The 100,361-nt window shown below is 29.7% G+C and carries 105 protein-coding genes, 2 pseudogenes and 1 riboswitch; of the genes and pseudogenes, 64 read left to right on the top strand and 43 right to left on the bottom strand.

All coding sequences use genetic code 11. The annotated features are described in order from the left end of the window. The 4 genes and pseudogenes from CAMP5060_RS05145 to argS form a co-directional block, all read left to right on the top strand. A pseudogene (locus tag CAMP5060_RS05145) lies at window positions 1-945 on the top strand (hypothetical protein); the annotation flags it as partial. Beyond that, entirely contained in the window at window positions 942-1,556 is a 615-nt protein-coding gene (gene gmk / locus CAMP5060_RS05140; RefSeq protein ID WP_087700150.1) for a guanylate kinase, read from the top strand. The pseudogene CAMP5060_RS05145 and the gene gmk, both read left to right, overlap by 4 nt. Before the next feature lies 1 nt (window position 1,557). Next, window positions 1,558-1,797 (top strand): twin-arginine translocase TatA/TatE family subunit, encoded by a 240-nt coding sequence (locus CAMP5060_RS05135; RefSeq protein WP_039618758.1) that lies wholly within the window; start codon window positions 1,558-1,560, stop codon window positions 1,795-1,797. Window positions 1,798-1,806: 9 nt separating this feature from the next. After that, complete coding sequence (gene argS, locus CAMP5060_RS05130; RefSeq protein ID WP_337217223.1) at window positions 1,807-3,402, top strand: arginine--tRNA ligase; 1,596 nt, start codon at window positions 1,807-1,809, stop codon at window positions 3,400-3,402. Here the strand turns inward: argS and CAMP5060_RS05125 are convergent. The 8 genes from CAMP5060_RS05125 to CAMP5060_RS05090 all read right to left on the bottom strand — a co-directional run bounded on the left by CAMP5060_RS05125 (window position 3,399) and on the right by CAMP5060_RS05090 (window position 8,333). Next, window positions 3,399-3,917 (bottom strand): threonine/serine exporter family protein, encoded by a 519-nt coding sequence (locus tag CAMP5060_RS05125; protein ID WP_039628611.1) that lies wholly within the window; start codon window positions 3,915-3,917, stop codon window positions 3,399-3,401. The genes argS and CAMP5060_RS05125 overlap by 4 nt on opposite strands. Next, window positions 3,914-4,690, bottom strand: a complete 777-nt coding sequence (locus tag CAMP5060_RS05120) for a threonine/serine exporter family protein (protein ID WP_337218012.1) — start codon at window positions 4,688-4,690, stop codon at window positions 3,914-3,916. The genes CAMP5060_RS05125 and CAMP5060_RS05120 overlap by 4 nt, the downstream gene beginning before the upstream one ends. Window positions 4,691-4,752: 62 nt before the next feature. Next, a complete protein-coding gene (locus tag CAMP5060_RS05115) occupies window positions 4,753-5,379 on the bottom strand; it encodes a DUF2920 family protein (protein WP_337218011.1) in 627 nt (208 codons plus the stop codon). Then, window positions 5,379-6,008, bottom strand: a complete 630-nt coding sequence (locus CAMP5060_RS05110) for a DUF2920 family protein (protein ID WP_337218010.1) — start codon at window positions 6,006-6,008, stop codon at window positions 5,379-5,381. The genes CAMP5060_RS05115 and CAMP5060_RS05110 overlap by 1 nt, the downstream gene beginning before the upstream one ends. Then, complete coding sequence (locus CAMP5060_RS05105) at window positions 5,995-6,606, bottom strand: DedA family protein (protein WP_087700732.1); 612 nt, start codon at window positions 6,604-6,606, stop codon at window positions 5,995-5,997. The genes CAMP5060_RS05110 and CAMP5060_RS05105 overlap by 14 nt, the downstream gene beginning before the upstream one ends. Window positions 6,607-6,655: 49 nt before the next feature. Further along, complete coding sequence (locus CAMP5060_RS05100) at window positions 6,656-7,084, bottom strand: trehalose-6-phosphate synthase (RefSeq protein WP_087700733.1); 429 nt, start codon at window positions 7,082-7,084, stop codon at window positions 6,656-6,658. Window positions 7,085-7,132: 48 nt separating this feature from the next. After that, window positions 7,133-7,615, bottom strand: coding sequence for a peptidylprolyl isomerase (locus tag CAMP5060_RS05095; protein ID WP_087700734.1), 483 nt, complete (start codon window positions 7,613-7,615; stop codon window positions 7,133-7,135). 10 nt (window positions 7,616-7,625) lie between these two features. After that, window positions 7,626-8,333 (bottom strand): YebC/PmpR family DNA-binding transcriptional regulator, encoded by a 708-nt coding sequence (locus CAMP5060_RS05090; RefSeq protein ID WP_214100684.1) that lies wholly within the window; start codon window positions 8,331-8,333, stop codon window positions 7,626-7,628. An 80-nt stretch (window positions 8,334-8,413) separates the two neighbouring features. On the opposite strand from CAMP5060_RS05090, the gene CAMP5060_RS05085 reads away from it, so the two are divergent. The 4 genes from CAMP5060_RS05085 (at window position 8,414) to CAMP5060_RS05070 (ending at window position 11,854) form a co-directional block, all read left to right on the top strand. Then, window positions 8,414-8,959 carry a GNAT family N-acetyltransferase gene (locus CAMP5060_RS05085; protein ID WP_214136232.1) on the top strand — a complete coding sequence of 182 codons (546 nt, stop codon included), beginning with the start codon at window positions 8,414-8,416 and terminating at the stop codon, window positions 8,957-8,959. Then, entirely contained in the window at window positions 8,960-9,151 is a 192-nt protein-coding gene (locus CAMP5060_RS05080) for a cation transporter (RefSeq protein ID WP_214136234.1), read from the top strand. Next, a complete protein-coding gene (locus tag CAMP5060_RS05075; protein ID WP_337218009.1) occupies window positions 9,141-11,261 on the top strand; it encodes a heavy metal translocating P-type ATPase in 2,121 nt (706 codons plus the stop codon). The genes CAMP5060_RS05080 and CAMP5060_RS05075 overlap by 11 nt, the downstream gene beginning before the upstream one ends. A 68-nt stretch (window positions 11,262-11,329) precedes the next feature. Next, window positions 11,330-11,854 (top strand): DUF2165 family protein, encoded by a 525-nt coding sequence (locus tag CAMP5060_RS05070; protein WP_204507002.1) that lies wholly within the window; start codon window positions 11,330-11,332, stop codon window positions 11,852-11,854. A gap of 34 nt (window positions 11,855-11,888) precedes the next feature. On the opposite strand, the gene CAMP5060_RS05065 is transcribed toward CAMP5060_RS05070, so the two are convergent. The 6 genes from CAMP5060_RS05065 to alaS all read right to left on the bottom strand — a co-directional run bounded on the left by CAMP5060_RS05065 (window position 11,889) and on the right by alaS (window position 20,422). Continuing rightward, a complete protein-coding gene (locus CAMP5060_RS05065) occupies window positions 11,889-13,784 on the bottom strand; it encodes an NAD(P)/FAD-dependent oxidoreductase (protein WP_337218008.1) in 1,896 nt (631 codons plus the stop codon). A gap of 89 nt (window positions 13,785-13,873) precedes the next feature. Then, complete coding sequence (locus CAMP5060_RS05060; RefSeq protein WP_337218007.1) at window positions 13,874-14,434, bottom strand: sulfite oxidase heme-binding subunit YedZ; 561 nt, start codon at window positions 14,432-14,434, stop codon at window positions 13,874-13,876. Then, window positions 14,434-15,327: a protein-methionine-sulfoxide reductase catalytic subunit MsrP gene (gene msrP / locus CAMP5060_RS05055; RefSeq protein ID WP_214100679.1), complete on the bottom strand. Its 894-nt coding sequence runs from the start codon at window positions 15,325-15,327 to the stop codon at window positions 14,434-14,436. Before msrP ends, CAMP5060_RS05060 begins: the two co-directional genes overlap by 1 nt. An 84-nt stretch (window positions 15,328-15,411) precedes the next feature. Further along, window positions 15,412-17,343 (bottom strand): PBP1A family penicillin-binding protein, encoded by a 1,932-nt coding sequence (locus tag CAMP5060_RS05050; RefSeq protein WP_214100688.1) that lies wholly within the window; start codon window positions 17,341-17,343, stop codon window positions 15,412-15,414. Then, a complete protein-coding gene (gene maf / locus CAMP5060_RS05045; RefSeq protein WP_214100678.1) occupies window positions 17,343-17,885 on the bottom strand; it encodes a septum formation inhibitor Maf in 543 nt (180 codons plus the stop codon). Before maf ends, CAMP5060_RS05050 begins: the two co-directional genes overlap by 1 nt. After that, entirely contained in the window at window positions 17,885-20,422 is a 2,538-nt protein-coding gene (alaS, locus tag CAMP5060_RS05040) for an alanine--tRNA ligase (protein ID WP_261529642.1), read from the bottom strand. The genes maf and alaS overlap by 1 nt, the downstream gene beginning before the upstream one ends. A gap of 108 nt (window positions 20,423-20,530) precedes the next feature. Between alaS and CAMP5060_RS05035 the strand changes: the two genes are divergently transcribed. Genes CAMP5060_RS05035 through hemH form a run of 3 tightly spaced genes read left to right on the top strand, consistent with a single transcriptional unit; the run spans window position 20,531 to window position 23,369 of the window. After that, window positions 20,531-21,607: a DegT/DnrJ/EryC1/StrS family aminotransferase gene (locus tag CAMP5060_RS05035; RefSeq protein ID WP_251813762.1), complete on the top strand. Its 1,077-nt coding sequence runs from the start codon at window positions 20,531-20,533 to the stop codon at window positions 21,605-21,607. Further along, on the top strand, window positions 21,604-22,461 hold the full coding sequence (locus CAMP5060_RS05030; protein WP_261529643.1) for a Gfo/Idh/MocA family protein: 858 nt from the start codon (window positions 21,604-21,606) through the stop codon (window positions 22,459-22,461). The genes CAMP5060_RS05035 and CAMP5060_RS05030 overlap by 4 nt, the downstream gene beginning before the upstream one ends. Before the next feature lie 2 nt (window positions 22,462-22,463). Next, window positions 22,464-23,369 carry a ferrochelatase gene (gene hemH, locus CAMP5060_RS05025; protein ID WP_261529644.1) on the top strand — a complete coding sequence of 302 codons (906 nt, stop codon included), beginning with the start codon at window positions 22,464-22,466 and terminating at the stop codon, window positions 23,367-23,369. Here hemH and CAMP5060_RS05020 read toward each other — a convergent pair. The 18 genes from CAMP5060_RS05020 to sstT form a co-directional block, all read right to left on the bottom strand. Further along, window positions 23,366-24,073, bottom strand: a complete 708-nt coding sequence (locus tag CAMP5060_RS05020) for a class I SAM-dependent methyltransferase (RefSeq protein WP_337218006.1) — start codon at window positions 24,071-24,073, stop codon at window positions 23,366-23,368. The two genes, hemH and CAMP5060_RS05020, sit on opposite strands and share 4 nt — an antisense overlap. A gap of 47 nt (window positions 24,074-24,120) precedes the next feature. Beyond that, a complete protein-coding gene (locus CAMP5060_RS05015) occupies window positions 24,121-25,905 on the bottom strand; it encodes a peptidoglycan D,D-transpeptidase FtsI family protein (protein ID WP_214125420.1) in 1,785 nt (594 codons plus the stop codon). A gap of 3 nt (window positions 25,906-25,908) precedes the next feature. Next, on the bottom strand, window positions 25,909-26,205 hold the full coding sequence (gene fliE / locus CAMP5060_RS05010) for a flagellar hook-basal body complex protein FliE (protein WP_087700749.1): 297 nt from the start codon (window positions 26,203-26,205) through the stop codon (window positions 25,909-25,911). A 3-nt stretch (window positions 26,206-26,208) separates the two neighbouring features. Beyond that, window positions 26,209-26,703 carry a flagellar basal body rod protein FlgC gene (gene flgC / locus CAMP5060_RS05005; protein ID WP_039618718.1) on the bottom strand — a complete coding sequence of 165 codons (495 nt, stop codon included), beginning with the start codon at window positions 26,701-26,703 and terminating at the stop codon, window positions 26,209-26,211. 10 nt (window positions 26,704-26,713) lie between these two features. Continuing rightward, window positions 26,714-27,145 (bottom strand): flagellar basal body rod protein FlgB, encoded by a 432-nt coding sequence (flgB, locus tag CAMP5060_RS05000; protein ID WP_039618716.1) that lies wholly within the window; start codon window positions 27,143-27,145, stop codon window positions 26,714-26,716. A gap of 92 nt (window positions 27,146-27,237) precedes the next feature. Continuing rightward, window positions 27,238-27,879 (bottom strand): leucyl/phenylalanyl-tRNA--protein transferase, encoded by a 642-nt coding sequence (aat, locus tag CAMP5060_RS04995; RefSeq protein WP_214100568.1) that lies wholly within the window; start codon window positions 27,877-27,879, stop codon window positions 27,238-27,240. After that, entirely contained in the window at window positions 27,854-29,983 is a 2,130-nt protein-coding gene (locus CAMP5060_RS04990) for an AAA family ATPase (RefSeq protein WP_337218005.1), read from the bottom strand. The genes aat and CAMP5060_RS04990 overlap by 26 nt, the downstream gene beginning before the upstream one ends. After that, window positions 29,980-30,273 carry an ATP-dependent Clp protease adaptor ClpS gene (locus CAMP5060_RS04985; RefSeq protein ID WP_039626581.1) on the bottom strand — a complete coding sequence of 98 codons (294 nt, stop codon included), beginning with the start codon at window positions 30,271-30,273 and terminating at the stop codon, window positions 29,980-29,982. Before CAMP5060_RS04985 ends, CAMP5060_RS04990 begins: the two co-directional genes overlap by 4 nt. After that, window positions 30,257-30,874, bottom strand: a complete 618-nt coding sequence (locus tag CAMP5060_RS04980) for a TlpA family protein disulfide reductase (RefSeq protein ID WP_337218004.1) — start codon at window positions 30,872-30,874, stop codon at window positions 30,257-30,259. Before CAMP5060_RS04980 ends, CAMP5060_RS04985 begins: the two co-directional genes overlap by 17 nt. Window positions 30,875-30,887: 13 nt before the next feature. Continuing rightward, entirely contained in the window at window positions 30,888-31,343 is a 456-nt protein-coding gene (smpB, locus tag CAMP5060_RS04975; protein WP_039668585.1) for an SsrA-binding protein SmpB, read from the bottom strand. Then, window positions 31,343-32,098 (bottom strand): 4-(cytidine 5'-diphospho)-2-C-methyl-D-erythritol kinase, encoded by a 756-nt coding sequence (locus CAMP5060_RS04970; RefSeq protein ID WP_337218003.1) that lies wholly within the window; start codon window positions 32,096-32,098, stop codon window positions 31,343-31,345. The genes smpB and CAMP5060_RS04970 overlap by 1 nt, the downstream gene beginning before the upstream one ends. Then, a complete protein-coding gene (csrA, locus tag CAMP5060_RS04965) occupies window positions 32,095-32,322 on the bottom strand; it encodes a carbon storage regulator CsrA (RefSeq protein WP_012661763.1) in 228 nt (75 codons plus the stop codon). The genes CAMP5060_RS04970 and csrA overlap by 4 nt, the downstream gene beginning before the upstream one ends. Then, window positions 32,316-33,134 (bottom strand): tRNA pseudouridine(55) synthase TruB, encoded by an 819-nt coding sequence (gene truB, locus CAMP5060_RS04960; RefSeq protein ID WP_261529647.1) that lies wholly within the window; start codon window positions 33,132-33,134, stop codon window positions 32,316-32,318. The genes csrA and truB overlap by 7 nt, the downstream gene beginning before the upstream one ends. Continuing rightward, entirely contained in the window at window positions 33,131-35,194 is a 2,064-nt protein-coding gene (locus CAMP5060_RS04955; protein WP_214100574.1) for an ATP-dependent helicase, read from the bottom strand. Before CAMP5060_RS04955 ends, truB begins: the two co-directional genes overlap by 4 nt. Further along, window positions 35,191-35,637: a hypothetical protein gene (locus tag CAMP5060_RS04950; RefSeq protein ID WP_087700757.1), complete on the bottom strand. Its 447-nt coding sequence runs from the start codon at window positions 35,635-35,637 to the stop codon at window positions 35,191-35,193. Before CAMP5060_RS04950 ends, CAMP5060_RS04955 begins: the two co-directional genes overlap by 4 nt. Further along, window positions 35,630-37,351, bottom strand: coding sequence for a M3 family oligoendopeptidase (locus tag CAMP5060_RS04945; RefSeq protein ID WP_214100575.1), 1,722 nt, complete (start codon window positions 37,349-37,351; stop codon window positions 35,630-35,632). The genes CAMP5060_RS04950 and CAMP5060_RS04945 overlap by 8 nt, the downstream gene beginning before the upstream one ends. 4 nt (window positions 37,352-37,355) lie before the next feature. Then, on the bottom strand, window positions 37,356-38,234 hold the full coding sequence (locus CAMP5060_RS04940) for an aspartate carbamoyltransferase catalytic subunit (RefSeq protein WP_337218002.1): 879 nt from the start codon (window positions 38,232-38,234) through the stop codon (window positions 37,356-37,358). Window positions 38,235-38,243: 9 nt separating this feature from the next. Continuing rightward, window positions 38,244-39,470 carry a serine/threonine transporter SstT gene (gene sstT, locus CAMP5060_RS04935; RefSeq protein ID WP_337218001.1) on the bottom strand — a complete coding sequence of 409 codons (1,227 nt, stop codon included), beginning with the start codon at window positions 39,468-39,470 and terminating at the stop codon, window positions 38,244-38,246. A 131-nt stretch (window positions 39,471-39,601) separates the two neighbouring features. On the opposite strand from sstT, the gene metK reads away from it, so the two are divergent. Next, window positions 39,602-40,795: a methionine adenosyltransferase gene (gene metK, locus CAMP5060_RS04930; RefSeq protein ID WP_087700761.1), complete on the top strand. Its 1,194-nt coding sequence runs from the start codon at window positions 39,602-39,604 to the stop codon at window positions 40,793-40,795. Between the two features lie 10 nt (window positions 40,796-40,805). On the opposite strand, the gene CAMP5060_RS04925 is transcribed toward metK, so the two are convergent. Then, on the bottom strand, window positions 40,806-42,128 hold the full coding sequence (locus CAMP5060_RS04925) for an apolipoprotein N-acyltransferase (protein WP_087700762.1): 1,323 nt from the start codon (window positions 42,126-42,128) through the stop codon (window positions 40,806-40,808). Between CAMP5060_RS04925 and yajC the strand changes: the two genes are divergently transcribed. The 13 genes from yajC to hpf all read left to right on the top strand — a co-directional run bounded on the left by yajC (window position 42,098) and on the right by hpf (window position 56,166). Then, window positions 42,098-42,373 carry a preprotein translocase subunit YajC gene (gene yajC / locus CAMP5060_RS04920; protein WP_039618686.1) on the top strand — a complete coding sequence of 92 codons (276 nt, stop codon included), beginning with the start codon at window positions 42,098-42,100 and terminating at the stop codon, window positions 42,371-42,373. The two genes, CAMP5060_RS04925 and yajC, sit on opposite strands and share 31 nt — an antisense overlap. After that, window positions 42,366-43,946, top strand: coding sequence for a protein translocase subunit SecD (secD, locus tag CAMP5060_RS04915; RefSeq protein WP_087700763.1), 1,581 nt, complete (start codon window positions 42,366-42,368; stop codon window positions 43,944-43,946). Before yajC ends, secD begins: the two co-directional genes overlap by 8 nt. Then, window positions 43,946-44,917, top strand: coding sequence for a protein translocase subunit SecF (secF, locus tag CAMP5060_RS04910; protein ID WP_087700764.1), 972 nt, complete (start codon window positions 43,946-43,948; stop codon window positions 44,915-44,917). The genes secD and secF overlap by 1 nt, the downstream gene beginning before the upstream one ends. Window positions 44,918-44,919: 2 nt before the next feature. Further along, the gene (locus tag CAMP5060_RS04905; RefSeq protein ID WP_087700765.1) at window positions 44,920-45,261 is read left to right on the top strand and encodes a DUF6394 family protein; all 342 of its coding nucleotides are present in this window, start codon (window positions 44,920-44,922) and stop codon (window positions 45,259-45,261) included. A gap of 8 nt (window positions 45,262-45,269) precedes the next feature. After that, complete coding sequence (gene leuS, locus CAMP5060_RS04900; RefSeq protein ID WP_337218000.1) at window positions 45,270-47,699, top strand: leucine--tRNA ligase; 2,430 nt, start codon at window positions 45,270-45,272, stop codon at window positions 47,697-47,699. Further along, window positions 47,696-48,193 carry an LPS assembly lipoprotein LptE gene (gene lptE, locus CAMP5060_RS04895; protein WP_087700767.1) on the top strand — a complete coding sequence of 166 codons (498 nt, stop codon included), beginning with the start codon at window positions 47,696-47,698 and terminating at the stop codon, window positions 48,191-48,193. The genes leuS and lptE overlap by 4 nt, the downstream gene beginning before the upstream one ends. Then, window positions 48,193-49,566 (top strand): hypothetical protein, encoded by a 1,374-nt coding sequence (locus tag CAMP5060_RS04890; RefSeq protein WP_337217999.1) that lies wholly within the window; start codon window positions 48,193-48,195, stop codon window positions 49,564-49,566. Before lptE ends, CAMP5060_RS04890 begins: the two co-directional genes overlap by 1 nt. Then, the gene (locus CAMP5060_RS04885) at window positions 49,563-50,732 is read left to right on the top strand and encodes a Mur ligase family protein (protein ID WP_337217998.1); all 1,170 of its coding nucleotides are present in this window, start codon (window positions 49,563-49,565) and stop codon (window positions 50,730-50,732) included. Before CAMP5060_RS04890 ends, CAMP5060_RS04885 begins: the two co-directional genes overlap by 4 nt. Continuing rightward, the gene (locus CAMP5060_RS04880) at window positions 50,719-51,630 is read left to right on the top strand and encodes a M23 family metallopeptidase (protein ID WP_251813763.1); all 912 of its coding nucleotides are present in this window, start codon (window positions 50,719-50,721) and stop codon (window positions 51,628-51,630) included. The genes CAMP5060_RS04885 and CAMP5060_RS04880 overlap by 14 nt, the downstream gene beginning before the upstream one ends. Then, complete coding sequence (locus CAMP5060_RS04875; protein WP_087700771.1) at window positions 51,558-51,962, top strand: bactofilin family protein; 405 nt, start codon at window positions 51,558-51,560, stop codon at window positions 51,960-51,962. Before CAMP5060_RS04880 ends, CAMP5060_RS04875 begins: the two co-directional genes overlap by 73 nt. Beyond that, entirely contained in the window at window positions 51,952-54,891 is a 2,940-nt protein-coding gene (locus CAMP5060_RS04870; RefSeq protein WP_337217997.1) for a DEAD/DEAH box helicase, read from the top strand. The genes CAMP5060_RS04875 and CAMP5060_RS04870 overlap by 11 nt, the downstream gene beginning before the upstream one ends. Then, window positions 54,888-55,568 carry a 3-methyladenine DNA glycosylase gene (locus tag CAMP5060_RS04865; protein WP_337217996.1) on the top strand — a complete coding sequence of 227 codons (681 nt, stop codon included), beginning with the start codon at window positions 54,888-54,890 and terminating at the stop codon, window positions 55,566-55,568. The genes CAMP5060_RS04870 and CAMP5060_RS04865 overlap by 4 nt, the downstream gene beginning before the upstream one ends. Before the next feature lie 79 nt (window positions 55,569-55,647). Then, window positions 55,648-56,166 carry a ribosome hibernation-promoting factor, HPF/YfiA family gene (gene hpf / locus CAMP5060_RS04860; RefSeq protein ID WP_214125436.1) on the top strand — a complete coding sequence of 173 codons (519 nt, stop codon included), beginning with the start codon at window positions 55,648-55,650 and terminating at the stop codon, window positions 56,164-56,166. A gap of 30 nt (window positions 56,167-56,196) precedes the next feature. Here the strand turns inward: hpf and CAMP5060_RS04855 are convergent, their stop codons facing one another. Continuing rightward, a complete protein-coding gene (locus tag CAMP5060_RS04855; protein ID WP_337217995.1) occupies window positions 56,197-58,740 on the bottom strand; it encodes a hypothetical protein in 2,544 nt (847 codons plus the stop codon). 162 nt (window positions 58,741-58,902) lie between these two features. On the opposite strand from CAMP5060_RS04855, the gene groES reads away from it, so the two are divergent. The 3 genes from groES (at window position 58,903) to CAMP5060_RS04840 (ending at window position 61,510) form a co-directional block, all read left to right on the top strand. Further along, window positions 58,903-59,163 carry a co-chaperone GroES gene (groES, locus tag CAMP5060_RS04850; RefSeq protein WP_257941733.1) on the top strand — a complete coding sequence of 87 codons (261 nt, stop codon included), beginning with the start codon at window positions 58,903-58,905 and terminating at the stop codon, window positions 59,161-59,163. A 13-nt stretch (window positions 59,164-59,176) separates the two neighbouring features. Next, window positions 59,177-60,814: a chaperonin GroEL gene (groL, locus tag CAMP5060_RS04845; RefSeq protein WP_070256698.1), complete on the top strand. Its 1,638-nt coding sequence runs from the start codon at window positions 59,177-59,179 to the stop codon at window positions 60,812-60,814. 126 nt (window positions 60,815-60,940) lie between these two features. After that, the gene (locus CAMP5060_RS04840; protein ID WP_214100321.1) at window positions 60,941-61,510 is read left to right on the top strand and encodes an NUDIX domain-containing protein; all 570 of its coding nucleotides are present in this window, start codon (window positions 60,941-60,943) and stop codon (window positions 61,508-61,510) included. A gap of 10 nt (window positions 61,511-61,520) precedes the next feature. Here the strand turns inward: CAMP5060_RS04840 and CAMP5060_RS08320 are convergent, their stop codons facing one another. From CAMP5060_RS08320 to rpmB, 5 genes and pseudogenes are all read right to left on the bottom strand, one after another. Next, a complete protein-coding gene (locus CAMP5060_RS08320; protein WP_391527387.1) occupies window positions 61,521-61,979 on the bottom strand; it encodes a CZB domain-containing protein in 459 nt (152 codons plus the stop codon). Beyond that, a pseudogene (locus tag CAMP5060_RS08315) lies at window positions 61,965-62,252 on the bottom strand (methyl-accepting chemotaxis protein); the annotation flags it as partial. The gene CAMP5060_RS08320 and the pseudogene CAMP5060_RS08315, both read right to left, overlap by 15 nt. Before the next feature lie 435 nt (window positions 62,253-62,687). Continuing rightward, on the bottom strand, window positions 62,688-62,903 hold the full coding sequence (locus CAMP5060_RS04830; RefSeq protein ID WP_087700778.1) for a YdcH family protein: 216 nt from the start codon (window positions 62,901-62,903) through the stop codon (window positions 62,688-62,690). A 45-nt stretch (window positions 62,904-62,948) separates the two neighbouring features. Next, window positions 62,949-64,076, bottom strand: coding sequence for a potassium channel family protein (locus CAMP5060_RS04825; protein ID WP_087700779.1), 1,128 nt, complete (start codon window positions 64,074-64,076; stop codon window positions 62,949-62,951). A gap of 25 nt (window positions 64,077-64,101) precedes the next feature. After that, window positions 64,102-64,296, bottom strand: coding sequence for a 50S ribosomal protein L28 (rpmB, locus tag CAMP5060_RS04820; protein WP_012661734.1), 195 nt, complete (start codon window positions 64,294-64,296; stop codon window positions 64,102-64,104). A 143-nt stretch (window positions 64,297-64,439) separates the two neighbouring features. On the opposite strand from rpmB, the gene rpe reads away from it, so the two are divergent. The 3 genes from rpe (at window position 64,440) to thiC (ending at window position 67,328) form a co-directional block, all read left to right on the top strand. Further along, on the top strand, window positions 64,440-65,087 hold the full coding sequence (gene rpe / locus CAMP5060_RS04815) for a ribulose-phosphate 3-epimerase (RefSeq protein WP_087700780.1): 648 nt from the start codon (window positions 64,440-64,442) through the stop codon (window positions 65,085-65,087). Further along, a complete protein-coding gene (locus CAMP5060_RS04810) occupies window positions 65,084-65,848 on the top strand; it encodes a 3'-5' exonuclease (protein WP_087700781.1) in 765 nt (254 codons plus the stop codon). The genes rpe and CAMP5060_RS04810 overlap by 4 nt, the downstream gene beginning before the upstream one ends. A gap of 32 nt (window positions 65,849-65,880) precedes the next feature. Continuing rightward, window positions 65,881-65,984: riboswitch (TPP riboswitch) on the top strand. Window positions 65,985-66,029: 45 nt separating this feature from the next. Beyond that, window positions 66,030-67,328, top strand: coding sequence for a phosphomethylpyrimidine synthase ThiC (thiC, locus tag CAMP5060_RS04805; protein WP_214125438.1), 1,299 nt, complete (start codon window positions 66,030-66,032; stop codon window positions 67,326-67,328). Between the two features lie 27 nt (window positions 67,329-67,355). Here thiC and CAMP5060_RS04800 read toward each other — a convergent pair whose 3' ends face one another. Continuing rightward, window positions 67,356-69,173 carry an ammonia-forming cytochrome c nitrite reductase subunit c552 gene (locus CAMP5060_RS04800; RefSeq protein WP_214100323.1) on the bottom strand — a complete coding sequence of 606 codons (1,818 nt, stop codon included), beginning with the start codon at window positions 69,171-69,173 and terminating at the stop codon, window positions 67,356-67,358. Window positions 69,174-69,189: 16 nt separating this feature from the next. Further along, the gene (gene nrfH / locus CAMP5060_RS04795) at window positions 69,190-69,684 is read right to left on the bottom strand and encodes a cytochrome c nitrite reductase small subunit (RefSeq protein WP_039618639.1); all 495 of its coding nucleotides are present in this window, start codon (window positions 69,682-69,684) and stop codon (window positions 69,190-69,192) included. A 227-nt stretch (window positions 69,685-69,911) separates the two neighbouring features. Between nrfH and CAMP5060_RS04790 the strand changes: the two genes are divergently transcribed. Beyond that, window positions 69,912-72,005, top strand: coding sequence for an RNA degradosome polyphosphate kinase (locus tag CAMP5060_RS04790; protein WP_214125439.1), 2,094 nt, complete (start codon window positions 69,912-69,914; stop codon window positions 72,003-72,005). 20 nt (window positions 72,006-72,025) lie between these two features. Here the strand turns inward: CAMP5060_RS04790 and rpoD are convergent, their stop codons facing one another. Further along, the gene (gene rpoD / locus CAMP5060_RS04785; RefSeq protein WP_087699309.1) at window positions 72,026-73,903 is read right to left on the bottom strand and encodes an RNA polymerase sigma factor RpoD; all 1,878 of its coding nucleotides are present in this window, start codon (window positions 73,901-73,903) and stop codon (window positions 72,026-72,028) included. Window positions 73,904-74,037: 134 nt separating this feature from the next. Here rpoD and CAMP5060_RS04780 point away from each other — a divergent pair, with 134 nt between their 5' ends. From CAMP5060_RS04780 to purU, 14 genes are all read left to right on the top strand, one after another. Then, on the top strand, window positions 74,038-74,850 hold the full coding sequence (locus CAMP5060_RS04780) for a flagellar hook-basal body protein (protein WP_214100325.1): 813 nt from the start codon (window positions 74,038-74,040) through the stop codon (window positions 74,848-74,850). 17 nt (window positions 74,851-74,867) lie between these two features. Next, a complete protein-coding gene (gene flgG / locus CAMP5060_RS04775) occupies window positions 74,868-75,662 on the top strand; it encodes a flagellar basal-body rod protein FlgG (RefSeq protein ID WP_087699313.1) in 795 nt (264 codons plus the stop codon). 172 nt (window positions 75,663-75,834) lie between these two features. After that, a complete protein-coding gene (gene napA, locus CAMP5060_RS04770; protein ID WP_214135907.1) occupies window positions 75,835-78,609 on the top strand; it encodes a periplasmic nitrate reductase subunit alpha in 2,775 nt (924 codons plus the stop codon). Between the two features lie 2 nt (window positions 78,610-78,611). Further along, window positions 78,612-79,361, top strand: coding sequence for a ferredoxin-type protein NapG (gene napG, locus CAMP5060_RS04765; RefSeq protein WP_087699317.1), 750 nt, complete (start codon window positions 78,612-78,614; stop codon window positions 79,359-79,361). After that, window positions 79,358-80,149: a quinol dehydrogenase ferredoxin subunit NapH gene (gene napH, locus CAMP5060_RS04760; RefSeq protein ID WP_087699319.1), complete on the top strand. Its 792-nt coding sequence runs from the start codon at window positions 79,358-79,360 to the stop codon at window positions 80,147-80,149. Before napG ends, napH begins: the two co-directional genes overlap by 4 nt. Further along, on the top strand, window positions 80,139-80,657 hold the full coding sequence (locus tag CAMP5060_RS04755) for a nitrate reductase cytochrome c-type subunit (RefSeq protein WP_087699321.1): 519 nt from the start codon (window positions 80,139-80,141) through the stop codon (window positions 80,655-80,657). The genes napH and CAMP5060_RS04755 overlap by 11 nt, the downstream gene beginning before the upstream one ends. Before the next feature lie 4 nt (window positions 80,658-80,661). Continuing rightward, complete coding sequence (locus CAMP5060_RS04750; RefSeq protein WP_337217994.1) at window positions 80,662-81,588, top strand: WD40 repeat domain-containing protein; 927 nt, start codon at window positions 80,662-80,664, stop codon at window positions 81,586-81,588. Further along, entirely contained in the window at window positions 81,575-81,910 is a 336-nt protein-coding gene (locus CAMP5060_RS04745) for a chaperone NapD (RefSeq protein ID WP_087699325.1), read from the top strand. Before CAMP5060_RS04750 ends, CAMP5060_RS04745 begins: the two co-directional genes overlap by 14 nt. 2 nt (window positions 81,911-81,912) lie before the next feature. After that, on the top strand, window positions 81,913-82,080 hold the full coding sequence (locus CAMP5060_RS04740) for a hypothetical protein (RefSeq protein WP_087699327.1): 168 nt from the start codon (window positions 81,913-81,915) through the stop codon (window positions 82,078-82,080). Window positions 82,081-82,082: 2 nt separating this feature from the next. Next, window positions 82,083-83,255 carry an MFS transporter gene (locus CAMP5060_RS04735; RefSeq protein WP_261529663.1) on the top strand — a complete coding sequence of 391 codons (1,173 nt, stop codon included), beginning with the start codon at window positions 82,083-82,085 and terminating at the stop codon, window positions 83,253-83,255. A 61-nt stretch (window positions 83,256-83,316) separates the two neighbouring features. Beyond that, window positions 83,317-83,565 (top strand): hypothetical protein, encoded by a 249-nt coding sequence (locus tag CAMP5060_RS04730; RefSeq protein ID WP_087699331.1) that lies wholly within the window; start codon window positions 83,317-83,319, stop codon window positions 83,563-83,565. Further along, window positions 83,562-83,999, top strand: a complete 438-nt coding sequence (ciaD, locus tag CAMP5060_RS04725) for an effector protein CiaD (protein WP_214125443.1) — start codon at window positions 83,562-83,564, stop codon at window positions 83,997-83,999. The genes CAMP5060_RS04730 and ciaD overlap by 4 nt, the downstream gene beginning before the upstream one ends. After that, a complete protein-coding gene (locus CAMP5060_RS04720; protein WP_337217993.1) occupies window positions 83,968-85,077 on the top strand; it encodes a CCA tRNA nucleotidyltransferase in 1,110 nt (369 codons plus the stop codon). The genes ciaD and CAMP5060_RS04720 overlap by 32 nt, the downstream gene beginning before the upstream one ends. After that, window positions 85,074-85,901, top strand: a complete 828-nt coding sequence (gene purU / locus CAMP5060_RS04715) for a formyltetrahydrofolate deformylase (RefSeq protein ID WP_087699334.1) — start codon at window positions 85,074-85,076, stop codon at window positions 85,899-85,901. Before CAMP5060_RS04720 ends, purU begins: the two co-directional genes overlap by 4 nt. Window positions 85,902-85,930: 29 nt before the next feature. Here purU and glnA read toward each other — a convergent pair whose 3' ends face one another. Next, entirely contained in the window at window positions 85,931-87,361 is a 1,431-nt protein-coding gene (gene glnA / locus CAMP5060_RS04710; RefSeq protein WP_214100334.1) for a type I glutamate--ammonia ligase, read from the bottom strand. A gap of 214 nt (window positions 87,362-87,575) precedes the next feature. Between glnA and CAMP5060_RS04705 the strand changes: the two genes are divergently transcribed. The 18 genes from CAMP5060_RS04705 to CAMP5060_RS04620 form a co-directional block, all read left to right on the top strand. Further along, window positions 87,576-88,286: a chemotaxis protein gene (locus CAMP5060_RS04705; protein WP_337217992.1), complete on the top strand. Its 711-nt coding sequence runs from the start codon at window positions 87,576-87,578 to the stop codon at window positions 88,284-88,286. After that, complete coding sequence (locus tag CAMP5060_RS04700) at window positions 88,283-89,539, top strand: peptidase U32 family protein (protein ID WP_214100336.1); 1,257 nt, start codon at window positions 88,283-88,285, stop codon at window positions 89,537-89,539. The genes CAMP5060_RS04705 and CAMP5060_RS04700 overlap by 4 nt, the downstream gene beginning before the upstream one ends. After that, a complete protein-coding gene (gene purE, locus CAMP5060_RS04695; protein WP_214125445.1) occupies window positions 89,536-90,030 on the top strand; it encodes a 5-(carboxyamino)imidazole ribonucleotide mutase in 495 nt (164 codons plus the stop codon). Before CAMP5060_RS04700 ends, purE begins: the two co-directional genes overlap by 4 nt. Window positions 90,031-90,039: 9 nt before the next feature. Continuing rightward, a complete protein-coding gene (locus CAMP5060_RS04690; RefSeq protein WP_039618600.1) occupies window positions 90,040-90,546 on the top strand; it encodes a DUF3972 domain-containing protein in 507 nt (168 codons plus the stop codon). After that, complete coding sequence (glyQ, locus tag CAMP5060_RS04685; RefSeq protein ID WP_087700222.1) at window positions 90,543-91,403, top strand: glycine--tRNA ligase subunit alpha; 861 nt, start codon at window positions 90,543-90,545, stop codon at window positions 91,401-91,403. Before CAMP5060_RS04690 ends, glyQ begins: the two co-directional genes overlap by 4 nt. Further along, window positions 91,393-92,118: a Nif3-like dinuclear metal center hexameric protein gene (locus tag CAMP5060_RS04680; protein ID WP_261529666.1), complete on the top strand. Its 726-nt coding sequence runs from the start codon at window positions 91,393-91,395 to the stop codon at window positions 92,116-92,118. The genes glyQ and CAMP5060_RS04680 overlap by 11 nt, the downstream gene beginning before the upstream one ends. Before the next feature lie 11 nt (window positions 92,119-92,129). Then, a complete protein-coding gene (locus CAMP5060_RS04675; protein WP_261529667.1) occupies window positions 92,130-92,849 on the top strand; it encodes a zinc ribbon domain-containing protein in 720 nt (239 codons plus the stop codon). Beyond that, a complete protein-coding gene (gene waaA, locus CAMP5060_RS04670) occupies window positions 92,846-94,030 on the top strand; it encodes a lipid IV(A) 3-deoxy-D-manno-octulosonic acid transferase (protein ID WP_087700217.1) in 1,185 nt (394 codons plus the stop codon). Before CAMP5060_RS04675 ends, waaA begins: the two co-directional genes overlap by 4 nt. Next, complete coding sequence (locus CAMP5060_RS04665) at window positions 94,011-94,763, top strand: pseudouridine synthase family protein (protein ID WP_087700215.1); 753 nt, start codon at window positions 94,011-94,013, stop codon at window positions 94,761-94,763. The genes waaA and CAMP5060_RS04665 overlap by 20 nt, the downstream gene beginning before the upstream one ends. Before the next feature lie 64 nt (window positions 94,764-94,827). After that, the gene (gene ffh, locus CAMP5060_RS04660; protein WP_214100338.1) at window positions 94,828-96,165 is read left to right on the top strand and encodes a signal recognition particle protein; all 1,338 of its coding nucleotides are present in this window, start codon (window positions 94,828-94,830) and stop codon (window positions 96,163-96,165) included. Between the two features lie 71 nt (window positions 96,166-96,236). Beyond that, on the top strand, window positions 96,237-96,464 hold the full coding sequence (rpsP, locus tag CAMP5060_RS04655; protein ID WP_012661702.1) for a 30S ribosomal protein S16: 228 nt from the start codon (window positions 96,237-96,239) through the stop codon (window positions 96,462-96,464). Window positions 96,465-96,466: 2 nt separating this feature from the next. Next, a complete protein-coding gene (locus tag CAMP5060_RS04650) occupies window positions 96,467-96,712 on the top strand; it encodes a KH domain-containing protein (RefSeq protein ID WP_012661701.1) in 246 nt (81 codons plus the stop codon). Further along, window positions 96,702-97,226 carry a ribosome maturation factor RimM gene (rimM, locus tag CAMP5060_RS04645; protein WP_039618592.1) on the top strand — a complete coding sequence of 175 codons (525 nt, stop codon included), beginning with the start codon at window positions 96,702-96,704 and terminating at the stop codon, window positions 97,224-97,226. The genes CAMP5060_RS04650 and rimM overlap by 11 nt, the downstream gene beginning before the upstream one ends. Next, window positions 97,223-97,927, top strand: coding sequence for a tRNA (guanosine(37)-N1)-methyltransferase TrmD (trmD, locus tag CAMP5060_RS04640; protein WP_087700210.1), 705 nt, complete (start codon window positions 97,223-97,225; stop codon window positions 97,925-97,927). The genes rimM and trmD overlap by 4 nt, the downstream gene beginning before the upstream one ends. Window positions 97,928-97,938: 11 nt before the next feature. Beyond that, window positions 97,939-98,295 (top strand): 50S ribosomal protein L19, encoded by a 357-nt coding sequence (gene rplS, locus CAMP5060_RS04635; protein WP_012661698.1) that lies wholly within the window; start codon window positions 97,939-97,941, stop codon window positions 98,293-98,295. A gap of 2 nt (window positions 98,296-98,297) precedes the next feature. Continuing rightward, complete coding sequence (locus CAMP5060_RS04630; protein ID WP_250324976.1) at window positions 98,298-98,651, top strand: cupin domain-containing protein; 354 nt, start codon at window positions 98,298-98,300, stop codon at window positions 98,649-98,651. Window positions 98,652-98,703: 52 nt separating this feature from the next. Beyond that, entirely contained in the window at window positions 98,704-100,044 is a 1,341-nt protein-coding gene (locus CAMP5060_RS04625; protein ID WP_214100339.1) for a class II 3-deoxy-7-phosphoheptulonate synthase, read from the top strand. After that, window positions 100,038-100,361, top strand: a 324-nt coding sequence (locus CAMP5060_RS04620; protein ID WP_337217991.1) for a Spx/MgsR family RNA polymerase-binding regulatory protein, incomplete at its 3' end; no start/stop codon positions are given. The genes CAMP5060_RS04625 and CAMP5060_RS04620, both read left to right, overlap by 7 nt.

Raw genomic sequence — 100,361 nt, 5'->3', positions numbered from 1 at the left:
GAAGAAAATATAGAAGAAAATATAGAAGAAAATATAGAAGAAAATATAGAAGAAAATATAGAAGAAAATATAGAAGAAAATATAGAAGAAAATATAGAAGAAAATATAGAAGAAAATATAGAAGAAAATATAGAAGAAAATCCTGCCGAAATGGATTCTTTTGATGAATTACCTATGGTTGAAGAAATGGGCGAAAAAGAGATGAGTTTTGATGATTTGCCTGAGGATGCTCAATTTATTGGTGAAACAAAAGATGATGATAGCATTGCAGAAGAAAATGAACCTTTAGTGGAAGAGCTTTTAGAGGATGAGGCTATGAATTTTGAGCCCGAAGAAGAATTAAGCACTCAAGATAAAATCAAAGAAGAGTTAGCTGCTATTGATGAACTTGATGAAGAATTAAACGATCTTGATGAGGAGTCAATGCAAAATTTTGATACCCAAGAAACAGGTAGCGATGAAAATGTACAGGTTTTAGATTTAGAGGAAAATATAGAGGAAAATATAGAGGAAAATATAGAGGAAAATATAGAGGAAAATATAGAGGAAAATATAGAGGAAAATATAGAGGAAAATATAGAGGAAAATATAGAGGAAAATATAGAGGAAAATATAGAGGAAAATATAGAGGAAAATATAGAGGAAAATATGGGCGCAATTTTAGATGATACACAAGATGAGTTTGCAAATTTAAATGAAAATGATATTATGTTAGCTTTAGGTGAAGAGCTTGCTCCAGTTATTGTAGAAAAGAAAGAAGAGAGCAAGGTAAATACTGAAGAAAAAGTAGAAAATTTACAAGAAGATGAAATGGTAAATGAACTTAGTAAAAGCATAGCTCAAACTATTACTTCAAGTATTACTGATGATACTTTAAAAGCAGCCTTAAAAGGCATGAAAATGAATATAAACATTAATATAAGCTTTGATGAGGATAAACATTGAGTGGTCAAATTTTAATCATCTCAGGGCCAAGTGGAGCAGGTAAGAGCACCTTGCTTCAAAGGCTTTTTAAAGAAAAAGATAATATTTATTTTTCTATTTCAAGCACAACAAGAGCTCCTAGGGAAAATGAAAAAAATGGAGTAGATTATTTTTTTATCAGTGAAGAAGAATTTAAACAAGGTATAGAAAAAGGCAATTTTTTAGAGTGGGCTTTGGTGCATAAAAATTATTATGGCACCTCATTAATCCCTGTAAAAAAAGCATTGCAAGAGGGTAAAAGTGTTGTTTTTGATATCGATGTGCAAGGTTTTTGTATAGCTAAAGAAAAAATGCCTGAATATATTACTTCTGTTTTTATTACAACCAAAAATAAAAAAGAACTTGAAAAAAGATTGCTTAAGCGAAATACTGATAAAATAGAAGATATTAGCAAAAGATTAGAAAATGCTAGTGATGAAATGGCTTATTTGGATCGGTATGATTTTTTAATCATAAATGATGATCTTGAAAAAAGCTATAGAGAGTTAGAAGCGGTTTTTGAAGCTTCAAAATTAAAAAGTACAAAACATGATTTAAAACAAATTCAAATTCAATGGAATAAAGGAGAATAAAATGCATATGCCAAGTGGAACCCAATGGTTGATTATATTACTTATAGTAGTGTTGCTTTTTGGTGCAAAAAAAATTCCAGAGCTTGCCAAAGGTCTAGGAAAAGGTATTAAAACTTTTAAAGATGAAATGAACACAGAAGATGATAAAAAAATCGTTCAAGAAGATGCACAAAAAATTGAAAAAATTAATGAAAAAGATGTGCTTGTAAAAGAAAACAATGAAGAAGTAAAAAAAGCTTAAGGTAAAACATTGAAAACTTTAGTTTATAAAAAAATTAAAGAAAAATTAGGAAGAGATTTTATCTTAGAAAATCCTAAGAATAAAAATCTAGCTCATTTTGCTACACCTTTAGCTTTTTCTTTGGCTAAAGAATTAAAGCAAAATCCCATGATAATTGCTAATGATATTGTTGCTAAGTTAAAAGATTGTGAATGTTTTGAAAGTGTAGAAGCTTTAAATGGTTATGTAAATTTTAAGCTTTCAAGAGCTTTTTTAAATTCTTTAGCTACACAAGCTTTAAGCGATAGTGAAAATTTTGCAAAAGATGAGAAAAAAGAGCAGAGTTTTTTACTTGAATATGTGAGTGCAAATCCAACAGGACCTTTACACATAGGGCATGCTAGAGGGGCTATTTTTGGTGATACTTTAACTAGGGTTGCTAGACATTTAGGATATAAATTTGATACAGAATATTATGTTAACGATGCGGGTAATCAAATTTATCTTTTAGGTCTTTCTATATTGCTTGCAGTAAAAGAACATTGCTTAAAAGAGCAAGTTCAATATCCTGATGAGTATTATAAAGGTGAATATATCATAGATGTAGCAAAAGAGGCTTTTGCTGAATTTGAAAAAGATTTTTTTATAGAAGGAAATATTCCGCAATTAGCACTTTGGGCTAAGGATAAAATGCTAAAAATTATTAAGCAAAATTTAGCCGATGCTAAGATATTTATTGATACTTATGTGAGTGAAACAAGCTATTATAGTGAATTAGAAAATACTTTAAAAGCCTTAAAAGAACATGGTGGTACTTATGAGCAAGATGGTAAAATATGGCTTGCATCAAGTGCTAAAGGTGATGAAAAAGATCGTGTGATTATTAAAGATGATGGAAAAGGAACTTATCTAGCTGCTGATATAGTTTATCATAAAGATAAAATGAGCCGCGGTTATGATAAGTGTATTAATATATGGGGGGCTGATCATCACGGCTATATTGCTAGAATGAAAGCTGCTATGGAATTTTTGGGTCATGATAGTCAAAATCTTGAAATTATCTTAGCACAAATGGTTTCATTGTTAAAAAATGGCGAGCCTTATAAAATGAGCAAAAGAGCAGGAAATTTCATTTTAATGGGTGATGTTTTAGAAGAACTTGGTAGTGATGTGCTAAGATATATTTTTATTAGTAAAAAATGCGATACACATTTGGAGTTTGATGTAGATGAGTTTAAAAAAGAAGATAGCTCCAATCCTGTGTATTATATTAATTATGCTCATGCGAGAATTCATCAAGTATTTGCCAAGGCAGGTAAGAGTGTAAATGATGTTATATATGCTAAATTTGAGAGTTTAAATGAAGATGGTATGAATCTTTTATTTGAAAGCTTAAATTTAAAAGCAGTACTTAATGATGCATTTGAGTCAAGAGCCTTGCAAAAAATTCCTGATTATTTAAAAAATTTAGCTTCTTTGTTTCATAAATTTTATAATGAAAATAAAGTTGTTGGTTCAAGCAATGAAGATGAGCTTTTAAAACTTTTTGCTATATGTGCTTTGAGCATTAAAACAGCTTTTGCACTTATGGGAATAGAAGCAAAAAATAAAATGAATCACGATTAATTTTGATCGTGATTTTTGCTTTTTTTGATACTTCTTGTCATCATAAAGCTTTGTTCAAAAAACAAAAGCAAGGTCACGCTTACTCCTACTGCTAAGGCTAATGTTACTGAAAGTGTTGTGAAAAAATGATCAAAAAATTGAATTAAGAAATTAGTTTTTTCGTTGATATCTTCTGAGCGTATAAATGAAATAAGATATAAAATTGCTTTATAGGCATAAATTCCAGGTATCATAGGAATGAGAGCAGGAAAAGCTATAATTTCAGCAGGCGTTTTAAAAATTTTGGCCAAAAATAATCCAAGACAACCTATGCTAAAAGAAGCTATAAAGGTTGCAATAGCTAAGGTTTGAAAACCAAAATATCCCATTAAAGTAAAACGCATGCCATGAGCTATAGCGGCTAGTATGGCTGAGAGTATGAGTGTTTTAAAGGGTGGATTACATACATAAGCAAAACCAAAACCTGTTAAAGCCGCAAAAAACATATCCCAAAGTATAGAAGAATAATCAATCATCTTAAAATCCCAAAATCATTAATACCAAGAGTAGTATAAATTCCAATGGCAATACAACACACTAATATCACTACGCTTATAATACGACTAAGTCCCATAAGAATATGATCTTTTAAAATGTCTATAACGGAGTTTATAAAATAAACCCCAGGAATTAAATACAATATACTAGAACCCAAAGCAACATTGGCTTCTTGCACGAGTTTTAAATCCACTCCAAAAAATACAATAAGTGAGGATAAAAAAGAACAAATAATGTATTGAATTCTTAAATCGATTTTTATTCTAGTGAGTAAAACTCTTAAGCTAAAACCTACTAAAGTAGCTAAAAACACAAATAAACAGCCGTAAAAATCTCCTCCAAATAGCTTGCAAAAGGCTGAATTTGCTACTGAAACTAAAAATAAATTAGCTAAAAAAGGATTTCTTTTGCTTTGTTTGAGTTTTAAAAGAGAAAATTTAGCTTCTTCTAGGTTGTATTTATGATCATGAATTTGCCAGCTTAATGCACTGAGCTCTAAAATAAGTTTAAAATTAATATGATTGTACTTATTAGGTATGATATAGGTTCTTTGTATGGAATTATCATTTTTATCAAAAATATTTAGTGTGGTATGGTGAAAGAAAAAATTCATATTAATCTCATAACCATATGCATTAGCTATTCTTCCAACACACTTTGCCACTCTTGCTGTGTAAGTTCCAGCACTTAAAAAAACACTAATATATTCGATTAAAAAATCCGTTAAATTTTGAATTGATGGTTTTTCCATAGTATTTTCTTTGAAATAGTTTATAGGATTTTATCAAATTTTAAATATAAAATATTATAAAATTAATGATAATCTAAAAAAAACTGCGGAAAATCATTTTCGTTTTTCGAAAAAGTATAAAGTAAATTTTCACTTGGATAGGTAATTTTTTTAACTATTGTTTTTTTCTTTTGTTTTGAGATTTTTTCTAATACTATTGGCAGTTCTTTATTGATTAGCATTTTTAAGGACATACCCATACCATGTTCAAGATTTTTTATAAATTTTCCATCAACTTGACTTTCTTTTTCAATTATTGTTAAGTCAGCGTCAAAACCAAGTTTTTTTAGTGTTTTGTAAAGTTGAATTTTATCTTCAGGTGGAGCAATTCTCAAATCTTGCATACTATGATAAGATCTATAAATGGTTTTTGGAAATTGTGCTTGAATTTGTAAATGTTCTTCATCTAAAATATTACGTATTCTTCTAAAGGCTTTTGAAAAATAATAGGGTGAGTTAGGATTACTTGTAAAATGTGTTTTTGTAAAAGCATTAAATTTTATATGTTTGTAGTTATCATCCAATAAAGAAGTTTCATAATAATTTATAAAATCAAGTTCTTTTGTAAAACCAACTAAGGGTAGAAAAACTTTAGCATAAGATGAATTATCTATAACCCCATCAATTTCCCATGGCATTAATTTTGCCATTAGATGTGAGACATATCCGCCGTGAGAGCTTCCAATAAGAACAATTGGAAGTGTTGAGATATCCCCCCCCCACCCATATAATTAAAGAGATTGTGATTTGTTTTGATATAAGATAATACTTGTAGACAATCTAGTGCTTGCATAATGCCAAAATTTTGATATTCGTTTTTCGTTGGTTCAAATGTAATGCTGAGATTAATAATTTCATTTTTTGGAATGATATGGAGTTGTTTTAGTTTTTCTATTTCACTATTTAAAAACAATGCAATTTCGTGAATACCTTTGAATGTTTTATTTTGGGTATTGATATTATAAGTACTACAAATAGAAGCAATAATGTTTTGATCAAAGCTATCTAGTATTAATTTAGCACCATTTTGTGGCCTACATTGTATACAAAAATAATTTACACTTACGCATATTACATTATGATTTTCTAAAACTCTATAAATAAGCTTATTTTGGTATGTATCATTGATATCACTACCTAGACCAGGTAAAAGAAATACAATAGCTTCGATTTCTTTTTCATCATCATAATCAATTCTAAAATCTAATAAAGATTGTCTTTGTATGTTAAGCTCTATATCATCAAAAGATGGAATTTGAAAAAATTTAGTTTGAAGCATGGTTTTTCCTTTTTTGGATATAGATATAAATAGCTACAATCATAGCAGCAAAAACAATACAAGCTATAATAACAAAATGTAAATATTCTTTGATTAAATCTTCATTTTTGCCTAAAATATAACCTAATACAAGTAAGATTAAACACCAAATTCCTGCTCCTAAGCTGGTATAAAACATAAATTTTTTCAAATTCATTCTTGCGAGTCCAGCAGGTAAAGAAATGTATTGACGTAAACCAGGGATTAATCTACCACTAAAGGTGGATATTTCGCCATGTTTATTAAAAAAGGCTTCAAATTGAGCAAATTTTGTTTCATTAACTCCAAAATATTTGCATATTTTTAAAAGAACTTCCCGTCCTAAAAAATAACATAAATAATAATTTAATAAAGCTCCTAAAAGAGCTCCAAAAGTCCCACAAAGTAAACATAACCAAAAGTTAAGCTCGTTTTGATGAGCTAAATATCCAGCAGGTATCATCACTACTTCGCTAGGAAAAGGAAAAAAGGAACTCTCTATAAACATAAGAAAGATAATCCCCCAATAACCCCAATCTTTTGCAAGAGTGAGTAAAAAATCTACAATATCACCAAGCATAAATAACCTTTATTTTTTAAGCTAATGATATAAGTTTAGTTTTAATGTTTTAAAAATATAACATCGCTTTTGCGCAAATGACTATTAAAATACATAAAATCAATGCAATCAAGTGAGATTTTAAAGGGTCTTTTCTTTTTAAAACTTTTATAAAAAATAAAGAGTAAAAAGTCAAAACTAGCATTGTTATTAATAATAAAAGTTTGATAAATAAAAATCTGCCAAAATTACTTGCAAAAAAATCCCAAAAAGAGTTAATTTCATAAAAACTCAAAAGATAAAATCCACTCAGCAAAAGTAAGATAAAAATACTAGCAAAAATAAAAATACTTGATTTGGTATAGGCTTTTTTAATTTTATCACAATCTTCTTTACTTTCGTGTTTATAAGCAAAGTGATAAACACATACATCAAAAAATACATAAGCTATAAAAAATACAGCACAAATAAGATGAATACAAATAAAAATAAAATGCATAGTTAATCTCCTTAAAAAATCATAGCACAATTTTAAGGAGATGCAAAATTAAAGTTTTTCTAAAATTTGGATAGTTTTGATTTTATCTCCTGCTCTAATACTATCTAATACTTCTAAACTTTCTTTATCTTCAGGATTGATTTGTCCAAAGATAGTATGTACTCCATCTAAATGAGGCTGTGGGCTATGACAGATAAAAAATTGCGATCCACCTGTATCTCTACCAGCATGAGCCATAGATAAGCTACCTCTTAAGTGCTTGTGTTTTTGATCGTCACATTCACACTCTATCTCATAACCAGGACCACCTGAACCTATACCATAAGGACAACCACCTTGTATTACAAAATTTGGAATCACACGGTGAAAAACAAGCTCATCATAAAAACCATCATTAGCTAAGTTAGCAAAATTACATACAGTTTGCGGTGTTTCATCGGGAAATAATTCTAATTTCATATCACCTTTTTCGGTGCTAATGATAGCAAAATTGTATTTTTTTGCATCTTTTGTGTCGATTTTTTTAAGCATTTTTTTGCTCCTATTCTATATTAGTATAAACTGCTTGCACATCATCATCATCTTCTAATTTATCAAGTAATTTTTCAATATCAAGAAGTTGTTCTTCATTAAAGCTTACAGGATTGTTAGCAAGATATTCAAGTCCTGCTTTTTTAAGCACTAAGCCTTTTTTTTCTATAGCATTACTAAGTTCACCAAAGGCAGTATAATCACCTATAATTAGTAATTCTTCTTCATTTTGCTCAAGTTCTTCAAGTCCTGCATCAATGAGTTCAAGTTCAAGTTCTTCTAAATCTCCATCATATTTTTCAAGATGAAAGACAGCTTTGTGTGAAAACATAAAAGTTAAAGAGCCATTTTGTAAAATTTCACCGCCATTTTTGCTAAAAATCGCTTTTACATTAGCCACCGTGCGTGTAGGATTATCACTCATGCACTCAACAATGATTAAAGCTCCATGTGCTGCTTTTCCTTCATAGTGGATATTTTTAATATCAGCACTATCTTTTCCGCTTGCTCTTTTAATGGCTGCATCGATATTGTCTTTTGGCATATTATTAGCTTTTGCAGTAGCTATGGCGCTACGAAGCTTTGGATTCATATCAGGATCAGCTCCGCCTTCTTTTGCTGCCACTTGTATAGCCTTTGCAAGTTTTGGAAAAAGTTTGCTCATTTTATCCCATCTTGCTTCTTTAGAGGCTCTGCGATATTCAAACGCTCTTCCCATAAATTCTCTCTTTCTTATATTGTTTTAAAGTTAAAAGTATAAACTAAGAAGTCTAAATTTGATTTTAAAGGAGTAAAAGAGTGATCAGAAAAGCTAGAAAAGATGATGTTAGAAAATGTATACAATTACTTGCTTTAGCAATGGATCATTTTATTTATAAACTTAGTGGTTATAATGATCATCAAAAAGCTATAGAGGTTTTAGAAAATTTCTTCACTCAAGAAAACAATCGTTTAAGTTATGAAAATATATGTGTTTATGAAGAAGATGATGAAATTTTAGGTGCGATTTGTTTTTATGATGGGGCTTTGGCAGATGAGTTAGATAAGCCTTTAAATGAGCATTTAGAGTTTTTGGGGATTAATGAAAAAGTTTTAAAAGAATGTGAAAATGAGTTTTACTTAGATAGTATTTGCGTGGATGAAAAAGCAAGAGGGAAAGGTATTGCTAAGAAATTGATTGAATATGCCTTCAACGAAGCTTTGAAAAATGATAAAAAGCTTTCATTGATCGTAGAAGATGAAAATATAAATGCGAAAATGCTTTATGAAAAAATGGGTTTTAAATTTATAAAAAATAAAATTTTTCATTCTCATAAATATGAATACAGAGAAAAAGGAGAATAAATGATTATAAAAACTAAAAATATCAATTGTCAAAGTTGTGTAAATTTAATCAAGGCTTCATTAGAAGATGAATTTGGTACCATGCAAATAAATGTTGAAACAAAAAGCATAGAGATTGATTTAAAAACAGAGCAAGTTGAAGGGTTCAAAAAACAATTACAAGAATTAGGTTTTGAGATAGATGAAGTATGAGTTAAAATTAAAAATAGGCAATATGACTTGTGTTAATTGCTCTAATGCTATAGAAAAAGTTTGTGCAAAAATTGATGGGGTAGAAGATGTGAGTGTTTCTTATGTCAATTCTAGTGGGGCGTTTTTGCTTAAAGATTTATCTTTGGAAACAAAAATCAAAGAAAAAATCAAAGCTTTGGGTTTTGAGATATTGCAAGAAGAGCAAAATTTATATGAGTTTAAACTCCAAGAGCTTAAAAATATGAAAACAAAGCTTATTATGAGTATAATCTTAAGCTCTATTGTGATGTATTTTGAAATGTTTGTTCAAGGAAATGTTTCTGCTTTAATTCAAATGTTTTTATCTATGATAGTAATTTTTTATTGTGGAAAAGGTTTTTTCATCCACGCTCTTAAGGGATTAAAGTATAAAAATTTAGATATGAATACCTTGATATCCTTAGGTGCTTTTACTTCTTTTGTATATTCTTTTTTTGTATATTTTGAAGTGTTTAACAAAGATGGTTATTTGTATTTTAGTGGTGGAGCGATGATTATAAGCTTTGTTTTATTAGGTAAATACTTAGAAGAAAAGGCTAAATTTAAATCCTTAGAATACCAAAACAAATTAAAAAATATAGATATTAAAAAAGCCAATATAATTTTAGAAGATGGAAGTATAAAAAGCATACCTAGTGCTTTTGTAAAAGAAAATGATGTGGTTTTAGTAAAAGAGGGTGAAAGCGTTGTTGCTGATGGAGTGATTATAGCAGGTGAAGCTGAGGTTGATGTGAGTTTTTTAACAGGAGAGTTTTTACCACTTTTGAAAAAGCAAGATGATGAGATTTTAGCAGGAACTGTGTTGATTAATGGAAGTTTAAAGATTAAAGCTAATAAAAAGGCGATTGAAAGCTCATTAGAGCAAATCAAAGATCTTGTTTTTAAAGCAGGTAATGTCAAAACACCTTTAGCAAATTTAGCGAATAAAATTTCAGCTTATTTTGTAGCTTGTATTATAATTTTATCGCTTTTTGTGTTTGCTTTTTGGTATGTTAAAGAAGGAATTAACGCAGCATTTTTGCATGCTTGTGCCACGCTTTTAATCTCTTGTCCTTGTGCTTTGGGTTTAGCAACTCCTATAGCCATAGTGAGTGCTTTAGCAAATGGTGCAAGAAATTTTATCTTAGTAAAAAATCCAGCGGTATTAGAGAATTTAGCTAGTATAAAACTTGCTATTTTTGATAAAACAGGCACTTTAAGCCAAGATGACTTAAGTGTTTATAAGCATAATCTTACTCAAGAAGATTTTCAAAAACTCACCCAAATTGAAAATTTAAGCTCACACCCTATTGCAAAGGCTTTTATTAAAGAATTGAATATAAATTTAAATTTACAAGGAAAATTAAGTGTTTTAGTGGGTAGTGGTTTGCTTTATGAGGAAAATGAAGATAAATATTTAATAGGCAATGAGAAATTAATGTTTGAAAATGGTGTTGATATACAAAAAAGTAAGCAATTTTTGCAAGAATTTGAAGATCAAGCACCCATATGTTTATATTTTGCAAAAAATAAAATTTGTCTTGGTGGAGTTTGTTTGAAAAATGAGCTCAAAAACGAGGCTAAAGATTTGATAGCAAATTTAAAACAAAAAGGTGTAAAAAGCATTATTTTAAGTGGCGATAATAAAAAAAGTGTTGCTAAAATAGCAAATGAGCTCAATATTGATGAATATTATTTTGACTTAAAACCTGAGCAAAAACTTGATTTCATAAAAGAAAAAATCAAAAAAGAAAAAGTGCTTTTTATAGGAGATGGTATTAACGATGCTCCTGCTTTAAATTTAGCTAGCGCAAGCATTAGTTTTTCTAAAGCAAGTGAGCTTGCTAAAAAAAGCGGAGATTTGATTTTAATAAAAGATGATTTATCTTTAATAGCTTATTGTTTTGAGCTTTCTCAAAGAACTAAAAATATCATCAAACTTAATCTATTTTGGGCTTTTATTTACAATGCTTTATGTATTCCTATTGCAGCAGGTATTGTGCCATTTATAAGTCTTAGTCCACATTTGGCAGCTTTAGCAATGTGTTTTAGTTCGGTAACAGTTGTATTAAATTCTTTAAGATTGCGTTAGATATTTCAGTTTTATTTAATATTTGTTGTATTATATTAATATAAATTTAACAAAAAAGGAGTATCATAATGAATTGCAATTGCGGTTTTTCTATGATGAATGTAATAAGATATTCTAAAATGATTATCTTGCTTACAGTTGCCTCTTTAGCAGCTATTGTTGTTTTTGGTAATATAACTGATTATAATTCAAATTTTCAGTTTGTAAAACATGTTATGAGTATGGACACCAAACCTGATTATTTAGGTAATGCTATTGTTTATAGGGCTATTACAAATTCTACTATTCATCATATTGCTTATATTTTTATTATCTGTTTTGAAGCTTTTATTATGTTAACTGCTTTAAAAGGTGCTTTAGATATGTTTAAAGCAAGAAATTTAGATGCAAAAACTTTTCATGAAGCTAAAAAATTTGGAATTATTGCTCTAACTTGTTGTTGTTTACTTTGGTTTTTTGGTTTTCAAGTGGTAGCTGCAGAGTGGTTTGGTATGTGGATGAGTAAAACATGGAATGGTTTGCCTGATGCTACTAGATTAGTAACTTATATGCTTTTAGCTTTAATTTATATTAGTATCAAAAACGATGATTAATTTTATCAAACTCCTTTTTTGTAGGAGTTTGGTATTATAATTCATTAACAGCACGATAAGCTTGATCGATTGCTGAATGCATGTAAGCTGACCAATCAGAATCTGAATTTGCTATAACAATATTACCAAAAGGTTTTCTTGCAAGTTCTATAGTTTTTTGTGCTTCTTCACTATCATCAAAAAGACTGTTTTCTGTATATGAATAACAATGCCCCCAACGATTTACAACTATAGCCTTAATGTCTCTTTCATGGTCAAATCCAGCCGAGCCTAACATGCCTTGAAGTTGATCGCGAATAATTTTCTCATGCTCTTCAAAACTCATAGTAAATAATAAATTTCTGCCTACTCTAGCTCTATCCCTTGCATCCATTCCATCAAGATCAATCCCTTGGATGTTTGCAAAAGCCAAAGGAGAGCAAACCATGTGAACACAAATAGGCTTTTTAGGATCTCTTGGGTGGTGATATCCTCCCATATCCACAGGATAATCAAGTTTAGTTCTAGCATAAGGCATTTTTGGTGAATAAATTTCATGAACTCCAAGTTTTATAAATGGTTCCCAGTTGCTTATGATAACTTTAGTATGCAAAAGAGAGGTTTTTACATTTTTACTTAAAGCATCTTTTTGATCTTGTGGCATGCTTGGTATTATATATGGAATCATGCTGTTATAATTTGCCATTATAACTTTTTTAGCTTTTACTCTATAATTTTTGCCTTTATTAACATAAGTTACTAAAGCTCCATCTTTTGTATTTTCTACATTTATAACAGTGCTGTTTAATCTTAAACGTACTTTATTTTTAGCAAGATCAAGTTTAGAATAATCAAAATGAGCTAAGGTAATTTCATCCATATCTTTACCTTTTTTAGACACATCAGGAATTAATCTTCTAACCATTAATCTAGCAACAGTGGCGTTGCCATCAGCACAGTGGTGGATATATGGTTCTTCCATTTCAGCTAGTGCTTCCCCTTCAATTGGATCAAGTCCAAGTTTATCAAAACCAGGTAGGAAAGAAATTCTAGCGTCTTCGCAAGAAACAGCATCAATACCTAAAGCCAAAAAGTCATCTGTCATACCTTCAAAAAATTTTATAGCTTGTGGTGAAAGTTTAACCTTTTCCTCTAAGAATTTTTTATAGCTTGTTTTTGCTACATACTTATCCCTTTGCTCTTTTGTTAAACCTTTTAAATAGTCTTTTTCGCTTTTAAATAAAGCAATTAAATCTTTTTTATCTTTTTCATTAAGAGGAAAATCACCTATAAAAGCCTCAATGCTTCTTCCATTGCTTTTTTCTTCAGGAATATCATCACAAATTACTTTTCTAGGATTACCATTTACAACTTTGTCTACTCCAAATTCAGCCTTAGAAAAATACACACCTCTACTAAGTTTTAAATCAGGATAAAAATTTACATCAAAACGTTTAGCAAGCTCATCAATATCCACACCCAAAGATGATAGTAAATCTACTACTTCTTTAGAATATAATGCCTTTGGCGATTGAAATGTTTCGCTACCACCATAACTTAAAATAGTGCCATCTTCTAGTTCTATTTCATTTCTTCTAGCATGTCCACCAAAGTCATCGTGATTATCAAGAATAAGAATTTTTTTATCTTTTCCAAATTTGTTTTGATAAAAACAAGCTGCGGCTAAACCACTAATACCTGCTCCAACAACAACTAAGTCGTATTCTTGTTTAGGTTTAATAACACTAAAATTAAATTTTTCACCATCTCTTAACATATGTGCAAATTCATAACTTGCATTATTACTACCCCTTAATCCAAGCCACTTTGGTGGGTAGTATTCTTTAGTGAAATCTTCGATTTTGGCTTCTTTACCGTATAATACCTGCAAAGGAGTCATTCCTGCAAGTATAGTTAAAGCCATTCCATTTAAAAAGTCTCTTCTTTGCATGATTGTCCTTAAAATAAGATATATTAGCTCTTATTTTAAGAGTATATTTATATTTTTATTCTTAAAGTATTTTATAAATACAAAAATTTTTATAAAAAAGTTACTCTTTTTCTCTTTTTATAATTTTTATATAGTTTAGAAAGCAAAAAGGTCGCTGCAAGACTTAAAACTAAAAAATGTGGAAATTGTGGTACTTTTGCAGATAAAAAATAATGCCAAGCTACTAGCAAAAAACAAAAATATCCAAGTTTTCTTATTTTGCTTAATTTTTTAAAAAGTTTAAAAGAGCTTATAAACATAAGCGAGAGTATGAAAAAGCTTATAAAACCACTAAGTTCTAAATTTTTACTAAAAGTATCTTTGAAAAAAAGTATTAAATCTAAATTTTTACTAAAAGCAAAATAATTAAAAAAGTGAATCAAAGTCCAAAAAAATGCATAAAAACCTAAAAATTTAGGGTAATCTTTTGTGTGTTTATACTTTAAAAGTGAAAAAAATAGGCTTAATCCAAAAAAGATTAAGCCAAATATACCACTATAAAAATACACAGATTTTACAATATCAAATTCTTGCAAGATTTGATAAATACTAAAAATAATACTTAAAGCAAAGGCTAAAAATCCACCGATATTATAAACTTTTTTGCTCATTAAAAATTAACCTTTAAATCCATATCTTTATACAAATGTGCTACTTCTTTTTCATAACCATTGAACATTTGCGTAGGTTTAGTGAAAAAATCTCCCAAAGGACGCTCATTTGCTTGAGACCATCTTGGATGAGAAACATTTGGATTAACATTAGCATAAAAACCATATTCTCTAGGGTTTGCTAGCTCCCATGTGGTTTTAGGTTGTTCTTTAGTAAATTCTATTTTTACAATAGATTTGATACTTTTAAAACCATATTTCCATGGAACTACAAGGCGAATCGGCGCTCCATTTTGTCCTAATAAAGGCTTTTTATACATTCCTACAGCCATAAGCGTTAATGGGTGCATAGCCTCATCTAATCTTAAACCCTCTATATAAGGATAATCAAGAGTTGGGAAAAATGAAGCTTGATCAGCAAATTGATTTTTATCAAAAAGAGTGGTAAATTTTATAAATTTAGCCTCGCTTTTGACTTTGCATTTTTCTATTAAAGCACGCAATTCAAAACCAACCCAAGGCACCACCATAGACCAAGTTTCAACACAACGAAATCTATAAATTCTCTCTTCTAAAGGAAAGGCTAATAAATCTTGCATAGTTAAAGTCAAAGGCTCTTCAACTTCCCCGCTAACTTCTATTTTCCAGTCCTTTGTGTTGAAATTTTTTGCAAGTTCTACAGCTCTTTTTTTGTCAGTAGAAAATTCATAAAAATTAACATAATTAGTTGCAATTTTTTCATCGCTAAGTTTTAATTTTTCATTGTTAGGATCAGGAAAGAAATTTAATGCCATTAATTCAGATTGGACTAAGGCTGAACTAACCAAAGCTCCAGCACCTAGTTTTAAAAAATGGCGTCTTTTATTATATAATTGTTCGTTTGTGATATTCATGAAAAGTCCTTTATATATTTTGTGATATTAAAACATATAAAGGAAAATAAAAGGATAATTTTTATTATTTTATAAAAAATATTTTTAAAAAATTACCTCATTATTTTCAGATAGAACAGGGTTGTTTTTTGGAAATGGAGAGGCATTGGTGTAATACTCTCTTTGTTTTTCATAAATTCCTTGATAAACTCCTTTTGGAATGGTAAATTTTCTAGCACTATCAGGATAAAGTTCTAAGTATTTTGTTAAAAATTCTTTAAAAACTGGAGCAGCAGTTCTTGCGCCACCTTCTACTTGTTTCATAGGTTTATTATCATCATTACCATACCAAATGATAGCTTCTATCTCAGGAGTTAATCCGCAAAACCATGCATCAACGCTTTTATTTGAAGTGCCAGTTTTTCCAGCTATTTCAATCCCTTCCACTCTAGCATTGCGCCCAGTTCCTTTTTTAACAACATTTTGCATCATATCATTAACTAAAAAGGCTTGTTCAGGTTCGCTGATTTTTCTTTCTCCAGAGTTAAATTCTACCACTATTTTGTCATTTTTATCGATTACTCTTTTAATGAGTATTAAATCTTTTTGCACCCCATAATTTCCAAATACTGTATAAAGTTTAGCATAATCATAAATAGAAATCCCAAAGCTACCTAAGACTATAGATAAATCAACCGGTATATTTTTAAAGCCCATAAATTGAAGTTTATCATGGATCACATCAAGCCCCAAAGCAAGAGCTAAATTTATAGTAGCTAGGTTTCTTGAGCCAGTTAGTGCTTCTTTTAAGCTTATAAGCCCTAGAAATTTTCCACCATAATTTTTAGGTTTCCAGTCTTGTTCATCTTTTTTGGTGCTTTCAAAGATTCTTGAAATATCAGCAACCTTGCTCATAGGAGAATAGCCCATATCAATGGCAATTTGGTATAAAAAAGGCTTAAAAGAACTTCCAGGCTGTCTTAAGCTTTGAGTAGCACGGTTAAAATTACTTTTTGCGTAATTTACTCCGCCAACTAAGGCTAAAATGTCTCCATTTTGATGATTTGCTACTATCATAGCTCCATTAAGTGTGCTTAAATTTGCATCTTTATCTCTTTTAACTATTTCATCATAGCCAAATTTTAAAGCCTCTCTTGCAATATTTTGCACATCAAGATCAATGGCAAGTTCTATTTTATAGCCACCACTTTTTAAGTCTTTAATTCCGCTTAGTTGTTTTAAAACTTCTTGAGTAACATAAGGAGCTGCATTTTGTGTTAAAGTATCATCATATACTTTTGGAATTTCTTTTAAAGCATTTTCATACTCTTCTTTAGAAATCCAACCAAGATTATACATTCTTTGCACTACGCTATTTGCTCTAGCTAAAGAAAGATCTAAATGTCTAGTAGGATCATAAGTACTTGGAGCCTTTGGCATACCTACTAAAATAGCAATTTCTTTTAAGCTAAGCTCGTCTAAATTTTTTCTAAAATATCCAAGTGCAGCAGTTTTTACTCCATAATATCCATGTCCAAAGAAGATGAAATTTAAATATCTTTCTAAAATTTGCTCTTTAGTTAAAGTACTTTCTATCTTATATGCAAGCAAAGCTTCTTTTAGCTTTCTGCTTAAAGTACGCTCTGGGGTTAATTCTGTGTTTTTTATAAATTGTTGTGTAAGGGTGGAAGCTCCTTCCATAGTTTTTCCACCACTTCTTATGATTTTAATAGCTGCTCTAAAAATCGCATCTATATTAACCCCACCATGTTCAAAAAAGCTAGTATCTTCAATGGCTACTAAAGCTTCTATAAGTCTTGGTGGAAGTTCTTCATAAGGAGCATAAAAGCGGTGTTGCTCAAAAACATTTGCAACTAATTTTCCATTTTTATCAAAAATTTGTGTTGTAAGAGGTGGTTTATAATCTTTAAAGGTATATTGATTTAAATCAGAATCAGAAAACAAATATGCAATAAATATAAAAACTCCAACCGCACACACTATACAAAAAGAAAGAAATATTTTTAAAATTTTTATCATAAAAATGCTTTCAAAAGTTCTATATTAAGCCCTAGTGCTGTACTTTGATGGCCTATGATTTTTTTAATGTATTTTTTATGAAAGCCCTCACACATCACAGCTCCGGCTTTACCTTGATAAAGTTTTGACTCAATGTATTCTTGCATATCTTTTAAATCAAATTTATCTAAGATCAAATCACACTTACTAAGATTAAAAATCTTTTTATCTTCTAAAACTAAAATCATTGCACTTAAAACGCTAATATTTTTACCACTTTGCAAATTGAGCATATTAAAAGCTTCATTATCGCTTTTAGCTTTAGTAAGAATGATATTTTGAGCACAAACTATACTATCAGCAAATAAAACATTTTTAAAATCAGGATATTTTGCAAAAAACTGCCTTTCTTTTTCTAAAACAATTTTTTGCACATAAGAGCTTGGATTGTCTTTTTTTACCAAGCTCTCATCATAATCCATAATAATTTGCTCAAAAGCAATATTTGCTTCTTTTAGTAAAGCAACGCGTGAAGGCGAACTTGAAGCTAAATAAAGCATTAAGCAAGACTTTCTTCTATGATTTTTCTAGCATGATCAAGTGCTTGTTCTATTTTGCTTGTATCTTTACCACCGGCTGTTGCAAAATCATCCCTACCGCCACCGTTTCCACCAAGCATTTGTGCAATTTCTTTTACCAAAACACCAGCTTTTAATGAGGTGTCTTTAACGCCTGCTGCGATGATGATTTTGCCTTCTTTTTCTTGTAAAAGTAAAATTACAGCTTTATTAAATTTGTTTTTAAACTCATCTATCATAGTTTTTATATCGCCACTATCTATTTTTTGCACACAATATTGAATGCCTTTTAGTTCTTTAGAGTTTAATTCTGCTTTGTTTGAATTTTTTAGTTCATTTTTTAAACTAGCTATTTCATTTTTTAATTTTGCCACATAGCTTAAAATATCATGAGTTTTTAACTCTTCTTTGGCTTGGTTTAGCTCTTTTAAATGTTCACTAACATAATCAAGCGCAGCTTTGCTTACCACTGCTTCTATCCTTCTAACTCCAGCACTAACACCACTTTCTTTGATGATGTAAAAACTTCCTATTTCAGAGCTATTTTTCACATGGGTACCACCACAAAGTTCTTTGCTAGCACCTAGGGTTAAAACTCTTACTTTTTCTTGATATTTTTCACTAAATAAAGCTATAGCACCACTTTTCTTAGCTTCATCTAAAGCTAAAATTTCAATTTTAGCTTCATTTGCTTGCATGATGTAAGTATTTACCAAAGCTTCTATTTGCTTTAGTTCTTCTTTATTTAGAGCTTTTGGGTGAGTAAAATCAAATCTTAATTTATTGTGTTCTACCAAAGAGCCTGCTTGGCTAATGTGTGAGCCAAGAATTTCTCTTAAAGCATGATGTAATAAATGTGTCGCACTATGATGTCTTGCGATTTGCTCTCTTTTTTTAGTATCTATGCAAGCTAATACTTCATCGTTTGTTTTAAGATCTTGTTTTAATTTCACTTGACTAAGATTAATATCAAAGAATTTTTGCGTATCTAAAACCTCATTTTCATTAATAAAACCTAAATCAGCGCTTTGCCCTCCGCTTGTTGCGTAAAATGGAGTTTTTTCAAGCATTAACCACGCTATATCTCCTGCCTTAGCTTCGGTTATGATTTTAAAATTTTCATCTAAAATAGCTATGATTTTAGTTTTTTCTTCATAATTTTCATAACCACTAAAAGTATTTTTACCAAATTTTTCTAATAAAACCTTAAAATCCCCACTAATTGCTTTATCCCCGCTTCCTTTCCAAGAGGCTTTGGCTCTATCTTTTTGTTCTTGCATAAGCTCATTAAATTTAGCTTCATCTACGCTAAGATTTTTTTCTCTTAGCATATCTTGGGTTAAATCAAGCGGAAAACCATAAGTATCATAAAGTTTAAAAGCTACTTCACCACTAAAAATATCTTTAGTTTTTTTAAGTTCTTCATTAAAAATTTCTATACCATTTTCAATGGTACTTAAAAATCTTTCTTCTTCTAGTTTGATTTGTTCTTTGATAAATTCTTTTTTTTCATTTAAGTAGGTATAATGCCCACCCATTAACTCACATACTACATCTACAAGCTCATACATAAAAGCTCTTTTAAGACCTAGTAAATATCCATGTCTTAAGGCACGGCGCATAATTCTTCTTAAAACATAACCCCTACCTTCTTTATCAAAGCCAACTCCTTGAGCAAGTAAAAATACACTTGATCTTATATGATCAGCAATTACTCTATAACTAGCCCCGCTTTCATAGGTATAAGTTTTACCGCAAAGTTTTGCAATACTCTCAATAATAGGCATAAACAAAGAGCTATCAAAATTACTAAATTTTCCTTCTTTTATAGCGCTAACTCTTTCAAGTCCCATACCTGTATCAATACTTGGTTTTGGCAATGGAGTAAGCGTGCCATCAGCACTTCTTTCATACTGCATGAAAACTAGATTCCAAATTTCTAAGAACCTATCTCCATCACCACCCATATAATCTTCACTAGAATTAAAATGCTCAGCGCCTTGATCATAAAAAATTTCACTACAAGGCCCACATGGTCCAGTATCGCCCATTTGCCAGAAATTATCTTTATCGCCAAATTTATAAATTCTCTCTTTTTCTATATGTTTTTGCCAAAGCCCATATGCTTCATCATCACTTTCATGAACGGTTACATATAATCTTTCTTTAGGTAATTTTAAAACTTCAGTTACAAATTCCCAAGCATAAGCAATAGCTTGTTCTTTAAAATAATCTCCAAAACTAAAATTTCCAAGCATTTCAAAGAAAGTATGATGTCTTGCTGTGTAGCCTACATTGTCTAAGTCGTTATGTTTTCCACCAGCTCTTATACAAGTTTGACAGCTTGTTTTACGCGGAGGATTTGGGCGCGGTACTTCCCCGGTAAATATACTTTTAAAAGGCACCATACCTGCATTAGTAAAAAGTAAAGTCGCATCATCAGGCACCAAAGGGCTTGAAGGAGTGATTTCATGTCCTTTTGACTTAAAAAATTCTAAATATTCTTTTCTTATATCCATAGATTTTCCTAGCTAGTTTTTTTGCTTAAAATAATACCAAAAATACTTTAAATTAAGTAAAACTATCTTATAATCACGATTTTAATTTACAAGGTTAATACAATGAAAATTCCTTTTATAGACTTAAATGCTCAATATAATGCTTATAAAAATGAAATTGATGAGGCTATTAGTGAAGTTTTACAAAGCACCTCTTTTATAGGTGGTGTAAAATTAGAAGAATTTGAAAACAATTTAGCTAAATATGTAGGTATTAAACATGCGATAGGCTGTTCAAGTGGTACAAGTGCGTTATTTTTAGCTTTAATGGCTTTGGGTGTGGGTAGGGATGATGAGGTAATAGTGCCGAGTTTTACCTTTATAGCTACAGCTGAAATGGTTGCTCTAATCGGCGCTAAGCCTGTTTTTGTAGATATTGATTTTAAAGATTATAATCTTAGTTTAGAAAAAGTTCAAAGTGCTATCACACCTAAAACTAAAGCTGTAATTGCTGTGAGTATTTTTGGGCTTATGCCTGATATGTTTGCTCTAAAAGAACTTTGTAAAAGTCAAAACATTGCTTTGATAGAAGATAGTGCGCAAAGTTTTGGAGCCAGTCAAAAAGGCATAAAATCATGTGCTATAGCTGATATATCTTGTACAAGCTTTTTCCCGTCTAAACCTTTAGGTGCTTATGGAGATGGTGGAGCGATTTTTACTCAAGATGATGAATTAGCACAAAAAATAAAAATTTATTTAAATCATGGACAAGTACAAAGATATAAGCATAAATATATCGGTATCAATGGAAGGCTTGATACTATCCAAGCAGCTATTTTAAATGTGAAATTAAAATACTTAGATGAAGAGATTAAAAAAAGAGAAGCAATAGCAAAAGTTTATGATGAAAATTTAAAAAATTGTATTTTACCACCAAGAAAAGATGATTTTGTGAGTGCCCAGGCTCAATATAGCGTGCGTGTAAAGAATAGAGAAAATTTCATGCAAAAATTACAAGAGCAAGGTATACCTACTGCGGTGCATTATCCTTTAGGGCTTCATTTGCAAGAAGCTTTCGATTATCTTGCTTACGAAAAGGGTGATTTACCAAATACAGAACTTTTAAGTGATGAAATTTTATCCTTACCTATGAGTGCATTTTTAAAAGAAGAGCACCAAGCTAGAGTGATTGAGGCTTTTAAATGAAAATAGGGCTTATAGGCCTTGGTAAAATGGGTAAAAACCATTTAAGAGAACTTGAGCATAATTTAAAAGTAAAAGAAATTCATCTTTATGATCCTTTTTGTAAAGATAAATTTAAACATTTTTTGCATAAAAATTTTGATGATTTTTTAGCGCAAAATCTTGATGGTGTTATCATTGCTACACCTACTCATACGCATTTAGATATAGCTTTAAAGGTTTTTCCTAAAATAAAAAATGTTTTGATAGAAAAGCCTTTGGCGTTAAATATTGATGAAATTTTAATTTTAGAGCAAAAAGCTAGAGAAAATAAAGTCAGAGTAGGGGTGGGCTTTTGCGAGAGATTTAATCCTGTTATTTTAACTTTAAAAGAAAAACTTTTAGAAGATGAGATTATAAGTATTAATATACAAAGAATTTCACCTTATCCACAAAGAATAAACGATGTGGGTGTTTTAAGTGATCTTAGTGTGCATGATATTGACTTAGTTAGATTTTTAAGTCAAGAGCAAATTTTAAAAGCAAATATTTATAAAAGTTTTCATCATGATAAATTTGAAGATGAGGTAATGATAAGTTTAAAATTAAAAAATATTTTAGCAAATATTCATGATAGTTGGAATGGACAATGCATTATAAGAAAGATCACACTTTTAGGTAAAAAACATACTTATGAACTTGATCTTAAAAATTTTGAACTTTTCATCAATATGCAAAAAATTCCAAATTTATATGAAAATTCTCCTTTGTATGCTGAGCATGAGGCCTTTTTTGAGCTTTTACAAAATGGAGTTTGTGAAAATTTAGCTAGCATTGAAGATGCTTTGAGAGTACAAGAAATTTTAGAAGGTGTTTGATAGTGAAATATGTATTTTTTTTAAATATGGGCGGGGTTAATAAACTTGAAGAATGTGAAGTTTTTTTAAAAAATATGTTTAATGATCCTTATATTTTAGGGATAAAAAATGTTTTCTTAAGAAAATTTGTAGCCTTTATGATAAGAAAATCAAGACTAAAAACTATGAAGCAAAATTATGAAAAAATGGGTGGGAAATCCCCGCTTACTCAAATCACACAAAGTTTATGTGATAAATTAAATTCTAAAACTAGGGAATATAACTTTGATTTTATTAGTCTTTATGTACCACCCTTTGCAAATGAAGTTTTTTCAAAATATGATTTTCAAAAAAATGATGAAATTATTTTATTTCCTTTGTATCCTCATCATTCTAAAACCACTGTAACTAGTTCTTTAGAAGTAGTGCAAAATGAGCTAAGAAATATCCAAAATCAAGCTAATGTAAAAATCATTGATGTTTTTTATAAAGATGAGCTTTATAATGAAATGATTATAAAACATATTTTAGAAAAAAAGAAAGAGTATGATTATAAAACTTTGATTTTTTCTGCGCATTCTTTACCACTTTCAGTGATTAAAAAAGGTGATTTGTATGAAAAACATGTGCAAGAGCATGTGGGTATCTTAAAAGAAAAACTTAAAAATGAATTTGATCAAATCATTTTATCCTATCAATCAAAATTAGGCCCAGTAAAATGGCTTGAGCCTAACACAAGCGATATTTTAGAAAGTTTAGAACAAAAAGCTTTGATTTATCCTATATCTTTTTGTATAGATTGCTCTGAAACTATTTTTGAGCTTGGAGTAGAGTATAGGCACTTAGCAAAAAGTGATTATGAGCTTATTGCTTGTCCTAATGATAGTGATGAATTTATAGAGTTTGTTTTAAATAAAATAGATATTTAATGTCTACATTCGTATAAAAAGAAATCATATTGGTTGTTGTTTATAAGAGTTTTTGAAAAAGAAAAATAAGAAATTATTTTTGTAAAACCAACTTCTTTTAAATAATCTTCCATTTCTCCTTGTTTATATAAATGTATTTGAAAATCCATATATTCACTTTTTATTAATTTATCTTCATCGTATAATTCATATATGCTGGGATAAAATTGAGTTTGTGTTTTTTCATCAAAGTAACTTTTGTTTTTCAACACAAGATTTAAGCCGTTGTGAGTTGATACCGATGATGTTATTTTATAGTTATTGTCATTATAGCTTTTTGCATTTATGTTGTCTACTGCAAATACAAATACTCCATCTTTCTTTAATGCATTTTTTATGTTTTTTAAAATAATCTTACATTCTGTGATATTAGTAAATAGAGAAATTGATCCTGATGGGATAAATATATAATCATATTTTTCTTTAAAATTATATTTTAAAAGGTCAACGCAAAATGTTCGTGCAAAAGGATATTTTTGTTTTAGTTTTTTTAACATTTCTTCGGAAGAATCTATTCCTATAATATCAAAACCTTGGGTTAAAAAAGGAATCATAAATCTTCCATTTCCACATAAAGGTTCTAAAATTTTATATTCTTTTTTAGCATATGATAAATAAAAATCTAATTCATCTTGGGGTGCTTTATTATGTAAAATATCATACATTTCACTACAAAGATTACTATAATAGTTAATTTCCATTAATTAATCTCCTATTGATTTGGTTTTAAATAGCTTTCTTTTATCATAAGATTTACCGTATCTTTAAACATAGGTAAAGCACTTTGTGCAGCATAATAACTATAAGCTTTGGTAGGATTTCTTACTAAAACTCCTATAGTGTAATTGTTTTTCTCATCATTTGCAAAACCAAAAAATGAAGCATTGTAGCGATTTGAAGTATAACCTTTTCTTTCAGCAATTCTAGCTGTACCCGTTTTACCACCTATAGTAATACCTTGAGTTTGTGCTTTTTTACCTGTTCCTTTTTCTATAACATTGATTAAAATTTGTTGCATTTCTTTGGCAGCTTTACTTGAAAGTATCTTTTCTTTTTTAACTTCATCATCAAGTTTTATTAAACGTCCATCTTGATAAATTTTATTTGCAATTTGCGGAGCGATATAAATTCCGTCATTATTAAATACATTATAAGCAGCTAAAAGTTGAATAAAGGTTGTTTTTAAACCATAACCATAGCTTAAAACAGATTTTTCAACATCTCTTAATTTTTTAGGATTTGGTATTTCCCCTTTTTGTTCATAAGGAAGATCAATACCGCTTTTTTCTCCAAAACGAAAAATTCTAAGCCCTGATATAATTTCAAGGTTGCTTAGTCTTTGAGCAATTTTAATCATACCAACATTTGAAGAATACGTTATAACTTCTTCCATGCTCATTTTGTTTTTTTTGTGGTCATCACGTATAGTAAAACGACCCAATTTATATTGACCACCTTGGGTATCAACAACTTCATTAACCTTAATCTTGTCAAGCATTAAAGCAGTAGTAAATATAAAGGGTTTTATAACAGATCCCGCTTCATAGCCATATTCTATCGCACTTGCATTAAGCACAGAAAGATCTTTTCCACGATTTTGAGGATCATATCTTCTTGAGCTAGCAAGAGCTAAAATTTTCCCACTTTTACTTTCCATGATAGCGACGATAATTTCATTAGCTTTTAGATCTTCATTTCTTTTATCAATTGCTTTTTCTAGGCCCTTTTGAAGTTTTAATGAAATATTTAAGTAGAGGTTGCAACCATCTATTTTACGCTGCTCATAGGAGTGTGAATTTAAAATAATATTACCACCTATATCTCTTAGACCTTGAATTTTAGCATCTTGCAAAGGATTTAAGCATTCATCGTAGTATTTTTCTATGCCTTTTATGCCGATATTTTTAAAAATCTCGCTTTGTTTATCTATATAAGTTCTTGTATAGCCTATGACTGGAGTAAGTGAATCTTTTGACATATACACACGATCTTCTTTGTGTTCTATAATATCAAGTCCTCTTGTTTCAACTCTACCATTGCTATTTGTAAAAGATCTGAAAAAGCCTTGAGTGTAAAGTTTTTTAGATAATTCCTTAAGATAACTTGCGTCTTTTGAGTTGATATTTTGAAGTAAAATAAAACTATAACCTCTTTTTTTCTTTGCAAGCATTCTTTTTTTAATATCTTGCATTTGTTCATTATTAATGCCACTATAAATTTGAAAAAGGGTTAAAAACAATTCTTTTTTATCGGGATTTAAACTTCTTAAATCTATTTCAGCTCTATAGATTTGTCTACTTGAAGCAATGGTAAAATTATCACTTGTAATAATATTACCTCTAAGAGCAGAAAAATATTGCTCTTTTTGAGTATTTGGTATATGACGTTTTGAAGTAAGAAAAAAAGTAGAAAGTAAAAACAGAGCCATACAAAACAGAGCCATACAAAAAGCAAAAACTACCTTTGAAACTCTATTTCTAATGGTATTTGAAAGCATATATTAAATTTGAGTTCTTGAAATTTCTTTATATGCGTTTATAGCCTTATTTCTAACTTCAAGCATAAATTTCATACTTGATTCAGCTTTGCTAATCGCAATTGCTGCTTGGTGTAAGTCTTTTACTTCACCTGTTGCAATATCTACCATAGCAGCTTCAGCTGTTTCTTGGGTTTTATTAAGGTTGTTAATAGAATTTTTTAATAAGCTTGAAAATTCATCACCTATGTTATTTGTGTTGCTATTGTTGTTTTTATTGTTAACATTGTTAAATTGATTTATACTATTAATAGTGTTCATTTATTAACCTCTTAATAAATCTATCGCACTTTGTGCTATAGTTTTAGTGCTTGTAAAAGCACTTACGTTTGCTTGGTAAGCTCTTGTTGCTTCTATTAAATCGGCCATTTCAATTACTGGGTTTATATTTGGAAAAGCAACATAGCCTTGTTCGTTTGCATCTGGATGAGATGGATCAAATTTCATACGAAAATCTTTATCATCTCTTACAACTTTATCAACCACTACACTCATTATAGCAGGTTTTGCATCTTTTTGTGAAGCTGGGTCGTTTAAAGGATTTTCATATTCTAAAAAATTATTATCCTTGGCTATTTGTTTATTTAGTAATTCATTAAAATCAGTCGCTTTAAAAATCACTTCTCTTCTTCTATATGGACCGCCTTCTGCTGTTCTAGTAGTGTTTGCATTAGCTATGTTTGAGCTAATTACATTCATTCTAAAGCGCTGCGCACTAAGTCCGTATCCGCTAATATCAAAATCACTTAAATAAGCCATTATTTTTCTCCTAGCCTAATTTAGAGCTTGTATCTATGATGGTTGAAAAAATATTACTTTGTCTTCTTAAAACACCATCTAAAGCAGTAATCATCATAGTATTTTTACTCATTTCAGTAGTTTCTACATCAAGATCTACTGTATTTGCATCATTTCTTGCTAAATGTCCATCTCTTAAATAAATAGTTGATTTATTAGGATCTGGAAATTTCCAAGGTTTTTGATGATTTGCATTTGTACTTGCTAATTCAAGCTCTTTGGTATCTTTCTTTTTAAAAATTTCATTTGCTCTATTAACTAAAGCAGTTTCAAATTCTATATCTCTTGCTTTATAAAAAGGAGTATCAACATTCGCAAGGTTAGAATTAATCATTTGACTTCTTAGGTTTCTTCCTGCTAAAGCATCAACAATAAGTTCTTTTGATTTAAAAGGGCTTATCATAATTTTTCCTTTAAAATAAAGCTTTTATAGACTAAAAGCAAAAATCATTCCAAAATATTTATGCAATTTTGTTTATCTATAATTATATCTTTTTATAGTAAATTTTTGAAATTTTTAAAGCCGCTTTCAAGCGAAACTTTTTTTTCTAGTGTTTTTAAAAAATCTTTTTTTGTCATTTCTTTAGCGCCCATAAATTTTAAATGCTCATTAGGCACCTGACAATCTATTAAAAAATCATATGGCTTTAAAAGCTCACAAAGTCTTATTAGAGCTACTTTTGAGGTATCTTTTTTAAGACTTATCATGCTTTCACCAAAAAATATTTTGCCTATGATAAGTCCGTATAAACCGCCGATTAAAACATCATTTTCATAAACTTCAACACTATGAGCTAAATTTTGCTCAAAAAGCTTTGTGTAAACTTGTATAAATTCTTGACTTATCCAAGTTTTTTTTCTTTTTGCACAATGACTTATAAGCGAGTTAAAATCAAAATCAAGTCTTATTTCATAAGTTTTTAAAGCTTTTTTTATACTTTTTTGTATATGCACTTCATCAGGTAAAAGCACCATTCTAGGAGAAGGACACCACCAGGTAACAGGATTGCTAGTCCATGGAAAAAGCCCTAGACTATAAGCATGAGGTATAAAGTCTACTTCTAGTTTTTCACTAATAAAAACAGGCGTATCATCAGGGCTTTTTAAAAGCTTAGAATACAAATTCGATTTTTTCATTTTTGGAAAGTTTTAGTTTTAATTTGCCACCATTTTTTAATTTTCCAAATAAAATTTCATCACTTAATCTCTCTCCTAATTCTTCAGCAATAATGCGTTTTAATAATCTTACTCCAAATTCCTTATTATTAGTTTTTTTAGCAAGAAATTCTTTTACTTTTTTATCAGCTTCTATGGTGATGTTATTTAAATTTTTAGCCATTAAGTCTAGTTCTTTTTGAACAATTTGTTCTAAAATTTCTTGATTTAAGTCATTAAAATGAATGATTTTATCTATACGGTTGATAAATTCAGGCGCAAAAAAATCTTTTATGGCTTTATTACTTTTTTCTTTATCACTGCTTAAGAAACCAAGCTCATTATTTTCTTTGAGACCTAAATTTGAAGTCATAATGATAATGGTGTTTTTAAAATCAGCTTTTAATCCACTATTATCTGTTAAACTTGCATTATCAAAAATTTGTAAAAAGGTATTAGTTAAATCAGGATGAGCTTTTTCTATCTCATCAAATAAGACCACGCTAAAAGGATTTTTTCTAATGCTATTGCTAAGCAAGCCACCATCTTCATAGCCCACATAACCTGCTGAAGTTCCTATGAGTTTGCTCACATCATGTTTTTGTGAGTATTCACTCATGTCAAATCTTTCAAGATTAAGATTTAAAATTTGTGCTAAATTTTTGGCAAGTTCGGTTTTACCAACCCCGCTTGATCCGGTAAATAAAAACACACCTTTTGGGGTATTTTTACCTTTTAATCCTGCATAGCTTTGTTTTAAAATAGAACATAAAGCTTTAATAGCTTCATCTTGTCCAAAGATGTTTTGTTTTAAATCATGCTCTAAGTTCTTAAGAATTTTACCTTGATCACTTTCATAAATTTTATGAGAATGTGTCATTCTTGCTAAAGTATTTTCTAAGTCTTTTACTTTTACTATTTTTTTACTTTTTTTATCTTCTAAAGCAAAGCTTGCACCAAGTTCATCGATTAAATCAATCGCACTATCGGGTAAAAATTTATCATGTAAAAATTGTTTTGCTAGTTTTATACTTGTTTGTAAAATTTCATCACTGATTTTGATTTTATGAAAATTTTCGTATTTGCTTTTTAAGCCTTGTAAAATCAAAAAACATTCTTCTTCACTTGGTTCATCTATGTCAATTTTTGCAAATCTTCTACTTAGAGCTTTGTTTTTGTCAAAGGTATTTTTGTATTCTATAAAAGTAGTTGCTCCTATACATTTTATATTGCCATTGCTTAATGCAGGTTTTAATAAATTTGACATATCTGCATGACTTTCATTGCTTGCGCCAGTTCCTACTATGGTGTGAATTTCATCTATAAATAAAATAGCATTAGGGATATTTTCTAATTCTTTAATGATATCTTTTAGTCTTTTTTCAAAATCACCTCTGTATTTTGTCCCTGAAAGCAAGCTCGCCATATCAAGACTATAAATTTTTGAGTTTTTTAAGTGTTTTGGCACTTTTTCTTCAGCTATAGCTAGTGCTAGCCCATCTATAACAGCACTTTTACCAACACCTGGCTCACCCACTAAAATAGGGTTGTTTTTCTTACGACGGCTTAGAATTTGCATCATTCTTTCAAGTTCAAATTTTCTACCTATAACAGGATCTATCTTACCTTTTTTTGCAAGTTCAACTAGCTCTATGGTGTGGGTTTTTAAATTTTCAAATTCAGCATTTTGTAACAAATCTTTTATTTTTTCTTCTTCTATTAAATGTTTTTTTAAAATATTATAAGAATAAGCTTTTTCTTCTTTGCAAAGTGCGATGATAAAATCAATCACACTTGTTTGGTTTTTTGCATTTAGCTTGTGCAATATATTTTCCAAGATCACAGAAAAAATAGGTTCTATTTCTTTTTTTAAAATTTCATTATTTTTAGCTAGATAATTTTTTAATTCATTTTCAAAGCTTTGTAAATCACCATCTCCGATTTCTTCAAGTAAATTTTTAAAATCATTACTAAGCTTAACTAAAGCAAAAAGCAAATGCTCACAAGTGATAAATTCATGATGATTGATAAAGCTTAAATGTCTTGCATTTGGTATAAACGAATCGATTAATTCTTTATATTTCATTGTTCTTCTATCCTTGTTTGGAGTGGAAAATCATTGTTTTTTGCTGCTGTGTCAACTTGCTGTTTTTTACTAAGTGCAATCTCTTCTGTGTATATACCACAAACTCCACTTCCTTGATGATGAATTTCAAGCATGATCGCACTTGCTTTTTCAAAATCATGATGAAAAATATTCATTAAAATTTCAATTACAAAATCCATAGTGGTAACATCATCATTTAAAAGCAAAACCTTAAACATTTTAGGTTCTGCCAGTTTTTGTTGTTCTAAAATTTCACTTTTTAGACCCATTTAATATCCTAGTAATATCTTCTTGCATAATTTCAGTAGAAACTTTCCCAAGATAATATTTCACATAACTTTTTGAGTTTTTATTCCAAAAGTCTGTTAAATCTTGATAAACACCATCTTTTAAAACTACTTTAAAAGGAAGTTGTTCCATACTTTGATAGTTAATATCTTTTAATGCTTGTGCAACAATTCTATCATTTTCTTTAGAATTGCTTAAGAAATAATAAGCCCCATATTTAATGGCAAAATCTTTTACAGCTTGATCGCTAACATTTTCAAAATGACTTAGCCCTATGATGATAAAATTGTCAGCATTTTTTTGCCACAATCTTGTTAGATGAGTGGCTTCTTCTTGACAAGGTGTGCAAAAGGTTCCAAAAAAATCAAACATTAAAATTTTATTCTCTTCGCCTTTTACCACAAAACCATTTTGTATTCTTACTAAGGTTTTTTCACCACCATTAACACTTTTTAAAAGAATTTCATCACCCATTTTATACTCAGCAAATGCAAATTCGTTTTCGATTTTTTCTTCGCTTGAGCAAGCATTTATTAAAAATGCAAAAGCAAATGTAAAAAATAAATAAGCAAATTTTTTCATCAAAATCCTTTTTTTAATAATGATTTTTCATAGCAGCTCTTGCCTCAAGATCTGCTTGTTTTTTCTTTAAGCTTTCTCTTTTATCGTGTAAGTTTTTTCCTTTGGCTAAGGCTATTAAGACTTTTGCTTTATTTTTTTCATTAAAATAAAGTTCTAATGGCACTATAGTAAAACCTTGGGTGCTAATTTTACCAAAAAGCCTATCGATTTGCTTTTTATGCATTAAAAGTTTTCGCGCACCTTTTTCATCATGTTTGTAAAATGAATGAGTGGTGCTAAGATGAGAAATATGAGCATTAAGTAAAAAAATTTCACCTTTGATAATACGCACAAAAGAATCTTTCAAATTTGCTCTACTAGCCCTTAATGCTACCACTTCAGAACCTTTTAAAACAATACCTGCTTCAAATTTTTCCAAAATTTCATAATCAAAAAAAGCTTTTTTGTTTTTTACTATAGTTTTTTTCATCATTTGGCCTTAAAAACTCCACTTCCACTTCCACTTAAAAAATAAGCCTCATTAAGAAAAGTTTGCATTTTAGGATAAATTTTTACACAAGGAGCAAATAAGTCGTTTAAATCAGTATTTTTATACTCTAAAATTTCATTTGTTTTGAGTGTTTTAAGTGTTTTGGCTAAATTTAAATTCGCTGTTAAATCATATGAGTTTTCATCAAATGCTTTGTATACTTTTGCACTTGAGCATTCAATAGCTGGAAAAGTAAAATCAAGTTGGGTAAAATCATCTTCAAAATATTCTACAATCTCGCCACACCCACTAACATTTGCACTATCATATCCGCTTAAAAAAAAGATTAAATCAGAACCGAGTTTTTGACAGATTTGTTCAAGTTGTTGCTGGTTGAGTTTTAAATTTAAGGCTTCATTAATCATTAATAAAAATGCAACCGCATCAGTGCTGCTTCCACCAAGACCTCCACCTACGGGAATGTTTTTGATAAGTTTTAAACTTTTGTCTTTAAAAAATTCATTTAATTCATTAGAAAAACCTAAATTTTCTAATTCTTTATAAGCTTTGTGTATAATGGTATCTTGGGTAAAATTTCCAGCGATTTCAAATCCTTCTTTGGTTTTTTCATCACTAAAGCTCAATTCATCAAAAATATCTTTTATTAAAACAAAGCGTGATTGCAATAAATGATAAGATCTTGAATCAATTCCGATGATTTTTAAAAAAATATTAGCTTTTGCGTAAGCTTTCATTTTTTAAGCTTTTTACTCAGATCATCAAGTTTTATCGTTTCATCGCTAATTGCATGTAAATTTTCACTTTTTACTTGCTCGATAAGCTCTTTGCGTAGTATCATCAAAGACTTTGGAGCTTCGATGCCTATTTTAGCATAGCCTTTGCCTGTTTGAACTACTTTAATTTCTATATCATCTCCGATTTTTATGCTTTCATTTTCTTTTCTTGATAAAATTAACATTTTAATACCTTATTTAAATAATATTGCACTTGATTATCTTGGATAGAAATGATAGAAAAAAAATCTTTTTCTTCTAAAATATAGCTACCTTCTTCTTGAATTTCCAAATCGTCCAAAAATATTTTTTGTCCATTATGTAATTTTTGGGGATATTTTATCGTATTTTTTCTAAGATTTAAATAAGCTAAAGGATTTAACTCTTTTTCATTCTCATAAAAAAACTTTCCCTCGCTTAAGCGCTCTAATGAGCTTAGCGTGGCTTTAATATCAAGTTTTCTAGCAAATAATTCACAATAAGAGCGTACATAAGAACCTTCACTAACTGCTATTTCTATAGTTAAAAAGGGGTGGTTATAGTGTAAAATTTTAGTATAAAAAATTTCCATAACACAAGGTTTTAAATTGACTTCAAAACCTCTTTTTGCAAGCTCATAAGAGCGTACTCCATCTATTTTTTTTGCACAAAATGCGGGTGGGGTGTAGGTGATTTTACCTAAAAGTTCATTTTTAATTTGTTCTAAAATTTGCTCATCAAAAGCATTTATAAGATTGATCTCTTTAATATTTTGATTATCAAGACTTAGTGAATGTACGCCTAGCCAAAGTGTTGCTTTATAAACCTTTGGATTTTTATCAAAAAAGCGAAAAAGTTTTGTGTATTGATCAAAGGCTATGAGTAAAACACCTTTTGCAAAAGGATCAAGTGTTCCTGAAAAACCTGCTTTTTTATTTTTATATTTTTTCTTGAGGTTGCTTAAAAAAGCATTAGAACTTATACCGCTTGGTTTGTAAGCTACAAAAAGTTTATTCATATCACTTTTTCCACAAAACTTGACATTATCATTCTTTCTATGCCTCCAAAATTAATCGTGAGTTTTTCTTCAGCTCCTATTTTACTTACCCCAGTGACTCTGCCTATGCCAAAAATTTTATGTTTGATTAAATCGCCTTTTTTATAGCAATTTTTTTGATGATCTAGTGTTAATTCTTTTTTGATTACATTGCTCTCGCCAAAAAATCTACTTTTTTCTAATCTTGTGCGACTTCCTTTATAAAATCTAGAATTAGCATAGCTTAAATAAAGTTTTTTCTTGGCTCTAGTGATTGCTACATAAGCAAGTCTTCTTTCTTCTTCTATATTACTTGATTCACTAGTGAGTGGGAAAAATCCTTCTTCTAAGCCTATGATAAAAACATAATCAAACTCAAGTCCTTTGCTTGCATGAATACTCATAATACAAATACTTTCTTTATCAAGTCCATCTTGCTCATTAAGTAAAGAAATTTCATTTAAAATATCATCTAAGCCATTATAATTTCCATGAGTGATTTTATCTTTTAAGTTAGCATAAAGTTCATCTATATTTAAAAGTTTATCTTCACCTTCTGGGTTATCTTTATAAAATTCTTTGATTTTAAATTCTTCTTCTAAGGCTAAAATCATTGCAAGTAAACCATCTTTTTCTTTGATTTTGTGTATGCTTAGTATGAATTTTTCTAATTCTTTGTCTGTTTTTTTGCTAAAAAATCCACTTCCTTGTAAAGCACATAGACTTTCAAATAAAGACAAATGATTTTCTTTAGCATAATTTTCTAGCTTTTCTAAACTTGCATTACCAAAGTTTCTTTTAGGGCGGTTGATAATGCGTTTAAAAGAATAATCATCATTTAAATTTGAAAGCAATCTTAAATAAGAAATGATATCTTTAATCTCAGCTCTTTCATAAAAACGAATTCCACTTAGTAATTTAAAAGGAATTTTTTCTTTGCTAAAAGCTTCTTCAAGAGCACGAGATAGGGCATTTACTCTATAAAGTATGGCTATTTCACTAGGATTAATCCCTGAGTTTAAAAGTTTTGAAACTTCTCTTGCAACCTTAAAACTTTCAATTTTTTCATCATCATTTTGTAAAATTGTAATTTCTTCGCCCTCATCTTTGGTACAAATCAAAGTTTTTCCTAATCTTTTTCTATTATGCTCTATAAGCTCATTTGCAGCTTGCAAAATAGCGCTAGTTGAGCGATAATTTTGCTCTAATTTGACTAATTTTACATTGTTAAATTGTTCTTTGAAATTTAAGATATTTTCTATTTTAGCTCCACGCCAACCATAAATACTTTGATCATCATCACCCACCACGCAAATGTTTTCATGAGACGTGCAAAGTTTTTTTAGAATTTGATATTGTAAGGCATTTGTATCTTGATACTCATCTACTGTTATATAGGTATATTTTTGACTTTGCTCTTGTGCAAATTGTTCATCTTCTAAAATTTTATTAGTTAGCATGAGTAAATCATCAAAATCCATGAAATTATTTTGGATTAAAAAATGCTCATATTGTTCATATAAATGAATGATTTCTTCGTAATTTTTGTTTTTTTCGTCTTTTAAAAATTCTAATTCTTTGCGTATTTCTTGAGCGCTTTTGCTTTGATTTTTAAAATTTGAAATATAAGCACCTATGCTTGCTAAAGAGCTTTGCAAATTTTCGCTAGCTAAATCTTTTAGTATTTTCTTTTTATCATCTGTATCGATAATGACAAAATTATTTGCTCTATTAATTCTTTCGCTATAAAGTCTTAAAAATAATAAGCCAAATTTATGAAAAGTACATAAAAGAGGATTGTGTAAATTTTGATCTTGCAAAAGTGCTAAGGCTCTTGTTTTCATTACATTAGCAGCTTTATTTGTAAAGGTTAGCGTGAGGGTATTTTGCGCAGGAATACCTACATAATCAATTAAATAAGCAAGTCTAGTGGTAATGGTTTTAGTCTTTCCACTACCTGCACCTGCTAGTATTAGCATAGCTCCATCAATATGCATGATAGCTTCTTTTTGGCTATCATTTAAACCTTCAAAAAAACTCATTTTTTAAATAAATCTTTATTGTTAGGATTATTTAAAAAAGCATTCATGGATTTTTCTTTCAATTTTTGATCATTTTGCTTTTTGAAATAGTTTGAAAAATTAACAAAAATGATATTATCTTCAACTTGAATTTGAGTAATTGCTCCCAAATCTACTTTCACAAAGGTTGCAAAATCATCAGGTCCAAAACCTGCATGAAATTCTATATGCTCATTTGTTAAAACTATAGATTTAAAAGTATAACCGCCAAGTGCAAAAAGACAATAAGGATTTTTACTCACTACATCTAATTCTGGTGGCAAAGGAGGTTCTAGTGTAACAAATTTAGTATTTACAATGATATTAAACTCAATATCTTCTTGAATTAAAATTTGCAAGCATTCATAAATGCTTTTTTGCATTAAACTTATAAAATTTCTATTATTTAAAATTTTATCAATCATTGCTTAGCCTTAAAAATTCATTTACTAGTATTCTAACTTGCTCTAAGCCTATATTCCAAAATTCATCACTTTCTATATCAAAGCCAAACATAGCTACAAGTTCTTTTGGACTTTTACTTCCCCCGCTACTTAAAAATTTGATATAAATTGAGGTAAAATCAGGACATTTGCCACTTTTATATAGACCATAAAGTGCTAAAACTAAAAGTTGTGCATAAGCATAAGCATAGCAGTAAAATGGAGAGTGTATAAAATGTGGTATATAAGAATACCAAAGGCCATAGTTTTTGGTTAAAACTACGCTATTTTGAAACATTTTTCTTGATTCTTCAAGCCAAATTTCGCTTAGTTCTTGAGAGCTTAGTTCTTCTTTTTTAGCATGAAATCTGCGTTCAAAAGTAGTAAAATTAATCTGTCTATAAAGAGTAGCAAAAATATCTTCGATTTTTGCCGCATATAAAGATAAAAGCTCCTCTTTGTCTAAATTTTCTTTAATGTAATCAAAAATCAACATTTCTGCAAACACTGAAGCAGTTTCTGCTGTAGTTAGAGGTGTATCTTGATTTAAAAAATTTACTTTATAAGAAAGTTTTTGATGTATAGTGTGGCCTAGCTCATGAGCTAGGGTAAAAAGATCGCGTCTTTGGTTGGTATAGTTTAAAAGTATGAAAGGATGGCTTAGTGGTGTGCTTGAGTGAGAAAAAGCACCGCTTTGTTTAAATTCTTTAGGGTAAACATCGATCCAATTATTCTCAAAAGCTTCTTTTGCTATCATATAAAAATCTTTAGAAAATTTTTCAAAGGCTTTTAAAATAATATCCTTTCCTTGATCAAAATCAACTTGCATTTCTTTTCCAATAGGTGCATAACGATCATAATCTTTTAGCTTTTTATATCCTAGAATTTTTTTCTTTGCATTGTAAAATTTAGAAACAATATCAAAGCTATTCTCACTAGCATTAATAAGCGCATCAACACTTTTTTTAGAAATTTGATTTCTTATATGTCTTGGGGTTTCAGGGTTTTCATAAGATCTTAACTCGCAAATACTAGCAAGTTCGCTTTTAATCATATTGAAAATATATACTAAAAGCTTGTTTTGTTTTTTTAAGGTTTTACTAAAGCATTTTGAAGCTTTTTTTCTAATGCTTCTATCTTTATCATAAAGCTTGCTTAGAATTTCTTCCTCGCTTAATTTTTGCCCTTCAAAATTAAATTTTAAAGCACTAAAGGTTTCATCAAATAATCTTGCAAATGCATTTGAACCTGTACTTGATAGAGCTAAGATAACTCTTTCTTCTTTTTTAGAAAGATTGTGTTTTTTGTATTTGATAAGATTATTTAAATAAAACTCATAATCTTTGCAAAATACGATAAAAGTTTTACTTTTTTCTTCTTTTAACTCGCAAAATTCAAGTTCAAAAAATAAAAGATTTTCTTCTATTTTTTTACTTAAATTTTCATATTTTGCATAAAAAGCACCCTTGGTAGTATCTTGAGCAAAATTTAAATACACATAGGTTAGTATATGAGAAAGTTTTAAGATTAATTCTTCGTAGTTTTTTAAAGCTTGTAAAAATTGCTCATTGCTTAAACTATGAAGATTATTTTCATATTGTTTTTTAAATTCACAAGCTTCATCTTGGGTTTTTTGTAAAAAAAGATTTAATTCTTGCTCATCTTTAAATAACGTACTTAAGTTCCAATTTTGCATGATTTTAGCTTTCTAAAATGAGTTTTTTTAATACAGCCATTCTAATAGCAACACCATTTTTAACTTGAGTTAAAACCTTACATCTTTTATCAGCCATTACTTCATCGCTAATATCAATGTTTCTATGCACAGGACCAGGATGTAAGATAATGAGATTTTTATCTTTTATTAAATCTTTACTAATACAAAAATCATTTGCATAATCTTTAAGTGATGCATAGGTTGGAATATTGTGTCTTTCAGTTTGTGTTCTAAGACTCATGATGATATCAACATCATCAATAACTTCTTTTAGTTTATTTGTTTTTTTAATAGGATAATTTGGCATAAAATGAAGTGGGGCTACTAAGGTAATGTCTATACCAAAACGAGGTAATAATTCTAAATTTGAAGCAGCAACGCGTGAGTTTTTAATATCCCCTACTATTGCTATTTTTTTACCTTTCACATTATAATCAAAATGCTCCATTATGGTAAAAAGATCAAGTAAGGCTTGGGTAGGATGAGCGTGTTTACCATCACCTCCATTAACTATAGGACAATGAGTATAATTTGCTAAAGTATGAGGCACACCTGAGTTTTTGTGTCTAACTACAATAGCACTTGGCGCCATTGCATCTAAATTTGTAGCGGTATCAAAAAGTGTTTCGCCTTTGCTTGAACTACTTCTTGAAACATCTAATTTTAAAACTTTAGCACCCAGTCTTCTTGCAGCTGTTTCAAAGCTTGATTGAGTGCGTGTTGAATTTTCAAAGAAAATTGTTGTAACACTTTTTCCTTCTAAAAATGTACGCGGTTTTTCATCTAAGAATTCTTTTGCTTCTTTAAATAAAGTCAAGATTTCATCATTGCTAAAATCTTTTGTAGTAATTAAATGCCTCATAAGTCCCCCTTAAATTTTTAAATTAAGCTCATTATCTGAACAAATAGCGCTAAATAAAACGTCCGTTGAGCTATTTAAAGCTGTTTCAACGCTATCTTGAATAACCCCTATGATAAAACCAACCGCAACTACTTGCATGGCTATGTCATAATCAATATTAAACAAAGAACAAGCAAGTGGTATGAGTAAGAGTGAACCTCCAGCAACCCCACTAGCTCCACAAGCTGCAAATGCGGCTAAAACACTCAAAAGCATAGCTTGTAAAAAATTTATTTCAATGCCTACTGTGTGGGCTGCTGCAAGACTTAATATGGCTATAGTTACAGCTGCTCCTGCCATATTAATCGTAGCTCCTAGTGGAATGGAGATACTATATAGATTATTATTGATATTTAATTTAGAGCAAAGTGCCATATTTACAGGAATATTTGCCGCAGAACTTCTTGTAAAAAATGCAAAAACAGCGCTATGTTTTAAGCAAATAAAAATCAAAGGATAAGGATTTTTCTTTGTGTAAGCAAAGACAATTAAAGCATTAATTACAAAAGCTACAAAAAACATAGTCAAAACTAAAATTATTAATAATTTAACATAGCTTAAAAGCCCTGCTGCTCCTGTTTGAGCAACTGAATTTGCTACAAGTCCAAAAATTCCAAAAGGAGCAAGCTTGACTATAAATTTAACGATTTTTAACACGCCTTCGTTGATATCGGTAAAAAGTTGCTTTGCATCATTAGAACAATGTCTTAGAGCAAAACCTCCACCTATAGCCCAAGCTAATATACTTAAATAATTTCCTGAAGATAAAGCATGGATAGGATTATCTACGATTTGAAAAAGTAAAGTTTTAAATACTTCGCCTATATGTGCAGGGCTTGTAGTGGAAGCTTTTTCAACATCGCTCAATACTAATTCTATAGGAAAAACAAAACTTATACTAACTGCACTTAAAGAAGCTAAAAAAGTTCCAAAAATATACAAGAAAATAATGTGTTTTATTTTTTCACTTCCATGGTTAAATTCTTTTGTGCAAATAGTTGTTAAGATTAAGATAAAAACCAAAATTGGCGCTATGGCTTTTAAAGCTCCTGTAAATAAAGCACCAAAAATATTTGCAAAAATAGCTAAATCTTTAGAAAAAACACCTACTAAAATTCCTAAAACAATACCTATGCAAATTTGTAAAATAAGATTTCCATCTTTATAACGTTTGATTGCACAAGAGAATAAACTCATTTCTTACCTTTTTTTGTAGTGATAAATTTTTAATTTATTCTAACAAAGTAAAGCTTAAATAAGCTTTTTTATTTTTAAGCTAGCTTGTGTTAAAATAAAGCTAGATTTTTTTATGATAAGGAATATGAAATATGTATTTATTTACTTCTGAAGTTGTTAGTGCAGGACATCCTGATAAATGTGCTGATATTATAGCTGATTCTATAGTGGATGCTTTTTTAACTCATGATAAAGATTCAAGGGTTGCTAGTGAGGTTTTTGTAGCAGGAAATAAAGTAGTAATTGGTGGTGAAATTAAATCAAAACATAAACTAGAAAAACAAGATTATGAAAATATTGTAAAAAAAGCTCTAGCAGATATTGGTTATGATGGCCATCCGCATTTTAGCAAAAAACAATGTTTACATCCTGATGATTTAGATGTAATGGTATTTTTAAATGAGCAAAGTCCTGATATTAATCAAGGTGTTGATCAAGAAGATGGAGAAATTGGAGCAGGTGATCAAGGAATAATGTTTGGTTTTGCAAGCAATGAAGCAAAAGAATATATGCCAGCAGCTATTTCTTATGCTAGAATGCTTTGTGATAAAGTATATGAGTTTGCAAAAAACAATCCTGATAAACTTGGAGTGGATATTAAAACTCAAGTTACGATTGATTATGTAAATAAAGAAAATTTTGAAAATTGTAAACCTCAAAGCATCCATACTATTGTAGTTTCAGCTCCTTGTGTTGAAAGTATGAAAATAGAAGATTTAAGAGCTTTGGTAATGGAATTGATTTTAGATTCAAATTTACCAAAAGAGCTTTTTTGCCCAGAAAAAACAAGAATTTTAATCAACCCAACGGGAAAATATGTAAATCACAGCTCATTACATGATAGTGGTTTAACAGGAAGAAAACTTATAGTAGATAGCTTTGGTGGCTATGCTCCAATAGGGGGTGGTGCGCAATCTTCTAAAGATTATACTAAGGTTGATAGAAGTGGGCTTTATGCTGCAAGATGGCTTGCTAAAAATATCGTAGCAGCAGGTCTTGCTAAAAAATGCATAGTGCAGCTTTCTTATGCTATAGGCGTAGCTAAACCAACTTCTGTAAGTGTAGATTGCATGGGAACAAATGCAAGATTAAACGATGATATTTTAAGTGATTTTGTAATGAAAACTTTCCCATTAACTCCAAATTGGATTAAAAATAAATTCAATCTTGATAAACCAAGTAAAGATACTTTCATGTATGCTGATGTAGCTGCTCGTGGTCAAGTGGGGCAGGCTGATTATCCTTGGGAGAAATTAGATGCACTTGATGAATTTAAGGCATTGTAAAATGAAGCTTTTAAGCTTCATTTTGCTTTAAAAATCTCTCTTTTATCTTTAAAATCAATATTTCTTTTGGCTTAATTACTGCGTTTTCTTTTCCATTAACTGCATGATATATGCTTACATTATAATTATTTGCATAAAAACGCATTAGAAAATTTTGTAATTTATACTCACTTGAAAAATTAAACCAAGCATTGTTTGAAATAGCTATGATGATCTTTGAGTGTTTGTAAAGTTTTTCTTTAGTTGCTTCAAAGCAGATAGCATTAGTGATGAGTTGATTATTTAGAGTGTATTGATTTAACTCCTTTCCTTTTGAAAATTCATCAATATTTAAAAGATATTTTTTAAAAAAGTTTTTAAATATAGGAATTTCTTCTCCAAAAGGTACAAGATAGTGTTTGTTAAAAACTTGTATGTTGCCATTGTCAAATACATAAGTACTATTATATAGATGATTAGGTGTAGCACTAATAGCACCTGTAATGATGATGATTTGTTTTGATAAGTCTTTTAAAGTTTGCAAATAACTTGGTGCTTTATTTAAAGCAAAAGCAAAAGCAGTTTCAGGAAAAACAATCATTTCTTTACCTTCTTTTATAGCCTTGTTGATTTGATAAAATATATCTTTAGAATGAGTTTGCAAATTTTCTTGTATGAATTTTTGATCTTGAGAGATATTAGTTTGGATTAATTTATAGTTTAAATTTAGTGTTTGTGATTGTTTTTGATTATATTGAGCTCCTATTAGAATAAAGATTGAAATGATTGCTATTTTATAATATCTTGAGATATATTTTTCATAGTAAAAATAAGCAATCAAAAACATAGCTACAATGCCTTGGTAACTTGCATCAAAGATCCCATATACACTTAAAACACCCCAATTTAGCCAATCAAAGTCAAAAGGATGAATAAAACTAAGTAAAAAAATTCCACAAAGCCTTAAAAAATCATATTTAAGAAAAAAACATATTAAGAATAAAATTCCATAAATTATACCGATTAAGATAACTTCTAAAGGAATTAAATAAGCTAAATTAAAATAAATTGATGATAAACCTATCCACCAAAACCATAAAATTCCTACAAAAAATCCAGTATAAAAATATCCTACTTTACTTTTATTTCTTAGCAATAAAACCAAACCATATATACTTAAAAATGGAGAAATAAATTCAAAAAGTAAATTTTCAAAAAAAGAAAAATAAATAAAATTTGACAATAAAAGTGCAGAAAAAAAGGCTTTTATTATTTTAAAAGTGGTAGAATTAGAATTTATGAATTTTAAAAAAAGGGGAAGAAATGGCAGAAAACGGAAATATTTGGACTTCATTGTTGCCTCTCATTGTGCTTTTTGCGATTTTTTATTTTTTGGTTATTAGACCACAACAAAAACAAGCAAAAGACCACAAATTGATGGTTTCATCTTTAGAAAAAGGGGATAAAATCATCACAAATGGTGGGATAATTTGCGAGGTGGTAAAACCAGAAGAGGATTTTATCAAAGTTAAGCTTAATGATGAAAATGTAGTTGTAAAAATTTCTAGAGATTTTATAGCAAAGAAAATTGATGCGTAGTGGAAAAATTACTTATAGAAGTATTATTTTCTTTGTAGTTTTTCTTATAGGATTAATTTTTTCCATACCTTCTTTTATGCAGACCCAAAGTGGTGCTAAGATTAACCTAGGACTTGATTTGCAAGGTGGTTTGCATATGTTATTAGGTGTAGAAGTAGAAGAGGCGGTTAAGTCAAAGGTTAAATCCATAGCCTCTTCTCTTAGTTATTCTATCAATAAAGAAGACATTATTGTTGATAAAATCAAAGTAAATGATACTAGTATTGAATTTAGCTTATTAGATGAAAATGATGCAGCTAAGGTTGATTTGTTATTAAAAGACATTAAAGGCTTAGCTATCACACATGAAAATTTACACTACACGCTTTCTTTAACCCAAGAAGAAATCAAACTAACTCATGAACAAGCTATTTTACAAGCTGTAGAAACTATTAGAAATAGACTTGATCAATTTGGTCTTGCAGAGCCAAATGTAGCAAGATCGGGTGAGGATAAAATTTTAGTCGAACTTCCAGGCATTAAAACTGCTGCAGATGAAGCTAGAGCTAGAGAACTTATTGCAAAAGCTGCACATTTGCAATTAATGGAAGTAGATGATGTTAGAATGGATCAGGTAAATAATCTTACTCCAGCCCAAGCTGCTGAATATGGAGATTTGATTTTTGAAGATGCAAAAAACCCTCAAATTAAATATCTAGTAAAATCTATACCTATTCTTGATGGTTCTATGCTAACAGATGCAAAAGTAGGTTTTGCGCAAAGTAATAATCTTCCTGTGATTAATTTTACCTTAAATTCAGAAGGTGCAAAAAAATTTGGAGACTATACAGGAAATAATGTGGGAAAGCGCCTAGCTATAGTTTTGGATAATAAAGTTTATTCAGCTCCAAGAATTAATGAAAGAATAGGCGGGGGTAGCGGTCAAATTAGTGGTAGCTTTACTGTTGAAGAAGCTCATGATGTGGCTATTGCTTTAAGAAGTGGGGCGCTTTTAGCACCGGTTAAAATGCTTGAAAAAAGAAGTGTTGGACCATCTTTGGGTGCTGATAGTATTAAAATGAGTATGATAGCCCTAGCGGGTGCTTCTGTATTAGTTATTGCATTTATGGTGATGTATTATGGTATAGCAGGAATTTTTGCTAATATTGCTTTAGTGGCAAATATTTTAATGATTATTGCTGTAATGGCTATGTTTGGTGCAACCTTAACTTTACCTGGTATGGCAGGACTTGTGCTTACTGTGGGCATGGCAGTAGATTCTAATGTTATTATTAATGAAAGAATTAGGGAGTTATTGCGAGAAGGTGCTAGTATAAGGCAAAGCGTTGAAAATGGCTATAAGCATGCAATGAGTGCGATTTTAGATTCTAATATTACTTCGCTTATTACTTCAGTAGTACTTTATGCTTATGGAACAGGTGCGGTAAAAGGTTTTGCGGTGACTTTAAGCATAGGAATTTTAGTTTCGATGATTACTTCTATTGTTGGAACTCATGGTATGTTTGAAATGTTTATGAACCGTATGGAAAAAAGCAATAACACAAGATTATGGTTTGGATATAGGAGACCTTAATGCAATTTTTTAGTCAAAAACATGTTTATGATTTTATGAGAATGAGATTTGCAGCCATCTCTTTGTCTTTTATTTTATTTTTTGGTTCTATTTTTATTCTTTTTACTAAGGGTTTGAATTTTGGTATTGATTTTACCGGTGGAACTTTAGTGCAACTTCAATACGAGCAAAAAGCACCCTTGGCTGAAATTCGCAAAGCTTTAGCTATCAATGAAAATTTAAAAGGCGCTAGCGTTACTGAATTTGGCAGTGCAAATGAAGTGATTATTCGTTTTTCAGGAAGTAGTGATAGTTTGGGAAATGACATTGGAGTAAGCATTACAAATTTATTAAAAGATACAGGTAAATTTGAAGTGCGCCGTGTGGATGTAGTAGGTCCAAAAGTAGGAGATGAACTGCGTAATAAAGGTCTTATGGCGGTTGGAATTTCTTTGATTGCTATTTTGATTTATTTGGCAGTAAGATTTGAATGGCGTTTTGCTATGGCTTCTATTGTGTGTGAAATTCATGATATAGTCATTACTTTAGGTGCTATTGCGTTATTTGAAATAGATGTAAATTTAGATATTTTGGCGGCTGTTTTAACCGTGCTTGGATATTCTTTAAATGATACGATTATTATTTTTGATAGGATTAGAGAAGGTGTTAAAACAAGTAAAAATTCAAAACTTGATCTAATTATTAATGAATCAGTTTCTGCAACTTTATCAAGAACTACTTTAACAACGGGTTTAACCTTAATCACTGTTGTGGTGCTTTATTTTTTTGGTGGATCTATGATAGAAGGTTTTGCTCTAACTATGATAGTGGGTATTGTGGCAGGTACTGCAAGTTCTATATTTGTAGCAAGTCCAGCGCTTTTATGGTTTAAATTTAGTGTTACGCAGTATCGCCAAAAAGAATTAGAAAAAGTAAAGAAAAAACAAGAAAAAGAAAAATTAAGAGCGATGTATGAAAAAGGAACGGTGTAAAAATGAATTGGGGTAAGGTTATTTATATCTTTTTTGCTCTAATGAGCTTAACTACGACCGCAGGATTTTTATATGATCAAAATGAAGTTGCATTATTTATTGCAGCTTGTGTGAATTTAATTTCTACTTTATTGAAAATTGGAGTTAGAAATTTCTTAGCAGCTGAATTATTTGCAAGTTCTTTGGTGGCTGATTTGCATTTAATTCCAGCTTTTGCTTTAATACAAATTAATCCAGAAGCTAATGTTATGGTTTACACTTTAGCAATTGGTGCTTTGATAGCTAATATTTTTTCAATGATTTTAGTTGTAGTTGATTCGGTAAAAAGTCAAGAAGAAAATTAGGAGTTAAAATGGCATATGAAGCAGATAAAATAGAAAAAAAATGGCAAAAGATTTGGCAAGAAAAAGAGTATTTTGAACCAAAAGATGATTTTTCTTTACCAAAAAAATACATTTTATCTATGTTTCCATATCCAAGCGGTAGAATTCATATGGGACATGTGAGAAATTATAGCATAGGTGATGCTATGGCTAGGTATTATAGAAAAAAAGGTTTTAATGTCTTGCATCCTATAGGTTTTGACAGTTTTGGTATGCCTGCTGAAAATGCTGCGATTAAACATGGTATCCATCCTAAAAAATGGACTTATGAAAATATTGATTATATGCAAAATGAGCTTGCTTCTTTAGGTTTTTCTTTTTCTAAAAAAAGAATGTTTGCTACTTCTGATCCCTTATATACTAAATTTGAGCAAGAATTTTTCATCAAAATGCATGAAAAAGGTTTAATTTATACCAAAGAAGCCGAAGTTAATTGGTGTGAGAATGACAAAACAGTTTTAGCAAACGAACAAGTTGAAGATGGTAAATGTTGGCGTTGCGGACATGAAGTCATTAGAAAAAAAATGCCAGGATATTATGTAAAAATTACCGCTTATGCAGATGAATTATTACAAGATCTTAAAAAATTAGAAGGAAAATGGCCAAGTCAAGTTCTAACTATGCAAGAAAATTGGATAGGTAAAAGCATGGGACTTAGTTTTGATTTTAATATAGAAGAAAATGATAAAATCAGTGCAAAAAAGATCAATGTTTTTACAACAAGGGCTGAGACTATTTATGGAGTGTCTTACATTGCTTTAGCGCCTGATCATGAAATAGTAAATGAATTAATTGATAAAAAATTACTAGATCAAGATACTATCATAAAAATTCAAAATATACAAAATCAAACACCACGTCAAAGACAAGCTGCATCAAAAGAAGGATATTTTTTAAATCTTTATGTAATCCATCCGCTAAGTAAAGAAAAAATTCCTCTATGGACAGCTAATTTTGTTTTAAGTGATTATGGTAGTGGTGCTGTTATGAGTGTACCTGCTCATGATGAAAGAGATTATGAGTTTGCAAAAACTTATAATTTAGCTATAAAAAAAGTAATTTATAAAGATGAAAATGATGCGCAATGCTATACTTTAAAAGAAGGTGTTTTGATTAATAGTGGAGAATTTGATCAATTAGAATGCAATGAAGCTAGGGAAAAAATTAGTTCAAAAATTGAATCACTAGGTATTGGTAAAAGAGTTACCAATTTTAAAATTCGTGATTGGGGTGTTTCTAGACAAAGATATTGGGGTGCTCCTATACCAATGATTAAGTGTAATTCTTGCGGTATAGTTCCTCAAAAAATAGAAAATTTACCTATTACCTTACCTGAGGATGTGGTGATAAATGGAGAAGGAAATCCACTAGATAAGCACGAAACATGGAAAGAATGCGTTTGTCCAAAATGTGGCAAAAAAGCACAAAAAGAAAGTGATACTTTAGATACTTTCTTTGAAAGTTCTTGGTATTTTGCACGTTTTGCAAGTGATGATAAAACATGGCAAGAAAAAGCTGTAGATGAAAAGAGTGTAAATTATTGGATGAATGTTGATGAGTATATTGGCGGGATTGAGCATGCGATATTACATTTACTTTATGCAAGATTTTTTCAAAAAGCACTTAGGGATTTGGGTTATTTAAAAGATGATGAGCCTTTTAATAGACTTTTAACCCAAGGAATGGTGACCAAAGATGGTGCTAAGATGAGTAAATCCAAGGGCAATGTAGTTGATCCTGATTATATTATAGAAAAATATGGAGCAGATAGTGCAAGATTGTTTATATTGTTTGCTGCACCACCTGCTAAAGAACTTGAATGGAATGATAGTGCGCTAGAGGGTGCGTTTAAATTTATCAATAGGCTTTATGAAAAGGCTATGAGTTTAGAATGTGGAAAATTGCAAGAAATTAATCATCAAAGTCTAAATAAAGAAGAAAAATATGCTAGATTAAAAGTTTATGAAGCTTTGAAAAAATCTTTCGAAGTTTATGAAGAAAGTTTTGCTTTTAATACCTTAATAGCTGCATGTATGGAAGCTTTAAATGCCTTAAATGCTATAAATCATAAAGAAGTTTCAAAAGAAGCTTTTTATATTATTTTAAATATTTTAGAGCCTATCATCCCTCATGTTTGTTTTGAGCTTAGTGAACATTTGTTTAAATGTGAAAATTTTAAAGTATTAAAAATAAAAGATGAAGTTTTTGTAAAAGATAGTTTTAATATAGCTATTAGTGTTAATGGTAAAAAAAGAGCTCAGATTGAAATAAATTCAGAAGCCAAAGAAGATGAGATTTTAGCTTTAGCTAAAGAAAATGTCGCAAAATGGCTAGAGGGTAAAACCATAGTAAAAGAAATTTATGTTGATAAAAAATTGGTTAATTTGGTGGTTAAATGAAAAAATATCTAGTATTGTTTTTTGCTTTTTTTATCATATCTTGCGGGTATATCCCATCATCTCAAATGGCAAGCAGAGTTTTGGGTGAAAATGTATTTTTGAAAATCAATATTAGCAAACAAGATCCTGAAAATAGTGTTTATATAACAGATATTTTAAGAGAAGCTATGTTAAATAAACTTGGTAGAAAAATCACAGATGAGTATAATGCGGATAGTTCCATTGTTGTCACGATGAAAAGATTGGAATTTCTTCCTATGGTATACGATCAAAATGGTTATGTGATTAATTATAAAGCAGAGCTTTATTTAGAATTTATATTGCGTTATAAAAGCGGAAAAGAAGAAATTGTAAACACCAAAGGTAGTTATAATTTTGATATTAATCCAAATTCTATTATCAGTGATCAAGCTAGATTTGAAGCGATTAAAAATGCATCAAGTGAAGCTTTTGATGAGTTTATTTCTATTATAGCTATTAGGGGTTATAAATAATGGCGAGCCATATCAATGAGATTGCAAAAGAAACATTGATAAAACTAAAAGAACGTAAATTACATCCAACTCCCGAAAATTATAGCGAGGTGTTTGAAGAGTGCGCTAAAAAAGCAGGGGTTATGAGTTTTAATAAAGCAAGAATAGAAAAATACACCAATCTTTTAGATGATATTTATAAACAAGAACTGAAGAGAAAAAGCATACGAACTATTGATGAGTTTTTGATGTTTTTGGTTTCTAGACTTAATAGGCAAGTAAGCAGAAAATATGAAGATGTCTATGCTTTACTCGGCTTAATTATTCAACAACTTAGTATTAGTAAAGATAAAAAAATTAAAGAGCTTGCACAAATTACTCAACACAGATTATCTCAAGCTATGGATTTAGAAACCATATATCTTTTAAGAGTCAAATGGAAAGAGCTTGAAAAATCTTATGAAGATCACGATTTTTTAAAAAAATTAGAAGAATTTAATATTCGGGCATTTTTAGATTTTCATACTTTAATAGAAAAACTTATTGTTATGTTAAAAGAACGCTCTTATGAAAAGCAAGCTGAACTTTTACTAGCTTCTTTGGAGCCTTTATTTGGCGAGAGTAAAGAAGTGGAACAATTTAAACAAAATTTAAAAGATAATCCTAGATTGATTGCCAGAAAAGAATTTGCACATGAGTATTGTTTAATGTTGCAAAAAAAAGAAGCAATAGATAAATACTATATACAAAAAAATCTTTCTTTTTTTAATCAACATTTGGAAAACTTAAATGAAATGGTGTCAAAGCTTTATGATAATAGCCAAGAAGATGTGAAATTTATCAATGCTTTAACTAAAGATGAAAATGGTAATGTGCAGATTAATTTTGACACATTAAAAGATAAGCTTTTATACGCAAATGAGCAAATAGCTCAAATTAAAACTCAAATTCAAGCTACAAGTGATGATGAGCAAAGAGAACAGTGGAATTTAGCTCAAGAGCTTAAAAAACTTGATGAAAATTATAGACTTTATGCGGTTAATTATGCCCTATCTTTTTTTAAAATCAATAATATAGAACACATTATTAATACATATGGTCTTGATAGTTTTAAGACTATTAGTGAAAAATTTAAAAAAATACTTAAGGATTTATGTAAAAATACAGCTGAAATTTGGATTTTAGATGAAAGTTCTTATTTAGTTATACTTCCAGGTAAAAATTTAGAAAACGCTCAAATTTTTACAGAAAAAGCTTTAAAACTCATAGATGATTATAAATTTATTTATAAAGAAGAAATAGTTAAACTTGCTCTATCATCTTCTTGTATAGAAAAAAAAGAATTTCCAGAGGGTGATATTTTAAAAGAATTAATCCAAAAAAGCTTACTATGAAATTTCAGCAAATACTCTCACAAAAAACTATGTATGTGCAAAAAATTAGTAGGTTTTTTATGTTTAATATGTATGAAAAGTATAAAAAATTTATCCCAAAAACTAAAAATATCCAAATTATTGGCACTAATGGAAAAGGAAGTACAGGTAGATTTTTAGCGCTTTTGCTTTTAGAGCAAGGGTATAAAGTAGGTCATTATACGAGTCCTCATATTTTTGAATTTAATGAAAGATTTTGGCTAAATGGTAAAATTGCAAATAATGAACTTTTAGAAAAAGCACATGAAGAATTAGAAAGTATTTTTTTAGAAGATGTGAAAAAACTCAGCTATTTTGAATATGCTACTTTTTTAGCTTTTTTTGTTTTTAAAGATTGTGATTATGTGATTTTAGAAGCCGGAGTAGGTGGGGAATATGATGCTACAAGCGTTTTTGAAATAAATTTTAGTGTTTTTACTAAAATAGGTTTTGATCATCAAGACTTATTGGGTAAAAATTTAGAAGAAATAGCAAGAACAAAATTAAAAGCCATGAGTGCTAAAGTTTTAATTAGCCATAATCAAGAAGTAAAAGTATTAGAATTAGCTCAAAAAATAGCTAATCTAAAACAAGCTAGTTTAAATATTAGTATGTTAGATAAAAACAAAATTGTTTATCCTTGTGTGCAAGAATATATTCAAAAATATAATTTAGCAATTTTTTTAAAAGATAATCTTTTTTTAGCTTTGGAAGCTTTTTCTAAAATTTGTGTTAAAAATGAAAAAGAATTAATTCAAAGCATTAATAATTTACCAAAACTTGATTTAAAAGGAAGATGTGAGCAAGTAAGCCAAAATATTTTTGTTGATGTAGGACATAATGAAATGGCGGCTTTAGCTTTAGCTGAAATTTTTAAGGAAAAAAAAGTTCATTTAGTTTATAATTGCTTTTTAGATAAAGATTCTTATAAAATTTTAAGGGCTTTAAAGTCTATAATAAAAATAGTTGAAATTTATGAATATGAAAGCAAAGATAGGCCTTTGGCAGGTTCTGTTTTGCTAGAAAATTTAGAAAATTTAGATATTGTTTATCAAAAATTTGAACAAATAAAAAAAGATGAGTTGTATTTAGTTTTTGGTTCTTTTGTATTGGTAGAAAATTTTTTAAGAGGCTATAATGAAAGATAAATTTACGTTAACTATCACAGATGTAAATGGTTCTAGACATTTTTTATTAAGTCAGATTATAAAAAAAGTAATTATTTATTTTACTTCTTTTGTTTTTGTTGTTATAGTTTTGGGTGCTTTGTATATTAATTATTTAGCGGATAAACGTTCAGAACTTTTAAAAGAGCAAGAAGCATTATCTTCAAAAAACACTAAATTATTTTCTCAAAATGAAAGTATGCAAAAAAGTTTAGAAGAAAAAACAGCCTTATATGATGAACTCCAAACTCAACTTGCAGATATTGAAGAAAATTTAGGTTTAAAGCAAGATGAGAGCTTAGATATACCAGAAAGATTAGAAAAAGTTAAGCTTACTAATGATCAAGCTTATTTATTTTTAACACAAATTCCAAATGGTCATGTGATAGAAGATAATGGGGTTACAGGTAATTTTGGATGGCGTCATCATCCTATACTGAATAAAAAAGAATTTCATCCAGGTATTGATTTAAGAGCAGCTTTAAATACTCCTATTTATGCACCGGCAAATGGAGTGGTTGAATATGCCGCATATAGTAATAATGGCTATGGTTATTCAGTTATTTTAATTCATAATTTTGGTTTTAAAACAGTATATGCACATATGATGCGTAAAGATGTTGTCAAAGCAGGGCAATTTGTAAAAAAAGGTGATTTATTGGGTTATACAGGAAATACAGGACTTTCTACAGGCCCACATTTACATTATGAGGTTAGATTTATTAATAAACTTTTAGATCCTAAAATTTTTATAGATTTAAACCGAAAAAATTATGAACAAATTTTTGAAAAAGAAAGGAGAGTTCCATGGCAATCTTTAATAAAGGCTCTATTGCTACAGTATCCGAAACTACAGTCATTTCAAACGGAGCAAAAATAGAAGGAAAATTTTATTTTGACTCTATGCTTCATTTAGATGGAGAAATTACAGGAGTGATTAATTCTTCTAATGTGATAGTAATAGGCAAAAGTGGTATTTTAAAAGGACAAGTTAAAGCAAGCAAGATAGTGATTAATGGGGTTTTTGAAGGTGAGATGCAAGTTGATTCTTTAGAAATTTTATCCGGTGGTGTACTTAATGGTAATATTATAGTTAAACAATTAAGCATTGAAAATGGTGGAAAATTTAACGGAAGTAGTAAAATCATTGAAAAAGATGAAGAACTTGCAACTATCGATGTGAGTATAGAAAATTCAGAAAATGCAAGCTAAATTATATGAATATTTATTAAGCAATAAAACTGAGTTAATAGTTTGTGAGAATGATAAAGAAGCAGATGAATTAGCTCAGGTTTGCTTATTTTTAAATTTCAAAACCTTTGTTTTACCTGATTTTAGAGCAGAATTTGGTAGCGATTTACGTTCTTTTTCTAAAGAACTTTTTGAAATTTGTAAAGTATTAAATGCTTATCATAAAGAAGATGAAAATAAAATTTTAATATCCCCTATAAAAACAATCTTACAAAAACTCCCTGGAAAAAAGCATCTAAAAAACATTACTCTTGAAAGAAATTCACTTCTTACTTTAGAGAAATTTAAAGAAGAAATTTTACATAGCGGGTATGAGTTTGTAGATATAGTTCAAGATAAGGGCGAAGTTTCAATACGTGGGGATATTATAGATATTTTTGCGATCAATGAAGAGCAACCTTTTAGAATTTTGCTTTTTTCAGATGAGATAGAAAGTATAAGATATTTTGATATTCATACGCAAAAATCAATTCCAAATGAACTTTCAAAGATTGAGATTTGTCCATTTTTGAGCGCTTTTAATCAAGATCAATATGAAAATTTACAAGAAAAGATTCAAAATTTTCAAAGTCAAAGCATTATTAATGATGTTAATTCTTTAGGTTTTTGGTGTATTGATGATTTTTGTGATTATTTGGATTTAAATTTTGTGAGTATAAAAAAATTTGATGTAAATGATTTTGAAGAAGATATTAGCAAAATCAATCAAAATATTTTACCTGAACCAAAATTTTATAAAGATTTAGTAAGCTCTTACAATCACGATTTTTTCACTTTTCACAAAGATAAGAAAATTACTATTTTAGCTAAAAATGAAGCTTTGTTTAAAGCTTTAAATATACAAGAATTTCCAAATATTAAATTAAAAATATCCCAAGAAAGAATTAATTTAAGCACTCAAGATGAGCTTATCATCTCTTTAAATAAAAAAGAAAAAAATAAAAGAGTTAGAAAAGCAAGTTTGGTAATAGATGAGCTTAGGGTTGGGGATTTTGTTGTGCATGAAGATTATGGTGTAGCTAAATTTTTAGGTCTTGAGATAATTACGATAGCAGGAGCAAAAAAAGAATTTGTCGCTCTTGGGTATTTAAATAATGACAAGCTTTTATTACCTGTTGAAAATTTATATATGATTGATAAATATATCGGCGCAAGTGGTGGTGTGCCTTTACTTGATAAGCTTGGAAAAGGAAGTTTTCTAAAAATCAAAGAAAGATTAAAAGAAAAATTATTTGCCATTGCTTCAAATATAGTTTCTTTAGCAGCAGCTAGAGCTTTGATAAAAGCAAAAGAATTAAAAATTTCTCAAGAATTACAAGATGAATTTATCAATAAAGCAGGGTTTTTTTATACTAAAGATCAAAGTCAAGTTTGCCAAGAAATCACTCAGGATTTAAAAAGTATGCAGGTAATGGATAGGCTTTTAAGTGGTGATGTGGGTTTTGGTAAAACAGAAGTTGCTATGAACGCTATATTTACTTGTGTGAAAAGTGGTTATACGGCTTTGTTTTTTGTACCAACTACTTTGCTTTCAGCCCAGCATTTTAAAACCTTAAAACGAAGATTTGATTCTTTTAATATAGAGGTTTTTAAGCTAGATCGTTTTACTAGTACTAAAGAAAAAAAACAAGTTTTGGCATTTTTAAAAGAAAATAAGCCTTGTGTAGTGGTTGGAACGCATTCTCTTTTAGGGGTTGAGTGTGAAAATTTGGGTTTAGTTGTGATAGATGAGGAGCATAAATTTGGTGTAAAACAAAAAGAAAAACTCAAGGAGCTAAGTAAAAACTCCCATATTTTATCTATGTCAGCAACGCCTATACCAAGAAGTTTAAATCAAGCTCTTAGTTCTTTAAAATCATATAGTGTTTTGCAAACTCCACCTGAGGATCGTTTGGATGTGCGTACCTTTGTTAGAGAAAGTAATGATGCTTTGATTAAAGAAGCTATTTCAAGAGAATTAAGAAGAGCAGGGCAGATTTTTTATATTCACAATCACATAGCAAGTATTGATGGGTGTAAAAAATATCTTTTAGATTTATTTCCGAATTTAAAAATTTTAATCTTGCATTCTAAAATTGATGCAAAAACTACCGAAGAAGAAATGATTAAATTCGAAAATAAAGAATATGATTTGTTGCTTTGTACTTCTATAGTTGAAAGTGGTATTGATTTGGCAAATGCAAATACTATTATAGTAGAAAATTCAGATCGCTTTGGTATGGCTGATTTGCACCAACTTAGAGGAAGAGTAGGGCGTAGCGCTAAGCAAGGATATTGTTATTTTTTGATTGAAGATAAGGAAAAAATCACAAAAGATTCTTTAAAAAGACTTACGAGCTTAGAGAGTAATTCTTATTTAGGCTCAGGAAGCGTGCTTGCTTATCATGATTTAGAAATTCGTGGGGGTGGAAATTTATTAGGCGTGGATCAAAGTGGGCATATAGAGCAAATTGGTTATAGTTTGTATCTTAAAATGTTAGAAGATGAGATTAATAAGCTAAGTAAAAAAGAAGAAATTAAAGAGAAAAAAATAGATCTAAAGCTTAATATCAATGCTTTTTTAAATAGTGAGTATATTAGCGAAGATCGTTTGAGATTAGAACTTTATAGAAGACTTAGTAAATGCATGAGTGTTAATGAAGTTTATGAGATAGAAAGTGAGATGAATGATCGTTTTGGAAGACCTGATATCTTCACAAAGCAGTTTTTGGATTTAATCATCATAAAAATTTTAGCTAGCAAACATTATAAATTAGTGAGCAATTATGAACAAAATATTTGTTTTGTAAAAGATGATGAGAGCAAGGAAGTCATTAAGGCAAAAAGTAAAGACGATGATGATGTAATTGAGGCTATTTTGATGCATTTAAGAAAGAGTGAAAAAGCATGAGTGGATATGAAATTTTTAAAGCTTTAGTTAATGCAAATATTGTTTATAAAGATTTTGAATGGCTAGAAAATAATACTTTAAGTGAGTTTGAAATTTTAATTTCTGTAGTTTTAACTCAAAATACAAATTGGAAAAATGTATTGAAAGCTTTGATAAATTTAAAACAAGCAAATATTACCAAGATAGAAGATTTATCAAATTTAAACACTCAAGATTTAGCGCTTTTAATAAAGCCAAGTGGATTTTATAATACCAAAGCAAAATATATTAAAAATTTTACTCAAAAATATTTTCAAGATTTTAATTCTTTTGAACTTTTTAAAGAAGAAGTAGATAGAGAATGGCTTTTAGGTATTAAAGGCTTGGGTCAAGAAAGTGCAGATGGAATTTTAAATTATATATGTAAAAAAGAAGTTTTGGTAGTTGATACTTATAGTGCAAAAATAGCTAATTATTTAGGCTATGAGTGTCAAAGTTATGATGAATTGGCAGATTTTTTTAAAAAAGACATAGCTAAGAATCAGCAGGAATTGTGTGTTTTACTAAAAAAAGAATGTAAATTATACGAGCTTTATCAAATTTTTCATGCCTTAATTGTTTCTTTTTGTAAAATATATTTTCAAGGTAAAAAACTTTCAGAGGATGGTGTACTTATTCTAGATCCTTTAAAATTTTAAATTTATTTTTTATTTAAAAAGTTATTTTTTTTACGATTAAAGTGCTATAATGTATTTAACTTCATAAAAAGGAGAAGTAATGAATACAAGTATAGTTGGAAAGCAATTTGAACTAACAGAGTCTATAAAAGAGTATGTGGAAAAAAGCTTTGATACTTTAAGTAAATATGGCTTAGATGTGATTTCTGTACGTTGCGTTATAAGTGCTGATGAAAGGCATGGAAAGAAAGGGTTTTGGGCTGAATTTAGCATTAATCTGGCTGGCATTAATACAGTGGTGGTTAAACAAAAAGATAAAGATTTATATGCTGCTATAGATTTAGCTATCGATAGAATTTCTAAGGTTTTAAGAAGATTACATGATAAAAATATCACCCATAAGCATCAAGATGAGATAAAAGAAAATTTAGTATTACCAAGCGTGATCGAGGAAGATGAGATAGTTCCAACAGAACTTGAGTTATATAAACCTTTAGAAATTGAAGAAGCATTGGAAAAATTAAAAGCAAGTAAAGATATATTTTTAGTTTTTAATGATATAGATGCAAAAATGAGGGTGCTATATAAGAAAAAAGATGGTAAATTTGGTTTATTTTAAAAAATCTAGCCTTTTTTAAGGCTAGATGTATTAGAAGAGTTTGTTAAAGATTTTATCTATTGCTTGATCTACTTTTTTACCTGTATTTTTAGCGCCATCACTAGCATTACCACCTATTGTATTAACAATAGAATTTACTACACTTTTTGTATCAAGACTTACTTTAGGATCTTGTGTTGTTCCTTTTATAATTCCTTTGAAATTTGCTCTATCAATGACGATATTAAAAGGAATGTTTAATTTAGTGCTTTTTGTATCAACTTTACCTTTGCTAATATTTATATTGCTTCTATCAGCTATTAGGTTTAAATTTAAATCTATGAGATTTTTATCGATATTTATTTTGGCTTCACCATTGCGATATACATCTTGAGTAATATCCTTTTGTAAAAGTAGCATTAAGGCACTTGTGATGAGGTTTTTCTTAAGTTGTCCATCGGCTAAGTTTATTAACACTACACCGCTTTCTTTTAAAAGATTATAATCAATGCTTAAATTTGATTTTGCTTGGTAATAATCAGGTAAATCTAAACTTTGAGCTAAATTTGAAAGATCGGTATTTTGCATTTTAGCGTTAAAAATATTATTTTTTAAAGTGGCATCTAATGAACCATTGAATATATTTTTACTATTAATGCTTGCATCTATTAAAGCGTTTTTAAAATCAAATTTTCCTTCAAAATCAGCTTTGCCTTTTAAGTTTCTATCAACTAAAAATCCTAGCTTAGAAAAATCTTGCAATGATATATTATAAGTGCTTGCTAGAGCCATTTGATTAAGATCAAATTTGCCTTTTAATGAATTAATATTCGCAAATGAGCTTAGAGCTTTAGCATTAAAATCAATGATTGATTTAGAAATTTTTCCATCAAGATTGATTTTTGCTGAAGTATTCTTTGGAAATTTTTTCTCTAAAAGCTTAGATAATTCTACCTCATTAAAAGAAGAATTAATAATTGCTTTAAAATCACCATTAATATTGTTAAAATCAAGTGATTTTAAGTCAATATCTGCATTTACATCTCCATAAGCTAAAACTTTTTGTCCTATCAAAGGAAAAAGTTGTTCTAATTTTATATTATCAACCTTTGCTTGTAAACTTTTTCCATTAGATTTTGCATTGATAAGCCCTTGCATGATTTTAATATTTGCATCAAGATTTTGAATTTGATTTGCCTTGAGATCAACTTTGGCATCTAAATTTAAAGGCCCATTGAGATCTTGTTTGATTAAAGGTTTTAATTTGTTAAGATTGTCTACAAAAGCACTAATTTGTGCATTTAAATCTTTGTTTGTAAGATTATATGAGCCTTTTAGTTGAGGTATTTTTGCTATGTTTGAATCAAGCAAAGCTTCATAATCAATTAAAGAATTTTTCGCATTTGCTTTAGCTTGTAAGTTAAAAGTTGTTTTTGGAAAATCAAGATTACTTAGTTTTTTAAATTCTATAACATTTATATTTGCATTATTTAACCTAGTATTTAGATTGAAATTTTTAAAATCAAGCCCTTGTGCTTTTAAATCTAAAACTAATTTAGAATTAATAAAAGCAGGCATAGAGATAGTCTTTAAAAGCTCTGCTACTTCTATATTAGTTGTATTGATATTAAGATTATTATTTTCTAAAACAGCTTTTAAGCTACCACCAAATCCAAGTAAGTTAGCATCTAATTTTTGCAATTGATTATTTGCAAAAAGTAAATTACCTTGAATTTGACTTTTACCTTGGAGTTTCATTTTGGCTAGAGATGAAAATTGATTAAAATCATCTATTTTGATATCAAAATCGCTAGTTAAGCTTTGTTTTGTTATATCATAAATACTTTTTTGTGTATAAAGTTTGAAGAAGTTGCTTAAAATTTCACTTTTAGAAATAACTTCATTGTTTTGGATTAAAGATCTTATCTCACCTTTTATATAACTTTGTTTTGGCAAGCTTAGATTAAAATCTTTTTCGATTAGTGTATTGTTGATAGAACTTGTGTAAAAATTAATCAAAGCATTACCATTTGGTTTTAAATCTTTAGCTTGTATATCGCTTATAATACTAATTTTTCCTTGAGCGTATCTTGGTAGATTAGCAAAATCTAAAATTTGAGCTAAATCTATATTTTTTCCAATAAATTCAAGATTTATAGGGGAAAAATCAACGATTTTTGCATCTAAACTAAGATTAGAATCAAACAAAAATCCATTTCCTTTTACTGAAAAATCACTACTTTTACCTACAACATTACCCTTGAATGTAAAATCTTTATCGCTTTTTAAGCCAAGATTTTGAATATAATTTTGTTTGAGTCCTAAAAGATAGTTTAAATCAAACCCTAGTCTTAAAGGTGATATACCACCTTCTATATTAGCAAAAAATTTATCATCAATATTTGCTTTAATGTCAAGTTGTGAAAAACTAATTTTAAAATTTTCAAATTTAACATTCATACCGCTTTTTTGAGCAATAATCGTTTCGATTCTTGGTTTTAAAAAAGCATTACCCATACTTGTAAATAATAATGTATATATGGTTAGCAATACTACACATACTATACCTAAAAGAATGTAAAGAATTTTTTTCATAAGAAACCTTTATAATGATATATCATATAAATTTAGTGTAATAGACTAAACTTATATGATATATTTTACTTAATTTATTGACAATTAACTTTCTTTAATGTATAATTCTATCACTCAAAAACAAAGAGTGCTAAAAATAGCACATTTTAGAAAGGATAAAAAATGAATTTTCAACCTCTAGGAAAGCGTATTTTGGTAAAACGCTTAGAAGAAATGAAAACTACTGCTTCTGGGATTATTATACCAGATAATGCTAAAGAAAAACCATTAAATGGTGAAGTTGTTGCAGTAAGCAAAGAAATAGAAGATGTTAAAGTAAATGATAAAGTAATGTTTGCAAAATACGGTGGAACTGAAATAAAACTTGACAATGAAGAGTATTTAGTTCTTAATGTTGAAGATGTTTTAGGGATTATTAAATAAAAAAGGATAAAAAATGGCAAAAGAAATATTTTTTTCAGATGAAGCAAGAAATAAACTTTATGAAGGCGTTAAAAAACTTAATGATGCAGTAAAAGTTACTATGGGGCCACGTGGTCGTAATGTATTAATCCAAAAAAGTTTTGGTGCTCCTACTATCACAAAAGATGGTGTGAGTGTAGCTAAAGAAGTAGAATTAAAAGATTCTTTAGAAAATATGGGTGCTTCTTTAGTTAGAGAAGTAGCTAGTAAAACAGCTGATCAAGCAGGTGATGGAACAACAACAGCAACAGTTTTAGCGCATGCGATTTTCAAAGAAGGTTTAAGAAATATCACAGCAGGAGCAAATCCTATCGAAGTAAAACGCGGTATGGATAAAGCTTGCGAAGCTATAGTAGCTGAACTTAAAAAACTTTCTCGTGAAGTTAAAGATAAAAAAGAAATTGCTCAAGTTGCAACAATTTCTGCAAATTCAGATGAGAAAATCGGAAATTTAATTGCCGATGCTATGGAAAAAGTTGGAAAAGATGGTGTTATCACTGTTGAAGAAGCAAAATCAATTAATGATGAATTAAATGTAGTTGAAGGTATGCAATTTGATAGAGGTTATTTAAGTCCATATTTCATTACAAATACTGAAAAAATGACAGCTGAATTGCAAAATCCATTTATTTTGTTATTTGATAAAAAAATTGCTAACTTAAAAGATCTATTGCCAATTTTAGAACAAATTCAAAAAACAGGAAAACCACTTTTGATTATAGCTGAAGACATTGAAGGTGAAGCTTTAGCAACTTTAGTTGTAAATAAATTAAGAGGTGTTTTAAATATTTCAGCAGTTAAAGCTCCTGGATTTGGTGATAGAAGAAAAGCTATGCTTGAAGATATTGCTATTTTAACAGGCGGTGAAGTGATTTCTGAAGAGCTTGGAAGAACTTTAGAAAGCGCTAGTATCCAAGATTTAGGTCAAGCTTCAAGCGTGATTATTGACAAAGACAATACAACTATTGTAAATGGCGCAGGTGAAAAAGCAAATATTGATGCAAGAATTAACCAAATAAAAGCTCAAATTGCTGAAACAAGTTCAGATTATGATAGAGAAAAACTACAAGAAAGATTAGCTAAATTAAGCGGTGGTGTAGCGGTAATTAAAGTTGGTGCAGCTACTGAAACTGAAATGAAAGAGAAAAAAGATAGAGTTGATGATGCATTAAGCGCTACAAAGGCTGCTGTTGAAGAAGGTATAGTAATAGGTGGCGGTGCTGCATTAATTAAAGCAAAATCAAAAATTAGCTTGAATTTACAAGGAGATGAAGCTATTGGTGCAGCTATTGTAGAAAGAGCTCTAAGAGCACCTTTAAGACAAATTGCCGAAAATGCTGGATTTGATGCTGGTGTGGTTGTAAATACAGTAGAAAATAGTAAAGAAGAAAACACTGGTTTTGATGCTGCAAAAGGTGAATATGTAAATATGCTTGAAAGCGGTATTATCGATCCTGTTAAAGTAGAAAGAGTGGCTTTACTTAATGCAGTTTCAGTGGCTAGCATGCTTTTAACAACTGAAGCTACAATTAGTGAAATCAAAGAAGATAAACCTGCTATGCCTGATATGAGTGGCATGGGCGGTATGGGAGGCATGGGTGGTATGATGTAATACCATCTTTTTTTACTTCTTTTTAGAGTTGCTTTTTATATAAAGCAACTCACTTTTAATTTTTTTATTTTTTCTATGCTGATTTTTATTTTTGCTATAATAGATGTAAAATTGCAAGGATTTTACATGAAAAATTTACAAGAAGAACAATTTTCCAACTCAAAATACATTAAACCTAAAAGATACACTTATATAGGTAAAGATAACAAAAAATACACTTGGGATTTTATAGAAGCAATGGATAGTGTTTCTGTTTTTTTATATCATACTCAAAAAGATTCTTTTGTTTTTGTAAAACAATTTCGAATTCCTTTGTGGGATTATCAAAAACGTAATTGTTTGCAAATTGCTGAGATGGGTTTTAGTATAGAACTTTGCTCAGGACTTGTCGATAAAAATTTAAGTTTTGAGGAAATAGCTCAAGAAGAATGTATTGAAGAATTAGGTTATGCGCCTAAACATGTAGAAAAAATAGGGGAATTTTATACAGGTTTTGGTTCAGGTGTAAGCAGACAGTTTTTATTCTATGCTGAAATTAATGAAGATGATAAAATTGGCCATGGTGGTGGAATTGATGGAGAAGATATTCAAGCAGTGTGGATAAAAAGAAAAGACTTTGAGCAATTTTCAAAAGAAAATCCTATTAAGACTCCTTTGCTTGAATATGCTTATTTATGGTTTAAAGGTAAGAAATAAATCTTACCTTCTATTTTTCATCTTTATTTTCAATGTTTGGATCTTTTTCATTAAGCATTTCTTGGAAAATTACAAATAGTTCTTCTGAAGCTTTTTCTGCGTTAGAGCATTTATCTAGAATTTGATTTTGAACTAGATTGTTATTGGTATCTTCACCATGAGCTAAGGCTATAGCATGGTTTATATTTTCGTGAACCTTTTGATGTGGTAAGTTAAGTTTGCCAAAAGCTCTTCCGCTAGAAAATCTTTCTTTACCAACTCCTGCAATCCATTTTGCAAGTCTACAACTTAAATGATCAGATAAAGTTTTACCAGAAGCATGAATAATTTCATTGTAGCCGTTGAGTTTAAAAGCAACGTGATCTAGTTTAGCTAAAGAAACAAAAATTTCAGAAGCAATGCGTTTAGCATGTGAGCTAGTTGAATTTGCATTTGAAATAAGCTGAGTAAATTTGCTAGAAAATTGCACTATATGCTCATTTGATTCCAATGAAACCTTTTCTACTTGTTCGCTTTGTCCATACATTTCATCCGCATTTTGTTTGAGTAGATTAATGTTTAATTCTACTTCTGATGTTGCTTTTTGTGTTTTTTCGGCAAGTTTTCTTACTTCATCTGCAACTACAGCAAAACCTCTTCCATGTTCACCTGCACGTGCAGCTTCAATAGCAGCATTTAGTGCTAATAGATTAGTTTGATCAGATACGTCTTTGATTAAGTTAATAACATTAGTGATCTCATCTACGCTACGATGTAAATTTCCTGCTGTATCTCTTGAGCGATTAGCCGATTCAATAATGCTCTGAAGTGAAGATATGATAGAGTGTGTGATAGAGTTTAGTTCTTGCATATCCGCCAAAGAAGAATCAGAGTATTGTGAAATCATCTCAGCTTTATTAACATTTTCCTGCATATCACCTTGGACATTTGATATACCTTTTAAAACACCATTTAAGAGCATTTCTAAAAGATGAGTTTCTAATTCAGTTTTGCCACAATTATCTTGTAATTTTTTTTCATAGTTTTCAATCAATTCTTGCTTTTCTAAAAGAAGTTTTTGATTTTCTTCTTCTAGTTCTTTGATTTTATTTTGTAGTTCTTCGCAATTTTTGCTTTGATTATTTTTACCAAACATATTTAATCCTTAGAAATAACCTAAAATATAATTAGAGAAAAATTATTTTTTGTAGTTTGATAGATAAATATTTAATTCATCTTTTAATCTTAATTTTTCCTTTTTTAAGTTTGCAATTTCTAAACTATCTAGATGAATTCTACCTTCTTCTGCATCTTTGATTTTATGATCAAGCGCATTATGCTCTTCAAATAGTTTGTCAAAGTGCATATCTTTACCTTTTAATTCGGTAATTAAATCTCTAAATTCATGTAGCATTTAAGCCTCCTTTTTAATTGATGTTTGATTATAACTTAAAATAAGTTAAATATATTTTAACTCATCTGGTTTTTGTTTGTTTTTAATAATTTTTTTAGCTATTTTTATACTGTCAGCTGTCCCTACTAATAACAGTTTAGCACCTGTACTTATTAAAGTATCACCTCTTGGCATAGGAGTAAATTTTTTATTTTCTAAAATTCCCACTATGCTTACATTTGCCATATCTCTTAAGTGAATTTCTTTTAATCTTTTAAATCTGACCCAAGATTCATCAGGAATTTTAACTTCTTCTAAATCAATAGGACTATTTTTTTTATAAAGATAGTTTTCTAATAAATTTTCCATATCCGGTCTTGCTGACATAGCGCTAAGTCTTTGTGCAACTAGTTTTGTTGCAGAAACTATTGAGTTTGCTCCAAGTTTTTTGAGTTTTTCTGTTTCATCTTCACTGTTTGAACTAGCTAATATAAAATAAGGATTAATTCTTTGTAATTCTTTTTCAAATAATCTTACTGAAGCAATGATGGCAATATTATCTGCTATGTTATTGCTAAGGGTTATTATACCTTTTGCACTAGAAAGATTAGTTTTTAAAAAAGCTGTGTTTGTATGAGGTGCGCTTTCTATATAGTAAGGATAATTATATTTTTCAGCTATTTCGCTAAAATTTTCAATTTCGTCAACAACGACAAAAGGAATATGATTTTCTCTAAATTGCTGTGCCAATTCTATAGTAAAATCATTATGATAGCATATTACAAAATGATTTTTTAATCTTGCAACTTTATGAAGCATTCTTCTTTCCTTGATGATTTTAGACAAAACACCTTTTTTTACTATTTCTATAACTAGACCCATGCAAAATGTAAAAATTGTAAAGGTTAATAACACATACACAACTGTAAAAATTCTACCAGCTGTTGGTATGGGATTTACTTCAGTGTAGCCTAAAGTAGTAAATGTCATTCCAGCTTGATAAATAGCATCATTAAGGTTGTAATTACTTGTGAGCATATAGCCAAAAGCCCCAATTAACGTCATAACAACAACAGCAATAAGTGGAATTCTTAAAAATTTAAGTTGCTCGTAAAGCTCATCATTAAGACTAATTGAGGGTTTTGGGGAAGGAGACCAATTGAGGAATTTTTGTAGCTTCTTCAAAAAAGACATAACAATTCCTCGTTTATATTAAGGATTATTTACTGCTTTGTTTTTTAAGCGTTCTTAAAGTTGAAGCAGCAACTCTAACTTTTCTAGTAGTTCCATCTTCTAAAGTAATACGAACTGTTCTTAAATTTGGCAAAAAGCGTCTTTTAGTTTTATTGTTAGCATGACTAACATTATTACCTACCATAGGTCCTTTTCCTGTAATTTGGCAAATTCTTGACATAAATTTTTCCTTATGAAATAAAAATATTTTTTAACATTATATCTAAAGCAAGCTTAAAAAAATCAAATATTATCAAAAATACATAAAGAAAATTTGATAATAAGTATGATAAAATTATTTTTTACTTTTATCGGAGATATAAAATGTATGTAGCACCAAGTTTATTGTCTGCAAATTTTTTAAATTTAGAAAATGAGATTAAAGAAGTATCACAAGCAGGGGCTGATTTATTGCATATTGATGTGATGGATGGACATTTTGTGCCAAATCTTACTTTTGGTCCTTGTGTGATTGAAAATATTTCAAAAATTACTTCAGTGCCTCTAGATGTGCATTTAATGGTGCATAATGTTAGTAGCTTTGTAGATTTATTTATCCCAATAAAGCCAAAATTTATTAGCTTTCATTTGGAAGCTGAAAATCATCCTATTAGGGTATGTGAGTATATAAGAAAAAACGGCATTCATCCTGCTATTGTTTTAAATCCACATACTCCGGTTTCAAGTATAGAGTATATTTTAGAATTTGTAGATATGGTGCTTTTAATGAGTGTTAATCCAGGCTTTGGTGGGCAAAGTTTTTTACCTTTGGTGTATGATAAAATTCGACAGTTAAGGGAAATGATAGATAAAAAAAATCTTAAAGTTTTTATAGAAGTTGATGGCGGGGTAAATGGCTTAAATGCACCTGATTTAGATGAAGCAGGAGCTGATATTTTAGTCGCAGGTAGTTATATCTTTTCCTCGCAAGATAAAAAAACAGCAATCAATTCTTTAAAGCTTGAATTTTGAGCCAACAACAAATCGATGATTTAATCATCAAATTAAGTAAAGAAAACAAACCTTTTCCTTGGGTTTTAAAAGAACTTGCAAAAATAGAAGAATTAAATCATTATGAGTTTGATTTATATATTTTTGAACTTTTAGGGCTAGGGGTAGAGCTTAATGCGCAAAATTGTTTGTGTTTAAAAAGTAAAAATACAAAAATAAAAGATGAGATTTTTTGTGTAGTAGATATTGAAAGCACCGGTGGGATAAAAAGTGGTCAAATTTTAGAAATAGGTGCAGTGAAAATTCAAAACTATAAAGAAATTGATAGATTTGAGAGTTTTATAAAAGTAGAAAGCATACCTGAAAATATTACAGAATTAACAGGGATTAGTTTGGATATGGTAGAAAATGCTCCTTCTTTAAAAACTGTGCTAAATAATTTTAAATTGTTTTTAAAGGATAGTATTTTTGTAGCACACAATGTGCGTTTTGATTATCATTTTATATCTAAAGCTATGTATGAAAATGATTTTGGAGTGCTTTTAAATAGAAGGTTATGCACAATTGATTTGGCTAAAAAATGCATTGAAAGTCCTAAATATGGCCTTGATGCACTAAAAGAGTTTTTGTGTATTGAAAGTAAGCATCATAGGGCTTTAAGTGATGCTTTGGCTGCAAGTGAAATTTTAAAATACTGTCTTAAAAAAATTCCTTTTTACATTAAAACTACTGAAGAATTGTTACATTTTAGCAAGCAAGCTAAAAATCAATCTAAAAAATAAACTTTGTTTTAGATTTATCGCTATACTGCATTTGTATAAATGACGGGAGCTTGTGATACAGGCTGAGAGTAAGCTAAAAGCTTAGACCGCACCAGAACTAGATAATACTAGCGTTGGGATAATTTATCAACTACTCACATACCCTTCATTTATCCAAATTTTATTTTAAGGATAAATTTAAATGAAAACTCAAATGTCTTATGCAAAAGAAGGAACTTTCACAAAACAAATGCAAATTGTTGCACAAAAAGAGCAAGTAAGTGAAGATTTTTTGCTTGAGAATATAGCATGTGGAAAAATCATTATTCCTGCAAATATCAACCATAAAGCACTAGACCCAAATGGTATTGGCTATGGACTTAAAACAAAGGTAAATGTTAATTTAGGTGTTTCAAATGATTGTGTAGATTATAGTGAAGAAATGAAAAAGGTGGAGTTAGCTCATAAATTTAATATAGAAGCTATTATGGATCTTAGTAATTATGGTAAAACTAGTCGTTTTAGAGATGAGTTAATTGCTACCTCAAAAGCTATGATAGGCACTGTGCCTGTTTATGATGTGGTTGGGTTTTTAGAAAAAGATTTAAAAGATATTAAGGCAAAAGATTTTTTAGATGTAGTATATCATCATGCTAAAAGTGGAGTGGATTTTATGACAATTCACGCAGGGATAAATTCTCGTGCTGTTAGGGTTTTTAAAGAGTGTGATAGGATTACTAATATAGTTTCAAGAGGAGGCTCAGTTCTTTATGCTTGGATGCAAATGAATGATGCTGAAAATCCATTCTATGAATATTATGATGATTTGCTTGCTATATGTAAAGAATTTGATGTGACACTTTCTTTGGGTGATGCACTAAGACCAGGTTGCACTCATGATGCAAGTGATGGGGCTCAAATTGCTGAACTTATTGAACTTTCGTTATTAACTAAAAGAGCATGGGTTCAAGATGTGCAAGTGATGATAGAAGGACCTGGTCATATGGCTATTAATGAAATAGAAGCCAATATGCAACTTGAAAAAAGAATTTGCAATGGAGCTCCATTTTACGTTTTAGGACCATTAGTTACTGATATAGGTGTAGGATATGATCATATAAGTGGGGCAATCGGCGGAGCAGTTGCAGCAGCAGCTGGTGCTGATATACTTTGTTATGTAACTCCTGCTGAACATTTAAGACTTCCAAATTTAGAAGATGTAAGAGATGGTATAGTAGCGACTAAAATAGCAGCTCATGCAGGAGATATAGCCAAACTTCCTAAAGAAAGAAAAATAGATGATACAATGAGTAAAGCTAGACAAGATATTGATTGGGAAAAAATGTTTAAATTAGCAATTGATGGAGAAAAGGCTAAGAAAATGTTTAATGAAAGAAAACCTGAAGAACTTAATTCTTGTTCAATGTGTGGAAAAATGTGTGCTATGAACACCATGAATAAAATTTTAAAAGGTGAGGATATAAGTTTGATAAAAGAATAAACCCTCGATTATGAGGGTTTATTTTGATTAATCTATTACTTTATAATTATAAGGTTTTAGATTTTTATCATCTTCAAGAAGTTTTGCTGGTGGATTACCATTTACTTCTTGATGTTTGTAGTAGCGATCTCCTGCTTTGTTGCCATTTAGATCTACTTTATAGTGAATTTCACCTGGATTTAATTTTTGAATATCTTCAAAACCTAAATTTGAAGTTTTGAAATCTTTAATGCCATTTTTGGCCGCAATTTCTACTAATTTAGTTTGTCCTTGTCTTGACATATCAACTGATTGTAAAAGCATTCTTGAAGCTTCTCTAGGATTATGGAAACCTGTTGAGTTTTCAGCACCTACAAAGTCTGCTCTTACTTGAGATTTTCTATGAAGTTCTAATACTTCTTTTAATTCAGCTGAAATTTTAGCATCATCTGCTTTACCATCAGTTTGGAATTTTGGCATTTTTCCAAGCTCTGTGCGAATAGTTTCCACATCTTTAATCAAGCTTACTAAAGAATATTCAGCTGTTCTTAAATCATGGGCTACTGAATTTTGAATGTCTTTTACTTGTTTTGCTAAATAGCTTTCGCTTTGAGTGTGACAAGTTTTACAAGCTGAGTTGATATCAACTAAAGGTGAAGTGATATTGTGGTTAGTAACTTTTTTTGCACCTTTTCTAATATAAGGCATATGACAATCTGCACAACTTACACCATTTGCAGCATGTACTCCACCACTATAAAGTTCGCTTTCTGGATGTTGAATTTTTAGCATAGGTGCTTTGGTGATTTTATGAACCCAATCGCTTGGAAAATTTTCTCTATTTTTTTCATAATAATCATCAAACATTTCTATTCTAAATGGTTCACCTTTTTTCCACTCACTCCAAGGAAATGCTAGTTCTATACCATCAACTTCGATTTCAACTGGCTTATTACCATCTCTCCAAGAATCAAACTCATCGTAAGTTTTTTGAGTACCATTCCACCATTTTTTAGAACTATCATTAGCTATACTTTCTCCGATAGTTTTTACTTTGGTACCTGTTGGTTTGAAGTAGTATTCAACGTGACATTGAGAGCATACTAAGGTTCTCATTTCGCTTCTTGAAGCTTTAATTCCTTGTTTTTCATCTGCTTCATAACCTCTTGAAATTAATGCTTTGATTAAAGCTGGTCTTGTAAGTCTTAAACTCATATCTGTTGGATTATGGCAATCTGCACATGTTACACCCATTCTTTTTCCACCATGAGGTCCACTGTGCTCAGGTGAGTTTTCTTTAGCTCCATTTACTGCAGGAACTGTTTTAATCATAGTCCAATATTTTGCAGAGTTAAATGCAACCCAATCACCTTTTGCAGTGTTGTTTAAAAGCCAAGGGGTCCATCCGCTATGACAATTCATACAAGCTGTTGGTTGGCCACCAAATCCTGCAAAACCGTGTGCGTTCAAGAAATCTTTATTGTTTCTAGCTGTATCCATTTGATCTACTTGAACCCAAAAGTGACCTCTTTCTTCATTGGCATCAATACTGAATGGATAACCCGCCCAAAGAACAGTTAATTGTGGATAGCGAATTAGTTTTGAATAAGCTAAATTCCCGCCAAATTCTGTTGCATTAGGTGCTTGTTTTTCCACTGTTGTGTGCATATCTAAATAATCAGGAAAATTCTTTCCCCAATAATCAAAAGTAGGATTTTCATCACCAAGTTTTACGATTTCTTGAGAGATGATCCCACCTACTGAATCGTTTGTTTTGGCTGTGATATCTTGATTTAACCACAATACGCCTGCAATAGCTACTATAGTAGCACTAATAGCACTATATAAAATGCCTTTGTTATTCATTAAATACTCCTTTCATTTAAAATCCTCTCTTATGGCCAACACCTTGATGACAAGACACACAACTTAAAGCATTATCTTTATGTGGATCTAGAGTAGGGTTGATAGTGTTACTCGCAATTTCTTTGTGACATTCTATACAGTTATTTTGGACTATTTCTTTACTTTTTGCATTTGCACTCAAATGCGTAGGCAAAGAATCAAGTTTGAAAGTAAATGCATAAGCATGTCCTAAGCCACTTTGAGCTTTAGCAATCCATTTTTCAAAAAAGCTATGTGGTAAATGGCAATCATTACAGGTTGCTCTTGGTTTACCATCAACTTCTTTAGAGTGTGAAGCTTTTAAATAATCATTATAAACTTCGTTCATAATGTGACAATTATTACAGCTTTCACTGGCATCACTAAAATAAGAAGTGCCTTTAGCATTATGGAAAGTATACATTCCCACACCTGCTAAAATTACAAGTAAGAAGAGGAAAACAGCAAAAAGTTTTGAGTTTGCTTTTTTCAAAGTCTCTCCTTTGAATGAAGTTTAAGTTACAAGAACTTGTGTGCAATTATATAACACTATAAATTTTTAAAAGTAAATATATATTTATTAATTATTAATTATTTTTTTAATAAGAGAAAAAAAGTATTATTTTTTTATATGATTTTATTTACTATTATAAAAATAAAATAAATTTTAATAAAAGAAATACTAAAATATTAAATACTAGAAAATAAGGTAGGTGTATTATGCAAATTCAACCATCAATGTATATTAATAGAGAGCTTTCTTGGCTTGGATTTAATTCCCGTGTTTTGGATCAATGTTCTAAAGATCTTCCCTTACTTGAAAAACTTAAATTTATTGCTATATATTGTACAAATTTAGATGAGTTTTATATGATAAGAGTGGCAGGATTAAAACAGCTTTTTGTAGCAGGGATAAGCACAGCAAGTAATGATGAAATGACGCCACTTGCACAGCTTAAAGCCATTAGAAATTATTTACATGAAGAAAAATATGTAGTAGAGCAATACTTTACTAAAATTACCCAAGATTTAGAAAAAGAAAATTTATTTATTCGCTCATATGAAGAACTTGATGAGGATTTAAAACAGCAATGTAATGAGCATTTTTTTTCTAACATTTTTCCTGTGATAGTGCCTATTGCAGTTGATGCAACTCATCCTTTTCCGCATTTAAATAATCTTTCGTTTTCTTTGGCGGTAAAGCTTTGTGATCCTATGCATCCTGAACTTTTAAAATTTGGCATGATACGTATACCTAGGGTTTTACCAAGATTTTACCAAGTAAGTTCGAATATTTATGTGCCTATAGAAAGCATAGTGCGTCATCATACTGAGCATATTTTTCCTGGTTATAAACTTTTATCATCTGCTGCTTTTAGAGTAACTAGAAATGCAGATATGGAGATAGAAGAAGAAGAAGCTGATGATTTTATGTTGATTTTAGAGCAGGGTTTAAAACTTCGTAGAAAAGGTGCTTTTATACGCTTGCAAATAGAAAAGGGTGCAGATGAGCAGTTGATTGAATTTTTAAGCTCTCACATGAATATTTTTCATAAAGACATTTATGAATACAGTATACTTTTAAATTTGCCATCATTGTGGCAAATCATTTCTAATAAAGAATTTACGCATTTGTTAAATCCTATGTATACACCAAAAATTTTACCACCTTTTGGAGATAATGTATCCATTTTTAGTGCAATAGATAAACAAGATATATTAGCTATACAGCCTTATGAAAGTTTTGAGCCTGTGTATCAGTTTATCAAAGAGGCAAGCAAAGATCCTAAGGTTGTGTCTATAAGAATGACTCTTTATAGGGTAGAGAAAAATTCAAATATAGTCCAAGCTTTAATTGATGCAGCAAGTGATGGCAAGCAAGTGACTGTAATGGTAGAGTTAAAGGCGCGTTTTGATGAGGAAAATAACTTACATTGGGCAAAATCATTAGAAAATGCAGGGGCTCATGTAATATATGGAATTACAGGTTTTAAAGTGCATGCAAAAGTGGCTCAAGTGATTAGAAAAGAAGGGGAAAAATTAAAAATTTATAACCACTTAAGTACGGGTAATTATAATGCAAGTTCAGCTAAAATTTATACTGATGTAAGTTATTTTACTTCTAAAGAAGAATATTCTCAAGATACCACGACCTTTTTTCATATACTTTCAGGATATAGCAAAAGTCGTCGTTTAAAGACTTTATCAATGAGTCCAAAGCAAATCAAAGAAAGAATTTTAGATATGATAGCTACTGAAGCAAGTCATGGAAAAGATGGAGTAATCATAGCTAAAATGAATGCTTTAGTAGATGGTGATGTGATTAAGGCTTTATATGAGGCTTCAAATAAAGGTGTTAGAATAGATCTTATTGTGCGAGGAATTTGTTGTTTAAGACCTGGAGTAAAAGGGTATAGTGAAAATATAAAAGTTAGAAGTATAGTGGGAAAATATTTAGAGCATGCTAGAATTTTATACTTCAAACACACCGAGCCAAATTATTTTATTTCAAGTGCTGATTGGATGCCAAGAAATTTAGAAAGAAGACTAGAATTAATGACTCCTATTTTTGATGAGCATTCACGTGCAAAATTAGCTCAAATTTTAAAACTACAATTAAGCGATAATGATTTAGCTTATGAGTTAGATAGCGAAGGAAGATATCGTAAGATTGCTTTAAATGAGGCAGAAAAAATTAATAATTCTCAGCAAATCTTAGAAGAATATATTAGTAGAATTTTTAATACCTTGAAAAAAGATACCGATCATAGCAGAGCAACACACTTAGCAACGAAGCTTTTTAGGGATAGCTAATCCTTGCTTTTTAGCAAGGATTATTTCCAACCTTCTATGTAATTTTTAAGTTTTCTACCAACTTTTGGATGTTTGAGTTTTTTTATAGCTGAGCTTTCTATTTGTCTCACTCTTTCTCTTGTAACATTTAATTCTTTACCGATTTCTTCTAAGGTTCTATCACTCTCATCATCCATCAGACCAAAACGCATTCTAATAACAGCTTTTTCTCTATCATTAAGCTGATCTAAAACTTCATCAATTTGCTCTTTTAAATCATCTTTTAAGATGTGATCCATAGGAGAAATTGAAGTTCTATCTTCTACAAAATCTCCAAATTTACCATCATCTTCATTGCTAATAGGTGCTTCTAGAGAAATTGGCTCTTTAGTGATTTTAATCACTTGTTTTACTTTATCTACGCTCAGTCCTACTTCTTTAGCAATAATGCTTACATCAGGCTCTTTACCTTCTTTTTGTAAATATTCACGAATGATTTTATTGATTTGATTGATGGTTTCTATCATGTGGATAGGAATTCTAATTGTTCTTGCTTGATCAGCAATTGCTCTTGAAATAGCTTGTCTAATCCACCAAGTTGCATAGGTTGAAAACTTATAACCGCGTTTATATTCAAATTTATCTACTGCCTTCATTAAACCTATGTTACCTTCTTGGATTAAATCTAAAAATGGTAATCCGCGGTTAGTATATCTTTTAGCAATACTTACAACTAAGCGTAAATTTGATTTTGCCATTCTAGTTTTAGCCTCATCAGATATTTTTTTACCACGTTTGATTTGCTCTAGAATTTCTTTTAATTGATCTTTTTCTAAATCAAAAGAATTTTGGCTAGCTTCTTTGGTTTGAATGAGTTTTTTTATCTCCATATAAGTGCTTACCATGGTAGTTTCTAGGGCGCGTTCGGCAATTTCTTCTTTACTAAGTTTGGTAATATCTTTTAAAATATCTTGGTGTCTTTGTTTTAGTTCTTCTGAAAACATTGGTAAACGGTATTCTAAGCGTTTTAATTCTTTATCAAATTCCTCATCACTTTTTAAAGCTGTTTCCATGGATTTTACGATTTCAGAGATGAGTTTTGAGGTTGGACCTAGATCCATTAGTTTTTCTTTTAGTATATTTTTTTTAAAAGCAATTATGAGTTTATCTAATAATTCATCATCATTTTTTTCTGCATTAATAGTAGATATGGTTTTTAACCATTCTTTTTTTGCTTTTTCTAAAGCTTTAAAGCTTTCTATGACTTTTAAGGTTCTTTCATCTTCTTTTTTGCTTGTTTTTTTAGGTTTTTTTTCGCTTGAGTTTTCATTCTCTTCGTTTTCATTCTCTTCTTCAGAGTCTATTTCATCATCACTTTTATCATCATCACTTTTATCATCATCTTCAAAGCTTTTAAATAGTTCTTTTACTCTTCTTTCTCTATTGATTAAAGGTTCTTTATAATCAAGTATAAAATCAATCAAATAAGGCACTGAACAAAAAGCATCGATGATAATATCTTCACCTAGTTCAATTTTTTTAGAAATTTCAATTTCTTCATCTTTATTTAAAAGTGCAATTTGCCCCATTTCTCTTAAATACATTCTTACAGGAGAGTCTGATCTACTCCATTCAAGTAAATCATTTTCATTGGCTAAATCAAATTCATTTTCTAAACTTGTATCTTGTAATTTTTGTTTTTCTTCTTGTAGTTTTTTTGCTTCTTCTAAATTTCTTTTTTTGGCAATTTCGGCTGAAGAAATTAATTCTACTTTGTATTTATCCATTAAATCACGGATTTTTTTTGCACTTGTTGCATTTGGAAGCTTTGCAAAATACTTGACAAGTTTTTCATATGTGATATAATCTTTGGAATTTTCTTTGAAAAGTTCTTCTAAAACATTGGTTTCATTAGCCATGGATACCCCTTGTATTTAAGTAATGAGTGTAAAACCAAATATTATGCCTAAAGATTAATTAAAAACAAATAAAAACATTTTGGAACATCTTTTGCTTTGTTAGTGAAAAATTAAGATTTTAGTTAGGAAAAACAATGCAAAATGGGTATTATCAAGCCACTGGTGCTATGGTTACGCAGTTTAATCGCTTAGATGTTGTAACTAACAACCTAGCAAATGTAAATACAAGTGGCTATAAAAGAGATAATGTTGTTATTGCAGATTTTAAAAGGATTTTTAAAGAAACTCAAGATGAGTTGCCTATACAAAATCACACAAGAGATGCTGCAAGATTTGTAAACACAACTATAGATAGAGTTCCGCAGGTTAATCATGTCTATACAAATTTTAGCGTAGGCTCTATGAAAATGACACATAATCCTTTGGATTTAGCTCTTACTCGTGAAGATACTTTTTATTTAATTAAAACAAATAATGGTGAAGTAAGATTAAGCCAAGATGGAAATTTCCAGCTTGATGATGAGGGTTATTTAGTCAATCGTCAAGGATATAGAGTTTTAAGTAGTGATTATTTTAATAATCCTGAAAATGATGGCATACGCATAGGAGATTCTACTTCTTTTATTAATGTGGATAAAAATGGAATCATTAGTGCATCTAATCAAGATATAGCAAGATTATTCGTCGCACAAGTTGATGATTTAAGAGATTTACAAAAAGATGGCGATAATATGTATAAAATCGATGATTTAAACAAAATCAGAGATTTGCCAAATTCAAATGCCATAAAGCAGGGTTTTACTCAAGGATCAAATGTTAATCCAGTTACAGAAATGGTAGGATTAATCGAAGCAAATAGAATGGTTGAGATGTATCAAAAAGTTATGACATCTCATATGGATGATTTAAATCAAGAAGCTATTAATAAATTAGCAAGTACTAAATAAAACTAAGGATAGATAAAATGTTAAGATCATTATACACAGCAGCATCAGGGATGGTATCACAACAAACACAAATTGATGTAACATCAAATAATATTTCAAATGTTAATACAGTAGGTTATAAAAAATCGCGTGTAGAATTTGCAGATTTAATGTATCAAACAATGAAGTATGCAGGTACTTCAACCTCAAGTACTACAAAACACCCAAGCGGTATAGAAGTAGGTCTTGGCTCAAGAGTGACAGCTGTTAGTAAAATTTTTAGCGAAGGTAGTTTAAAACAAACTTCAACTTCAGGTCTTGATATGGCAATTGCTGGTAATAATGGATTTTTCCAAATTCAAATGCCTGATGGAACTATAGCTTATACTAGAAATGGTCAATTTACCAAAGATGCTGAAGGAAATATAGTGAATTCAGATGGCTATAGACTTTTACCAGAAATGACTATACCTGAAGATGCTACAGCTATTAACGTAGCAAGCGATGGAACGGTTTCAGTAATGCAACCAGGAAATACAGCAGAAACTCAAATAGGTCAAATTGAGCTTGTTAATTTTATTAACCCTGCAGGTTTACATGCTTTAGGAGATAATCTTTTGGTAGAAACAGATGCAAGTGGCGCGCCGATTGCAGGTATAGCAGGTGAGAATGGATTTTCTGTAATCAAACATGGTTTTGTAGAGCTTAGTAATGTTCAACTTGTAGAAGAAATGACAGATCTTATTACAGGACAAAGAGCTTATGAAGCTGGTTCAAAAGCAATCACTACAAGTGATGATATGCTTGGTATTGTAAATCAATTAAAACGCTAGAATTAACTAGCGTTTTATAATATGCAGTAATTTTTAAAAAACACTAAAAAACTCCAATTTATAAATACTTTTAAAATATTCCTTTTTATAATTTATATTTAAAACTAATCATAGTAATATTGTATCTATGTATTTTTATTTTATACATAAATAAACAATAACGAGGGATATAATGAACAGAAGAGACTTCATTAAAAATACCGCTATTGCTAGTGCTTGTGGTGTTGCAGGTCTTAGTGTTCCAAGTAGTGTACTTGCAAATACTGAGAATAAATGGCGTTGGGATAAGGCTGTTTGTAGATTTTGTGGTACAGGCTGTGGAATTTTAGTTGCAAGTTTAGATGGTAAAATTGTTGCTGTAAAAGGAGATCCAGCAGCTCCAGTAAATCGTGGGTTAAATTGTATTAAAGGTTATTTTAATGCAAAAATTATGTATGGAGAAGATCGTTTAGTAACACCTTTGCTTCGCGTAAATGCAAAAGGTGAGTTTGATAAAAAAGGAAAATTCCAACAAGTTTCTTGGCAAAGAGCTTTTGATGAAATGGAAAAACAATTTAAAAAAGCTTACAAAGAAAAAGGTGTTGAGGGAATTGGAATTTTTGCAAGTGGTCAATACACTATACAAGAAGGATATGCTGCTGCAAAATTAGTAAAAGCTGGTTTTAGATCAAATAATATAGACCCAAATGCACGCCATTGTATGGCTAGTGCCGTTGTTGGTTTTATGCAAACTTTTGGGGTTGATGAGCCTTCTGGTTGTTATGATGATATAGAGCTTACTGATACTATTATTACTTGGGGTGCAAATATGGCAGAAATGCATCCAATTTTATGGTCAAGGGTAAGTGATAGAAAATTAAGCAATTTAGATAAAGTTAAAATCATAAATTTATCTACTTTTTCTAATAGAACTTCTCATATAGCAGATACTGAAATCATTTTCAAACCAAATACTGATTTAGCTATTTGGAATTATATCGCTAGAGAGATTGTTTATAATCATCCTGAAGCTATGGATAAAGAATTTATTGAAAAACATTGTATTTTTACAACAGGTTATGCTGATATTGGTTATGGAATGAGAAATAATCCAAACCATCCTAAATTTAAAGCAAGTGAAAAAGATACTGTAGCAAAACAAAATGCTATTATTGTAGATGAAGAAGAAGCGGTATCTTTGGCTTATTTGGGGGTAAAAGCAGGCGATAAATTCGAAATGAAACACCAAAGTACTCCTGATGCGCATTGGGAAATTTCATTTGAAGATTTCAAAAAAGCTTTAGAACCTTATACGCTTGATTATGTTGCTAAAGTTGCTAAGGGTAATGAAGATGAAAGTATAGAAGAATTTAAGAAAAAACTTCAAGAATTAGCAAATTTATATATAGAAAAAAATAGAAAAGTTGTAAGTTTTTGGACTATGGGCTTTAATCAACACACAAGAGGTACTTGGGTGAACGAGCAAGCTTATATGGTACATTTTTTACTTGGTAAACAAGCAAAACCAGGAAATGGTGCGTTTTCATTAACAGGACAACCAAGTGCTTGTGGAACTGCAAGAGAAGTAGGGACTTTTTCACACCGTTTGCCTGCTGATATGGTTGTTGCAAATCCTAAACACAGAGAAATTAGTGAAAAAATTTGGAAAGTTCCGGCAAAAACAATCAATCCAAAACCAGGTGCTCCATACTTAAAAATCATGAGGGATTTAGAAGATGGAAATATCAAATTTGCTTGGGTGCAAGTAAATAATCCTTGGCAAAATACAGCTAATGCAAATCACTGGATAGCAGCAGCTAGAGAAATGGATAATTTTATCGTTGTGAGTGATTGTTACCCAGGAATTAGTGCTAAGGTGGCAGATTTAATTTTACCAAGTGCTATGATTTATGAAAAATGGGGTGCTTATGGTAATGCTGAAAGAAGAACTCAACACTGGAAGCAACAAGTTTTACCCGTAGGTGAGGCTATGAGTGATACTTGGCAAATTATGGAATTTGCAAAACGCTTTAAATTAAAAGAAGTTTGGGGTGAAACTAAGGTAAATGATAAACTTACTCTGCCAAGTGTTTTAGAAGAAGCCAAAGCTATGGGTTATAGCGAAGATGATACTTTATATGATGTATTATTTGCAAACAAAGAAGCAAAATCTTTCAAAGCTAAAGATAATATTACAAAAGGATTTGATAATTCTGAAGTATTTGGCGATGAGAGAAAAGTTATAGGTAGTGATGGTAAAGAATTTAATGGATATGGATTTTTTGTACAAAAATATCTATGGGAAGAATACCGTAAATTTGGTTTAGGTCATGGACATGATTTAGCTGATTTTGATACTTACCATAAAGTAAGAGGTTTAAGATGGCCTGTGGTAAATGGTAAGGAAACTCAATGGAGATTTAATACTAAATTTGATTATTATGCTAAAAAAGCTGCTCCAAATTCAGACTTTGCATTTTATGGAGATTTTGCTAAAGAATTACCAAAAGGAGATTTACTAGCTCCACAAACTAAAGAAAAATATAGTTTAAAAAATAAGGTAAAAATTTTCTTTAGACCATTTATGAAAGCACCTGAAAGACCAAGCAAAGAATATCCATTCTGGTTATGCACTGGTAGGGTTTTAGAGCATTGGCATAGTGGAACTATGACTATGAGAGTTCCTGAGCTTTTCCGTGCGGTACCTGAAGCACTTTGCTATATGAATGAAGATGATGCTAAGGCTATGAAAATCAATCAAGGCGACATCGTATGGGTAGAGTCACGCCGTGGTAAAGTAAAAGCTAGAGTAGATTTTCGTGGTAGAAATAAACCTTCTAAAGGCCTTGTGTATGTGCCTTGGTTTGATGAGAATGTATATATAAACAAAGTTACATTAGATGCAACTTGTCCATTGTCTAATCAAACAGATTTCAAAAAATGTGCCGTAAAAATTACTAAAGCATAAAAATGAAAAATAGAAGAGAATTTTTGGCCTTTACCTTTAAGCTTTTATGTATAGGAAGCGGAAGTGCATTTTTAGCAAGTTTAGCATTTAGCTCAAATCAGGAGTATTTTTTAAGACCTCCTGGAGCAGATGATGAAAAAGAGTTTTTGTCAAAATGCATACGATGTGGACTTTGTGTAAAAGCTTGTCCTTATGATGTTTTGAAGCTAGCAAATTTAGAAAATAGTGCTAAAAATGGCACACCTTTTTTTGTAGCAAGAGAAAATCCTTGTAGATTATGTGAGGATATACCTTGTATAAGAGATTGTCCTACAAATGCACTAGATCATAAATATCTAGAGCAACAAGATGGAATTTATAAAACAAAAATGGGTATAGCTATAATTGATAGTGCAAGTTGTGTTGCTTATTGGGGAATTCAATGTGATGCTTGCTATAGGGCTTGTCCTTTAATAGATAAAGCATTAAAACTTGAAACAAAACGTAATGAAAGAACCGCAAAGCATGCATTTTTACTACCTGTGGTAGATCATGAAGTATGTGTTGGATGTGGGATTTGTGAAAAAGCCTGTATAACGCAAAAAGCAGCTATTAGAGTTTTACCTAGAGAATTTGTTTTAGGAAAAGCTGGAGATAATTACATCAAAGGTTGGGATGAAAAAGATGAAAAGCGTTTACAAGATGTAAATACGGATAAAAATTTCAATAAAAACAAGGCTAAAGATTATCTTAATGATGGAGAATTGCTATGAAATATCTTATTTTAAGAAGAATAGTGCAATTGTCTATTTTGACTTTTTTTTCTTTTGGTGTATTTAATTTTATATTAAAAGGAAATTTAAGCTCTTCGGTTTTATTTTCTTCGGTGCCGCTAAGTGATCCTTTTGCGTTTATTCAACTTGCTTTAGCAAGTTTGCAAGTAGATTTAATGGCTTTAAGTGGTGCTTTGATAGTATTTTTATTTTATGCTATTTTTGCCGGAAGGGCGTTTTGTGCTTGGGTTTGTCCTGTGAATATCATTACTGATTTTGCCTATTTTATTAGAAATAAATTAGGTTTTAATCAAGCAAGAGTTTTTAATGTAAATAAAAATTTACGTTATTATGTTTTAGCTTTTGTTTTGATTTTTTCCTTTCTTTTTTCTTTTCCTGTTTTTGAGGAATTTTCTTATATAGGAATAATCCAAAGAGGGATTATTTTTGGTGGTATTTCTTGGCTTTTTGTAGCTTTGATTATTTTTTGTATAGATACATTTTTTAGTCCAAGATTTACTTGTTCACATTTTTGTCCTTTAGGAGCTTTTTGGGCTTTAAGCTCGCATTTTTCATTACTAAAAGTAAGATATAACTTGCAAAAATGCACTAAGTGTTACAAATGCCTTGGGGTATGTCCTGAAAAGCAAGTACTTTGGATGGTAGGTAAAGAAAATCAAGATGTAAAATCAGGTGAGTGTATAAGATGTGGAAAATGTATTGATGTTTGCGGTGATGATGCTTTAGGTTTTAGTATAATAAATTTAAGGAGAGAAAATGAAAAATAAAATCTTTTTATCCTTAGCAGCAGCTGTTTTAATAAGTGCTTGCGGGCTTGCTGTTAAAAGTGTTGATTCAAAAGATATAGGTTTAAGAAAAACAAGTTTGGAAAGTGAAAATGTAGAGTTGTTGGATGCTAAATACTCTCAAACTTTGGCTGGTGAATCTGTTTTGATTGAGAGATCATTTGAAAATGCTCCACCATTGATTCCACACACTTTAGAGGATATGCTTCCAATTACTAAAGATAATAATATTTGCTTAAGTTGCCATGATAAAGCAGTAGCAAAAGACTTAGCTGCGACAGCACTTCCAAGCAGCCATTATTTTGATTTAAGAAAAAATAAATCTACTAAAGATATGGTAAGTGATGCAAGATTTAATTGTACGCAATGCCATGTGCCACAAAGTGATGCTAAACCTTTAGTGGGAAATAGCTTTGAAGCTAAATTTAAAAGCGAGGAATCAAAGAAAAAGTCTAATTTCTTAGATGTTTTAAATGAAGGTGTGAAATAAAATCATGAAAAAAATATTTTTAATCTTACTAATGAGTATATATGCATTTAGCTATGAGCTTAAACTTGATTCAAATTTAAATGCTTTGAAAATTGTTGATGATAGTTTGTTTATAGGATTTGATAATGGAGAAATAAATCAATACTTTATTAAAGATAAAAAAATGCAAAAAATCACTCAGCTGGATAAGATTAAAAATTTTTATGAAGAAAATCTTAGCCCTAGAATTTATAGTATTGATTACTTAAATGGGGCTATTTTGATTTTAAGTGAAGGTGATTTTGGAAGCAAAAAATTACATGTTTATAAAAATAAACAACTTTTAAGCTATGATTTAGCTAATGATGGGGTGAAAAAGGCTTTGTTTTTAGATGATAATACTATTTTATTAGCCTTGCTAGGTTCTAATATAGAGCTTTTTGATCTAAAAACAAAAAGTGTTGTAAAAAATTTTACTTTTTCTAGTTCAAGCTTAAGTGATGTGGTTTTAAATGAAACTAAAACTCAATTAGTGGCAGGTTTTGAAAGTGGCGAAATAATACTTTTTGATGTGAAAAAGTGGCAAAAAATAAAAAATTATAAGAGCATTCATAAGGATAATATCTATCAACTTGATTTTAAAAACACAGTTATTGTAAGCTGTAGTACTGATAGAAAATTAGGTATAGTGCAAAATGATCAAGAAAAAAATATAGAAAGAGATTTTTTGATTTATACTTGTGCTTTAAATAAAGATGGATCGATAGCAGTTTTTGGAGATAATGAAAAAAATATCATAGAACTTATAGATATTAAAAATTTAAAAACAATAAAAAAATTCCAAAATAAAGATTTTTTGCTAGAATATCTTATATTTTTAAACGAGCATGAGTTTATTAGTGCAGGTTATGAAAACAAAATTATATTTTGGAGTATAGATGAATCTTTCTAGTGTGTTGATTTTAACTAAAGAAGAAAAATTAGAAAAACTCAAAAAGCAAATTCAACAAACACCTTGTTGTAGCGTGGAATTAGCTCAGGATGAAAAAATTATAGTAGTAATAGAAAGTGAAAATTTAGATGATGAGTTAAAAGCATATAAACAATTAGAACAGCTTGATGGGGTAGTGAGTATTAATATGGTTTTTTCTTATCAGGATTTAGATGAAGAGAGAGAAAAAATTTTAAAAGCAAATTTTGAAGCAAATACTTTTGATGAGAATTTAAAAAAAGATAATATAGAATACTATGGCAATATTTTTAGAAAGTATTGATTATGATTTTTTTAATACCTTTAATTGTGATTATTTCTTCTATTTTTATCATTGATCACTTTTATTTTTCCAAAGAGAATGAAGTTGTAAAAGAAAAAAAACAAGTAGTGCAAAAAAACACCGATTCTGATAAACAAAGATATCTTGAAAATATATTAAATCAAAAATAATCATGCATACACAAATTTCATATAAAAAATTCTTTTGGATTAATATTTTAGTTGTAATTACCCTTGCTTTAAATTTAAGAGCACCTATAACTTCCATAGGTCCTATGATAGAATATATCCAAGAATATTACAATATCAACTCCACTTTAGCAGGTATGCTAACAACCTTACCTTTAATAGCTTTTGGTCTTATATCGTTTTTTGTAGCGTATTTTTCGCAAATTAAAGCTTTGTTTTTTGCCTTAATTTTGATTGTTTTTGGAGAGTTTATTAGAAGTTATGGGGGTAATATAGGTTTATTTTCTGGAGTTTTTCTAATCGGAGCAAGCATTGCAATAGCTAATGTTTTATTACCTTCTTTTATAAAAGAAAAATTTGCAAAAAACGCTTATAAAATAATGGGTTTATATGGATCAATTATAGGTTTATCTTCAATTGCTGGAGTGGCTTTATCACTTCCTTTGCTTAAAATTTTTGAAGTGCCTCAAGCTATGTTTTTTTGGGTTGTATTAGCTTTGATTGCTTTGATTTTTTATTTTCCGCATTTAAAAAATAAAAGATTATTGCGTCCTAAAAAGAAAAATATCAATAAAATAAATCTTTTTTTAAATTTAACAGCTTGGAAAGTTACTATTGTAATGGGACTACAAAGTTTTTTATCTTATAGTCTTTTTGCTTGGCTTAGTGTGATGATAAGTGAAAAAGGTTTTGGAATTGATTTTGGTTCTAATGTTTTATTGCTTTCTCAAATCATAGGTATGCCTGTGGCATTTTTATTGCCTATTGTTTTAGGAAAACTAAGAGTTCATGCTAAGGGTTTTGTTATTGTGCTGTTAGGATTTTTGTATGTTTTAAGTTTTATCTTGGTGTTTTTTTGTGATGTAAAATTAGTGTTATTGTTAGCGGCTATTTTTTTAGGTTTTGCATCTAGTGGAGTTTTTACAATTTCATTATTATTTATTGCCATAAAAAGTTCAAATTCTTTTATAGCAGCTAAACTTTCTGCTATGTCACAAGGCATAGGGTATTTAATAGCAGCTCAAGCACCTTGGATTATAGGTATGCTCCATGATAGCTTTGGAAATTTTACTTTAGGCTTTACCATGCTTATTACAGTAGCTATAATACTTAATATTTTTGTATTTTTAGCATATAAAGCTCCTGTGATTAAGTAAAAATTAAAATAAATTAAAGTCTTTTTTGTTAGAATTTTGACATTTTATTTTTTGTGAGTTAATAATGCGATATACAGTAACAGAAGCTTCTATTTATGAGGCACAAGGTTTAAAAGATGAAGCTTTGGAGATTTATAAAAATATATTAAAACAAGATCCGCAAAATAAAAATGCCATTGATGCTATAAGGCGTTTAAGTGGTTTGCGTTCTAATCATGAAGATTTAAATTATGATATGCTTGATTTTTTTGTTAATATGAAAAGCGAAGAAGAAGTTAATGAATTTAAAAGGTGGTTAATAAAACTATGAATATAGAAGATTTAGCAAAAATGGCCATAAGTGAAGTTAATTCAGAATTAGATAACAAAAAAAGTAAAAATGATGAATTTGCTCCTATGGTAGAAGAAATTACCCAGGAAAAAAGCGTTGATGCTCAAGAGAAAAAAATCAAAGAAGAAATTAGCAAGGTTGCGCAAGAGCTAATTCAAGAATTAGATGATTTAGAAGTAAAAGTAAAAGATGATAAGCAAAATGTCGCTATTAAGGTTGAAGCTTTAGAAGAAAAAGAAGAAAGTATTATAAACAATGAAGAATTTTTCTTAAAAAATCTTAGAGAGCGTATTTTGGTTTTATTTGAAGGATTGAAAAATACTAAAGATGAGCATATAGAAAAAAGACTAGATATGACCATTACCTTTTTAGAGTTTTTACTTGCAAAGATTGAAGATAGACTTAAAAAATAATCAAGATTTTTTAAGTATTAAAAATATGCTTAAACCTTACACGCAAAGAGCTTATCTAGTAGGCGGTTGTGTAAGGAATTCTTTTTTAGATTTATCTAGCGATGATTATGATATAGAAATTTATGATATTAAGCCTAAGCTTTTTGATGAGCTTATGCAAAAACTTGGTGCAAATGGAGTGGGAAAAAGTTTTTTTGTATATAAATACAAAAAATTTGATTTAGCTCTAGCGCGTTATGAAAATAAAATTTCTACAGGCCATAGAGGTTTTGAGGTTAAAGTTTGCAATGATGAGCAAGAAGGTGCTAAAAGAAGGGATTTTACTATTAATGCATTGATGGTAAATATTTTTGATTTTGAATTTTTAGATTTTTTTAATGGTTTGCAAGATTTGCAAGCAAAGATTATAAGGCATATTGATGATAAAAGTTTTATTGAAGATAGTTTAAGGGTGCTTCGTGGAATTTCTTTTGCGTGCAGGTTTGATTTAACAATTACAAAAGAAAGTTTAAAATTAATGCAAACTATGGATATAGGCGATTTATCTAAAGAGCGTATTAATAATGAACTTTATAAAATTTTTAGAACTTCAAGACTAAATAAAGCTTATGAGTATTTCAAAATTTTAAATTTAGAAGAAAAAATATTTTTTTATCAAAGCTGTAATGAAGAATTTGAAAGGTTATTAGAGCATAGTCAAAAATTGATTTATGATGAGGCTTTGTATTTATATTTGTATTTGAATTTTTTTCATATCAATAAAGAGATTTTTTTTAAAAAAACAAAATTAAAAAAAGAACTATTAAAAAAATGTGAACAAGAATTTATTTTAGGTAAAATTGATGATTTTAATTTAGCTAAAATTGCTTTGAAAATGCCACTTTGTAAATGGCTTGGGCTTTGGGATAATGAGCGTATAGCACAAGCAAAGAAATTAAATTTATATCATCATACTTTTGAAAGTAAAATTGGTGCTAATGATTTACTAAAGGAAGGCTTTAGTGGGAAAGAGCTTGGGATTGAGCTTGAAAAAAGAAGATTACAAGAATTAAAAAACTATATAAAGGAGCAAAAATGAATGAATATATTTTAAAAATTTCAAGTAGCGATGAAAAAGGATTGATTTATAGAATTTCAGATGTTATTTTTAAATATAGAATCAATATTATAAAAAATGATGAATTTGTTGGAGAAAATCGTTTTTTCTTTAGGGCGCATTTAGAAGGTGAGCTTGATATAAAAGCTTTTAAAGGAACGCTTGAGGCCATGCTTCCTGATAATGCGCAAATTGAAATTACACCAAAGAGAAAAAAAGATATTATTGTTTTAGCTACCAAAGAAACTCATTGTTTAGGCGAATTACTTATCCGCCAATTTAGTGGGGAATTTAATGCAAATATTAAGGCAGTTATTGCAAATTATGAGATATTAAAACCTTTGGTGGATAAATTTAACATACCTTTTCATACTATTTTAGCACAGGACTTAAGTAGACAAGAGCATGAAAAAAAATTACTAGAGTGTTTAAAACAATATGAGTTTGATTATATTGTTTTAGCAAAATATATGAGAATATTATCTCCATCTTTTGTGGAGTATTTTGAAGGAAAGATTATTAATATCCACCATTCTTTTTTACCTGCATTTATAGGAGCTAATCCTTATAAGCAAGCTTATGAAAGAGGAGTTAAAATTATAGGTGCAACAGCACATTTTGTAAATAATAACTTAGATGAGGGGCCAATTATTACTCAAGATGTTATACCGGTTACTCATGAATATTCTTGGCAGGCTATGCAACAAGCAGGACGTAATGTGGAAAAAAATGTTTTTTCTAAGGCTTTGGATTTGGTGTTTGATGATAGGATTTTTATACACGAAAATAAAACAATAGTATTTTAAATTTTTTGATGCCTTTTTGGCATCAAAAATTAGCAAGAATAACAAGTTTTAAATTCATATGCAGTTGGTCTAGCTTCTACAGGCCATACTTGGGTTTCAAATTTCATATGTTGATAATCATCAATAAACACATCACTCATAACAGGTTTTAAGAAGGCATTTTTTCTAATGAGTGCTTCTAAAGATCCTCTTAAAGTGTGAGGTAATTGCTCTATACCTTTTTCTCTAATCTCATCTAGAGTTAGTGCGAATAAATTTTCATCCATAGGGCCAACCGGTATGGTTTTATTTTTAATACCATCAAGCCCTGCCATAAGCAAGCTTGTAAAAGCTAGGTAAGGATTAGAAGTGCTATCAGGAAATCTGATTTCTACTCTTGCACTTTTTTCATTAATACCATAAGGTACGCGACAACTTGCAGAGCGATTTTGGCAAGAATAGGTTAATATACAAGGTGCTTCAAAACCTGGAACTATTCTTTTATAAGAGTTTGAACTAGGATTAGTAAATGCTGCAACACTTCTTGCATTAGCTAAAATCCCACCGATGTAATTAATCGCACATTCACTTAATTTTCCATAACCTTCTTTATCATAAAATAAATTTACCCCATCTTTCCAAAGGCTCATATGTACATGCATACCACTTCCATTATCTCCATAGAGTGGTTTTGGCATAAAGGTTGCGGTTTTTCCATTTAAATGTGCTACCATTTTTACTACATATTTATAAATTTGTACATTATCGGCAGCTTCAACTAAATTTCCAAATTCTACACCAATCTCAGCTTGTCCTTGTGCTACTTCATGATGATGTACGAAAGTTTTTAAGCCTACTCTTTCTAAAACTTGTACCATTTCAGCTCTAATATCTACACTAGAATCAATAGGACTTACAGGAAAATATCCACCTTTATTTCTTGGGCGATGTCCGCTGTTATAGCTATCTGTGAAATCTTTATTATCATTCCACTCACCTTCTTCAGTATCTACTTCATATTTTGCACAATGAGAAGAATCAACTATTTTTACATTATCAAAAATAAAAAATTCATTTTCAGGACCAAAATAAGCAGTGTCGGCGATATTACTCGTGCTTAAGTGTTGCATTGCTTTTTTAGCAATACTTCTTGGGCATTTTTCATACATTTGTTCTTTGTAAATATCATATACATCACAAATTACTATGATGGTAGGATCTGCTGTAAAAGGATCTAAAAACGCACTTTCTACATCGGGTTTTAAAATCATATCCGATTTTTCTATCGGTTGCCAACCGTGTAAAGAACTTGCATCAAAAGGAATTCCATTTTCAAAAGTATTATCATCAACTGCTTTTATATTGTAAGTGATATGGTGCCAAGTACCTATCATATCGGTAAATCTAAAATCAACAAACATTACTTCATGTTCTTGACAATAGCTAAAAAACTCATCAATATTATTTACAAACTTACCCATTTTTTCTCCTTTTAAATAGGTTTTTAATTTTATTTTTTAAGATTGTAGTATATTTTTTTTAAATTAAGTTTAAATTAATATATTTTTTATTATCAAGTTTGAAAAAATATATTTATATATTAAAAAAATAATTAATTTTAAAAATTAATGTTGAATTATATTTTTTTATAATATAATCACGATTAGTTTTTTATTATATAAAAAAGGTGCAATGATGACTCAAGAAGAATTAGATGCTTTAATGAATGGCTCTGAAGATTTAGATCTTGACTCTGTAGAAGATGAAGATTTAAAAAAACCAGAAACAGATTATGAGGATGAAGAAAAAAATAAAAAAATTGTCGATGAGATGATAAATGGCGATTATAAAGCTAGAGCAGATATAGCTTGGCCACCACCACCACCTAGTAAAGAGCATAAAGTTGTACATCAGCTTGATGATGTTACAAGAGATAGTGAAATTAAAGCAACTGAAATGATGGAGAAGTTGGAAGCTATTAACGATTTTTTTGCAAATTCAGAAAATGAGCTTTGTGTAATCAGTGATGCTTTAAATAAAAATATAGATATCTTTGAAAAGTTAAATGCGAAATTTCCAAATGTAGCGAGTTTTAAAGAAGCTATTGAAATAAATAATAATGCTAAAAATATTATAGATGAGATTACAGGTTGCTTACAAACTGGGCAAGATGAGGTTATGATGGCAATGGATGCTATGCAATATCAAGATATTCATCGTCAAAAAATCGAGCGTGTTATTAATGTTATGAGAGCTTTAAGTAGATATATGAGTAGTTTATTTGAAGGCAAAATTGATGATGAAAAACGTGTTGGTTCAGCTGTTCATATTCAAGGGGATTCCACTACAGATGTTGTAAGTAATGATGATATTGAGGCATTAATTGCAAGCTTAGGGAAAAAATGATTATTCCTGAAATAGTTGCTCCTGCAGGAAATTTTGCAAAATTAAAAATAGCATTGGCTTATGGAGCTGATGCTGTCTATGCAGGAGTGAGTAATTTTTCATTAAGAGCAAGAACTGCTAGAGATTTTAATTATGAAACTTTTAAGGAAGCTATTGATTATACCCATGCAAGAGGAAAAAAAATTTATGTAACTATCAATGGGTTTCATTTTAGTTCGCAAATTGAAGGTTTGAAAAGGCATATTTTAAAATTAAAAGAAATGAAACCTGATGCTTTTATAGTAGCATCTGTAGGTGCTATGCGTTTAGTTAAAGAACTTGCGCCCGAAATTAATCTTCATGTGTCCACCCAAGCTAATATTTTAAACTATTTAGACGCTCAAGTTTATAAAGATATGGGTGCAAAGCGTGTTGTTATAGCAAGGGAACTTGGCTTAAAAGATGCAAAAGATTTAAAAAATAATTGTGATATCGAGCTTGAAAGTTTTGTCCATGGTTCTATGTGCTTTGCGTATTCTGGTAGATGTTTAATAAGTTCAGTGCAAAGTGGACGCATGAGCAATCGTGGCTCTTGTGCAAATGATTGCAGATTTAATTATGAACTTTATGCGAAAAATCCAGAAACAAATACGCTTTTTAGATTAGAAGAAGATGAAAATGGCACACATGTATTTAATTCTAAAGATTTAAATCTAAGCTCATATATTCAAAAAATTATGCAAGAAAATTGTATTCATGCCTTTAAAATAGAAGGCAGAACAAAAAGTGAGTATTATGTAGCTTTGACTACAAGAACTTATAAAATGGCAGTGCAAGATGTATTGCAAAATACTTTTGATGCTGCTAAATATGAAAAAGAAATCTATACTTTAAAACACAGAGGTTTTACAGATGGATATTTAGTTTCAAGAGCTTATGAAAAAACAGATTCTATTAATCATGATACAAGCATAGAAGAAGGAACTCATCAAGTGCATGCTATTAGCGAAGATGGTGAGTTTTTTAAATGTAAAGGCAAAATAGAATTAAACAAAGAATATGAAATTTTAGCCCCGGTTAATTCTAATATAGAATTAGGAGAAAATAAATTAGGCTTAATTTATGAAAATGAAGGAAAAAAATTCATAGTGTTTAAACAATTATTAGCAAAAAACAATAAAGAATTTAGTGAAATTCATAGTGGCAATGAAAATGAAATTACTTTGCCGTTTAAGCTTCCAGAATTTAGCTTTTTAAGAAGGAGTGTTGAATGAAATTTGTTTCTATATTGATGGGGAGTAAGAGTGATTATGATGTAGTAAAAGAAGCTTTGGAAATTTTGGAAAAATTTGATGTTAAATATGAAATCTTAATCACTTCAGCACATAGAAGTCCTCAAAGAACTCAAGAATACATTAAAAACGCAGAAGAAAAAGGTGCAAAAGTATTTATTGCTGCAGCGGGTATGGCAGCACATTTAGCAGGAGCTGTTGCAGCACATACAACAAAACCTGTTTTAGGTATACCTATGCCAGGAAGCAATTTAGCAAGTATGGATTCTTTATTTTCTACTGTTCAAATGCCAAGTGGGATTCCTGTAGCAACTGTAGCTATAGGTAAAGCAGGAGCTATTAACGCAGCTTATTTAGCTGTGCAAATTTTAGCAATAGATGATGAATCTTTAGCGCAAAAATTATTAGAAGATAGAAAAAAACAACAAGAAAAACTTATTCAAGATTCTAGTGCAATTGAAGTTTTTCTTTAAGGAGCATATATGCAAACTTACTTGGAATTAAAAGAATTTTGTCAATTAGTGCATTTATCTGAAGATGTTGTAAAAGGAATGATGGCAAATGGTGCTTTAAATTTCAAAGAAGAAGAGGGTAAAATTTATATAGAAGCTAACCAAGGAACTTTTAGTGTAGTGCCTATGAGTTCAAAACAACCTGCTATGGTAAATTCTATGACCTTAGCAGGAGAAAGTTTTGTAGAAAAAACCATAGGAACTATTTTAAATTTGCATGAAAAGGTTCTTGATGCTAAGGATGAAACCTTAGAGGCTTTAAAGGGTGAGAATAAATTTTTAAAAGATGCTCTTTATTCTATGCAAGAACTTTATGATGAGGATAGAAAAACCATAGAAAATCTTAACGAACAGCTTAAATATGCGCGTAATGAAGTAGAATTTCTAAAAAGAAAATATAAAATGATGTGGAATAAAACAGTGGAATTGTATGCAAATTCACCTGAAAAGCCAGAAGAAATAAAGGAAGAAAAATGACCTTTTCTCAAATGATATTAAATTTACAAGAATTTTGGCAAAAGCAAGGTTGTGCTATTATGCAACCTTATGATTTTCCAGCAGGTGCAGGGACTTTTCACCCAGCAACTTTTTTAAGAAGTTTAGGAAAAAAGCCATGGGCGACTGCTTATGTAGCACCAAGTAGAAGGCCAACTGATGGAAGATATGGTGAAAATCCTAATAGGTTAGGTGCTTATTATCAATTTCAAGTTTTAATTAAACCAAGTCCTGATAATATCCAAGAATTATACTTAAAAAGTTTAGAAAATTTAGGTTTTGATTTAAAATCGCATGATATTCGTTTTGTTGAAGATAACTGGGAAAGCCCAAGTTTAGGTGCTTGGGGTTTAGGCTGGGAAGTTTGGCTTGATGGTATGGAAGTGACACAATTTACTTATTTTCAGCAAGTTGGTGGTATAAGCGTAGATTTAGTAAGTGCTGAAATTACCTATGGTTTAGAAAGACTTGCAATGTATTTACAAGATGTAGATAATGTATACGACATAGTTTGGAATGAATTTAATGGTGAAAAAATTACCTATAAAGATGTTCATAAGCAAGGTGAGTTTGAATTTAGTAAATATAATTTTGAAGTAAGTGATGTAAAAACTTTAAATATGCAATTTGAAAATGCTTACAATGAGTGTAAAAATGCCCTAGAAGCAAAACTTGCATTACCTGCATATGATTATTGTATGTTAGCAGCACATACTTTTAATTTGCTTGATGCAAGGGGTGCTATTTCTGTCACACAAAGACAGGATTTTATGCTTAAAATTAGAGAATTATCTAAAAACTGTGCTTTGGTATATAAAGAAAATTTAGATGAAAATTAAAGAAATTTATGATTATTTAGACACTATTAGCCCATTTAGTACTCAAAGTTCATGGGATAATAGTGGTTTGTTGCTTGGAAATTTTGATCAAGACATAAATAAAATTTATCTTGCCCTTGATGTGGATATGCATTTAATTGAAAATGCAAGTGAAAATTCACTTTTTATAGTTCATCACCCTTTAATTTTTAAAGGTTTGAAAAACTTAAGTGGAGTGTTTTACCCACAAAATCTTCTTGCTAAAATGATACAAAAAAATATAGCCTTAATTGCTATGCATACAAATTTTGATTTAAGTCATTTAAATGCTTATTTTGCTAATGAAATTTTGGGTTTTAAAATCAAAGAGCAAAATGAATTTTTGATTTATTGTGATGTTGATTTTAAATTTAATGATTTAATCACTCACGTGAAAAAAAGTTTAAAGCTTGATTGTATAAGAGTTGTAAATGCAGGTAAAGAGAAAATCAAAACTATAGCAATTTGTACGGGTAGTGGAGGGGATTTAGTTTCTAGCGTTAGGGCAGATTGCTTTTTAAGTGGAGATTTTAAATATCACCAAGCTTTGGAAAGTTATCACAATAAACTTAGTTTGATTGATATAGGGCATTATGAAAGCGAATCTTGTTTTAGTGAAATTTTAGCAAAAGATTTGCAAAAATTTCATTTAGAAGTTATAATATCAGTTTCAAAAAACCCATTTCAATATTTTTAAGGAAAAATTCAATGAATAAATACCTAGAACAACTTATAACTTTATCACAAATTGATAAAGAACTTGATGGTTTTACAAATAAAGTAGAAGATGCTACAAAAGATTTAAAAGAAAAGCGTAATTTGCTCGATAAAACTGAAGAGGAAATTGTCAGTTTTGAAAAAGATATCAAAGATATAGAAAATCAAAAAATACAAAATAATAATCATATTGCAGAATTTAGTGTAAAAATCAAAGAAATAGCTAAAAAAAGTGCTGCAGTAAAAACTGAAAAAGAAGCAAATGCTTTAAAAATTGAAGAAGATATAGCTAAAGAGCAACTTGATGCAGCAAATGAAGAAATAGAAAGATTAGATAAAATTTTAGAAAATAAAGAAAAATTCATACAAGAATTACAAGCTAAAAGAAGCGAACTTGAAAATGAAGTGGACCAAATTGATGCTCAAACTAAAGCTGTATTAGTAGATATTGAAAAAGATAGATTACAAATTTATGATAAAAAAGTTAAACTAATGGGTGAAATAAATCAAAAAGTTTTAACTTTTTATGAAAAAATCAGAAAATGGGCGGGAAATAGCGCTGTAGTTCCTGTAAAAAAACATGCTTGTTATGGCTGTTTTATGAGAATTTATGACAAAACTTATTTAGCAGTTTTAAAAGGCGATGAAATAGTAACTTGCCCACATTGTGGAAGAATTTTATATAAAGAAAAAGAAGAAAATCAAAATTGATTTTTTTTTATTATATTTTTGCTGTGATTGTATATGTAATCACAGCTCCTTTTTTATTGATTTTAAGTTTTTGCAAGGAAAAATATAAAATATCATTAAAATCAAGATTTTTTCTTTACAAAAATTTAAAACAAAAACAAGGTGATGTATATTTTCATGCTTGTTCTTTTGGTGAGATTAAAAGCCTTATTCCTTTAATAAAACTTTTTCCAACTTGTAAAATTTCAACCATCACTCAAACCGGTTTTAGCGAAGCTTTAAAATATTCTAAAAAAGTAAATTTTTTCCCATTTGAAATTTTCGTGCCTTTTTGGATAAGACCTTGTAAAGTTTTGGTTATTTTTGAAGCAGAGCTTTGGCTTATGCTCGTGTTTATGGCTAAATTTTACAATGCAAAAGTGATTTTGTTAAATGCTAGAATTAGTGATAGATCTTTAAAAAATTACAAGCGTTTTAGTTTTTTTTATCGTTTGATTTTTAAATATATTGATGTTGTATTTGCACAAAGTCAAAAAGACAAAGAAAGATTAGAGTGTCTGGGTGCTAAAAATGTTATAGCATATAAAAATATCAAAGCTAATATAAAACAAGAGCAAGTGAAAAGCTATGCTAAACCTAAAGCTAGAATTATTATATTTGCTAGCACACATGAAAATGAAGAGCGATTATTGCTTAATGAAATTAAATTAGAAGAAAATGATAAATTGATTATTGCCCCAAGACATCCGGAGCGCTTTGGTGAAGTTGAGGAAATTTTAAAAGATTTTTGTCAAAAAAATCACTATAATATGCAAAAATTTTCAGACTTTACTTTAAGTGAAAATGATTTTGCAAATTTTTTTAATGCTAAATGTTTATTATTAGATACTTTAGGTGAGTTAGAAAGTTTTTATAAGATTAGCGATGTGGTTTTTTTATGTGGCTCTTTTATAAACAATATAGGTGGACATAATCCTATAGAAGCAGCTAGATGGAATAATATTATTATTTCAGGGAAATATTTTTTTAATCAAGAAAGTTTATATCAAGAAGTTGATGGTTTGTATATTTGTGAGAATGTAAAAGATATAAATGTTTTTTTAAAGCAAAAATTATTACAAGCGCAAGTCAAAGAACAAAGTGATTTAAGTGAAGTTATATTAAATATAAAAGAAGGTTTAGATGCAAGAAAAAGCTTATAAATTGCTTGCAATGCAAGAAAAGATTTCTAATAATACAGCAAAAGATTTGATTGACAAAGGCTGTGTTTTTGCTATGGGTAAAAAGGTTGTTATAGCTAGAGCTTTGATGAGCTCAAAAACAAGATTTGTTGTACAAAAAATAAAAAAAGCAAAAATACTTTTTGAAGACGATAAAATCATAGCCTTAAATAAGCCTTATGGGGAAATTAGCGAGAATTTAGAAGGTGTTTATAAGGCTAAATTAATCAATAGGCTTGATAAAGAAACAAGTGGGGTTTTACTTTTAAGCAAAGATGAGGAGTTTAGATTAAAATGCATTCAAGAGTATAAAAAACAAAATGTTTATAAAAGCTATTTAGCTATTGTTGATGGAGTAATTGCTGAAGAACTTGAAATTTGTGAAAAAATAACTACTATAAAAAACAAATCTGGAGCCTTTAGTAAAATCGATAAATTTGGCTTAGAAGCTCATACCCAAGTTATACCTTTAATGGTAAATGCAAAAAAAACTTTAATAAAAGCAGTCATTAAAACAGGTAGAACACATCAAATTAGAGTGCATTTAAATCATATAAAACATGGTATTATAGGTGATGAAAAATATGCAAAAATTAGCTCTTCTAGAATGTATTTGCACTCTTATGAAACGCATATTTTTGATTATCAATTTAAAGCCTTGCTTGATGAGAGTTTTAATGCTTATGGTTTTGAAATAAAAAATTTAAATTTTTAAAGGCGTTTAAAGCTAAAAGGGTTTATAATTTAGCTTTTTAAAATTTTAATAAAGGGAAAATAAAGTGTTTGAAATAGTTAGTGAGTCATTTAAATCCGCAGTTAATAAACTTCGTTTTGTTGATGATGAAAAAGCTTTAAAAAATGCTCTTGACACTTTAAAAAAAGCCCTTTTAAAAGCAGATGTACATCATAAAGTTACGAAAGAATTGCTTACTTTAGTAGAAAATGATGTAAAAACTAATGGTATAGGCCAAAAGCAATTTTTAGACTCAATTAAGAAAAATTTAGAAGAAATTCTTAGTGTTAAAGGTAAAAATCAAGGTTTTGTATTTGCTAGTAAGCCACCTACGGTTGTTTTGATGTGTGGTTTGCAAGGTGGTGGTAAAACTACTACTACGGTAAAAATTGCTAATTATTTAAAGCTAAGAAATAAAAAAGTATTAATTGCTGCATGTGACTTGCAAAGATTAGCTGCGGTAGAGCAATTAAGACAACTCACTCAAGCTAATGAGCTTGATTTATTTTTCATAGAAAATGAAAGTAATCCTTTAAATGTAGCTAAACAAGCTTTAGAAAAAGCAAAAAATTCTATGTATGATGTTTTGCTTGTAGATACTGCTGGTCGCTTGGCGATCGATACAGCTTTGATGAATGAGCTTAAAGAAGTAAAAGCTATTTTAAATCCTGATGAAGTATTTTATGTAGCTGATGCTATGAGTGGTCAAGATGGAGTTAAGACAGCAAGTAGTTTCAATGAAGCTTTAGAAATTACAGGGGTTATTTTAAGTAAATTTGATGCAGATACCAAAGGTGGTGTTGCACTAGGTATAGCTAAACAAGTTGGTGTGCCTTTAAGATTTATTGGTGTTGGTGAGAAAGTAGCTGATTTAGAAGTATTTATCCCTGATAGAATTGTTAATCGTATCATGGGTGAGGGTGATTTAGCGACTTTGGCTGAAAAAACTGCAGCGATCATTGATGAAAAAGAAGCAAAAAAACTAAATAAGAAAATCAAAAAAGGCGAATTTAATTTTAATGACTTTTTAAATCAAATGGAAAGCGTTAAAAAGCTTGGTAGTATGAAATCAATCATTGGTATGATACCTGGTTTATCATCTATGGCAGCAAATATTAAAGATATTGACTTAGATAATTCTAAAGAAATTATTCATATTAAGGCAATGATTTCATCAATGACACCAAAAGAAAGAGAGAATCCTGATTTATTAAACAATGCAAGAAAGCGACGTATTGCAGAGGGTGCTGGTTTATCTCAAATGGAAGTAAATCGCTTTTTAAAACAATTTAGTAATGCAGCTAAGCTGGCAAAGAAATTTTCAAATAAAAAAGGAATGGAAAATTTTATGAATATGTTGCAGCAAGCTAAAAGACCACAATAATTAAAGCTTTTTTATGGATATATGAGTTAAAATATCTATAACAAAATTTTAATTTTTTTAGGAGTATTAAAATGACAGTAATCAGACTTACAAAAATGGGACGTAAAAAAAGACCATTTTATCGTATAGTTGTAACTGATAGTAGAAAAAGACGTGATGGTAGCTGGATAGAAAGCATTGGATATTACAATCCTATGGTTGAGCCTGAAGTGGTAAAATTTGATGCTGAGCGTTTAGCTTATTGGAAAAGCGTAGGTGCAAAATTAAGCGATAGAGTAGCAGCTATTACAAGCAAATAAAAATGGTTGAAAATTTTTTAAGAGAATACGCAAAATTAATTGTTGATTTTCCTGAAAAAGTTGATATACAAAGACAAAATTTAGAAAACAATTTTGCTGAAATTATCATTTATGTCGATCCATCTGATACTGGTAAGTTGATCGGAAAAAATGGAAAATTAATCAACGCAATAAAAACAGTCATTATGGCTTACAAAGTTAAAGATGCAACTTCATATCGTATAACGGTAAAAGCCATTGAAGAATGATTTAGTCCAAGTTGCTAAACTTGGGAAAAGTGTTGGTTTAAAAGGTTATGTAAAATTACATAATCTTAGTGATTTTTATGAGCAGTTTAAAATAGGTGCTAAATTTTTTGATATTAATCAGAAAATTTACACCATAAAGGCTTTTGATAAAACTAGATCTTTAGTTTTATTTGAAGGCTTTGAGAGTGTTGAGGCTGCTAAAACCTTAACTAATATTACTCTTTTTCAAACTATTGAAGCTACAAAAGAAACTTGTAAATTAAAAAAAGATGAGTATTTTTATTTTGACATAATTGGATGTGATGTTATTGAAAATGAGCAAAAATTAGGTGTAGTTGAAGACATTTTAGAAAATGGAGCGGGGTTTTTATTTTGTATAAAATGTGATGAAAAACTACAAACAAAGGTTAAAAATTTTTATATTCCTTATGTTGATAAATATATTCAAAAAGTTGATGTAGAAAATAAAAAGATATTCACACAATCTGCTTTAGATATTTTAGAAAATTCATGAAATATACTTTTGTAAGTTTATTCCCAGAGCTTATTGAACCTTATTTTCAAACTTCTATTTTGGCAAGGGCAAAAGAAAAGGGGATATTAGAATTTGCTTTTGTAAATCCTAGAAATTTTACCACAAACAAGCACTTTAAAGTAGATGATTATAAAATAGGAGGAGGTGCAGGGCTTTTGCTACAAGCTCAGCCTTTGTATGATTGCTTAATGCATATTAAAAAGCAAGATAAAAATGTTCATTTTGTTTTTCTTTTGCCTTGTGCTAAGACTTTTAAGCAAATTGATGCTAAAAGATTAAGCAAGAAAGATCATATTTGTTTTGTAAGTAGTAGATATGAGGGGTTGGATGAGCGCATTGTGGAAGAATTTGCTAATGAAGTATTTTCTATAGGTGATTTTATACTTACAGGTGGAGAATTAGCGTCTTTGGTGATGTGTGATGCTATTAGCAGAAATATTCAAGATGTTCTTGGAAATAGTGAAAGCTTAAGTGAGGAAAGTTTTGAAAATGACTTATTAGAAGCTCCATCGTTTTCTAAACCTTTTATTTTTGAAAAGGAAAATAAAAAATTTTATGTGCCTTCAGAGTTTTTAAAGGGAAATCACGCTAAAATCACAGCTTTAAAAACTACTTTGGCGTCTTGCAAAACGAAATATTTTCGTCCTGATTTGTATCAAAAGCATGAACGCAAATTTTAAGGAATATCGTTATGAAAAATAAATACATTGAGCAATTTGAGCAAAAACAAATTGAAGGTAAAAATGTTCCAGAATTTCGTGCTGGAGATACTTTAAGACTTGCTATTCGCATTAAAGAAGGCGATAAAACAAGAATTCAAAATTTTGAAGGTATTTGTATAGCACGTAGAGGAAATGGTGTAGATGAAACTTTCATTGTACGCAAAATCGGCGCTAATAATGTAGGTGTTGAAAGAATTTTCCCTATTTATAGTGAAAGTTTAGAAAGTATTACAGTATTAAGAAGAGGTCGTGTACGTCGTGCTAGATTATTCTACCTAAGAGATAGAAGAGGCAAGGCTGCTCGTATTAAAGAACTTAAAAAATAAAAGTGAAATTTAGAACTCAAATATATGAAGTAATTTCTTGGGAACAAGAAATTCAAAATGGCATAAATATATCTAAGAAAATAGAAAATGCTTATGCTAAAGAAATCTGCATAACTATGTCAAAAGATAGCTTTATGAAAGATCATAAAGCACCTTTTGATATTACCATACAAGTGTTAAAAGGCTCCATTGATTTTGGAGTTTTAAATCAACAAATTCTACTTAAAACGCTAGATAGTATAAGTTTAAAGGCTCATGAAATCCATAATCTTTTAGCACTAGAAGATTCCATAGTGCGCTTAAGTTTATATAAGCAAGATAGTCTTGAACGCGTTGAAAGTGTTTTAAAATCTTAATTTAAGTCTCATTTTGTATAATTTTAGCTTACTAAAATGAGGAAGTTAAGCTATGAAATGGACTAAAGATTCTTGGAAAAATTATAAAATTCAGCAACAGCCACAATATCCTGATGAAAATGAATTACAAGATGTTGTTAAAAAATTAGAAAAATTACCACCGCTTGTTTTTGCAGGTGAGGTGGATAAGTTAAAAAAATCCCTTGTTAAGGTTGTAAATTCTCAAGCATTTTTACTCCAAGGAGGAGATTGTGCTGAGAGTTTTGTAAATTTTGGCGCTGATAATATAAGAGATATGTTTAAAGTTATGCTTCAAATGGCTATAGTACTTACTTTTGCAGGATCTTGTCCTATCGTTAAAGTAGGGCGCGTTGCAGGGCAGTTTGCAAAGCCAAGAAGTAGTGATTTTGAAGAGGTTGATGGGGTAAAGCTTCCAAGTTATCGTGGGGATATTATCAATGGTTTTGAATTTAATGAAAAATCAAGAATAGCTGATCCTAAAAGAATGTTAGAAGCATACTATCAAAGTGCTACAACTTTAAATTTATTAAGAGCTTTTTCAAGAGGTGGTTTAGCGGATTTAAGAGTAGTGCATAAGTGGAATTTGGGTTTTTTAAAAAAAGCAGAGCTTGGGAAAAAATATGATGAACTTAGTGAAAAAATCACTCAAGCTTTAGCCTTTATGCAAGCTTGCGGTATTACCGATACTCCAAATCTTTCTCAAACAGCCTTTTATACTTCTCATGAAGCCTTGCTTTTGCCTTATGAGGAAGCTTTAACTAGGGTAGATAGTTTAAGCGGGGAAATTTATGATTGTTCGGCACATATGCTTTGGATAGGTGAGCGTACTAGAAAGGCAGATGAAGCACATGTGCATTTTTTAAGTGGAGTAAAAAATCCACTTGGTGTTAAGCTTAGTGCTAATTATGATTTAGATGAGATAAAAAAGCTAGTAAGTATTTTAAATCCGCATAATGAAGCAGGAAGATTAAATTTCATCATCCGTATGGGATGTGATAAGATAGAAAATGCCTTGCCAAAATTATTTAAAGAGTTAAAACAAGAAGGGTTTAATATACTTTATAGTATTGATCCTATGCATGCAAATACGGTTAAATCAGGTAGTTTTAAAACAAGAGAATTTGATAAAATCATTCAAGAAGTGCGTGCGTTTTTTGAGATAGCTATGAATGAAGGAGTGTATCCTGGTGGGGTACATTTGGAAATGACAGGGCAAAATGTAACAGAATGTGTAGGAGGTTCTTTAAATATTACTCAAGAAGAACTTTCTAAACGCTATGAAACACAATGTGATCCAAGATTAAATGCTGACCAAGCTTTAGAATTAGCATTTATTATAGCAGACTTAGTTAAAAAGGCAAGAAAATGTTAAAATTTTATGGTATTAAAAATTGTAATAGTGTTAAAAAAGCCATGGATTATTTAAATTCTAAGCAAGTTGAATTTGAATTTTTAGACATTAAAAAGCTAGATGAAGAAACCTTGGATTTTTGGCTTAGTAAAAGGAGTGTTTTAGAGCTTGTAAATACAGCGGGTATGAGTGCTAGAAAATTAGGGTTAAATAAAGAAAAACTCCAAAATTTAAGCCAAGATGAGATTAAAGTGATGATTTTACAAAATCCAACGCTTATAAAACGCCCATTAATTGTAAAAGATGATGAAGTTTTTATAGCTAAAGAATATGAGAGC

Origin of the sequence: Campylobacter sp. 1569, from assembly GCF_024723675.1 — a bacterium.
Taxonomy (GTDB): Bacteria; Campylobacterota; Campylobacteria; order Campylobacterales; family Campylobacteraceae; genus Campylobacter_D; species Campylobacter_D jejuni_C.
The sequence above is the reverse complement of the archived record's forward strand: the minus strand, read 5'-3'. Positions and strand labels throughout refer to the sequence as shown.

Coding starts and splice junctions, on each gene's coding strand:
- CAMP5060_RS04675 (WP_261529667.1), top strand. CDS start 92,130: ATGAATAAATACCTAGAACAACTTATAACTTTATCACAAATTGATAAA.
- CAMP5060_RS04890 (WP_337217999.1), top strand. CDS start 48,193: ATGGCGAGCCATATCAATGAGATTGCAAAAGAAACATTGATAAAACTA.
- napG (WP_087699317.1), top strand. CDS start 78,612: ATGAAAAATAGAAGAGAATTTTTGGCCTTTACCTTTAAGCTTTTATGT.
- groL (WP_070256698.1), top strand. CDS start 59,177: ATGGCAAAAGAAATATTTTTTTCAGATGAAGCAAGAAATAAACTTTAT.
- CAMP5060_RS04780 (WP_214100325.1), top strand. CDS start 74,038: ATGCAAAATGGGTATTATCAAGCCACTGGTGCTATGGTTACGCAGTTT.
- glnA (WP_214100334.1), bottom strand. CDS start 87,361: ATGGGTAAGTTTGTAAATAATATTGATGAGTTTTTTAGCTATTGTCAA.
- CAMP5060_RS04755 (WP_087699321.1), top strand. CDS start 80,139: ATGAAAAATAAAATCTTTTTATCCTTAGCAGCAGCTGTTTTAATAAGT.
- secD (WP_087700763.1), top strand. CDS start 42,366: ATGCGTAGTGGAAAAATTACTTATAGAAGTATTATTTTCTTTGTAGTT.
- CAMP5060_RS04700 (WP_214100336.1), top strand. CDS start 88,283: ATGATTATTCCTGAAATAGTTGCTCCTGCAGGAAATTTTGCAAAATTA.
- CAMP5060_RS05075 (WP_337218009.1), top strand. CDS start 9,141: ATGAAGTATGAGTTAAAATTAAAAATAGGCAATATGACTTGTGTTAAT.
- CAMP5060_RS05110 (WP_337218010.1), bottom strand. CDS start 6,008: ATGCTTCAAACTAAATTTTTTCAAATTCCATCTTTTGATGATATAGAG.
- CAMP5060_RS04955 (WP_214100574.1), bottom strand. CDS start 35,194: ATGAGTTTTTTTGAAGGTTTAAATGATAGCCAAAAAGAAGCTATCATG.
- csrA (WP_012661763.1), bottom strand. CDS start 32,322: ATGTTAATTTTATCAAGAAAAGAAAATGAAAGCATAAAAATCGGAGAT.
- ciaD (WP_214125443.1), top strand. CDS start 83,562: ATGAATATAGAAGATTTAGCAAAAATGGCCATAAGTGAAGTTAATTCA.
- CAMP5060_RS04625 (WP_214100339.1), top strand. CDS start 98,704: ATGAAATGGACTAAAGATTCTTGGAAAAATTATAAAATTCAGCAACAG.
- CAMP5060_RS04680 (WP_261529666.1), top strand. CDS start 91,393: ATGAAAATTAAAGAAATTTATGATTATTTAGACACTATTAGCCCATTT.
- fliE (WP_087700749.1), bottom strand. CDS start 26,205: ATGAACACTATTAATAGTATAAATCAATTTAACAATGTTAACAATAAA.
- CAMP5060_RS04870 (WP_337217997.1), top strand. CDS start 51,952: ATGCAAGCTAAATTATATGAATATTTATTAAGCAATAAAACTGAGTTA.
- CAMP5060_RS05070 (WP_204507002.1), top strand. CDS start 11,330: ATGAATTGCAATTGCGGTTTTTCTATGATGAATGTAATAAGATATTCT.
- smpB (WP_039668585.1), bottom strand. CDS start 31,343: ATGAAAAAAACTATAGTAAAAAACAAAAAAGCTTTTTTTGATTATGAA.
- CAMP5060_RS04690 (WP_039618600.1), top strand. CDS start 90,040: ATGCAAACTTACTTGGAATTAAAAGAATTTTGTCAATTAGTGCATTTA.
- CAMP5060_RS04650 (WP_012661701.1), top strand. CDS start 96,467: ATGGTTGAAAATTTTTTAAGAGAATACGCAAAATTAATTGTTGATTTT.
- CAMP5060_RS04735 (WP_261529663.1), top strand. CDS start 82,083: ATGCATACACAAATTTCATATAAAAAATTCTTTTGGATTAATATTTTA.
- CAMP5060_RS04750 (WP_337217994.1), top strand. CDS start 80,662: ATGAAAAAAATATTTTTAATCTTACTAATGAGTATATATGCATTTAGC.
- CAMP5060_RS04905 (WP_087700765.1), top strand. CDS start 44,920: ATGAATTGGGGTAAGGTTATTTATATCTTTTTTGCTCTAATGAGCTTA.
- CAMP5060_RS04825 (WP_087700779.1), bottom strand. CDS start 64,076: ATGTCTTTTTTGAAGAAGCTACAAAAATTCCTCAATTGGTCTCCTTCC.
- flgG (WP_087699313.1), top strand. CDS start 74,868: ATGTTAAGATCATTATACACAGCAGCATCAGGGATGGTATCACAACAA.
- rpoD (WP_087699309.1), bottom strand. CDS start 73,903: ATGGCTAATGAAACCAATGTTTTAGAAGAACTTTTCAAAGAAAATTCC.
- CAMP5060_RS04990 (WP_337218005.1), bottom strand. CDS start 29,983: ATGAAATATAAAGAATTAATCGATTCGTTTATACCAAATGCAAGACAT.
- trmD (WP_087700210.1), top strand. CDS start 97,223: ATGAAATATACTTTTGTAAGTTTATTCCCAGAGCTTATTGAACCTTAT.
- CAMP5060_RS04925 (WP_087700762.1), bottom strand. CDS start 42,128: ATGAAGTCCAAATATTTCCGTTTTCTGCCATTTCTTCCCCTTTTTTTA.
- thiC (WP_214125438.1), top strand. CDS start 66,030: ATGAAAACTCAAATGTCTTATGCAAAAGAAGGAACTTTCACAAAACAA.
- groES (WP_257941733.1), top strand. CDS start 58,903: ATGAATTTTCAACCTCTAGGAAAGCGTATTTTGGTAAAACGCTTAGAA.
- CAMP5060_RS04840 (WP_214100321.1), top strand. CDS start 60,941: ATGAAAAATTTACAAGAAGAACAATTTTCCAACTCAAAATACATTAAA.
- CAMP5060_RS04985 (WP_039626581.1), bottom strand. CDS start 30,273: ATGGGTCTAAAAAGTGAAATTTTAGAACAACAAAAACTGGCAGAACCT.
- CAMP5060_RS04830 (WP_087700778.1), bottom strand. CDS start 62,903: ATGCTACATGAATTTAGAGATTTAATTACCGAATTAAAAGGTAAAGAT.
- CAMP5060_RS04980 (WP_337218004.1), bottom strand. CDS start 30,874: ATGAAAAAATTTGCTTATTTATTTTTTACATTTGCTTTTGCATTTTTA.
- CAMP5060_RS04855 (WP_337217995.1), bottom strand. CDS start 58,740: ATGAAAAAAATTCTTTACATTCTTTTAGGTATAGTATGTGTAGTATTG.
- napH (WP_087699319.1), top strand. CDS start 79,358: ATGAAATATCTTATTTTAAGAAGAATAGTGCAATTGTCTATTTTGACT.
- purE (WP_214125445.1), top strand. CDS start 89,536: ATGAAATTTGTTTCTATATTGATGGGGAGTAAGAGTGATTATGATGTA.
- aat (WP_214100568.1), bottom strand. CDS start 27,879: ATGAAAAAATCGAATTTGTATTCTAAGCTTTTAAAAAGCCCTGATGAT.
- CAMP5060_RS04945 (WP_214100575.1), bottom strand. CDS start 37,351: ATGCAAAATTGGAACTTAAGTACGTTATTTAAAGATGAGCAAGAATTA.
- CAMP5060_RS04665 (WP_087700215.1), top strand. CDS start 94,011: ATGCAAGAAAAAGCTTATAAATTGCTTGCAATGCAAGAAAAGATTTCT.
- CAMP5060_RS05125 (WP_039628611.1), bottom strand. CDS start 3,917: ATGATTGATTATTCTTCTATACTTTGGGATATGTTTTTTGCGGCTTTA.
- CAMP5060_RS05135 (WP_039618758.1), top strand. CDS start 1,558: ATGCATATGCCAAGTGGAACCCAATGGTTGATTATATTACTTATAGTA.
- CAMP5060_RS05105 (WP_087700732.1), bottom strand. CDS start 6,606: ATGCTTGGTGATATTGTAGATTTTTTACTCACTCTTGCAAAAGATTGG.
- napA (WP_214135907.1), top strand. CDS start 75,835: ATGAACAGAAGAGACTTCATTAAAAATACCGCTATTGCTAGTGCTTGT.
- metK (WP_087700761.1), top strand. CDS start 39,602: ATGTATTTATTTACTTCTGAAGTTGTTAGTGCAGGACATCCTGATAAA.
- sstT (WP_337218001.1), bottom strand. CDS start 39,470: ATGAGTTTATTCTCTTGTGCAATCAAACGTTATAAAGATGGAAATCTT.
- rpsP (WP_012661702.1), top strand. CDS start 96,237: ATGACAGTAATCAGACTTACAAAAATGGGACGTAAAAAAAGACCATTT.
- rpmB (WP_012661734.1), bottom strand. CDS start 64,296: ATGTCAAGAATTTGCCAAATTACAGGAAAAGGACCTATGGTAGGTAAT.
- CAMP5060_RS04740 (WP_087699327.1), top strand. CDS start 81,913: ATGATTTTTTTAATACCTTTAATTGTGATTATTTCTTCTATTTTTATC.
- CAMP5060_RS04790 (WP_214125439.1), top strand. CDS start 69,912: ATGCAAATTCAACCATCAATGTATATTAATAGAGAGCTTTCTTGGCTT.
- truB (WP_261529647.1), bottom strand. CDS start 33,134: ATGAATAAACTTTTTGTAGCTTACAAACCAAGCGGTATAAGTTCTAAT.
- CAMP5060_RS04950 (WP_087700757.1), bottom strand. CDS start 35,637: ATGATTGATAAAATTTTAAATAATAGAAATTTTATAAGTTTAATGCAA.
- rplS (WP_012661698.1), top strand. CDS start 97,939: ATGAAAAATAAATACATTGAGCAATTTGAGCAAAAACAAATTGAAGGT.
- CAMP5060_RS05080 (WP_214136234.1), top strand. CDS start 8,960: ATGATTATAAAAACTAAAAATATCAATTGTCAAAGTTGTGTAAATTTA.
- CAMP5060_RS05120 (WP_337218012.1), bottom strand. CDS start 4,690: ATGGAAAAACCATCAATTCAAAATTTAACGGATTTTTTAATCGAATAT.
- CAMP5060_RS05065 (WP_337218008.1), bottom strand. CDS start 13,784: ATGCAAAGAAGAGACTTTTTAAATGGAATGGCTTTAACTATACTTGCA.
- secF (WP_087700764.1), top strand. CDS start 43,946: ATGCAATTTTTTAGTCAAAAACATGTTTATGATTTTATGAGAATGAGA.
- CAMP5060_RS04745 (WP_087699325.1), top strand. CDS start 81,575: ATGAATCTTTCTAGTGTGTTGATTTTAACTAAAGAAGAAAAATTAGAA.
- flgB (WP_039618716.1), bottom strand. CDS start 27,145: ATGATAAGCCCTTTTAAATCAAAAGAACTTATTGTTGATGCTTTAGCA.
- CAMP5060_RS04970 (WP_337218003.1), bottom strand. CDS start 32,098: ATGAAAGCTTACGCAAAAGCTAATATTTTTTTAAAAATCATCGGAATT.
- CAMP5060_RS04885 (WP_337217998.1), top strand. CDS start 49,563: ATGAAATTTCAGCAAATACTCTCACAAAAAACTATGTATGTGCAAAAA.
- msrP (WP_214100679.1), bottom strand. CDS start 15,327: ATGAATATCACAAACGAACAATTATATAATAAAAGACGCCATTTTTTA.
- CAMP5060_RS04865 (WP_337217996.1), top strand. CDS start 54,888: ATGAGTGGATATGAAATTTTTAAAGCTTTAGTTAATGCAAATATTGTT.
- CAMP5060_RS05015 (WP_214125420.1), bottom strand. CDS start 25,905: ATGCTTTCAAATACCATTAGAAATAGAGTTTCAAAGGTAGTTTTTGCT.
- CAMP5060_RS05100 (WP_087700733.1), bottom strand. CDS start 7,084: ATGCATTTTATTTTTATTTGTATTCATCTTATTTGTGCTGTATTTTTT.
- CAMP5060_RS05115 (WP_337218011.1), bottom strand. CDS start 5,379: ATGGCAAAATTAATGCCATGGGAAATTGATGGGGTTATAGATAATTCA.
- rpe (WP_087700780.1), top strand. CDS start 64,440: ATGTATGTAGCACCAAGTTTATTGTCTGCAAATTTTTTAAATTTAGAA.
- CAMP5060_RS04940 (WP_337218002.1), bottom strand. CDS start 38,234: ATGAGGCATTTAATTACTACAAAAGATTTTAGCAATGATGAAATCTTG.
- CAMP5060_RS05090 (WP_214100684.1), bottom strand. CDS start 8,333: ATGGGAAGAGCGTTTGAATATCGCAGAGCCTCTAAAGAAGCAAGATGG.
- glyQ (WP_087700222.1), top strand. CDS start 90,543: ATGACCTTTTCTCAAATGATATTAAATTTACAAGAATTTTGGCAAAAG.
- CAMP5060_RS04705 (WP_337217992.1), top strand. CDS start 87,576: ATGACTCAAGAAGAATTAGATGCTTTAATGAATGGCTCTGAAGATTTA.
- yajC (WP_039618686.1), top strand. CDS start 42,098: ATGGCAGAAAACGGAAATATTTGGACTTCATTGTTGCCTCTCATTGTG.
- flgC (WP_039618718.1), bottom strand. CDS start 26,703: ATGGCTTATTTAAGTGATTTTGATATTAGCGGATACGGACTTAGTGCG.
- CAMP5060_RS04875 (WP_087700771.1), top strand. CDS start 51,558: ATGGCAATCTTTAATAAAGGCTCTATTGCTACAGTATCCGAAACTACA.
- CAMP5060_RS05030 (WP_261529643.1), top strand. CDS start 21,604: ATGAAAATAGGGCTTATAGGCCTTGGTAAAATGGGTAAAAACCATTTA.
- leuS (WP_337218000.1), top strand. CDS start 45,270: ATGGCATATGAAGCAGATAAAATAGAAAAAAAATGGCAAAAGATTTGG.
- CAMP5060_RS05095 (WP_087700734.1), bottom strand. CDS start 7,615: ATGCTTAAAAAAATCGACACAAAAGATGCAAAAAAATACAATTTTGCT.
- lptE (WP_087700767.1), top strand. CDS start 47,696: ATGAAAAAATATCTAGTATTGTTTTTTGCTTTTTTTATCATATCTTGC.
- CAMP5060_RS05060 (WP_337218007.1), bottom strand. CDS start 14,434: ATGAGCAAAAAAGTTTATAATATCGGTGGATTTTTAGCCTTTGCTTTA.
- alaS (WP_261529642.1), bottom strand. CDS start 20,422: ATGGATATAAGAAAAGAATATTTAGAATTTTTTAAGTCAAAAGGACAT.
- purU (WP_087699334.1), top strand. CDS start 85,074: ATGAATGAATATATTTTAAAAATTTCAAGTAGCGATGAAAAAGGATTG.
- CAMP5060_RS05020 (WP_337218006.1), bottom strand. CDS start 24,073: ATGTATGATATTTTACATAATAAAGCACCCCAAGATGAATTAGATTTT.
- CAMP5060_RS04800 (WP_214100323.1), bottom strand. CDS start 69,173: ATGAATAACAAAGGCATTTTATATAGTGCTATTAGTGCTACTATAGTA.
- maf (WP_214100678.1), bottom strand. CDS start 17,885: ATGCTTTATTTAGCTTCAAGTTCGCCTTCACGCGTTGCTTTACTAAAA.
- hpf (WP_214125436.1), top strand. CDS start 55,648: ATGAATACAAGTATAGTTGGAAAGCAATTTGAACTAACAGAGTCTATA.